At 66.0% G+C, this 89,759-nt stretch carries 80 protein-coding genes and 1 pseudogene; 70 read left to right on the top strand and 11 right to left on the bottom strand.

Annotated elements, in window-relative coordinates:
* The 4 genes from NTV05_04285 to NTV05_04270 all read left to right on the top strand — a co-directional run.
* Window positions 1-1,252 (top strand): 30S ribosomal protein S1 (locus NTV05_04285; protein MCX6543616.1); only part of this gene is annotated, 1,252 nt, incomplete at its 5' end.
* A 112-nt stretch (window positions 1,253-1,364) separates the two neighbouring features.
* A complete protein-coding gene (locus NTV05_04280) occupies window positions 1,365-1,724 on the top strand; it encodes an integration host factor subunit beta (GenBank protein ID MCX6543615.1) in 360 nt (119 codons plus the stop codon).
* Window positions 1,725-1,765: 41 nt separating this feature from the next.
* Window positions 1,766-2,248: an HIT domain-containing protein gene (locus NTV05_04275; protein MCX6543614.1), complete on the top strand. Its 483-nt coding sequence runs from the start codon at window positions 1,766-1,768 to the stop codon at window positions 2,246-2,248.
* Between the two features lie 43 nt (window positions 2,249-2,291).
* Window positions 2,292-3,452, top strand: a complete 1,161-nt coding sequence (locus tag NTV05_04270; protein ID MCX6543613.1) for an acyl-CoA dehydrogenase family protein — start codon at window positions 2,292-2,294, stop codon at window positions 3,450-3,452.
* Between the two features lie 79 nt (window positions 3,453-3,531).
* On the opposite strand, the gene secA2 is transcribed toward NTV05_04270, so the two are convergent.
* Together secA2 and NTV05_04260 are read right to left on the bottom strand one after the other, a co-directional pair.
* Window positions 3,532-6,069, bottom strand: a complete 2,538-nt coding sequence (gene secA2, locus NTV05_04265; protein MCX6543612.1) for an accessory Sec system translocase SecA2 — start codon at window positions 6,067-6,069, stop codon at window positions 3,532-3,534.
* An 86-nt stretch (window positions 6,070-6,155) separates the two neighbouring features.
* On the bottom strand, window positions 6,156-7,316 hold the full coding sequence (locus NTV05_04260; GenBank protein MCX6543611.1) for an acyl-CoA dehydrogenase: 1,161 nt from the start codon (window positions 7,314-7,316) through the stop codon (window positions 6,156-6,158).
* A 232-nt stretch (window positions 7,317-7,548) separates the two neighbouring features.
* Between NTV05_04260 and NTV05_04255 the strand changes: the two genes are divergently transcribed.
* A complete protein-coding gene (locus NTV05_04255; GenBank protein MCX6543610.1) occupies window positions 7,549-9,498 on the top strand; it encodes a VWA domain-containing protein in 1,950 nt (649 codons plus the stop codon).
* Between the two features lie 19 nt (window positions 9,499-9,517).
* Here the strand turns inward: NTV05_04255 and NTV05_04250 are convergent, their stop codons facing one another.
* Together NTV05_04250 and NTV05_04245 are read right to left on the bottom strand one after the other, a co-directional pair.
* On the bottom strand, window positions 9,518-12,277 hold the full coding sequence (locus NTV05_04250; protein MCX6543609.1) for a PEP/pyruvate-binding domain-containing protein: 2,760 nt from the start codon (window positions 12,275-12,277) through the stop codon (window positions 9,518-9,520).
* A gap of 113 nt (window positions 12,278-12,390) precedes the next feature.
* A complete protein-coding gene (locus NTV05_04245) occupies window positions 12,391-13,704 on the bottom strand; it encodes a Glu/Leu/Phe/Val dehydrogenase (GenBank protein ID MCX6543608.1) in 1,314 nt (437 codons plus the stop codon).
* Window positions 13,705-13,944: 240 nt separating this feature from the next.
* Between NTV05_04245 and NTV05_04240 the strand changes: the two genes are divergently transcribed.
* The 9 genes from NTV05_04240 (at window position 13,945) to NTV05_04200 (ending at window position 24,618) form a co-directional block, all read left to right on the top strand.
* Window positions 13,945-15,618: a methylmalonyl-CoA mutase family protein gene (locus NTV05_04240; protein MCX6543607.1), complete on the top strand. Its 1,674-nt coding sequence runs from the start codon at window positions 13,945-13,947 to the stop codon at window positions 15,616-15,618.
* 57 nt (window positions 15,619-15,675) lie between these two features.
* Window positions 15,676-16,083, top strand: a complete 408-nt coding sequence (locus tag NTV05_04235; GenBank protein ID MCX6543606.1) for a cobalamin B12-binding domain-containing protein — start codon at window positions 15,676-15,678, stop codon at window positions 16,081-16,083.
* A 141-nt stretch (window positions 16,084-16,224) separates the two neighbouring features.
* Complete coding sequence (locus NTV05_04230; GenBank protein ID MCX6543605.1) at window positions 16,225-17,322, top strand: response regulator; 1,098 nt, start codon at window positions 16,225-16,227, stop codon at window positions 17,320-17,322.
* Window positions 17,323-17,406: 84 nt separating this feature from the next.
* Entirely contained in the window at window positions 17,407-20,049 is a 2,643-nt protein-coding gene (locus NTV05_04225) for a valine--tRNA ligase (GenBank protein ID MCX6543604.1), read from the top strand.
* Window positions 20,049-20,891, top strand: coding sequence for a carboxylating nicotinate-nucleotide diphosphorylase (gene nadC, locus NTV05_04220; protein MCX6543603.1), 843 nt, complete (start codon window positions 20,049-20,051; stop codon window positions 20,889-20,891). Before NTV05_04225 ends, nadC begins: the two co-directional genes overlap by 1 nt.
* Window positions 20,872-21,705 carry a biotin--[acetyl-CoA-carboxylase] ligase gene (locus tag NTV05_04215; GenBank protein ID MCX6543602.1) on the top strand — a complete coding sequence of 278 codons (834 nt, stop codon included), beginning with the start codon at window positions 20,872-20,874 and terminating at the stop codon, window positions 21,703-21,705. The genes nadC and NTV05_04215 overlap by 20 nt, the downstream gene beginning before the upstream one ends.
* Window positions 21,706-21,714: 9 nt before the next feature.
* Entirely contained in the window at window positions 21,715-22,491 is a 777-nt protein-coding gene (locus tag NTV05_04210) for a type III pantothenate kinase (protein ID MCX6543601.1), read from the top strand.
* Window positions 22,492-22,607: 116 nt separating this feature from the next.
* Window positions 22,608-23,327 carry a hypothetical protein gene (locus tag NTV05_04205; GenBank protein ID MCX6543600.1) on the top strand — a complete coding sequence of 240 codons (720 nt, stop codon included), beginning with the start codon at window positions 22,608-22,610 and terminating at the stop codon, window positions 23,325-23,327.
* A gap of 1 nt (window position 23,328) precedes the next feature.
* Window positions 23,329-24,618, top strand: coding sequence for a hypothetical protein (locus NTV05_04200; GenBank protein ID MCX6543599.1), 1,290 nt, complete (start codon window positions 23,329-23,331; stop codon window positions 24,616-24,618).
* 55 nt (window positions 24,619-24,673) lie between these two features.
* Here the strand turns inward: NTV05_04200 and NTV05_04195 are convergent, their stop codons facing one another.
* From NTV05_04195 to NTV05_04185, 3 genes are read right to left on the bottom strand one after another with little or no spacing between them, the layout of a single operon-like run.
* Window positions 24,674-25,357 carry a gamma-glutamyl-gamma-aminobutyrate hydrolase family protein gene (locus NTV05_04195; protein MCX6543598.1) on the bottom strand — a complete coding sequence of 228 codons (684 nt, stop codon included), beginning with the start codon at window positions 25,355-25,357 and terminating at the stop codon, window positions 24,674-24,676.
* Window positions 25,358-25,371: 14 nt separating this feature from the next.
* Window positions 25,372-27,411, bottom strand: a complete 2,040-nt coding sequence (gene argS / locus NTV05_04190) for an arginine--tRNA ligase (protein MCX6543597.1) — start codon at window positions 27,409-27,411, stop codon at window positions 25,372-25,374.
* A 60-nt stretch (window positions 27,412-27,471) separates the two neighbouring features.
* A complete protein-coding gene (locus tag NTV05_04185; GenBank protein ID MCX6543596.1) occupies window positions 27,472-28,062 on the bottom strand; it encodes a molybdenum cofactor guanylyltransferase in 591 nt (196 codons plus the stop codon).
* A gap of 47 nt (window positions 28,063-28,109) precedes the next feature.
* Between NTV05_04185 and NTV05_04180 the strand changes: the two genes are divergently transcribed.
* The 6 genes from NTV05_04180 (at window position 28,110) to prfB (ending at window position 36,125) form a co-directional block, all read left to right on the top strand.
* Window positions 28,110-30,341 carry a tetratricopeptide repeat protein gene (locus tag NTV05_04180; protein MCX6543595.1) on the top strand — a complete coding sequence of 744 codons (2,232 nt, stop codon included), beginning with the start codon at window positions 28,110-28,112 and terminating at the stop codon, window positions 30,339-30,341.
* Between the two features lie 157 nt (window positions 30,342-30,498).
* A complete protein-coding gene (locus NTV05_04175; GenBank protein MCX6543594.1) occupies window positions 30,499-31,938 on the top strand; it encodes a nodulation protein NfeD in 1,440 nt (479 codons plus the stop codon).
* A complete protein-coding gene (locus NTV05_04170; GenBank protein ID MCX6543593.1) occupies window positions 31,938-32,681 on the top strand; it encodes a slipin family protein in 744 nt (247 codons plus the stop codon). Before NTV05_04175 ends, NTV05_04170 begins: the two co-directional genes overlap by 1 nt.
* A gap of 27 nt (window positions 32,682-32,708) precedes the next feature.
* Window positions 32,709-33,344, top strand: coding sequence for an SPOR domain-containing protein (locus NTV05_04165; GenBank protein ID MCX6543592.1), 636 nt, complete (start codon window positions 32,709-32,711; stop codon window positions 33,342-33,344).
* 17 nt (window positions 33,345-33,361) lie between these two features.
* Entirely contained in the window at window positions 33,362-34,852 is a 1,491-nt protein-coding gene (lnt, locus tag NTV05_04160; GenBank protein ID MCX6543591.1) for an apolipoprotein N-acyltransferase, read from the top strand.
* 138 nt (window positions 34,853-34,990) lie between these two features.
* Window positions 34,991-36,125 (top strand): peptide chain release factor 2 gene (gene prfB, locus NTV05_04155; protein MCX6543590.1). Its coding sequence is split into 2 segments (ribosomal slippage): window positions 34,991-35,068 and window positions 35,070-36,125, totalling 1,134 coding nucleotides; the frame shifts between segments, so codons are not numbered across the junction.
* A 51-nt stretch (window positions 36,126-36,176) separates the two neighbouring features.
* Here prfB and NTV05_04150 read toward each other — a convergent pair.
* Together NTV05_04150 and NTV05_04145 are read right to left on the bottom strand one after the other, a co-directional pair.
* Window positions 36,177-38,528, bottom strand: coding sequence for a PBP1A family penicillin-binding protein (locus NTV05_04150; GenBank protein ID MCX6543589.1), 2,352 nt, complete (start codon window positions 38,526-38,528; stop codon window positions 36,177-36,179).
* Window positions 38,529-40,487: a FecR domain-containing protein gene (locus NTV05_04145; protein MCX6543588.1), complete on the bottom strand. Its 1,959-nt coding sequence runs from the start codon at window positions 40,485-40,487 to the stop codon at window positions 38,529-38,531.
* Window positions 40,488-40,687: 200 nt separating this feature from the next.
* Between NTV05_04145 and dnaK the strand changes: the two genes are divergently transcribed.
* From dnaK to NTV05_04115, 6 genes are all read left to right on the top strand, one after another.
* Complete coding sequence (dnaK, locus tag NTV05_04140) at window positions 40,688-42,652, top strand: molecular chaperone DnaK (GenBank protein MCX6543587.1); 1,965 nt, start codon at window positions 40,688-40,690, stop codon at window positions 42,650-42,652.
* A 24-nt stretch (window positions 42,653-42,676) separates the two neighbouring features.
* Window positions 42,677-43,786 (top strand): J domain-containing protein, encoded by a 1,110-nt coding sequence (locus NTV05_04135; protein MCX6543586.1) that lies wholly within the window; start codon window positions 42,677-42,679, stop codon window positions 43,784-43,786.
* A gap of 39 nt (window positions 43,787-43,825) precedes the next feature.
* Window positions 43,826-44,281, top strand: coding sequence for a helix-turn-helix transcriptional regulator (locus NTV05_04130; GenBank protein ID MCX6543585.1), 456 nt, complete (start codon window positions 43,826-43,828; stop codon window positions 44,279-44,281).
* Between the two features lie 132 nt (window positions 44,282-44,413).
* Window positions 44,414-45,256, top strand: a complete 843-nt coding sequence (locus NTV05_04125) for an ATP-binding protein (protein MCX6543584.1) — start codon at window positions 44,414-44,416, stop codon at window positions 45,254-45,256.
* A gap of 12 nt (window positions 45,257-45,268) precedes the next feature.
* Entirely contained in the window at window positions 45,269-46,411 is a 1,143-nt protein-coding gene (gene hemW, locus NTV05_04120; GenBank protein ID MCX6543583.1) for a radical SAM family heme chaperone HemW, read from the top strand.
* Window positions 46,412-46,492: 81 nt separating this feature from the next.
* On the top strand, window positions 46,493-47,017 hold the full coding sequence (locus NTV05_04115; GenBank protein MCX6543582.1) for a hypothetical protein: 525 nt from the start codon (window positions 46,493-46,495) through the stop codon (window positions 47,015-47,017).
* 55 nt (window positions 47,018-47,072) lie between these two features.
* On the opposite strand, the gene NTV05_04110 is transcribed toward NTV05_04115, so the two are convergent.
* Window positions 47,073-47,570 (bottom strand): hypothetical protein, encoded by a 498-nt coding sequence (locus tag NTV05_04110; protein MCX6543581.1) that lies wholly within the window; start codon window positions 47,568-47,570, stop codon window positions 47,073-47,075.
* Between the two features lie 75 nt (window positions 47,571-47,645).
* Between NTV05_04110 and NTV05_04105 the strand changes: the two genes are divergently transcribed.
* The 27 genes and pseudogenes from NTV05_04105 (at window position 47,646) to NTV05_03975 (ending at window position 73,473) form a co-directional block, all read left to right on the top strand.
* Window positions 47,646-48,326, top strand: coding sequence for a hypothetical protein (locus NTV05_04105; protein ID MCX6543580.1), 681 nt, complete (start codon window positions 47,646-47,648; stop codon window positions 48,324-48,326).
* A 46-nt stretch (window positions 48,327-48,372) separates the two neighbouring features.
* The gene (locus NTV05_04100; GenBank protein ID MCX6543579.1) at window positions 48,373-49,521 is read left to right on the top strand and encodes an acyl-CoA dehydrogenase family protein; all 1,149 of its coding nucleotides are present in this window, start codon (window positions 48,373-48,375) and stop codon (window positions 49,519-49,521) included.
* 4 nt (window positions 49,522-49,525) lie between these two features.
* Window positions 49,526-50,488, top strand: a pseudogene (meaB, locus tag NTV05_04095) (methylmalonyl Co-A mutase-associated GTPase MeaB).
* Complete coding sequence (mce, locus tag NTV05_04090) at window positions 50,468-50,908, top strand: methylmalonyl-CoA epimerase (protein ID MCX6543578.1); 441 nt, start codon at window positions 50,468-50,470, stop codon at window positions 50,906-50,908. The pseudogene meaB and the gene mce overlap by 21 nt, the downstream one beginning before the upstream one ends.
* Before the next feature lie 4 nt (window positions 50,909-50,912).
* Window positions 50,913-51,635, top strand: a complete 723-nt coding sequence (locus NTV05_04085; GenBank protein MCX6543577.1) for an S-methyl-5'-thioadenosine phosphorylase — start codon at window positions 50,913-50,915, stop codon at window positions 51,633-51,635.
* On the top strand, window positions 51,632-52,585 hold the full coding sequence (locus NTV05_04080) for a carbohydrate kinase family protein (GenBank protein ID MCX6543576.1): 954 nt from the start codon (window positions 51,632-51,634) through the stop codon (window positions 52,583-52,585). Before NTV05_04085 ends, NTV05_04080 begins: the two co-directional genes overlap by 4 nt.
* Window positions 52,585-53,100, top strand: a complete 516-nt coding sequence (locus tag NTV05_04075; protein ID MCX6543575.1) for a DUF2085 domain-containing protein — start codon at window positions 52,585-52,587, stop codon at window positions 53,098-53,100. Before NTV05_04080 ends, NTV05_04075 begins: the two co-directional genes overlap by 1 nt.
* A gap of 5 nt (window positions 53,101-53,105) precedes the next feature.
* Window positions 53,106-53,513, top strand: a complete 408-nt coding sequence (locus NTV05_04070) for a hypothetical protein (protein ID MCX6543574.1) — start codon at window positions 53,106-53,108, stop codon at window positions 53,511-53,513.
* Between the two features lie 7 nt (window positions 53,514-53,520).
* Window positions 53,521-53,700 carry a hypothetical protein gene (locus NTV05_04065; GenBank protein ID MCX6543573.1) on the top strand — a complete coding sequence of 60 codons (180 nt, stop codon included), beginning with the start codon at window positions 53,521-53,523 and terminating at the stop codon, window positions 53,698-53,700.
* 11 nt (window positions 53,701-53,711) lie between these two features.
* Window positions 53,712-54,176, top strand: a complete 465-nt coding sequence (locus NTV05_04060; GenBank protein MCX6543572.1) for a VanZ family protein — start codon at window positions 53,712-53,714, stop codon at window positions 54,174-54,176.
* Window positions 54,166-54,948, top strand: a complete 783-nt coding sequence (locus tag NTV05_04055) for an enoyl-CoA hydratase-related protein (GenBank protein ID MCX6543571.1) — start codon at window positions 54,166-54,168, stop codon at window positions 54,946-54,948. Before NTV05_04060 ends, NTV05_04055 begins: the two co-directional genes overlap by 11 nt.
* Window positions 54,949-54,962: 14 nt before the next feature.
* Window positions 54,963-55,454, top strand: a complete 492-nt coding sequence (gene ribH / locus NTV05_04050) for a 6,7-dimethyl-8-ribityllumazine synthase (protein MCX6543570.1) — start codon at window positions 54,963-54,965, stop codon at window positions 55,452-55,454.
* The gene (gene nusB / locus NTV05_04045) at window positions 55,451-55,876 is read left to right on the top strand and encodes a transcription antitermination factor NusB (protein ID MCX6543569.1); all 426 of its coding nucleotides are present in this window, start codon (window positions 55,451-55,453) and stop codon (window positions 55,874-55,876) included. Before ribH ends, nusB begins: the two co-directional genes overlap by 4 nt.
* Before the next feature lie 32 nt (window positions 55,877-55,908).
* Complete coding sequence (gene lysS / locus NTV05_04040) at window positions 55,909-57,417, top strand: lysine--tRNA ligase (GenBank protein MCX6543568.1); 1,509 nt, start codon at window positions 55,909-55,911, stop codon at window positions 57,415-57,417.
* Window positions 57,414-58,643, top strand: a complete 1,230-nt coding sequence (locus NTV05_04035; GenBank protein MCX6543567.1) for an ABC transporter permease — start codon at window positions 57,414-57,416, stop codon at window positions 58,641-58,643. Before lysS ends, NTV05_04035 begins: the two co-directional genes overlap by 4 nt.
* Window positions 58,644-58,658: 15 nt before the next feature.
* Window positions 58,659-59,333, top strand: a complete 675-nt coding sequence (locus NTV05_04030) for an ABC transporter ATP-binding protein (protein MCX6543566.1) — start codon at window positions 58,659-58,661, stop codon at window positions 59,331-59,333.
* A gap of 171 nt (window positions 59,334-59,504) precedes the next feature.
* Window positions 59,505-61,928, top strand: a complete 2,424-nt coding sequence (locus tag NTV05_04025) for an ATP-dependent Clp protease ATP-binding subunit (protein ID MCX6543565.1) — start codon at window positions 59,505-59,507, stop codon at window positions 61,926-61,928.
* Window positions 61,929-62,067: 139 nt separating this feature from the next.
* Complete coding sequence (locus NTV05_04020; protein MCX6543564.1) at window positions 62,068-64,704, top strand: BamA/TamA family outer membrane protein; 2,637 nt, start codon at window positions 62,068-62,070, stop codon at window positions 64,702-64,704.
* Window positions 64,705-64,788: 84 nt separating this feature from the next.
* Window positions 64,789-65,460, top strand: coding sequence for an OmpH family outer membrane protein (locus tag NTV05_04015; protein ID MCX6543563.1), 672 nt, complete (start codon window positions 64,789-64,791; stop codon window positions 65,458-65,460).
* A 1-nt stretch (window position 65,461) separates the two neighbouring features.
* A complete protein-coding gene (lpxA, locus tag NTV05_04010; protein ID MCX6543562.1) occupies window positions 65,462-66,736 on the top strand; it encodes an acyl-ACP--UDP-N-acetylglucosamine O-acyltransferase in 1,275 nt (424 codons plus the stop codon).
* Between the two features lie 10 nt (window positions 66,737-66,746).
* Complete coding sequence (gene lpxI / locus NTV05_04005; protein MCX6543561.1) at window positions 66,747-67,589, top strand: UDP-2,3-diacylglucosamine diphosphatase LpxI; 843 nt, start codon at window positions 66,747-66,749, stop codon at window positions 67,587-67,589.
* Entirely contained in the window at window positions 67,586-68,533 is a 948-nt protein-coding gene (locus NTV05_04000; GenBank protein MCX6543560.1) for a Gfo/Idh/MocA family oxidoreductase, read from the top strand. The genes lpxI and NTV05_04000 overlap by 4 nt, the downstream gene beginning before the upstream one ends.
* Window positions 68,518-69,999, top strand: a complete 1,482-nt coding sequence (locus NTV05_03995) for a menaquinone biosynthesis decarboxylase (protein ID MCX6543559.1) — start codon at window positions 68,518-68,520, stop codon at window positions 69,997-69,999. The genes NTV05_04000 and NTV05_03995 overlap by 16 nt, the downstream gene beginning before the upstream one ends.
* The gene (locus NTV05_03990) at window positions 69,996-70,901 is read left to right on the top strand and encodes a hypothetical protein (protein ID MCX6543558.1); all 906 of its coding nucleotides are present in this window, start codon (window positions 69,996-69,998) and stop codon (window positions 70,899-70,901) included. Before NTV05_03995 ends, NTV05_03990 begins: the two co-directional genes overlap by 4 nt.
* Complete coding sequence (locus NTV05_03985; protein MCX6543557.1) at window positions 70,898-71,689, top strand: menaquinone biosynthesis protein; 792 nt, start codon at window positions 70,898-70,900, stop codon at window positions 71,687-71,689. Before NTV05_03990 ends, NTV05_03985 begins: the two co-directional genes overlap by 4 nt.
* A gap of 46 nt (window positions 71,690-71,735) precedes the next feature.
* A complete protein-coding gene (gene mqnC, locus NTV05_03980) occupies window positions 71,736-72,941 on the top strand; it encodes a dehypoxanthine futalosine cyclase (protein ID MCX6543556.1) in 1,206 nt (401 codons plus the stop codon).
* A gap of 22 nt (window positions 72,942-72,963) precedes the next feature.
* Window positions 72,964-73,473: an isoprenylcysteine carboxylmethyltransferase family protein gene (locus tag NTV05_03975; GenBank protein ID MCX6543555.1), complete on the top strand. Its 510-nt coding sequence runs from the start codon at window positions 72,964-72,966 to the stop codon at window positions 73,471-73,473.
* Window positions 73,474-73,536: 63 nt separating this feature from the next.
* Here the strand turns inward: NTV05_03975 and NTV05_03970 are convergent, their stop codons facing one another.
* Window positions 73,537-75,390 carry a carbon starvation protein A gene (locus NTV05_03970; protein ID MCX6543554.1) on the bottom strand — a complete coding sequence of 618 codons (1,854 nt, stop codon included), beginning with the start codon at window positions 75,388-75,390 and terminating at the stop codon, window positions 73,537-73,539.
* 535 nt (window positions 75,391-75,925) lie between these two features.
* Here NTV05_03970 and NTV05_03965 point away from each other — a divergent pair.
* The 17 genes from NTV05_03965 (at window position 75,926) to fabG (ending at window position 89,711) form a co-directional block, all read left to right on the top strand.
* Window positions 75,926-76,906 (top strand): dienelactone hydrolase, encoded by a 981-nt coding sequence (locus NTV05_03965; GenBank protein MCX6543553.1) that lies wholly within the window; start codon window positions 75,926-75,928, stop codon window positions 76,904-76,906.
* A 201-nt stretch (window positions 76,907-77,107) separates the two neighbouring features.
* On the top strand, window positions 77,108-77,410 hold the full coding sequence (locus tag NTV05_03960; GenBank protein ID MCX6543552.1) for a hypothetical protein: 303 nt from the start codon (window positions 77,108-77,110) through the stop codon (window positions 77,408-77,410).
* Window positions 77,411-77,514: 104 nt separating this feature from the next.
* Entirely contained in the window at window positions 77,515-77,901 is a 387-nt protein-coding gene (locus tag NTV05_03955; protein ID MCX6543551.1) for a DoxX family protein, read from the top strand.
* Between the two features lie 77 nt (window positions 77,902-77,978).
* Window positions 77,979-79,217 carry an amidohydrolase family protein gene (locus NTV05_03950; GenBank protein ID MCX6543550.1) on the top strand — a complete coding sequence of 413 codons (1,239 nt, stop codon included), beginning with the start codon at window positions 77,979-77,981 and terminating at the stop codon, window positions 79,215-79,217.
* On the top strand, window positions 79,211-80,065 hold the full coding sequence (gene ubiA / locus NTV05_03945; protein ID MCX6543549.1) for a putative 4-hydroxybenzoate polyprenyltransferase: 855 nt from the start codon (window positions 79,211-79,213) through the stop codon (window positions 80,063-80,065). The genes NTV05_03950 and ubiA overlap by 7 nt, the downstream gene beginning before the upstream one ends.
* On the top strand, window positions 80,055-80,690 hold the full coding sequence (locus tag NTV05_03940) for a UbiX family flavin prenyltransferase (GenBank protein MCX6543548.1): 636 nt from the start codon (window positions 80,055-80,057) through the stop codon (window positions 80,688-80,690). The genes ubiA and NTV05_03940 overlap by 11 nt, the downstream gene beginning before the upstream one ends.
* Window positions 80,687-81,421 carry a ubiquinone/menaquinone biosynthesis methyltransferase gene (locus NTV05_03935; protein ID MCX6543547.1) on the top strand — a complete coding sequence of 245 codons (735 nt, stop codon included), beginning with the start codon at window positions 80,687-80,689 and terminating at the stop codon, window positions 81,419-81,421. The genes NTV05_03940 and NTV05_03935 overlap by 4 nt, the downstream gene beginning before the upstream one ends.
* 82 nt (window positions 81,422-81,503) lie before the next feature.
* On the top strand, window positions 81,504-82,451 hold the full coding sequence (locus NTV05_03930) for a TonB family protein (GenBank protein ID MCX6543546.1): 948 nt from the start codon (window positions 81,504-81,506) through the stop codon (window positions 82,449-82,451).
* Between the two features lie 91 nt (window positions 82,452-82,542).
* Window positions 82,543-83,547, top strand: a complete 1,005-nt coding sequence (gene miaA, locus NTV05_03925; GenBank protein MCX6543545.1) for a tRNA (adenosine(37)-N6)-dimethylallyltransferase MiaA — start codon at window positions 82,543-82,545, stop codon at window positions 83,545-83,547.
* Window positions 83,540-83,791 carry an RNA chaperone Hfq gene (locus NTV05_03920; protein ID MCX6543544.1) on the top strand — a complete coding sequence of 84 codons (252 nt, stop codon included), beginning with the start codon at window positions 83,540-83,542 and terminating at the stop codon, window positions 83,789-83,791. The genes miaA and NTV05_03920 overlap by 8 nt, the downstream gene beginning before the upstream one ends.
* A 44-nt stretch (window positions 83,792-83,835) precedes the next feature.
* On the top strand, window positions 83,836-85,026 hold the full coding sequence (locus tag NTV05_03915; GenBank protein ID MCX6543543.1) for a phosphopentomutase: 1,191 nt from the start codon (window positions 83,836-83,838) through the stop codon (window positions 85,024-85,026).
* 23 nt (window positions 85,027-85,049) lie between these two features.
* Window positions 85,050-86,117: a deoxyguanosinetriphosphate triphosphohydrolase gene (locus tag NTV05_03910; protein MCX6543542.1), complete on the top strand. Its 1,068-nt coding sequence runs from the start codon at window positions 85,050-85,052 to the stop codon at window positions 86,115-86,117.
* Between the two features lie 64 nt (window positions 86,118-86,181).
* Window positions 86,182-86,712 (top strand): DUF177 domain-containing protein, encoded by a 531-nt coding sequence (locus NTV05_03905; protein MCX6543541.1) that lies wholly within the window; start codon window positions 86,182-86,184, stop codon window positions 86,710-86,712.
* A 2-nt stretch (window positions 86,713-86,714) separates the two neighbouring features.
* Window positions 86,715-86,897 carry a 50S ribosomal protein L32 gene (gene rpmF, locus NTV05_03900; protein ID MCX6543540.1) on the top strand — a complete coding sequence of 61 codons (183 nt, stop codon included), beginning with the start codon at window positions 86,715-86,717 and terminating at the stop codon, window positions 86,895-86,897.
* 6 nt (window positions 86,898-86,903) lie between these two features.
* On the top strand, window positions 86,904-87,908 hold the full coding sequence (gene plsX, locus NTV05_03895) for a phosphate acyltransferase PlsX (protein ID MCX6543539.1): 1,005 nt from the start codon (window positions 86,904-86,906) through the stop codon (window positions 87,906-87,908).
* Window positions 87,905-88,834 carry an ACP S-malonyltransferase gene (fabD, locus tag NTV05_03890; GenBank protein ID MCX6543538.1) on the top strand — a complete coding sequence of 310 codons (930 nt, stop codon included), beginning with the start codon at window positions 87,905-87,907 and terminating at the stop codon, window positions 88,832-88,834. Before plsX ends, fabD begins: the two co-directional genes overlap by 4 nt.
* A gap of 139 nt (window positions 88,835-88,973) precedes the next feature.
* Complete coding sequence (fabG, locus tag NTV05_03885) at window positions 88,974-89,711, top strand: 3-oxoacyl-ACP reductase FabG (protein MCX6543537.1); 738 nt, start codon at window positions 88,974-88,976, stop codon at window positions 89,709-89,711.
* The last annotated feature ends 48 nt before the right edge of the window (window positions 89,712-89,759 follow it).

Genomic DNA, 89,759 nt, shown 5'->3' with positions numbered 1-89,759 from the left:
CCCCGTCCGGAATCTGGATGCCCTGAAGAACCAGGAACTCCGGATGCGCGTCATCAAGGTCAACAAGAAGCGCGGGAACATCGTGTTGTCGCGCAAGGTCCTGCTCGAAGAAGAGAACGCCGAGAAGAAGAAGTACACGCTCGGGGCGCTGGCCGAGGGCAAGGTGCTGCGCGGCACGGTGAAGAACATCACCGACTACGGCGCCTTCATCGACCTCGGCGGCATCGACGGCCTGCTGCACATCACGGACATGTCGTGGGGGCGCGTGGGCCATCCGTCGGAGATCTTCAAGGTCAACGACGAAATCGACGTCATCGTGCTCAAGTACGATCCGCTGACCGAGCGCGTGTCGCTCGGCCACAAGCAACTGGTGGCGGATCCGTGGAGCAACGTGACCGATCGGTATCCGGTCGGCGCGCGCATGACGGGCAAGGTCGTCAGCCTGACCGACTACGGGGCGTTCATTGAACTGGAGCCTGGCGTCGAAGGCCTCATTCACGTGTCCGAGATGACGTGGAGCAAGCGCGTCAAGCATCCGTCGAAGATCCTCAACCAGGGCGACGCCGTCGAGGCGATGGTGCTCGGCGTGGATCCGGGGGCGCGGCGCATCTCGCTCGGCCTCAAGCAGATCGAGAGCAACCCGTGGCACGAACTGGCCTCCAAGTACCCGGTGGGCGCGCGCATTGTCGGCAAGGTGCGCAATCTGACCGAGTTCGGCGCGTTCGTGGAGGTGGAAGAGGACATCGACGGCCTCATTCACATCTCGGACATGTCGTGGAGCAAGCGGATCAAGCATCCGTCTGAGGTGTTGAAGAAGGGCGACAAGGTCGAGGCGATCGTGTTGAACATCGACGCCGAGAACCAGCGGTTGTCGCTCGGACTCAAGCAGCTGGCCACCGACATCTGGGACGAGTTCTTCTCGCAGCACCAGGTGGGCGACACGATCGACGGCAAGGTGGTCCGGATGACCAACTTCGGCGCGTTCGTCGAGCTGGCCGAGGGGATCGAGGGCCTGATCCACGTGTCCGAGTTTGACGATCAGCTCGAGGAGAAGATCGAACTCGAGGTGGAGAAGACCTACCCGATGAAGATCATCAAGCTGAGTCCGTCCGAGCGGAAGATCGGCCTGAGCATCCGCGCGATGCGGGTGGAACAGGACCGCGCCGATTGGGCCACGTATTCCGAGAACACCGGAAAGCCGCAGGCCACCCTGGCGGATCACTTCCGCCAGCAGCAGCGGGACGGGAAGTAGTCGGACGGCCGCCGAGGAGGCGGCCAGGTGTTTGGTTCCGGCGGCGCGGCACGGCCCGATTCCGGGTCTTGGTCGCGCCAGCCGGGCGTCATCTTCCTGCCGCGAGTCATCCATGACCAAGGCCGAACTCGTCGAAGAAGTTTCGCGCGTGTCGGACCTCACCAAGAAACACTCCGAGGTCATCGTCGACACGGTCTTCCGCAGCATCATCGATGCGCTCCAGAAGGGCGAGAAGATCGAGTTGCGGGGGTTCGGGAGTTTTCGTCTCCGGCAGCGCGAGCCGCGCAAGGGGCGTAACCCCAAGACGGGCGCCCGCGTGGACGTGCCGCCCAAGCGCGTGCCGTATTTCAAGCCGGGCAAGGAACTGAAGGATCTCATCAACCACGAGGTTGAGGTCCGACCGGTCGTTGGAGTCGCGGCGGCCGACATCGGTCCGACGTCCAACGAGAACCCGCCACCCGCTGCGTCCTGACGCCCGTGGAACGCCTATGGTCGCCGTGGAGGCTCGAATACGTGAACAAGGTCGATGACGCGGGCGGCTGTGTCTTTTGCGCGGCGCTCTCCCAGGCCGACCAGGCCCCTCTCGTCGTCTACCGCGACGAGAACGCGTTCGTCATCCTGAACATGTTCCCGTACAACAGTGGGCATCTGATGATCGTGCCCGCGCGCCACATCGCGACGCTGGGCGCGGCGTCGCCTGCGGAACGTGCCCGCATGATCGAATTGACGTCGCTGACAGAAGCCGTACTCAGTGAGGTGTACCGCCCCCAGGGACTGAATGTCGGGATGAATCTCGGCCGTGCCGCCGGCGCCGGTATCGTGGATCACCTGCACATCCACGTCGTGCCACGCTGGAATGGGGACACCAATTTCGTCTCGGTTGTCGGCGAGGTGCGGGTGCTGCCGGAGGATCTGGAGCAGTCGGCCTCCCGTCTCAGGCCGGTGTTTGAGCGGTTGGGACAGCAGCAAGTCGCAAGCAGCAAGAAGCACGAATGAACGCGTAGGGGCGCGGCATGCCGCGCCCGCTCAGAAGCCCACGATGATCCTCGAATTCACGTCCGCCCAATTGGAATTCCAGCACGCGATTGAACTGTTCGCTCGTGAGCACGTCGCGCCGGTCGCAGCCCACATTGACGAGAGCGGCGAGTTTCCCGTGACGTTGATGACGCGCGCGGGGGAACACGGCCTGATGGGCGTCACCGTGCCGCAGGCCTGGGGAGGCGGAGGACGCGACTATTTGAGCTACGCGCTGGCTGTCGAGGCGGTTTCGCGCGCGAGCGCAACCGTCGGCGTCATCCTGATCGTGAACAATTCCCTCGTCGCCGAAGTGCTGGCTCGATTCGGCGCCGATGACCACAAGGACCGCTGGCTGCGCGCGTTGGCGACTGGCCAGGCGCTGGGATCGTTCGGGCTGTCAGAAGAGGACGCGGGCACCGACGCCGCCAACCTCGAGATGCAGGCGACGCTGGTCGAGGACGGGAAGGCGTACTGCCTCAACGGCCGCAAGGTCTGGGTCGCGTGCGCCGAGGTGTCCAACGTCGCGCTCGTGTTCGCCGTGACTCGGCCCGGCCAGCGCGCGCACGGCATCACCGCGTTTCTCGTGCCAATGAGCACCCCGGGCATCGAGCGGACCGCTCGTGCCGACTCGCTGGGGGTGCGCGGCCTGGGCTGCATGGATCTCACATTCAATGACGTCGTGATCCCGGCCGACCACGTCGTGGGCGCGGTCAACGACGGGTTCAAGGTGGCCATGTGGGCGCTCGAAGGCGGCCGCGTCGCCATCGCCGCGCAAGCGCTCGGCATCGGTCAGGCCGCGCTCGACGAGGCGTTGCGCCATGCGAAGGAGCGCCATACCTTCGGCAGGGCCATCGCGAACTACGAGGCCGTCCAGTTCATGCTGGCCGACATGGCCACCGAACTCGACGCGGCGCGCATGCTCACCTGGAAGGCCGCGTCGCTGAAAGCGACACAAACGAGCATCGTGACGGAGGCGGCGCAGGCGAAGCTGGCGGCGTCGTTGGCCGCGCACGAGGCGGCCGACAAGGCAATGCAGATCCTCGCGTCGGCCGGCTACCGCCGAGGATCCAGGGTCGAGCGATATTTCCGCGACGCGCGCGCCACCGAGATCTATCAGGGCACGTCGGAAACCCAGCGCATGGTCATCGCCGAGCGCGTCCTCGGCATCCGCCGACACGGATAGAGCGTCGGGATTCGGGGGACTCGGGCCTGGGACCGCCGGCTCCAGCCCGGCCCTGCGGGCGCGACCACCTTCGCCAAGGCTACGGCGGTCCGCCGAAGCGTGACACGGAGGCGGATGAATCGCGCCCCTCCGTCTCTCCATTCCGCGAACCGCTGTGCCGTCCCAGCCACCGCCGCACGAAGACAGCCGTGACAGCGACGAGGGTGAACGGCCAATACATCAGCGCCAGGAAGCCGGTCGCCAACGAGACCCCGAAGTTCCCTTGCGCGATCAGCGAGAGCCCGAACGACGAAAACGGATTGTCGTTGATCAGGTAGGTCCAGGTCGACGTGGGACCGCGCAAGCCGGCGCGGTCGAGGTCGATCGTGCCGCTTTCTGCCGACAGACGTCGGAACGTCTCGACCACCTCATCGCGCAGCCCCTCCATCATCGCGGCGTAGGCGTCGATGATCTGCCGCTGGAACTCGGCGAGCGGATCACGCCCGCCGTAACGCTGCAGGTGGATCCCCTCGCGGATCTCCTCGATCAACGCCAGATGCGCGCTCCAGCGCCTGTCGAGCAGAATGAGCGTGAGGCGGTTTTCCACCCGCCGCAGTTCGGCCGCACCGACCGCGCGCTCGAGTTCGGCGTAACGATCGGGCGCCCCGTCGACGCAGGCCCTCGGTTCAATCGCGTCGTGCAGCCATTCTTCCCGGCGTTCGCACATCTGCGTGCGCTGTTCCTCGACCATGGCCGAGTACCGCCACAGCGTGCGGCGAATCTCGAAAGTCTGGCCCTCGATGATGCGCTGGGCCCGGGCAATCTCGCGCCTGACAATCAGATCGTTGATCGATCCTTCCTGACGCGAAGGCCTGTGTCGCGCCGGGATCTGCCGGATCACACCGTAACGGCGGATCAGATCGTCTTCGAGGCTGATGAAGAACCGGGAGCTGCCCGGGTCGCCCTGGCGCCCGGCGCGTCCGCGCAGTTGATCGTCGATCCGACGGCTCTCGTGGCGGTTCGTGCCGATCACGTACAAGCCGCCCAGTTGAGCGACCTCGTCGCGCAGCGTCTCGTCGCCCCCGCCAAGGACGATGTCAGTGCCTCGCCCGGCCATGTTCGTCCAGATCGTGACCGCCCCGGGCATGCCGGCGCGGGCAACGATCAGCGCTTCGCGCGCATCGTGCCTGGCGTTGAGGACGCGGCACTTGATCCGTCCTCTGCGCAGCGAGCCAGCGAGTGCCTCCGATTCTGAAACGCTTGCCGTGCCGACCAGAACAGGGCGGCCCGTGGCGTGGGTGCGCATGATTTCGTCAACCAGCGCAGCCATCTTGGCCTGGACGTGTGAGAACACGACATCCGGTTCGTCGACGCGCCTGCACGGACGGTTGGGCGGGAACACCACCGTCGTCAGGTTGTAGAACTCCTTGAATTCAATCGCGGATGGGACAGCCGTGGCCGTCATGCCGGCGATCCTCGGCCAGAGCCTGACAAAGTGCTGGATCGGTATCGATCCGAGAATCGTGCCTTCGGTGCGAACCTCGACGCCTTCCTTGGCCTCGACCGCTGGCTGGATGCCATGCGGCCAGCGCCGGTTGTCGGCCACCCGCCCGGTGAATTCGTCCACCAGTTCAACGCGCCCGCCCCGGACAATGTAGTCGCGGTCGCGATGAAGCAGGGCCTCCGCATGAAGGGCGACGTGGATTGCAGAGAGCAGCAGATGCTGGCTTGGTTCATGCAGCGGTTCGCATCTCAGCCGTTTCTGGATGTGCCGGAAACCGGCGTCCGTGATGGCCACGTTCCGCTCGTGTTCGTCAATCCGGTAGTCCACCCCCGCCCGCAGTTGCCGCACCATCTCCGCCAGCATGCGGTGGTCGACGTCGGGAGAGGCGGTCTCACCGGCAATCACAAGCGGGACCCGGGCCTCATCGACCAGGATAAAATCCGCCTCGTCGACAATCACGTAGTGGAACGGGCGCTGTACCGGGTGCACCGGGTCCGTGACGATGTGATCGCGGAGGAAGTCGAAGCCGGCCTCCTTGGCGGTCACGTAGGTGATGTCCGCTGCGTACGCCGCCCTGCGTTCTTCTCGACTCAGGCCATGCGTTACCGACGCCACCGAAAGTCCCAGGAAGCGGTACGCGGCGCCCATCCACGCGGCGTCGCGGCGGGCCAGGTAGTCGTTGGCTGTGAGGATGTGCACGCCGCGGCCGGTGAGTGCGTTGAGCACGACGGGCAGGACGGCGACTAGCGTCTTGCCTTCTCCGGTGGCCAGTTGCGCCAGTTTGCCCTGGTGGAGGGCGATCGCTGCCATCACCTGTACGTCGAACGGACGAAAACCCAGCACGCGCGAGCAGACTTCGCGTGTCAGAGCGTAGACGTGCGGGAGCAGATCGCCGGGTTCTTCGCCGTCAAGCGCCCGCCGCCTCGCGACGTCGAATTGCGCACGGAGCTGATCGTCGGCGAGTTGCGACACGTCGACCCCGTCGATGCGCGCCAATTGCCTGCGATAGGGGCGGAGATCGTACTCGATGGGGATCCCGGCCACTCTCAGGTAGGTCCGGCGAACCCATTCGCGGCGCTCCCCGCGCCCGTGCCCGGTAGGTCGATCGTCGCGTGATAATTGGGTCGTGGTCACGCAGTGTCAGGTGCGACTGTCTGAACTCCCGAATCCCGCTCGTCCGCCGAAGCCCTTCGACAAACTCAGGGCGAAGGCGAAAATCCCTACCCCAGTATCTGCTTTGCGATCGTCACCAGTTGCAGATTCGACGTGCCCTCGTAGATCTGACCGATCTTCGCGTCGCGCCAGAGTTTTTCCACCGGGTAGTCCTTCACGAAGCCGTACCCGCCATAAAGATTGATCGCCAGCGAGGTGACGCGTTCGGCGACCTCCGACGAGAAGATCTTGCACATGGCCGCTTCGGTCAGGAACGGCTTGCCGGCGTCGCGCAGCCTCGCCGCGTTGTAGACGAGCAGCCGTGCCGCCTCGATCTCGGTGGCGGCGCGCGCCAGCTGCGCCTGGACCAGCTGGAAGTCGGCGATCGCCTTGCCGAACTGCTTCCGTTCCTTCGTGTAGCGGATCGCGTGTCCGAGGGCACCGCTGGCCAGGCCAATCATCTGCGCCCCGATGCCGATGCGCCCCTCGTTCAGCGTCTCGATCGCCACCTTGTACCCTTTCCCGATCTCGCCGAGGATGTTCGCCTTCGGCACGCGGCAGCCTTCGAGGATCAGTTCGCAGGTGCTGCTGGCGCGGATGCCGAGCTTGTCCTCCTTCTTGCCGACCGAGAAGCCGGCCATGCCCCGCTCGACGATGAAGGCCGTGATGCCGCGATAGCCGGCGGCCGGATTGACGTTGGCGAACACGATGAAGATGTCGGCTTCGTTCCCGTTGGTGATCCAGAGCTTGCGGCCGTCGATCACGAAATCGTCGCCGTCGGCCACGCCCCGGGCGGCCATGGCGAACGCGTCGCTTCCGGACCCGGCCTCCGACAAGGCGTAGGCGCCAATGGTGTCGCTGGCCAGCCTCGGCAGGAACCGCGCCTTCACGTCGTCCGATCCCCAGCGGAGGACGGCGTTGATGACGAGTGTGTTCTGAACGTCGACCAGCACGCCTACCGACGGGTCGACCGCCGATAGCGCCTCGACCGCGAGAACGGCGTGGAAGAACTTCGCGCCCCCGCCGCCGTACTGCTCAGGGATTTCAATGCCCATCACGCCGAGGTCGAACAACTGCGTGAGCAGCGTCTTCGGTAATTTCGCGTGTTCGTCCATGTCGCGGACGAGCGGCCGGATCTGGGCGTCGGCGAATTCGGCCACGCTGTCGCGCAGCAGCACTTCGTCTTCGGCGAGCTGGGTCAGAGCGGGGATGGCAGTATCGTTGGACAATGGCGTCTCCTGTAAAGAACGCTAATGTTATCATCGAACCATGAGCAGGTTCCTCGACGCTGCCGGCAGAGGTGGGCTGGTGATCGTCGTCGGACTTGCGCTGAGTCTAGCAGCCCGTGGTGAAAGTCGGTCTGCATCCGACCGACGCTGCTTCCCGCCTTGTGGCGATGCTCAAAGCTCAAAACCGCAGACGCCGGCCCAGGCCCCGCCATCACAGAAGGGCCAGGCGCCCGTGTTCCGCGCCGGCGTCAATGTCGTTCGTGTCGACATTATCGTGACCGACCGGCAGGGCAACGCGGTAACCGATCTTGCGCAGTCGGATTTTGAGGTGCTCGAAGACGGAAGACCGCAGACGATCGATCTGTTTCGGCTGGTCAATTCGAATGGAACTCCAGGGCCGGGAGCGGAACCCGCGCGGCCGATTCGGTCGATGTACGACGAGGAGGCGGAAGCAGCCCGCGAAGACGTGCGATTGTTCGTCATCTTTCTTGACGACTACCACGTACGATTGCAGAACTCCCTCCGCATCCGGGACACGCTTGTGCAGTTTGTGACGACGCAACTGGGGCCGCTCGACATGGTGGCGATCATGTACCCCCTGACGCCGGTCACCGCGCTGTCCTTCACGCGCGATCGCAACGTCCTGGTGCAGGCTATCCGGTCATTCGAAGGCAGAAAGTTCGATTACAGTCCCCGCAATGCGTTCGAACGGGAGTATGTGTTCTACCCGCCGCAGATCATCGAGACGCTGCGCAACCAGGTGACGCTCTCGGCGCTCGAGGGGCTGCCAGTCCGGCTGGGATCGCTGCGGGAAGGCCGGAAGGCCGTGATTCTGGTCAGTGAGGGGTTCGTGGGGATCCAGCCGGCACAGGTGAGCGGGCCGATGGCGGGGTTCCCTGGCGCGGCCGCTCCGCCAGGCGGTTCCCTCAGCGACGACCGCGCGCAGTTCCAGGCGGATCTCGATATCCAGCGGGAACTCAGGGACATCGCCGACACGGCGAACCGCAACAATACGGCGGTGTACGCGCTGGATCCGCGTGGACTGGCCGTCACCGAGTACGGCATCAACGAGAACGTCGACCAGCGTCAGGATCTCAATACGCTCCGGCAGTCGCAGAGCACTCTGCAGGGGCTCGCCAACGACACCGATGGCCGGGCCATCGTCAATCGCAACGATCTGGCAGCGGGCCTCACGCAGGTTGTCCGCGACACCAGCTCGTACTATCTGGTGGGGTACAACTCCTCACTGACGACTCCAGACGGCAAGTTCCACAAGATCGACATCCGGCTGAAGCGACCCGGCCTGCAGGTGCGAGCCCGGAAGGGCTACTGGGCGCCGACCGCAGAAGACGCCGCCAGGGCCGCCGCTCCGCCCAAGCCCAGGCCGCCCGCGGCGGTCGAGCAGGCGCTCAGCGCGGTGGAGGGCAATGCGCCGCGCGAATCGGTGGCGGCGACATGGATTGGCACGGCCCGTGGCGAGGAGGGCAGAACCCGCATGACCTACGTGTGGGAGCCGCTGCCTCCGATTCCAGGCGATAAGCGCCCGGAGCCGTCGCGCGTGCTGGTGGTGGCCACGGGGTCGGACAGCCAGACGTACTTTCGCGGTCGCGTACCGGCGGAGGCGCCCGTCGGCGCCGTCGCGGGAGCTGCGGCACCGCCAGACGCGGCACCGGTTGCGGGTGTCCGCGAGCCATCGAAGATCAGTTTCGACGTCCGCCCGGGCAAGATGCAGCTCCGCACGTCGATTGAGAACGCGGCTGGGCAGGTCATCGACGCGACGGAGCAGGACCTGACGATTCCCGACTTCTCGGCGCAGAAGGTGGCGCTGTCGACGCCGCTCGTGTTCTGCGCGCGCACGGTGCGCCAGATGCAGTCGCTGCTGCGGGACCCCGACCCGACGCCGACTGCCCTCAGGCAGTTTCGGCGTACCGACCGGCTGCTGATCCGGTTCTCCGCTTACGCGCCGCGCCTGGCCGCGCCGATCGTCACGGTCCGGCTGCTCAATCGGGTGGGCCAGAAGATGAGCGACCTCGGCCTCAAGGCGCCGGACGCGGCGGGGGAGTTCTATTCGGTGGATCTGCCGTTGAGCGGGCTCTCGCCGGGGGAGTATCTGATTGAAGTGATGGCCGCTGGTGATGGCGGCGAGGCCACCCAGCTGATCGCGATGCGGGTGGTCAGTTAGTGCATGGAGTCAGACCTCATTACGACACTCCTGGCGCGGTCAGGAATCCGATGGCCTCGTCCTGATCCGCGTTCATCAAGACCCGCAGCAGTTGTCCATTCGCCGCGGCCGCGACGTCGACCACGTGGATCGTGCCGGCCAGGTCCGCGAATTCCGGAACCAGCTCGGCGAACTGGTTTGGCGCGTCCAGCAGGAACGTCCAGTTGAAGATCACGCCGGGGTCGTCGGGATAGATCGGCAGGTAGCGGATCGCCGACTCGACCAGGTCCTGGAAGAAGTGCGTGCCGAATGACAGTTCCGGCATCGCGCCTCCACGCTTCTCCCCGACCTCCATGAGCAGCGCGGTATTGCTGATGTCCGAGTACGTCACCGTGACGCCAAGCTTGATGTCCCCGCGGCTGCCCCAGCGGCCGGGCCCAATCATGGCGAACCGGTGCTTCGGGAGCAGCTTGTTGAGCCGTCCCATCGCGCGCCCGACGTTTCGCAGCGCGTCCAGGTTCTCGAGACGCTCGTACTGGCGCGGATCGACAAACACGATGTGCGTGAGGTCTGGCACTCGGCCGTTGGACACGAACCGCTTGGCGGTGAAAATAATCCGGTCGGCCGGGATGTCCCGCGGAATCGGCGTCGCGGCCACCTCGTCCGTGTAGGTCTGCGGCCGGCATTGCAGCAGGTAGAAGTCCTGGCCGTCGTGCGCGAACTCGATGTCGACCGGGCCGCCGATCTTCTCGCGCAGCACCTGCAGCAGCGACCGCATCTGCGCAAGGAAGGGCGTCGTGGTCGCGAGCCCCTCGAATGTCGCCACGATGTCATCGGTCGAGCCGTCCCAATCGAGCCCTCCGACCGGGTGCAGGCCCTCCCGGTCGCATAGTGAAAAGACCTGCCTGAACATCGGGTACTTCGCCCCGTACTGCTTGAGCAGATCCGAAATCAACACCGTCGCAAACCGGTTCGCGTCGAGGTTGATCAGATCGATGCGCTTCGGCGAATAGCGGAGCAGTTCCTGCGGCGTGACATTGGCGCGAAGGCCGGGTTGGCCCGGCGCCAGCAGCACGGGGTAGTCGTCGCTCAGCCGATCGACCGCCCGCGTGCCGAGGCCTGGCACCATGCGCACCAGACCGTCCTCGCGCGTGATGCGCGGCGACCACCGGAACTCGTTGTTGCTGACCGCAACGCCGCCAAACGCTGGCAGAAAGTAGCGGCCGACCTTCGTGCCGACCACTTCCTGGATCATCACGCCCATTTCCTCGTGCAGATCGAGCAGGCCGCGCTCGGCGCGGTACTCGATCGGATCGGGGCTGAAGATCGAGGCGTACACTTCGGCGATCGCATCGAGCAGCGCCAGCATCCGCTCCCGCTTGGTGCCGCGGTTGGCCAGAAACAGACTCTTGTACTTGCCCGAGAACGCCGATCCAATCCGGTCCTCGAGCAGGCTCGAACTGCGGACGATGAGGGGGCGATCGCCCATGTCGTCGAGCGTGACCGCCAGTCCCTTGAGAATTTCCTTCGGAAAGTCCGAGTTCTTGAACGCCTGGACGATATGCGGGTATTCCTTGCGGACCTGTTCGATCTCGAGGTACTTGCGGTTGTGGATGTCCTGCAGGTGGTTGTGGTCGATAAAGGCGAGGATCCCGTCCGACGTGAGATACCAGGTCTTCGGGATCTTGATGGCGCCAAGCGCATCCTCGTACTCTTCCGACCGGCGCACGATGTTGTGGGCCAGCAGCAAGCCCGAACTCTTGCCCCCCAATTTGCCCCGCGATCCGGCGGGCGAAACGACGCGCTGCACGATGTCGCAGAAGTCGTGCACGTGCAGGTAGTGCTTGGCCGTGTTGATGTACTCGATGTCCTCAGTGAGGAACCGCCGGACCAGCGACACGCGCAGGCCCAGCTGCACCGAGCGCGACAGTTCCTTGTCCTCGAACCCCATCTGCTGAAAGTGTTCGAGCGCATCCGCGATCTCGCCGAGCGACGTGCGCTGATTCTCGACGGCCTCGACGAGGAATCCGCACTTGTCGTCCTTGACCCACAATTCGATCACGTGCGCGATCTCGTCGTCGCTCAGGTTCGAGGCGGCAATCCGGAACGCCGCATTGGTGATGCCCATGACCTCGTCGAGACTCGCGCGCTCGAGCGGGCGATTCTCGTCTGAGGTTTCCCGGTCGCGCTGATTGGCACCCAGACGTTCGAGCAGGTTCTGCGCTTCCTCGATGCCCTGCCAGACCAGGTGGTTGAGCATCCGCCGCGACACGCGTTGCAGCAGGTGCGGATCCGTGCGGCGGAGGAACTCGACGATGATGCGCCATTCGCGGCGGTCGTCGGCGGGCAGCCGCTCGAGCGAGACGTGCCAGTGGCGCACCATCCCGCGGAGGCGCCGCTCCGTGAGGTACTGCCCGAGCAGCGCGGCGGCCGCGTCGATCAGGCGGCGCTCCTCCTTGAGGAACGGGCCTTCGTCGGCCTTGGGAAACTGGCGTGAATAGAACACCTCCACCGCGCCCACCGGTTTGCCCATCACCAGCACCGGCGCCCGCAGCGCCCACGGCGTCTCGGTGACGAGCGGCGGTTCGTAGATCGACGAGTCGATCGTGATCTTCGCCCAGCACGAATCCGGGTGCAGCCAGCCCGGCGGCATCGCCGTGACCATGCCGCGACACACGTCGTCTGGCGTCCGCTCAGGATCAGACGTCAGATCGTGCACCTGGTAGAGGCAGTTCAACTCCTTCGCCCGCTCGCGCAGGCGGTCGAACATGTCGATGGGGCCGTCGCCAGGAGTCGTCATCAGTGACACCAGTATGGCCTGACGATGGTGAGGGACTCAACTGGAGAGGGGGGAGTGTGCCGGCGGGTGAGAAGCAGGGGCGCGGTGAATTGCGCCCCCGCGGTAACTTGTCTCTACACCCACCCGCGCTGGTGGCAGGCGCTCGCCACGCGATTGATCGCGATGACGTAGGCCGCGTCGCGCGTGTACAGCTTCTTGCTCTTGGCCAGTTCCGCCACGCTGTGGAACGCGTTGGTCATGATGTGGTCGAGCTTGCTCAGGACTTCTTCCTTGGGCCAGTAGTAGTTCATGTTGCCCTGGACCTGCTCGAAGTAGCTGCAGGTGACGCCACCCGCGTTGCACAGGAAGTCCGGAATCACGAAAATGCCGCGCGATTCGATGACCTTGTCGGCTTCGGGCGTGGTCGGGCCGTTGGCACCCTCGGCGATCAGCTTGACCCTCTTGGCGATCCGGTTCACGTTGTCGCCGGTGATCTGGTTCTCGATGGCGGCCGGGATGAGGATGTCGACGTCCTGCTCGATCCAGGCGTCGCCCGGCAGAATCTCGTAACCGAGGGCCTTGGCCTTCGCTTTGTCGACGCTGCCGAACTTGTCGGTGATCCCGATCAGGCCTTCGAACGTCACGCCATCCATCTTGCGGAACGTGTAGGTCTTCTGGTCGGCCTCGTCCCAGCACGACACGCTGATCACCCTGCCGCCGTACTTGGTGAACAACTGCACGGCGTACTGCGCCACGTTGCCGAAGCCCTGCAACGCAGCCGTCGACTTGGTGATGTCCATCCCCAGCAGCTTGCACGCCTCGCGGACCGTGTAGATGACGCCGTGGCCGGTGGCCTCGGTGCGGCCGAGCGAGCCCCCCATGCCCACGGGTTTCCCTGTGATGAAGCCGGGCTCCTTGCCGCCGTGGATGACCTCGAGCTCGTCCATCATCCACACCATGTGCTGCGGATTGGTCATCACGTCGGGCGCCGGGACGTCGCGTGCGTAGCCCACCTGCTTGGCGAGTTGCCGCACCCAGCCGCGGCAGATCGCTTCCTGTTCGCGGGCGCTCAGGTGGTGCGGATCGCAGATGACGCCGCCCTTTCCGCCACCAAGCGGAATGTCGACGACCGCGCACTTCCACGTCATCCACGTCCCGAGCGCGCGCACCGTGTCGATGGTCTCGTGCGGATGGAAGCGGATGCCGCCCTTGTTCGGGCCGCGGGCATCGTTGTGCTGCACGCGGAAGCCGCGGAACACCTTCACTTTTCCGTCATCCATGCGAACGGGAATCGCAAACTGAAACTCGCGCATCGGCCACCGCAGCAAGTCGCGGGTACCGGCATCCAGATCCAGGATGTCGGCCACCTTGTCGAACTGGGCCTGCGCCATTTCAAACGGATTGAATGGCTTGGACACTGTCGCACTCCTTCGGCGCCGCAGCGCCATCCTCAACGGTTGATGAATTCGGACTGAACCACGCCAGGAATAGAAACGCTCTCGTCTCACCGGGGGGCATCTGCAGGAGATTGCATGCACGAGCCAAGTGCAACCCCTGAATGGACTTCGGGCCAGAGTATCGATTGCCCCGAGCCAAGTCAAGCCACACCAAAAGAATAGGAATTGCGCCAGCCCGGCCGCTCCACCCGCTCCCTTGGTCCTGCGTCACTTCGGTATAGACTGTCAGATATGAAGACGCCGGCCTCCGAGGCAACCGCTGGCAGCGCGCGCCGGGAAACCGAGACGCGGGATCCAGCTCCGCGCAAGACCGGCGAGAGGGAAGCCTCGTTTACCACGATCTCCGGACGGCCAATCGATCGCCTCTACACGCGCGAATCACTCGCGGGGTGGGACGAGACGCAGGATCTGGCCGAGCCGGGCCAGTTTCCGTATACGAGGGGCATTCATCCGACCGGTTATCGCGGCAAACCATGGACGATGAGACAGTTTTCGGGGTTTGGGACGCCGGAGGAGACCAACGGGCGCTACAAGCATCTGCTCGCGGCCGGAGGCACCGGCCTGAGTGTCGCGTTCGACCTGCCGACCTTGATGGGGCGCGACCCGGACCACGAACTGTCGTTGGGCGAGGTCGGGAAGTGCGGCGTCAGCATCGCGTCGCTGGCCGACATGGAGACGCTGTTCGAGGGCATTTCGCTTGCCGACATCACGACGTCGATGACGATCAATTCGCCGGCGCCGATGCTGTTGGCCATGTATCTGGTGGTCGCGGAGCAGCAGGGGGCCGACTGGCGGACGATTTCCGGCACCATCCAGAACGACATCCTGAAAGAGTTCATCGCGCAGAAGGAGTACATCTATCCGCCGCGCCCCTCGATGCGCCTGATCACCGACGTGTTCGGATTCTGCGCCGAGCAGGTGCCGAAGTGGAACACGATCTCGGTGAGCGGCTATCACATCAGGGAGGCCGGTGCGACGGCGCTCCAGGAGCTGGCCTTTACCCTGCGCGACGGCGTGGAGTACGTCCAGTACGGCGTTGACGCGGGCCTGGATGTCGACCAGTTCGCGCCGCGGATCTCCTTCTTCTTCAACGCGCACAGCGACTTCTTCGAGGAGCTGGCGAAGTACCGCGCAGCCCGGAAGATCTGGGCCCACGTGATGCGCGACCGTTTCGGGGCGAAGAACGAGCGCTCATGGAAGCTCCGCTTTCATACGCAGACCGCCGGCGTGTCGCTCACGGCCCAGCAGCCGTACAACAACGTCGTTCGCGTGGCGCTCCAGGCGCTCTCGGCCGTGCTCGGTGGCACCCAGTCCCTCCACACCAACTCGCTCGACGAGGCACTGGCGCTGCCCACGGCGGAGGCCGCGACACTCGCCCTTCGGACGCAGCAAATCATCGCTCACGAAAGCGGCGTCACCAACGCGGTCGATCCATTCGGGGGTTCGTACTTCCTCGAGAAGCTGACGCTCGACCTGGAAAGAGAGGCGCTCGAGTACTTCGACAGGATCGATCGGATGGGTGGCATGGTCGCGGCCATCGAGCGCGGGTTCCCGCAGCGCGAGATCGCCGACAGCGCCTACCGCTATCAGCAGGCCGTGGAGCGACACGAGAAGATCGTCGTCGGCGTCAACCGGTTCGCTGTCGGGGAGGACAGGGGAGTGCCCATCCTCTCGATAGACGAAGCCGCCGCAGCCCGTCAAATCGAGCGGCTCCAGGCGCTCCGCCGCGATCGCGACCATGGTCGCGTGCGCACGGCGCTGGACAATCTCAAGCGGGCGGCCGAGGGCAAGGCGAACACGATGATCCCGCTGCTCGAGGCCACGCGCGCGTACGCGACGGTCGGCGAGATGTGTGATGCGCTTCGTGAGGTGTGGGGCGAGTACGTAGAGCAGCCGGTGATTTAGCGTTGCGAGGCAGAAGTAAGAATCAAGAAGCTACCGACTACTGACTACTGGGCACCTATGTCAAAGATTAGAGTGGTGATCGCAAAACCCGGGCTCGACGGACATGACCGCGGCGCGAAGGTCATCGCGCGAGCGCTGCGCGACGCCGGGATGGAAGTGATCTACACCGGGCTCCGGCAGACGCCTCTCCAGATTGTCAGCGCCGCCATACAGGAAGACGCCGACGTCATCGGTTTGTCGATTCTCTCAGGGGCGCACAACCATATCTGTCCGGAGGTCATGCGCCTGCTCAAGGAACAGGGTCTCGACGACGTCATCGTCGTGGTCGGCGGCATCATCCCCGATCTTGATGTGGCGCGGCTCGCCGAAGTCGGCATCCACGGGGTCTTCCGGCCCGGCACGTCGATGCGGGAAATCATCGACTACATCACCAGTCACGTCCGCTCCAGAGCGGAGACCGCGTGAATCTCGAAGTCAGACTAATCGGCGGTCGCGGATGTTCCGATAAGTCGTAGCGGCGGCTTGACTCTCGAGCAGCCTGGGACTACGCTGTCCCGGGGTACGCCGGGCTGGCGCTAACACGTTTCTGTTCAGTTACTTGGAGCTATGCCGTACAGGCTTTTGCTGGCCGACGACAGCGTCACCATCCAGCGCGTCATCGAGCTGACCTTCGCCGACGAAGACATCGAGGTGATCGCGGTCGGCGATGGACGCGAAGCGATCCGCCGCATCGAGGCCGACCGCCCGGATATCGTGCTGGCCGACGTGGGTATGCCCGAAAAGGATGGCTACGAGGTCGCGGCCTACGTCAAGAACACGCCACATCTCTCTCATATCCCGGTGCTTCTGCTGACCGGTGCATTCGAACCAATCGACGAACAGCGGGCGCAGGCGGTCGGATGCGCTGGCGTGCTGGCAAAGCCGTTCGAGCCCCAGATCGTGATTACGCGCGTGAACGAACTGCTCGAGTCTGCCCCGTCGCCGCCCGCGTCGATCTCTTCTCCTGCGAGAGTCGATCCTCTGCTGGCGCCGGTACCCGCTCTCTCGGTTGAGCCCGTGCTCGACGCGCCTCCCGTCGAGGCCTTCGAGGCGACGGCGCCCGCGCCGAATCTCGCCGCGTCCGGGGTGCGTCCCAATCCGTTCGAGTCGCTGCCGCAAGCCCCCCAGGAAGGCCGCTCCCCATCCGACGGAACCGGCCAGCCGAATCCCGCTGGCGTGCCCGCTTCTCCCCCAGCCTCCCCGGCAGCGGAGCTCGACGACTACTTCGAGAAGCTCGATGCCGCGTTCGCCACGCTGCAGCAGGCGCCGCACAGGTCCGGGAGACAGGGCCTGCCGCCGGTGCCGTCGGGTCATAGCGCCGGGGCGTTCGAGGAGCCGCAGTGGTTATCGACATCGGTCGAACAGCCTCTGGCGGCTGGAACCGAGTCCCGGCCGGTTGCTCACGCTCCCGCCATCGCCCAGGCCTTCTCTGCGCTGCTGGCGGCCGAACACGGCCAGGCGATCCCGGGACACGACGCAACAGCCAAATCGGTCTCCCCGCTCTCACCCGAAGACGTTCACATGCTGGTCGGCCGCGTCACGAGCGAGGTGCTCGATCGGATGTCGGACCGCGTCGTCCGCGACACGGTGACCGACATCGTCTCCCGCATCGCCGAGAAGCTGGTTCGCGAAGAGATCGACCGGGTCAAAGCCACCATCAAGTAGGGCTGCGAGAAGCCGGAGTCGTCGCTTGATAGGCGGGCGGCTGTGCGGGTACGCTGTACCCTTTACGAATCTCCAGGGAACCTGATGTCCGAGCTACCGAAGGCCTTCGATCACCGAGACGTTGACGCACGCTGGTACAGTTTCTGGGAATCGATTGGCGCATTTCGCGCCGACCCGGCGAGCGGCAAGCCCGCCTTCAGCATGGTGCTGCCTCCGCCCAACGTGACCGGGTCGCTGCACATGGGGCACGCCCTCAACCACACGATGCCCGACATCATCGCGCGCTGGAAGCGGATGCAGGGCTATGACGTGCTGTGGTTACCGGGGACCGATCATGCCGGCATCGCGACGCAGAACGTCGTGGAGAAGCAGCTCGCCCAGGAGAAGAAGACCCGCCACGACCTCGGCCGCGAGGCCTTCGAAGCCCGCGTGTGGGAATGGGTGAAGGTCAGCCACGCGATTATCACGGAGCAGATGCGGAAGCTGGGCGACTCGGTCGACTGGTCGCGCGAGAGGTTCACGCTCGATCCCGGCCTGACGCGCGCCGTGCGCCGCGAGTTCGTCTCGCTGTACCGCGAGGGGCTCATCTATCGCGACAAGTACATCGTCAACTGGTGCCCGCGGTGCCGGACGGCGCTGTCAGACCTCGAGGTGCAGCACCGGGAAAGCGACGGCAAGCTCTACTTCATCCGGTACGCGCGAGCCGGTGGCGGCGCCGGTGTGACAGTGGCCACCACCCGCCCGGAGACGATGCTGGGTGATACGGCCATTGCGGTGAACCCGGATGACGAGCGGTACCGCCACCTGGTCGGAGCGCGTGTCGTGCTGCCCGTGATCGGCCGCGTGCTGCCGATCGTGGCGGATGCCTTTGTCGACCCGGCGTTTGGCACGGGAGCGGTCAAGGTGACCCCGGCCCACGATCCCAACGATTTCGCGATGGGCCAGCGCCACTCCCTCCCGAGCGTGTCGGTGATCGACGAAGACGGCAACATGACCGCGGAGGCCGGGCCCTATGCCGGCCAGGATCGCTTCAAGGCCCGCAAGGCGCTCGTGGATCGGCTGCAGGGCGAAGGCGTGCTCGAGAAGATTGTCGAGCATCGGCACGCCGTCGGGCATTGTGATCGGTGCGGCACCGTGGTCGAGCCGCTCGTGTCGAAGCAGTGGTTCGTCAAGATTGGCCCCCTCGCCGCCGACGCGATCCGCGCCGTCGAGGAGGGCCGCGTCGTCTTCCTGCCCGACAACTGGACGAAGACGTACTTCGAATGGATGACCAACATCCACGACTGGTGTATTTCGCGCCAGTTGTGGTGGGGCCACCGCATTCCCGCGTGGTATTGCGACGCGTGCGGCGAGACCACGGTGGCGGAGGACGATCCGAGCGTGTGCCGGTGCGGATCCGTCCTGCGCCAGGACACCGACGTGCTCGACACGTGGTTCAGTTCCGGGCTCTGGCCGTTCAGCACGCTGGGCTGGCCGGACAAGACCGCCGACCTGGCCCGCTACTACCCGACGACGCTGATGTTGACCGGGTTCGACATCATCTTCTTCTGGGTCGCGCGGATGATCATGCTCGGTCTCAAGTTCGGGGGTGATGTGCCGTTCCACACGGTGTACATCACGGGACTCGTACGCGACGAGCGCGGTCAGAAGATGAGCAAGTCGAAGGGCAACGTGGTTGACCCTCTGTCGGTCATGGACGACATCGGGGCCGACGCCCTGCGGTTCACGCTGGCGGCGATGGCGTCGCCCGGCATGGACATTCCGCTGTCCGAAGGGCGGATGACCGGGTACCGGCAGTTCATCAACAAGATCTGGAACGCGTCGCGCTTCCTGCTGATGAACATCGGCGATCTGCCCGCGCGTCCGGCGCTGCCGGCGTCTCAGGACCTGCACGTCATTCACCGGTGGATGTTGAGTGGCGTCAGCCGGCTGGCCATCGACGTCGACGACGCGCTCACCACGTACCGGTTCGATCACGCGTGCGATCGGCTGTACCACTTCTTCTGGCATGAGTTCGCCGACTGGTACATCGAGTTCGTGAAGATCGATCTGCAACAGACGGGGCCCGTGCGCGACGCGGCGGTCGCAGTGCTGGTCGAGGTCCACGACCGGTTGATGCGGTTGCTGCACCCGTTCATCCCGTTCATCACCGAGGAGATCTGGCAGAAGCTGCCGAAACGATCGGACGATCCCGCCGCCGTGACGCTAGCGGCCTTTCCGACGGCGTGTCCCGGGTGGGCCGACGCGTCGGCCGAAGCCGACGTCGCCTACATGCAACAGGTGGTGACGACGATCCGCACCGTGCGATCCGAACGGAGCGTGCCGCCGTCGCGGAAGATCACCGTCATGATCGACGAGACCGATCCGCACTCCCGGGCCATGCTCGAGCAGTATGCGCCCTATCTTCGGCAACTGGCTGGCCTCGCGTCCATCGAGTTCAGGGGCGACGTGGCGCCCGGCGCCGATACCGTCAAGCGCGTGCTCGAACACGCGCACATCTTCGTGCCGTTGGCGGGGATCGTGGACCCGCAGGCCGAGATCGAGAAGATCAGGAAGGAACTCGCGGGACTGGCTCGTGAGGCCGAGTCGATCGCGCGCAAGCTCGGAACGGCGAGCTTCGTGGAGCGCGCCCCGGCGTCGGTTGTTCAGGACACCCACTCGCGCGCCGCCCAGATCGCGGAGCGGCGGCAGAAACTCGAAGCGCAGCTCGCGGAGTTCGGCCGGTGATGATTGAACCGATCGAGATCGCTCTGTACCGTGACTTCGTCCGGCGAAGCCTCGCCGAAGACTTGGGTTGGGGCGATGCGACCGTGCAGGCCATCATCCCTCCCGACGCGTTCGCCGAAGGCGTGCTGCTGACGCGCTCGCCCGCCGTACTGGCCGGCATCGAGGTCGCGCTCGAGGTCTTCCGCCAGCTGGACCCCGCCGTCGCCGTGGTCTCGCGCCGGCCGGACGGCGAGTGGTGCCAGCCAGGGGATCGGATCATGATTCTCAACGGACTGGCGGCGCCGATGCTGACGGCTGAGCGGACCGCGCTGAACATCGTCCGGCACCTGTCGGGCGTCGCCACGTTGACGCGGCGGTTCGTGGACGCCGCGGGCGGCCGCGTGGTGATCGCCGACACGCGGAAGACCCTGCCGCTCCTGCGGCCGCTTCAGAAGTACGCGGTACGGGTGGGTGGAGGCGAGAACGGCCGGCTGGCGCTCGACGAGGGGCTGATTCTCAAGGCCAGCCATATTCGGTTCGCCGGCGGCATCGACGCGGCCGTCAAGCGCGCGCGGGCGTCCGGTCCAGACACACCGGTGCAGGTCGAAGTGTCGACGTCGGCCCAGGCCGCCGAGGCCCTGGCGGCCGGTGCGGCGGTGCTGCTGTTCACGGGGGCATCGAGCGAGGAGCTCCGGCACGTCATGCAGCAGTGTCGCGGACGAGCCCGCATCGAGGTGTCTGGCCAGATTTCACTGGAGCGGGTCGCAGAGCTGGCATCCGACGGGGCGGACTTCGTCTCGATCGGCGCGCTGATCGATTCGGCTCCAGCCGCAGACATGACCTTTGAACTTCGATCCCGTTGATCCGGCTCACGCCGCCGATCTGCCACACGACATCGCGGAGGCGCTGGCGTGGTCACGATCCGAACGGGGCCGGTTCGGTTCGCCGATCGTCTACGTGCCCGAGGTGACGTCAACCAACGACGTCGCAGCCCGATTGGCGGAGGCAGGAGCTGGCGAAGGCACCACCGTCGTGGCGGAGACGCAGATCGCCGGCCGCGGCCGGCACGGCCGGACCTGGTGCTCGCCCCCGGGGGCCGGGCTCTACGTCTCCGCCATCGTTCGTCCGGATCGTCCGACGACGGCGGGGCCCCGCTCGTCGCTGCTCACGCTGATGGCGGGGGTGGCCCTGGCCGACGCGATTCGCGAGGCGACCGGTCTTGTGGCCGAGATCAAATGGCCCAACGATCTGATGGTGGCCGGGCGGAAACTGGCGGGCATTCTTGCGGAAGGAGCGGCGCAGGGCACCTCGCTCGAGTACATCGTGCTCGGGTTCGGCATCAACCTCCGGGCTGCCGCCTACCCGCCAGACATCGCGGCGCGGGCGACGTCGATCGAAGCCGAGCTCGGACGACAGATCGATCGGGGAGCGCTGCTGGCGAGATCGCTTGTCCAGCTGTCACGAGTTCGCGCGGCGATGGCCGGGAACAGAACCTCCGCGGTCATCGATCGGTGGCGTCAGCTGGCTCCGTCGGCCGACGGCTCGCCGGTGGAATGGCAGACCGGTGAGGGCGTGCGGCGTGGCCTGACAGCGGGAGTCGACGACGGCGGCGCGCTGCTCATCAACGTGGCGGGCACGATCGAGCGGGCCACCGCCGGCGAGATCACCTGGTTATAGGAGTGCTGTATGTTGCTGGCGATTGACATCGGAAACACCAACATCGTGCTCGGCGTGTTCGAGGGCCAGACGCTTGGACACAGCTGGCGGCTCGCCACGATGCGCGAGCGGACGGCCGACGAGATGGGGTTGCTGGTGAGCGAGCTGCTCGAGCGGGCCGGGATCAGGCCCGCGGCCGTCGACGGCGTCGTGATGGCGTCGGTCGTGCCGCCGCTGACGGCCAGCGTGATCGAGATGTCCGAGCGCTATCTCGGCATGCGGCCGCTCAATCTCGAGCCTGGCGTCAGCACCGGCATGCCGGTGTTGTACGACAATCCGGCCGAAGTCGGAGCCGACCGCATCGTCAACAGCATCGCGGCGTACGAGATGTACGGCCGGTCACGCAGAATCCCGCTGATCGTCGTGGACTTCGGGACGGCGACGACGTTTGACACCGTGTCCACCGCCGGCGAGTATCTGGGCGGCGTCATCTGTCCCGGCATCCAGATATCCGCCGACGCCCTCTTCCAGCGGGCGGCGAGACTGCCACGCATTGATGTGCGCAAACCCCGGCAGGTGGTGGGAAAGACCACCGTGACGTCGATGCAGTCGGGGTTGTTCTTCGGATATGTCGGCATGGTCGAAGGGCTCGTGCACCGGATACGCGCGGAGATCGGCGGGAAGGCCTTCTGTCTGGCCACTGGGGGCCTGGCCGACGTCATCGCTCCGGAAACCGCTGCGATTGAGGCAGTCGATCGGGATCTCACGCTCACCGGGCTGCGAATGGTGTGGGAACGAAATCAGTAGGACGCGAATCAGAAAGAAGTGAGAAGCAAGAAGAAGTCAGAATAAAGGCGTCGGGGGCACGGCATGCCGTGCCCGGGCGAGAAACGACAGACGACCGAGGCTTGGCGGGCGATCCAATGGATGTCGATGAATATTGCCGGGAGCTCGAAGCTCATCTCTGTCGCCGCAACGAAGGCCATCTGGTGCGCATCTCCGGTCCGGCCTTCGACACCGTGCGCGGATGGGCCGCGATGGGTGTGCCGCTCAAGGTTGCCTTTCAGGGCATCGACCGCCACCTCGAGCGCGTCAACGCCAAGGGACCGCGGCGGCGTCCCGTCCGGATCGAGTTCTGCGAAGCCGACGTCCTCGACGCGTTTGACGCGTGGCGACGAGCCGTTGGTGTGCGGGCCACGGTCGTCGGCGAGGGCGGCGAGGAAGGCGAAGTCGATCTGGAGGCAGCGCCGCGACGCCGGCAGGCCCTCTCGACACACATTGATCGCGTGATCGTTCGGCTGACGGCGCTTCGAACCGGCCCGTCCCCCTGGTCGGATTGGGACGCCGCGCTCGACGACGTCGTCGGTCGGCTGGACGCACTCCACCCGTCAGCGCGCCATGCCAGAGGCTCGGCTCGCGATGCCGTCGTGGCGGAACTGGCGGCACTCGACGCCAGACTGATCGACGTCGCGCGCGCAACCATTGGTGACACGATCGCCGCCGACGTCGCGCGGGAGGCCGATGGCGAGCTTGAACCGTTTCGCAGCCGCATGACCTCCGAAGCCTACGGGGCGGCGCATCAGCGCTGCGTCGAACGGATCGTCCGCGAACGCCTCGCGCTGCCTGTGCTCACGATTGACTGACGTGGCTGAGAGACTTCAGGCCGGAGATATTGTGACACTCACGCCGGAAAAGCCGGCAGCCGGCGGCCGCATGATTGCGCGTCACGACGGCATGGTGCTGCTGGTGGCTGGCGCCATCCCTGGCGAGACCGCCCGGGCGCGCATCGAGCGCGTGGAGCGATCGCTGGCGTATGCCGTGGTCGAAGACGTCCTCGAGCCGCATTCCGCTCGACGAACGCCAATCGGCAATCCGGGCTGCGGGGGAAGCGTCTACGCGCACATCGAGTATTCGGAGCAGACGCGCCTGAAGGGCGAGATCATCCGCGACGCGCTCAAGCGGCTTGCGCGGATGGAGCCGCCCGGCCTGATCGGCGTGACGCCCTCTCCCGAGTGCGGCTACCGCATGCGGGCCCGCGTGCACGTGCGCGACGGGCGCATCGGGTTCTTTCTGGAGCACACGCATCGCATCTGCGACGTTCGGGAATCCGGGCAACTGCTTCCCGAGACGGCGCTGGCGCTTGACGCGCTGGCCGGCATGATCAGCGAGGCCGGATTGACCGGGAACGCCGACCTCGATGTCTCTGAGAACCGCAGCGGCGACAGGCGCGCCGTGCACATCGATCTGGCGCCTGACGCGCGGCTTGGTTTCCCAGGGGAGCTCGGGCCCGCGCCCGGCGTCACCGGCCTGTCATGGTCTCACCCGGCGATGCTTGAGGATCGCCGGGTCTGCGGCAGCCCGTTTGTCGAGGACGATGTTCAGATTCCCGGCGCCACCGTCACACCGGTCCGGCTCCGCCGGCATGTGCGGGCGTTCTTCCAGGGCAACCGGTTCTTACTGGACGATCTGGTTGCGGCCGTCATGACTGCCTGCCAGCCCGGCCCGGTGGTCGACCTTTACGCCGGTGTTGGCCTGTTCGGCGTGTGCCTGGCGGCGACGGGGCGCCACGAGGTCACCGCGGTTGAAGGACATCCGGCCTCAGCGGACGACCTGAAGGTCAACGCGCAGCCCTACAGCCGTTCCATCGTCGTGCGTCACACCGCGGTCGAGCGTTTCCTCGAAGAGAGGCGGCAGACACGCCCGGGCACGCTCATTCTCGATCCGCCGCGCACCGGGATGTCACGCGAGGCGATGGCCGGGGCGCTCGCGCTCGGCGCCGATCGCGTGGTGGTCGTGTCGTGTGATGTGGCGACCTTTGCACGGGACCTGCGCCGATTCGTGGACGCGGGCTACCAACTGGACGCGATTCGAGGTTTCGACCTGTTCCCGACGACGGCCCACGTCGAAGTGCTCGCCGTACTGGCTCGCCACTGAGCGGCAGCGCCCCTACATCACTCCGGTAGTAATCACTCGGGGAGTGATTACCGGCTCACTGCGCGGCGGCGATGAATCCGTCGAACAGCGGTCTGAACTCGCCGGTGCGCCAGAAGTTTTCGGGGTGCCACTGTACACCCACGCAGAACTTCGCGCCCCTGCGCTCCATGCCCTCGATGACGCCATCAGGCGAGTTTGCCGACAAATCGAACCCCACGGCCACGCGCTTGACGCTCTGGTGATGCCGGCTGTTGACGTCGAGCGCCTCGCCATCCTTCAGTTCGTCGTGCATCAACGTCCACAGGACGCTGCCGCGCACCACCCACACTTCGTGGGCGAGGCCGAACAGCGGCGTCTTGATCGCGTGCTCCAGCGCGCCGAACACCTCCGACGGGATGTCTTGCACGAGCGTGCCCCCGCACGCGACGTTCATCACCTGCATCCCTCGGCAGATCGCCAGGACCGGCACGTCGGCCGCGATGGCCTTGGTGATCAGGTCGATCTCGTACTCATCACGGGCGGTGTCGATGTCGGAGACGGACGGATGTCGAGGCTCGCCGTACCGAGCCGGATCGACGTCCACGCCGCCTGTCAGCAACAGGCCGCGGCACCACTTGACGACATCAGCGGCGCGATCTGTCGCCGGATCGAGCACGCGGGGCTCGCCACCAGCCCGTTTGATGGACTCCTGGTAGTCGGGAAGCGTTCGGCAAGGGGCGATCGCAATCAATGGCTGCATGATTCATCTTCTCCCTACATCCGCGCCGGCACCTCGATGCCCATCAGATCCAGAGCCCGCGTCATCTGATTGCGGAAGTATGCCACCCCCGCTGCCCGCCAGAGCTTCGCGTCCCCGCGCTCCTCGTTCAGGACGGGATAGCGATGATAGTACGCGTTGAACAGTTGTGCCAGTCCAAACGCCCACTTGGCCAGCACCGAGAACTCGAGGCCGCGCACGGCCTGCTGCGCCACATCGTCGAGCCGCGAACTCTCGAGCACAAGCGCCCAAAGCCCATGCTCATCCAGACTGTCGGACAGTTCAGCCGGATCGGTCGTCGGCAATCGCGCCGTCACGTGTGCCTCGTCCAGGCCGTCGCGGTCGCTCAGCTTCTGGAAGATATTGTTGGCGCGAACAACGGCATACTGCAGGTAGGGGCCGCTCTCACCCTCGAAGCTCAACGCCTCGTCGATGTCGAAGGCGATGACCTTGCCTCGCGAGAACCGCACGAGAAAATACCGCACGGCCGCCACCGCGATCATCTCGGCGGTCCGCTGCTGCTCGTCGGGCGGGAGTTCCGGACTGCGCCTGGTGACTTCGCCCCGGGCCTTCGCGATCAGCGTATCGAGCAGGTCGTCGGCTTTGACGCCCAGGCCCTTCCGCCCCGACACCTCGACAAACGGCTTTGTCGCGTCGCTCGCTTCGGTTTCGTAGCCGAGCTGCCGCGCCGTCTGATGCGAGAGCGCCACCATCTCGTACGAGAAATGGATGGAGCGTTCCGCTTCGCCAGGATGGCCGGCGGCGGCCAGCGCCTGCTTCAGGAGCTTCTGCAGATAGGATTGCCGCACGTCGATCACGTTGTAGACCGTGTGCCCGTTGCCGAACGCCGGCCGCAACGCCTCGTCGGGTGTCGGCGATGATGCGGTGGCCCAGAGAGGGCCGTCCTTTCCCTCCTCGCCAAACAGCCTGTAATGGAAGTCCCGGCCGAGCAGGCCGAACTTCCAGAACTGGTACGCGATGTCCTTGCCGACGTAGGTCACGGTCCCGTTGGATCGCACGATGACCTTCTCGGACTGATCGTCATCGTCGATCGGCGTCGCGTCAGGCGCGTCCCCTGCCGATTCGCCATCGGGTTCGGCCGCGGCGGGCGTCTCGTCTTCGATCCGCATCACCCAGCATCCCGCCAGCCGGCCCGAGGGCTGCATGTAGACCGTGCCCTGAGACTTCAACGTCTCGAAGGCGCGATTCCAGAACTGGAGCCGCAGAATGTCGCCTTCCCACGTGAGCAGGTCGTACTGAACATTGAGCCGGGCCATCGTCTTGAGATGGCAGCGGACGATGCGATCGGCGACGAAGGCGGCAATCGCGGCGGTCTCGCCGTCGCCATGCTCGAGATCGTGCAACGTTCGAGCCCGGATGGCGAGCCGTTCCTTGTCGTCAGCGTACCACTCGGTCACCCGCGCGTAGAGATCCCAGCAGTAGTAGTCGAAACGCGGTTCATCGGCGAGGGCTTCGACGGCGGCGAGGGTGTGCCGCTCGAGGTGCCGGAAGCCCACCACGACGTCGGCGACCTGCACGCCCGTGTCATCGATGTAGTTCTGAATTTCGACGGGGTTCCCGAGGAACCTGAGCGCGCGCACCAACGTGTCGCCCAGGGCGGCGTTGCGCAGGTGGCCGATATGGGCGGCCTTGTTGGGGTTGATCGCGGTGTGCTCGACGATGGCCTTCGCCGGCCCCTGGGAGGTCACAACAGCAGAGACCCGTCCCGACAGCCGGTCGTCCAGGTACGCGACGCGATCGAAATAGAAGTTCAAATAGCCATTGGCCGCGCAGCTCACTCGCGCGATCCCGGGAATCTCCCCGAGCCGCGCGGCGATGTCCTGGCCGATGAGCTTCGGAGCCTTTCGCAGGCGGCGGGCCAGTTCGAAGGCCAGCGGCACCGCCAGATCGCCAAGCGCGCGGCTGGGCGTTTCCGCCAGCGTCACATAGGGCAGATCGGCTGGCGACAAGCCGTACAAGTCCGTGACGGCGGCGATCACGCGGGTCCGAATCGTGTTCTGAATCGATAAGATCATGTGCGGTCGGTCTTCGGCGTCGTTGACTCTCGCGGGATGCTGAATCTACGATGAGTGACGTCAGCAGGTTCGACGACGACCGCGTTCGGCGCGTGCCAGGTCGTCGGGGGTGTTGACATTGAACAGCAGCAGGCCGTCCGGATCGAATGCGGCGAGCTCAACCGGGTCGATGGTTCGCACGTGCACATCGTCAAACAAGTCGAGCACTTTCAGCACTCCATCGTCCAGGCGCTGCCGGATCGGGCCGGCGCAGGCCTGCGTGTAGCACGCGCAGAGCGGGTGATACCCGTCGGCGGAGCGGGGCACCGCGAGATCCGCGTCCTCGGCAGCTGCCATGACGTAGGTCAGAAACGGCGCCGTCAGATAGGGCATGTCGCACGCGACGACCATCACCGGTTCCTTCGCGAGGGCCAGAGCGGTGTAGATCCCGCCGAGGGCGCCCGCGTCGGGGACGAGATCTCCGAAGACCGGCAAGCCGAGACCGGCGAAACGAGCCGGATCGTTGGCCACCACGATCACGTGATCGACGACGCGATGCAACACGTGCAGTTGGCGGTCAAGAATGGTCCGGCCGCCAATGACGAGTTGACTCTTGTCACGGCCGCCGAGACGACGGGCACGACCTCCGGCAAGAATCGCTGCAGTGGACATATGGCGCCCCGGCACATCGGGTGCCAAGAGGCTACGTTAGCAGAAAAATGAGTGAGACGGTAATCGGTCGGATGCTCGTCGCCAGTCTCCACCAGGCCATATCTGAGCTGCTGCCGATGCGGCTCGAGTTCTACGAGTCGTGGATCAACTCCGGGCGCATGCGATCTCACCGCGTCACGCTCGGCGCGATGCGCGCGGTGTTCAGCTTCCTTCGGCAGGAAGAAGGCGGCGTGTACGACACCGTGATGACCCGGGCGGGGGAATTGACGGCGCAGTGGACCGTCGAGGGATTGACGCCGGTTCGACGGGCCTGGTTGCGCCGGCTGCCATCGTGGCTCCGGGAGCGGGCCGCGGGCAGGCTGGCGCGGCGGATCGCAGTGGACACATGGCAGGACACGCGGGCGTCGGTGCGGTGGCGTCGCGGCCGCGGAACACTGGTGTTCCGGCCGTCGCTGTTCTGTGACGTGCGAGCTACGTCGGCGACAGCACTGTGCCGGTACTACGCCGCCGCCGCCAGTGGCGTGGCGCAGGCGCTCAACGTGCGGGTCGACGTCACCGTCGACCAGTGCCTCGCCCGGGGGGACGCACATTGCGCGGTCACGGTGGATTCCAGCCGGGTGTACCGGCCGGCGGCGATCGCCGCGCCGTTGCTCGCGATGGCGTGTGCGATCATGCCCGGGCCAGCGCTGGCCCAGACGGCGGTCCCGGTGGCGGCGTCGCGAGAACGCGCGCTGGTGATGCCCTTCGAAAGTAACACGCGCGATCCGCGGTTGTCCTGGCTCGGAGAAGCGTCGGCCGTGGTGCTGACCGAGAGCCTGCGGGGCGCCGGCGTCGATGCCATTGTCCGGAGCGAACGCCTCGGCGCCTTTGAGCGATTGCAGGTGCCGCCGTTCGCCGCGCTCAGCCGGGCCACCGTCGTGCGCATCGGACAACTGGTGGGAGCTGCCGATGTCGTGATTGGATCGGTGACGGCCGAGGGAGACATGCTGGCGTTCACCGCGCGCCGCCTGCGTCTGGGGCAGGGCCGGATCGAGGCGCCGACGGTGGTTCGCGGGAAGTTGCCGGACGTGTTTGTGATTCTCACTCGGCTGGCGTCGGGCCTGGCCTTCTCGGGAGTCGTCCTTGAAACGGGGCGGGCCGCGCCCGCGCCCACGCCGCCTCCGCTGGCCGCATTCGAGGCCTACGTCAAAGGGTTGCTCGCGCAGACACCAGCGGCACAGGTGCGATTCCTGCACACCGCGCTGCAGGCGGCCCCAAGCTACGATGTCGCGCGCCTCGCGCTGTGGCAGGCGCACACATCGGCTGGTGAACATCGCGCCGCCCTCGAGGCGGTGCGGGCCGTGCCGGATGACTCGCCTGTGGCCGTCGAGGCCCGCCTGCTGGCGTCGGTATCCGACATCCGCGTCGGCGAGTACGCAGACGCGTATCGACTGCTGACCGGCCTGCGGCAGCGCGCGCCGTCCGCCATCGTCCAGAACAACCTGGGTGTGCTCCGCCTGCGAGCCCCGAGCCTGCCGTCCGACGCCGCCCGGGCGGTGACGTATTTCTCGGATGCACGCGCCCTGGATCCGCTCGATCCGGACTACGTGTTCAATCTGGGTTACGCGACGTGGCTCGACGGCGATTCGCAATCGGCGGCGTCATGGCTGCGCGAGGCCGTCCGGCTGAGTCCCGCTGACGGAGCCGCCCACGCGCTGCTCGCCACCGTGCTTCAGGCGGCCGGTCAGAGCGCCGAGGCCTCCCGCGAACTCCTGCTCGCCCAACGGCTCTCGTCGGCGTACGATTCGCTCGATCTCCGGGCGGCGGCCGCGAGCCGGACTCGAGGACAGGCGCGCCTCAAGGAGGCGATCGAGCCCCCCCGCGCGGAGCGCGTTGATGCCACCGTCGAGCTGATTGGCCAGCGCGATCAACGCGATCTGGCGGCGTTCTATCTGGATCGCGGCCGCCGCCTGGTCGATCAGGGCAACGACCGCGAAGCCGAGGGTGAGTTGAAGCGGGCCTTGTACCTGGCGCCGTATGATCCGGACGCCAATCTGCTGGTTGGTCGGATCTGCCTGCGGACAGGGCGGCTGCGGGAAGCGATCGAGTCCTTCAAGATTTCCCTCTGGAGCCAGGAGACCGTTGCGGCGCACCTGGCGCTGGCGGAGGGCTACCTCAAGGCCAAGCTGCCGGACCTGGCCCGCAGTGAGATCGAGCGGGCACTGGCGCTCGACCCGGCCTCCGCGCAGGCGCAGCAGTGGCTCGACCGGTTGAAGCGAGGCCCCGGCACGCCCGCCTGAGTCCTTCGATTCACAGATTCGGTCACGAACATGTTTCTGCAGGACTCAGTGCCGAGCGCGTCTGCCGTCCAGATCGCCTCGCCGATTACGCCGCCGTGTCTGCGAGTCGAAGCACTGAGGGGATATAATGAGCGCGCGCCTGACTGGAGCGCGCGTCATGTCTGTATCTGCCCGGTACGATTTCCAGCGGTTCGCCCTCCGCGGCGCGTTGTATCTGGGCGTCCTGCTGGCGTTTACCCTCGTCGTCTGGCGGCCCGTCGTTGCGGCTGTCCAATCGCCCGCTCCCGACAAGCCGGCGACGGCCGGCGCCAGGAATGAAGGAGCCGGACCGCCAGCGGCCGCGCCGCTCGTTCTGGTCGCACACGTTGACGCGCTGATTCACCCCGTGTCCGCGGAATTCATGGTGGAGGCCATCTCGCAGGCCGACGCACGAGGGGCGGCGCTCCTGATCTTCACGCTCGACACGCCGGGCGGGCTGGTCGAGTCCATGCGCGCAATCATCACGAGGATGCTGGCGGCGAAGACACCGATTGCGGTGTTCGTGGCTCCGTCTGGCGCGCGCGCGGCGTCGGCGGGATTTCTGATCACCATCGCTGCCGATGTGGCGGCGATGGCGCCTGGTACGCACATGGGTGCGGCGCACCCGGTATCGGGGCAGGGCGAGAAGATGGACGAGACGGTGGCGAAGAAGGCCGCCTCTGACGTGGCCGCCGACGCGCGCACGATTGCCGCGGGCCGCGGTCGCAACGTGCCGCTGTCTGAGCAGGCGGTCAACGACAGCCGGGCGTTCACCGAAACCGAGGCGCTCAACGCCGTGCCCCCGCTCGTCGACATGGTCGCCACCGACGTGCCCGATCTGCTGCGGAAACTGGAGGGCTGGGAGATCCAGCGGTTCGACCGCACGCGCACGCCGCCGTTGCACGTGGCTGGCGCACGCGTGGAGGTCGTCGAGATGTCGCTCCGCCAGCGGATCCTTGGCACGCTGGCGCATCCGAACATCGCGTACATTCTGCTCAGCCTCGGCGTCCTTGGCCTCACAATCGAACTGTGGTCCCCTGGTGCGGTGCTGCCGGGCGTGGTCGGAGGCATCTGCCTGCTTCTCGCGTTCTTCACGTTCCAGATCCTGCCCGTCAACTACGCGGGCGTGCTGCTGATGCTGTTCGGGGTCTTCCTGCTCATCCTCGAAATCAAAGTCATCAGCTACGGCGTGCTGGCCGCTGGCGGCATCGTCAGCCTGTTGCTGGGCTCGATGATTCTGATTGATTCGCCCACGCCGGGGATGGGCGGCATCAGCCTGGGCCTGATTGTGCCGGTGGTCCTGGCGTTGTCGGCGATCCTGTTGTTTCTCGTCCGGCTTGCGGTGATTTCGCAACGACGCCGGCCGGTGACGGGCGCGGACGGTATGATCGGTGAGCACGGCACGACGCTCACAGCGATTCCGGCCGGCGGAGAAGGGCAGATTTCGGTGCACGGTGAAACCTGGACCGCGCGTTCACGCGAGGCGGTCGAAACCGGGGAGCGCGTTTGTGTCACGGGCATCAATGGGCTTACCGCAACGGTGAGTCGCGAGGGTGTCGATAAGGAGTTGCTCGCATGATGAATCCATTTCTCCTGTTTGCGTTTCTGGTCGTGTTGTACGTGGTCAGCTCGGTCAAGGTGCTGGCGGAGTACGAGCGGGGCGTGATCTTCCGGCTGGGCAAGCTGCTGCCGGAACCCAAAGGCCCCGGCGTCATTCTGGTCTTCGCCCCGATCGATCGCATTGTCCGCGTGGGCTTGCGCACGGTCGTGATGGACGTGCCGCCTCAGGATGTCATCACGCGCGACAACGTGTCGGTCAAGGTCAACGCGGTCGTGTACTTCCGCGTGGTGGATCCGCTCCGGGCCATCGTGCAGGTGGAAAACTATCATTACGCCACGTCGCAGCTGGCGCAGACCACGCTGCGCAGCGTGCTCGGGCAGGTGGATCTCGACGGCCTGCTGTCTGATCGCGAACGTCTGAACGCGACGCTCCAGAAGATTCTCGATCAGCACACCGATCCGTGGGGCATCAAGGTGTCATCGGTCGAAGTCAAGCACGTCGATCTGCCGGAAAACATGCAGCGTGCGATGGCGCGGCAGGCCGAGGCCGAACGGGAGAAGCGTGCCAAGATTATTCACGCCGCCGGTGAACTCGAAGCCTCCGAGAAGCTGGCTCAGGCCGCGCACATAATCGCCAGCGGGCCGGAGGCGATGACGCTTCGGTATCTCCAGACGCTGACCGAGATCGCGGCCGAGAAGAACTCGACCATCATCTTCCCGCTGCCCATCGATCTGCTCCGCGGGATTATCAACAGAACCTAGTCCCCGATGGATCGGACCGGATCGACGATGACTGATGACACCACACGCGGCGTGCACCTCAACGAGAAGCAACTCGTGTTCGTGCTGATGGCTGCTGGTGTGATCTGCTGCGTGGCGTTTCTCTTTGGCGTTCTGGTTGGCCGCGGCGTGCAGAACGAGCGCGGTGCGGTCGCCGGCGGTGCGATGAGCGGCGCGCCGGAGGTCGCGCCGGACCCCCAGCCCGCTGCCGAGGCGGCTGGTGCCAGACCCGCGGGTTCGCCGCCTGACGACTTCTCGTACCCGAAGCGCCTGTCGCAGCCGGACGCGCCCGTCGAGCCGCTCAGAGCGCCGACGCCGGCGACAGGCGGGGCGAACGTCGTCGACGGGCCGGTATCGCCGCCGGATGTTCCCGACGACTCGTTGGCGGCGGGTCGCACCGAGCCGGCGGAGGCAGGTCCGTTCTCGATCCAGGTGAAGGCCGCCAAGAGCCGCGGCGACGCTGATGTGATCGCGAAGCGGCTGAAGGCGCAGGGATACGATGTTCGCGTGGTCGCGCCGGCAGCCGGCGACCGTACCGGCGTGTTCCGCGTGAAGGTCGGCCTCTACAAGACCAGACGCGACGCCGACGTTGTCGCTCGCAAGCTCGAGAGCGAAGGAAAGTACAAGCCCTGGGTTACCCGCTAGCGATCCTGTCCGGCGTCCTGCTCGCCTTGAGCTTTCCGCGGTACGGACACGCGGCCGTGGCGTGGATCGCGCTCGCGCCGCTGCTGATCGCCCTGGCCTGGCCGCCCCGCATCCGCACGCGTCGTGCGTTCCTGCTGGGCCTGGTGGCCGGTGCTGGCTACTTCGGCGGCACTGTGTACTGGACGCCGGCCGTGATGCAGACGTTCGGCGGCCTGCACTGGCCGCTCGCCCTTGTAGTCGGCAGTCTGCTGGTCGCATACCTCGCGCTTTTTCCAGCGCTCTTCGCCGCGATCGTCGCGACGCTCGTTCGGGCCCTGGGCGTGCGGGCCCTCCTGCTGGCCCCGATGGCGTGGGTGGCCACCGAGTTGGCGCGTCGATATGTGCTGGGGGGCTTTCCCTGGGTACTGCTCGGGGCCAGCCAGGCATCGGCGACGTCGATTGCCCAAAGCGCAAGCGTGGCCGGCGTCTACGGACTTTCCGCGCTTGTCGTGCTGGGGTCGGTGGCGGTCGTGATGGCCGCCGTGGGACGCGGGCGGGACCGGATCGTCGTGCCGGCGTGCACGCTCGTGTTCATCAGCGCACTCGCCGCGTGGGGGCACTGGCGCGTCCAGGAGGCGAGCCTGCTCACCGGCGGCGACCCCGTCCGGGTCGCTCTCGTCCAGGGCAACATCAGGCAGGAAGAGAAGTGGAACCCGGCCTCGGCATCACAAATCCTCAACACGTACCTCACGCTGACGATGCAGGCCGCCGATCGGGGCGCGCGGCTGGTGGTCTGGCCCGAATCGGCGACGCCATTTCTGTTCGAGCACGACGCGAACGGACGAACCGCCGTCATCGACGTCGTACGCCGGCGCGGCATCCACCTCCTGTTCGGCAGCGATCAGTTCGAGCCGGGGTCGCCTCCGCGGTACTTCAATTCCGCGTTCCTGCTGAATCCGGCCGGGGCGACCGCTGGCGTCTACCGGAAGATGCATCTGGTGCCGTTCGGGGAATACGTGCCGCTCAAGCGCCTGCTGTTCTTCGCGGCGCCGCTGGTTGAGGCCGTTTCGGATTTCTCCCCGGGCGAGCGGGCCGTCGTCATGCCGCTCGGGAGCCACACGCTCTCAACCGCGATCTGTTACGAGATTGTCTATCCCGACCTGGTCGCTGACTTCGTGCAGCATGGCAGCCAGTTGCTGACCACGATCACCAACGACGCCTGGTATGGCGAATCGTCGGCGCCGTACCAGCACTTCGAACAGGCCGCCCTTCGCGCCGTGGAGCAGGGGAGGTACCTCATCCGGGCGGCCAATACGGGCATCAGCGGAATCGTGGATCCGTACGGGCGGGTTGTCGTCGCTTCACCCATCTTCGAGCGGACCGTCGTTACAGGCGACGTGCGGTTCCTCACCGGGCTGACCATCTATGGCCGCACCGGCGATGCGTTTGCGTTTGCGTGCACGCTGCTGACCCTGCTGACCCTCATCGCCGCCTGGCGCCGGCGCTCCACGACTGCCGGTTCGCGGTAGAATTGAAGCAGGCTTGTCCTCGAAACAAGCCAATCCCGGGTCTGCCCCGACCAGAAGTACGCACAATCCGCGTACGTTGGGGCCTGGCCCCTTTTCTCATGTCAGTCTCATTTTCGAAGAGACCTTGGAGGCGCAACTGTGGCACTCGAGCTTGTTGATCTCGTCCGGCGTTATCAGGATCTGCTGAAGCGGGCTACCGAACTCAGGAGTTATCTTTGAGGCAGGACGGCCGCGGGAAGAAATCGGCAAGCTCGAGGAGCGCATCTCCCAGCCGGAATTCTGGAATGATCAGGCGGAGGCCCAGCGAACCCTCCAGCGGCGAAAGCGGCTCCAGGACGAAGTCGACCTGATCGATTCCCTGACAAGACAGCAGGACGATCTCGGCGTGCTGGTCGAATGGGCCCAGGGCGGCGAGGATGTCACCACCGAGATTGCCGCGGGTCTCGATCGCCTCGATCAGGGACTCGACGCCACCGAGACGCGACGCATTCTCGGCGGGGAGCACGATCGTGCCAACGCGATTGTGACGATCCACCCGGGCGCCGGCGGCACCGAGTCGCAGGACTGGGCGGACATGTTGCTCCGCATGTACCTGCGCTGGACCGAGCGCCGCGGCTTCAAGCGCGAGGTGGTCGACTACCAGCCGGGCGACGAAGCCGGCCTCAAGGGCGCCACGCTGATGATCACGGGCGAGTACGCCTACGGCCTGATGCTGTCGGAGGCGGGCGTCCACCGGCTCGTGCGCATTTCACCATTCGACCAGGCGGCCAGGCGGCACACGTCGTTCGCGTCAGTCTACGTGTGGCCCGAGCTCGAGAACGACGTCGAGATTGTCGTCGACGAGAAGGACATCCGCGTGGACACGTTCTGCGCGAGCGGGCCCGGCGGGCAGGGCGTCAATACGACCTACTCCGCCGTCCGCATCACCCATCTGCCCACCAACGTCGTGGTGTCGTGCCAGAACGAGCGGTCCCAGATCCGCAACCGCGATGCCGCGATGAAGGTCCTGAAGTCGCGTCTGTTCGACATGAAGATCAAGGAACAGCAGACGAAACTGGATAAGCTGGGCGGCGAGAAGAAGGACATCGCCTTCGGCAGCCAGATTCGCAGCTACGTCCTGCACCCCTACCAGATGATTAAGGACCACCGGACCAAGGAGCAGGTCGGCGACGTCAGCCGCGTGCTCGACGGCGACATCGACGTCTTCATCAAGTCCTATCTCAAGGCCAAGGCCGCCGGTACGCTCGGACAGGCGGCAGTCGGCGACGACTAACGGGGGAAGAACTCACTTCTGGCTGCTTGCTTCTGGCTGTCCTGGCGCCCATTACTGCTTTGGAAACCCGATCCCCGGCTGTGTGCCCGCGATGTAGGCCTCGTTGATCGCGCCAGGCGTCTCAGGGTTCACCGGCAGGCCCGTAGCGGGATCGACCGCCATGAACACGATGTTGCCGGGCGCGTCGAAGCGCGGCGGATTGTTCCGATCGCCCTGCCGATCGATGTACGACTTGAAGATCTCCATCCAGATGGGCAGCGCCGCGACCGCGCCGGTTTCGTTGGCGCCGATCGGCTTCTTCTCGTCAAGGCCCACCCACACGCCAATCGTCAGGTTCGGGTCGAAGCCGACGAACCACGCGTCCGTATAGTCGTCGACGGTGCCCGTCTTGCCGGCCAGCGGCCAGTCCAGCTCCGCCGCCTTTGCGCCGGTCCCGCGCAGGACGACGCCGCGCAGCAGATTGACCATCACGAAGGCGGTATCGGCGCGGATGCCCTCGGTCGCCTGCGGCCGGTGCTCCTCGAGCAGTGTGCCGTCCCGCTCGACGATCTTCAGGATCTGGAACGGCTGCATCCGGACGCCCTGGTTCGGGAACGCCGAGTACGCGCTCGTCACCTCGAGCAGGGTCGCTTCGGACGCACCGAGCGCGGACGATAGATACGGCCGGATCGGCGACTGAAAACCGAGCTGGCGGGCGTAGCTGATCACCTGCTCGGGCGTCAGTTGCTCCATCATCCGCACCGTCGGCACGTTGCGCGAGTCTTCAATCGTCCGCCTCAGCGTCACGGATCCTTCGTACTTCCGATCGTAATTGCGCGGGGCGTACGGCGGTTGTCCCGGGCCGGCGTGATAGGAAACCGGCGCGTCGAGCAGGAGGCTCGACGGCGTGTAGCCGCGATCGATCGCCGCGGTAAAGACGATCGGCTTAAACGCCGATCCGATCTGCCGCGGGGCCTGCACGGCGCGGTTGAACTTGCTCCGCGCGAAGTCGGATCCGCCCACCATCGCCTTGATCTGACCCGTCCGGTTGTCGATCACGAGCACCGCCCCTTCGACGATCGGAAACTGCTCGAGCCGCACCGTCAGCCGGCCGCCCGGCTCGTCGAGCGTGAGGACTTCGACCTCGATCAGATCGCCTGGGCGCACCAGATCAGCCGCGCGTGTCCGGCCCGTCCACTGGATGGAGGTTCGCGTGAGGTCGGCCTCGTACCGTCCCACCCGCACGCGCATCGCACCGCCGGCGGACGGCGGTGCGGTGTCGGCTCGCCTCCGCGTGACCGGCGTGCGTTCACGAATGTCGGCGGCGCCGATGACGAGCCCGGGCACGATGTCGCCCGGCTGAATCGGCCGATCCCACCGCCGGTCCCGATAGGCGTCAAGTTCGACATGCTCGGTCGTGAGGTTGCGCGCCGGCTTCCGGAAGCCCCGTCGCTTGTCAATTTGCCGGAGGCCCCGGTCGAGCGCGCGCGCCGCCTCCCGCTGCAGATCGACGTCGAGCGTCGTATAGACCGACATGCCCGCTTCGTACAAGTCCCGGGCCCCGTACCGGTGCTCCAGGTACTTCCGGACCTCCTCGACGAAGTACGGGGCGGTCCCCGCGGCCGACGTGGACAACGGAACGACGACGATGGGCCTGGCCTTGGCGGCGTCAGCGTCCGCCTGCGTGATGTAGTGCTCGTCCGCCATGCGCTGCAGCGCGTAGTTCCGCCGCTGCATGGCCCACTTCTGATTGACGAACGGGCTCTCGCGTTCGGGTAACTGCAGAATGCCCGCGACGAGCGCCGCCTCTTCCAGCTTCAGATCCTTGATGGGTTTCCCGAAGTACAGCCGCGACGCCGCCTCGACGCCGTACGCGCCGTGCCCCAGATTCATCTGGTTGCAGTACATCGTGAAGATCTCGTGCTTCGTGTACCGCTTCTCGATCTGGATCGCGAGCAGCCACTCCTTGACCTTCCGCTCGAGCGATTTTTCCGGTTTCAGAAACAGCTTGCGCGCCAATTGCTGCGTCAGCGTGCTGCCGCCGAACGAACGCCCGAGCACGAGATTCTGGAGCACCCTGACGAACGTGCGAGTGAAGTCGATGCCGAAGTGCTCCTCAAAATTCCCGTCTTCCGCCGAGAGAATCGCCTGGCGCAGCACCAGCGGAATCTCCTCGTACTTCACCATCACGCGCCTCTGCGTGGCGAACTCGCCGATCAGCCGGTTGTCCGACGCGTAGATGCGGGTGATCGTGCCCGGACTGTATTGATCGAGCGCGGAGACTTGAGGCAGATCTCCGGAATAGGCGACCACCACTCCGGTCACAATGCCGAGCACCGCCGCGATCACAAAGAGCGCGGCGATGCCAGCTTGTCGTGCGAGCGACGGGCGCTGGGCCGGACGGGCGGGTCTGCTTCTGGCCATTTACTCCGGAGCACCGCCACGGCCTCGGGGTGGGGAAGACGTTCCCCGGCTGGGCGGCGGCTGGGTGCCTGATCCGGGATTGTAGCGCGAAGCCGGAGCAGACGACCTGCCTCCGGGCGACGACTGGCGTGGCGGCGCCGCTGACGGCGCGCGAACCGGCCGCGAATCCGGAGGCGGTGTCGGCCGCACCGACGGGCGCGACGGCACGCGCGCTTCGGGAGCGGACCGCGGCGTGGCCCACGAGCGATCGCGAGGCGACGACCGCGGATCGGCGCGCGGTGGCGCCATCGAGGGCTGACGTTCGCCCGACATCGACCACGGCGCCGGCTGGCGAACCGACGCGCGCTCGCCCGGCGCGCTCGACGCACGCGGCGTGGCCCCTGGCAGCGAGCGTCGAATCATCCGATTCGTGCTGCCCGGTTCGGTCCACGTGTTCTGCTGTCTACCTGGATTGCCACCACCCTGCCGCAGGGGTTGCCGTTCGACTGCGGACGCGCCGACCTCTGATCTGACGCCGGCGGGAGAACCGGGGATCGTGCGTCGGCTGTAGCGGTCCTGCGTCGGCGCCGCCATCGGCGATCGGGAGTCCGCTCCCTGTGTTGGTCCGATCTGCCTCGCCCTCTCACCCCGTGACACGGCTGGTGCCGCGTTGCGCTCAAGCAGCCGGCCGTCGCCCCGGCCCGTGGTCCCGATGTCGCGAGCGCCGCCCGATGGCGGAAGGCCCATTGTTCGGTGCGTGGCGGTGGCCAGAGCTCGGGGCACCGCGCGCCCAATCGTCGGCGATCGGCGACCGGCAACGAATCCCGACATGCTTCGGCTATCGAGGCGGCGACCATCGATCGCCACGCGCGACGCGAATACCGTCGAGCCAAAATGGCGTCGCGGGATCACGGTCCATCCACGCCACCCGTCGTGCAGGCCGACGTAGACACCGCGCACACCCCAGTTGCCGAACACCGGATAGTCATTCCAGCCGAGCGGGCACCAGCTGACGTAGTCGCCGCCGAGTGCCCAGTAGACAAACGCCGATGCCCACGATCGAGCGGGGATCCAGTACCACCCGAGGCCGGTCGAGAACCCCCAACGCCCATAGTGATGGGTCGGCCAGCCCCACGGATCGCCCGCGACCCAGAATGAATCCCACGGATCGTACTGGCGCCAGTAACCCACAGAGTAAGGACGCCAGTCGGCCGAGACGGTTGGAAACCACACGTAGCCGTTGGAGACATCGTTGCGCCACGTGCCGTACCGATCGAACGTCCCAGAGTACGGCTCGAGATCCGTGGGCAGGTACTGGGCTGAGACCGTGCCGATCTGCGCGTCGCGCCTGGCCGCGCTCCAACGGTCGAACGCGTCCCATCGGGCGGAATTGAAATACCGGGGCCGGCCGGGGGCCTCGCCGTCACGAGCCTCCGACCGTTCGCCGGCGCGGACGTCGACCGAGCCGGCATCGTTGGCGAAGGTCGCCTCGCCGCGCACGACGGAAAGATCCGTCGTCCCGCCGCCTGCGCCGTCGTCGGTCACGGTCACGCGATATTCGCCAGGACCGTTGCTCTGGACCGAGGCCGCGGGCGCGTCGATCTGGTACGCCACCGCACCGGACGGATCACGTGCGCCGAGCACCACCAGATTGATGCGACCGCCGAGCAGCCGGATCAGATCGCCGGCGAGCATGTCGACTGTTGTGGTTTCGTCAAGGTGGAGGAGCGAGCCATCGTCGAGCATGATCTCGACGCGCCCGTGCTCGGTGCGGAGTCGATCCCCGTCAAGCAGAGGGACGTTCTCGACAGCGGATTCCGAGCGGCCCTCACGTTCCAGAAACACCTGTCCCTCGACAAGCGAGACATGAGCTGGAGGAGGAGCCGTGTCCGGTGCAGGCGCCGACTGCGCCAGCACCGATGGGGCACTCAAGAGTGCGGAAAGAAGCACCCACAGACAAACGCGCAAAAACCTGGTCATGTGACCCTCGATGATGCGCCGGAACCCCGGGGCGAGCGAGACTCCCGGTCTGTAGGCAGGCAAGTTCATATTAACACAATCGTGACAACATTCTTGATCGCAAGAGTTTGTAGACTTCGTGGGTGACTGGGCCGAGAATCACATTGACATTGTGACGCTAAGATTTTATGATTATTCAGACATAAGAGGTTGGGCCGTGCATCACGTGGAATCATGGGGGCGACAACCCTCAATCTCAGGGCGAGGATAGCAACATGAGCAAAATCATCGGAATCGATCTCGGGACCACGAACTCCGTCGTCGCGGTCATGGAGGGCGGAGAAGCGGTCGTCGTCACGAACCCGGAAGGTGGCAGGCTGACGCCGAGCGTCGTCGGATTCAGCAAAACCGGCGAACGCCTCGTGGGGCAGGTCGCCAAACGTCAGGCCGTGACCAACCCGGAGAACACCGTATTTTCCATCAAGCGCTTCATGGGGCGACGCTTCGAGGAAGTCAGTGACGAGATGAGGATGGTGCCGTACCGCGTCGTGCGTGATGGGGACCACGTCGTGGTACAGGTCCAGGCGTCCGGCAAGGACGAGCGCTTTGCGCCCGCGCAGGTGTCGGCGATGGTGCTCCAGAAACTGAAGAAGGCGGCCGAGGAGTATCTGGGGCAACCCGTCACCCAGGCGGTCATCACCGTCCCCGCGTACTTCAACGACGCGCAGCGTCAGGCCACCAAGGAGGCCGGGACCATTGCCGGCCTCGAGGTCATGCGCATCGTCAACGAACCGACCGCGGCGGCGCTGGCCTACGGGCTCGACAAGAAGAAGGACGAGACGATCGCCGTCTACGATTTTGGCGGCGGCACGTTCGACATCTCGATCCTGGAGGTCGGCGAGGGCGTCGTTGAGGTGAAGTCCACCAACGGCGACACGCATCTTGGCGGCGACAATCTCGACCAGCGCGTCATCGAGTGGGTAGCGGCCGAATTCAGGAAGAGTGACGGGATCGACCTGACGAAGGACCGGATGGCGCTGCAGCGGCTGCGCGAGGCCGCCGAGAAGGCCAAGATGGAACTGTCGACGGTGATGGAGAGCGAGATCAATCTGCCGTTCATCACGGCCGACGCGTCGGGCCCCAAGCACCTGCAGATGAAGCTCACCCGGGCGAAGTTCGAGCAACTGGTCGAGGATCTGCTGCAGAAGACGGTCGGACCGTCCAAACAGGCATTGTCGGACGCCGGGGTGCAGCCGTCACAGATCGACGAAGTCGTGCTGGTTGGCGGGTCCACCCGTATTCCGCGCGTGCAGCAGATCGTGCGTGACGTGTTCGGCAAGGAGCCGCACAAGGGCGTCAATCCCGACGAGGTGGTCGCGATCGGCGCGGCCCTCCAGGCTGGCGTGCTGGCCGGCGAGGTCAAGGACCTGCTGCTGCTCGACGTCACGCCGCTGTCACTCGGCATCGAGACGCTGGGCGGCGTGTTGACGACGCTCATCCCGCGCAACACGACGATTCCGACGCGCAAGAGCGAGGTGTTCTCCACCGCGGCCGACAGTCAGTCGAGCGTCGAGGTGCACGTGCTGCAGGGCGAGCGGCCGATGGCGCGCGACAACCGCACGCTTGGGCGATTCCATCTCGACGGGATCCCACTCGCGCCGCGCGGGGTTCCGCAGATTGAAGTCACCTTCGATATCGACGCCAACGGCATCGTCAACGCCTCGGCCAAGGACAAGGGCACCGGCAAGGAACAGAAGATCACGATTACGTCCTCGAGCGGCTTGAGCAAGGACGAGGTCGATCGCATGATGCGCGAGGCGGAGGCCAATGCCGCCGACGACAAGAAGCGCAAAGAGGAGATCGAGACGCGCAATCAGGCGGACCAGGCGGTCTACGGGGCCGAGAAGATGCTCAAAGAGACCGGCGACAAGCTCAGCGCCGCCGACAAGCAGCCTGTCGAGGCCGCGATAGACGAGGTGAAGAAGGCGATCGAGAAGAACGACGCCGCCGCCATCAAGAGCGCGCTGGAGCATCTGACCAGCGCTCAGCACAAGTTCGCCGAGGTGCTCTACAAGCAGGCCGCGCCGCCGACCGGGCCAGCCTCGGACGGCGGCGCTGCGCCTGGGGCCGACGCGCCCAAGAGCGACGTCATCGACGCCGAAGTGGTGGATGACGGGAAGAAATAGCGGGAACCCGGGGTCCGGGACGTTATGGACTTGTACGAACTGCTCGGGGTGCCGCCGACCGCTGGTCTTGACGAGATCAAGCGGGCGTACCGGAGACTGGCGCGCCGGTACCATCCGGACGTCAATCCCGGGGACCGGACCTCGGCGGTTCGCTTCAGGGCCGTTGCTGACGCGTACCAGGTGCTGACCGATCCGGACCGGCGGCGGGAGTACGACCTGCTCGGCAGCCCGGCCGTCGTCCTGGAGTCGGCGGCGACGTTCGGATTCGACGGGTTTGACTTCTCGGTGGGTGCGGCCGACGGTTCGGCGGCATCGACGTTTGGCGACCTGTTTGCCGATGTGATTCACGACGCGGTGAGCGGACCGGCTGAGGCGTCGACGCCGGGCGCGGATCTCTATCTGACGGTATCGGTCGGGTTCGAGGAGGCCTTTCGGGGTGCCGAGAAGACCTTGACGGTGATTCGGCGCGATGTCTGCCGCGGATGTCGCGGCCGGGGCGTGCAGCCGGTGGCCGAGGCGGCGTGCGCGTCGTGCCGGGGGGCGGGCACGGTCCGCACGGCCCGCGGTCACATGATGTTCACGAAGGCCTGCGGTCGGTGTGGAGGGAGCGGCCTGCTCCGTCACGCCACGTGCGGCGTGTGTCAGGGCCTGGGCGTCGAATCACGCAGCGAGACGACGACGCTGACGATTCCCGCAGGGGTGAGCCCAGGGGAACAGATGTGTCTGCCCGGTCTGGGGCACGCCGGCACACGCAGTGCCGCACCTGGCGATTTGTATGTCACCGTGCAGGTGGCGCCGCACCCGGTGTTCAGGCGCGACGGCGACGACTTGCTGTTGACGGTTCCAGTGGCTGTGCACGAGGCGGCGCTGGGCTCCCGCTTTGACATCCCGACTCTCGACGGGACGGCGCGGCTGCGCGTGCCGCCGGGCACGCAATCGGGGCAGCGGTTCCGGCTTCGCGGCCGCGGTGTCCCGTCGATGCGCAGAGGGACGCGCGGCGATCTGATCGCGGAGATCAGGATCGTGCTGCCATTGGTGCTGGATCAGCGGTCGAGAGAGTTGCTGCGCGAATACGGACTCGTCAATACCGAAGATGTGCGTGCGGGCCTCTGGCGCGACGCGACCGCGTCGTGACCCGACCCAGTCGGATCGGCGGAGGAAGAGGAGACAATGATGGCCACCAGGAAGAGTTCCGGCGCCGGCAGGGCGTACTACATGATCAGCGCGGTGGCCCAGAAATACAGCATTCATCCGCAGACGCTGCGACTCTACGAGCGGGAGGGTCTCCTGAAGCCGTCGCGCACCGACGGCAACACGCGGCTGTATTCGGATGACGATCTTCAGCGCCTTGAGACGATCCTGTCGCTGACCCGTGATCTGGGTGTCAATCTGGCCGGTGTCGAGATCATCCTCAACATGCGGCAGAAAATGGAGGACATGCAGCACGAGGTCAACGAGTTCATGGAGTACGTGAAGCGCGAACTCGCCCGCGGCCTCGGCGACTGGGAACAGCGGCTCAACACGGCCCTCGTGCGTTCGACGCCGGTCGATATCGCCAGGAGCGCTCCGGCGTCTCCCGCTCCCGCGCCTGCCCCGAAGCCTGTCGAAGAAATCAGAAGCAAGAAGTAAGAAGCATGAAGTAAGAAGCGCTGTGTGCACAAAGTGGACACCGCGTGCCCGGAGATCCTGTAGTATTCTCTCTTTGCTTCCTGGTTCCTGCTCCGTGATTCTGACTGTCATGACGCGAGTGACCGAGCCCGAATGAACTGCCCTGTTTGCGACGGCACCGGTTGGAAGATGGTGGTGCGCGAGGGCGTGCGTCACGCGACTCGCTGCGACTGCTGGCGCGATCAGCAGGCGTCGCGTCTCGCGGTTGAGGCACGCATTCCCCGGCGGTACCAGCACTGCGATCTCGGGAATTTTCGCGCCTACAACGAGTCACTCACTCGCGCCCGGGCCCGGGCCGTCAAGCTGGCCGAGGCGTTTCCGGTGGTCGATCGAGGCCTGTTCCTGGAGGGCCCTCCCGGCGTCGGCAAGACGCACCTCGCCGTGGCCGTGCTGCGACAGGTCGTGGCGACGCGCGGGGCGAAGGGCTTGTACTACGACACCCGCGATCTGCTGCGCGTGATCCGCAGCACCTACGATCCGGTCGTGCGCACCACCGAGATTGAAGTGCTGCGCCCGGTGATGACCGCCGAACTGCTGGTGCTCGACGATCTGGGCGCCGAGAAGACGTCGGAATGGGTTGAGGAAACCCTGTCGCTCATCGTCAACACTCGCTACAACGAGCGGCGGCCGACGGTCTTCACGTCGAACTACGAGGCTCAGCCCGACGATACCGACCCGAATTCGCTGCTCTGCCGGATCGGGTTCCGGATGTACTCGCGGCTGCACGAAATGTGCGAGTTCGTGGTGCTCGATGCCGCCGACTATCGCGATGAGGGGGCCCAATACAGCGACGAGGATCTGGTCGCGAAGTGGAAGCTGAAGCGCCAGGGCAAGAAGGGCCGCGTGGCGGCGGTTCGTCCGACGCCCGCCCGGGCGCAACTGCCAGATTCGAAGGCCGATCTCAAGTGGCCGGGCGGCCGCGCCGGCACATCCTAGTCTCTGGCCGCGATGGCTGCGTTCGGGCTCTACATCCACGTGCCGTTCTGCCGCCGCATCTGCAACTACTGCAACTTCAACCGCGCCCTTCTTGACGGCCCGCTCAAAGCCCGGTACGTCGCCGCCGTGCGATCGCACATCGGGCGCGTGGCGTCCACCGTCACCGATGCGGCATCACGTGCCGCCGATACGATCTACTTCGGCGGGGGCACACCGTCACTGCTGACGCCGGCCGAACTCGCGTCCATCATCGACAGTTGCCGGCAGGGCTTCTCCGTCGCAACCGACGCAGAGGTCACGCTGGAAGTGAACCCCGAGACCGTCTCCCTCGAGACGTTATCCGGGTATCGAGCCGCCGGCGTCAATCGCCTGAGCATTGGCGTGCAGTCGTTTCGCGATGACGAACTGGCGCGGCTCGGGCGGATTCACGATCAGGCATCGGCGCGCCGCGCGGTCAGCGACGCTCGGACGGCGGGGTTTGACAACCTCAGCATCGACCTGATGATGTGGCTGCCTGGACAAAACCTCGCCGAGTGGCGCGAGTCGGTCGAGGGGCTCATCTCCGTGGCACCGGACCATGCATCCCTGTACATCCTCGAGTTGTATCCCCACGCGCCCCTGCGTGAGCAGATGGCACGAGAGCGGTGGTCGCAGGCGCCTGATGACACGGCGGCGGACATGTACGAACTGGCGATGGCGATGGTCGAGGCGGCCGGTCTTGCGCAGTACGAAATTTCGAATGTCGCGCGCCCCGGGTTCGAATCGAGGCACAATCTGAAGTACTGGATGGACGGCGAGTGGTTCGGGTTCGGCCCCGGCGCGCATTCGACCGTCGGCGGAGTCCGCTGGAGGAACGTATCGGACACGGAGTTGTTCGTCTCCGCCATCGAGGCCGGCGCTGACGTCCAAACGGAGAGCCGAGTACTCTCGCCCGAGAATCGCTGGCAGGAGGCCCTGATCACCGGGCTCCGGCTGGTGGAGGGTGTGGGCGTCGAGGATCTGCGGCGGACGTACGGGCTCGACATCTGGGCCCTGTACGGAGGCCGTCTTCAGCCCTCTCTCGACGCAGGTCTGCTCCGGCACGAGCAGGGCCGGCTCTGGCTCAGCCGGCAGGGGATGCTGCTGGCCAACGAGGTGCTGGCGGTCTTCGTCTAGTTGTTTTCTTCTCGGGGGCGGGTACGCTACAGTATCGGGACTCGCACGTTACAACACGCCAATCGCCAAGGAGGCTCTGCAATGCTGTCGACGTGGATGCCGCGTGCTGCCAGATGGCGGCGCATCGTAACTGGACTGACTCTGACCCTGGCCGCTCTGGCGGTTTCGGTCGCCCATTCAAACGCCCAGGCGGCGGCCGCCTCACCGCAGGCCGCGCCCGCACCAGCCGCACAGGCTGTGCCGGCAGCCCGCGTGTTCACGGGTGATCTCGGCATGATGTTCAACGTGATCAAGCCTGACAAGACCGAGGATTTCGAAAAGGTCATCGCGAAACTGAAAGAGGCGCTGGCCAAGAGCGACGATCCGGTCCACAAGGCGATGGCCCAGGGCTGGCGCGTGTACAAGAACCCCGAGCCGATTGCCGGCGGCAATTTCCTGTACGTGTTCGTCGTGGACCCGGTTGTCAAGGACGCCGACTACACGCTGTCGAAGATCCTCGCCAAGGTGTTTCCGGCCGAAGTGCAGGAACTCTTCAAGATCTACAGCGCCTCGTACGCTGGCGGCGTGACGCTGCAGAATTACAAGCTCGTCGCCGACATGAAGTAGGCCGCCGGGTACGGAGTGCCGTCAGGCGCCCCGTACCCGCGCCGGCGCTTTCACATCAGAACTTGAGATTGACTCCCGCGTAGATGCGGTGCCGCGTCGAGGTGTCGGCGTTGGCCGGGTTCCTGAGCGTGAAGAGGCGGTAGTCGATCCGCACGCCGAGAGGGCCCGCGAGGCCGATCGTGGCCCCGCCACCCACCGACGCCATGGTGTTCGTCGTGGCGCTGGCGCCCAGCGTCTCCCGGTACACGCCCACGCCCACCATCCCGTAGAACTGAATCCGCCCCGTCGGCGTCCGCACGAGCGCGCTGACCATCCCGGTCGAGAGCCCGGCCTTCGCAGCCGCGGCATCTTCCGACGCGTGCGAGTACTCGAATTCGAATCCCACCACAACCAGCGTCACACCAGCCGCGACGCCGCTCACCGTCTGACTTGCGGCCTGCGGGGCCGTCGACTTGAGCGACCCGATAAACGCCGTGACATCGGCTCGGGCTGGCGAGGGCAGCAACAGCGCCCCGACCGCAAGAACCGCAGCAGCCGTTGGGCGAAAGGTCATAGCGGGGCACTCCTTAAGGGGTGGTAGTATGGGCCTGGAGAGAGAATACCAGACCGCATCCTTCGGGGGGAAGACATGGCGAACACGCGAACATCATCCTTCTGGCTGACACTGGCTTTCGTAATGGCGGCGGGCCTGGCTGTCGCCGCCGACACCCTCGTCATGCGCAATGGCGATCAACTGCGCGGGCAACTGGTTGCCGTCCGGAACGGTCAGGTTGAGTTCCGGGAGGAGCGCGGTTTCAACTCGAGGATCGTCAGGGTGGACCTGCGCGAAGTGCGGCGGATCGATTTCGACGACGAATCGGGGAACCGCGGCTCTGGGCTCGGTGAAGGGCGTGGGGAGGGGCGTGGTCCGCAGGGTCCCGGCCGCAATCCCAATGACGGCCCGCGTCCCGGCATGCGCGAACGCCAGGTCGTGGTGTCGGCCAACGTGCCGTGGGTGGACGCCGGCATCGAGGTGCGCGATGGCCAGATGGTTTACTTCCAGGCCGCTGGCCAGGTGACGTGGGGCAAGGGGCGGAGGGACGGCCCCGAGGGCGAGAGAAACTCGCCGTCAAATCCGAATCGGCCCATTCCGAACCGGCCGGGTGCGTCGCTGATTGGCAAAGTGGGCGAACGATCGCGCGACCTGTTCTTCATCGGCAACGAGCAGGGGCCCATCCGCATCCGCGGGAACGGCAGGCTCTTGCTGGGAATCAATGACGACTTTCTCGGTGACAACTCCGGGAATTGGCGCGTGACGGTCTTCTACTAGGGATTCGGGATTCGGCGTAGCCGCGTGTGGTAAATTTCTAGATCCCATGGACTTCCGACCAACCGACCAGCAAGATCTGCTCCGGCGCGCCGTTCGCGAATTCGCCGAAACCGAAATCCGCCCGTACGTCCGCGAATGGGACGAGGCGCAGGCGTTCCCGCGCTCGCTTGTCACGAAGATGGCGGCACTTGGCCTGATGGGGATCCAGTTTCCGGAGGAGTACGGCGGCGCGGCGATGTCCGCGATCGACTACTGCATCTGCGTCGAGGAACTGGCCCGTATTGATCCGGCCGTGTCGCTCTCGGTCGCGGCGCACAACGGACTGTGCTCCGCGCATATCGCGATGTTCGGAACCGAGGCGCAGAAGCAGCAGTATCTGGTGCCGCTCGCGAAGGGCGAGTGGATTGGGGCCTGGGGTCTGACCGAACCGACGGCGGGTTCGGACGCGGCGCGGCTCCGGACAGCGGCGGTGCGCGACGGCGCGGGCTGGGTGCTGAACGGCGCCAAGGCGTTCATCACGCATGGCGGCATCGGCGACGTCGCGGTCGTCATGGCCGTCACCGACAAGACGAAAGGTTCGCACGGCATCTCGGCCTTCATCGTCGAGCGCGGCAATCCCGGGATGGCCGCCGGTCGGCACGAAGACAAGCTCGGGATGCGCGCCAGCGACACCAGCGAGCTGATCCTTCGGGACTGCCGCGTGGGCGCCGAGGCGATCCTGGGAACCGAGAACGAGGGTTTCATCAATACGCTGCAAGTGCTCGACGCCGGACGCATCGGCATTGCGGCCCTGGCAGTCGGCCTGGCGCAGGGCGCGTACGAGACCGCCCGGCGCTATGCGCTCGAACGGGTGCAGTTCGGCCAGCCGATTGCCTCGTTCCAGGCCATCCAGTGGAAACTGGTGGATCTGGCCACGCGCATTGAAGCGGCGAGATTGCTCACCTACCGGGCGGCCTATCTGAAGGACAAGGGCGTGCGCACGTCGCGCGAGTCGGCGATGGCCAAGCTTATGTCGAGCGAGGTGGCCGTTCGGGCGTCGGAAGAGTGCGTGCAGATCCACGGCGGGTACGGCTTCGTGAAGGATTATCCAGCCGAGAAGTTCTTCCGCGATGTGAAACTGACCACCATCGGTGAAGGCACCAGCGAGATCCAGCGCCTCGTCATCGCCCGGCAGTTGCTGGCGGCGACGGCCTGACCCAATGAGCGCGTCGACTACGGCCGGGCAGCCGCGTCGGCTGAGTGAGCGCGTCCTCGAGGGCGACCCGCGGGCGATTGCGCGCGCCATTTCCCTGATCGAAGACGACGCCCCGCAGGCGGCGGCGCTCATCGGCGACGTGTTTCCTCACACCGGGGGGGCGTACCTGGTCGGCATCACGGGGCCCCCTGGGGCGGGCAAGAGCACGCTGGTGGACCGGTTGACGGCCCATCTCCGCCAGGGCGGAGAGACGGTCGGCGTGGTGGCCGTCGATCCGACCAGTCCCTACACGGGCGGCGCCATCCTCGGCGATCGCGTACGCATGCAGACCCACGCCGGCGACGCCGGCGTCTTCATCCGGAGCATGGCTACTCGCGGCCATCTGGGCGGGCTCGCCCGGGCAACCCACGAAGCCGCGCAGGTGCTCGACGCCGCAGGTTACGACTGGGTCATCATTGAAACGGTCGGGGTCGGTCAGGACGAAGTGGACATCGTCCGCACCGCCGATGTGTCCATTGTGACGCTCGTGCCTGGCGCCGGCGACGAAGTGCAAGCCATGAAGGCCGGCATCATGGAAATCGCCGATGTCTTCGTCGTCAACAAGGCCGATCGGGAGGGCGCCGACCGGCTGGTGGCGTCGATCGAGACCATGCTGGCGCTCGAGGCGTTCGAGCCCGACCAGTGGCGGCCGCCTGTGGTGCGGACCCAGGCCACCACTGGCGCGGGCGTTCCGGAACTGGCGGCGGCCATCGACGCGTTCCGGGCGCGCGCGACCGTCGAGCGCCTGTCCCGCCGGCGCCTCCGGGACGAGTCCCGCCTGCGTGAGCTGCTCGCGAGCCGCTTCATGGAGTACGTGGAAGCCGACGTGTGTCGAACCGGGGAGCTCGCCGAGACGCTTGATCAGATCGCGGAACGCACGCTGGATCCGTACTCGGCCGCGGCGGCGATTCTCGACCGGGCTCTCGGGCACGGAGGATCGCGGCCGGCTACGCTGGACCATGTCGGCATCGCCGTCCGGGACATGGCCGAGGCGGTTGCGTTCTACCGGGACGCGCTCGGGCTCGACGTCGGCTCTCCCGAGGTCGTCGTCTCGCAAGGAGTGCGCGTGTCGTTTGTCCCTGTCGGGGAGGCGTCACTCGAATTGCTGGAGGCGACGACGGCTGACTCGCCGATCGCGGCGTTCATAAGGAAACGCGGCCCCGGCGTGCACCACATCACGCTGCAGCTCGACGATCTCCGCGCCGCGCTGGCCCGCCTCAGACAACGCGGCGTCAGGCTGATAGACGACGAGCCGCGCGCCGGCGCCGGAGGCGCGCTGGTGGCGTTTGTTCATCCATCGAGCGCCCACGGTGTGCTTGTGGAACTCAAACAGGCCGGGAAGGACTGACGAGATGGCTGTCGAGATCGGCATCATCGGAGGAAGCGGACTGTACGACATGGCCGACCTCACCGAGCGTGAGGACGTGACGCTGACAACGCCGTTCGGGCCGCCTTCCGGGCCCTACGTCACCGCAACGCTGCGCGGCCGGCGGGTGGCGTTTCTCGCGCGCCACGGGGCCGGGCACCGCATCCTGCCATCCGAACTCAACTTCCGCGCGAACATCTTCGGGTTCGTGGCCCACGTCGGCTTCGCGCATCCGGTCTGTGGTGAACTGGGGCAACTCGTCTCCCGCGCCGCGAAGGCGGTCGGCGCGACCGTCCACACCGGCGGCACGTACGTGTGCATGGAGGGACCGCAGTTTTCGACGCTGGCCGAATCGAGACTCTATCGCTCGTGGGGGATGGACGTGATCGGGATGACGAACCTGCAGGAAGCGAAGCTCGCGCGCGAGGCCGAGATCTGCTATTCGACCATCGCGCTGGTGACCGACTACGACTGCTGGCACGAGGATCACGATTCGGTGAGCGTCGAGATGATTATCAGCAACCTCACGCGGAACGCCGCGACGGCACAGGCGGTCATCGCCGAGACGATCAGGCTCCTGCCTGCCGGGCGGGCATGCGCCTGCGGTCGAGCCCTCGCCACCGCCATCATCACCAGACCGGAGCACATCCCCGCCCAGATCAGGCGGGAACTGGCTCCCATCATCGGCCGGTACATCGCAACGTCATGAACATCATCGTCACTGGTTCCATCGCGTACGACTACCTGATGTCGTTTCCCGGCAGCTTCACCGAGCACCTGCTGCCCGATCACCTCCAGCGCGTCAGCCTGAGCTTCCTGGTCGACACGATGGACAAGCGGCGGGGCGGGTGCGCGCCCAACATCGCGTACACGCTCGCGCTGCTTGGCGAGCGGCCGCGGCTGATGGCGACCGCCGGCCAGGATTTCGGCGAGTATCGTGCCTGGCTGGATACCGCCGGCGTCGATACGTCGCTGGTCAAGGAGATTGCGGACAAGTTCACCGCGTCGTTCTTCTGCAGCACCGATCAGAACGGCAACCAGATCGCGTCGTTCTATACGGGCGCGATGGCCCACGCGGCTGAACTGTCGATCGCGCGCGCGGGCGGGTGCGACCTGGTGATCATCTCCCCCAACGATCCTGCGGCCATGGTCCAGTACGCCGAGGAGTGCCGGACGATCGGGGTGCCGTACATCTTCGACCCGGGCCAGCAGGTGGCGCGGATGGGGGGCGACGAGTTGATGCGAGGGCTCAAGGGCGCGCACCTGATCATCTCGAACGACTACGAATTCCAGATCATCCGCGAGAAGACCGGGTTCGACGAGCAAGCGTTGCTCCAGTCGGCTGACGTCGTCGTGGTGACGAAGGGGGAGAAGGGCGCCAGCGTTCTGCTGCGCGATGCGGTGATTGACATCCCGGCCGTTCCGCCCGCGCGCATTGCCGATCCGACCGGCGTGGGCGACGCGTTCCGCGGAGGCTTCATGAAGGGGATGGCCCTGGGCGCCGGCTACGACACGTGCGGGCGGATGGGCAGCGTCGCGGCCGCCTACGCGCTGGAGCATGTGGGCGGATCCACGCATCACTACACATGGCCCGACTTTTCGGCCCGCTTCGAAGCGAACTTCGGTCCGCTGCCCGCTCGGCGCGCGAGCCTGAATTGATGACCAGACGGGGTGCCGCGGCGGCCGGAGTGACCTGCCTCGCCGTCGTGTGGGCGGGATGGCTGGTGGCCACTCCCGCGATGGCGGCCCGCAACCCGAGCGGTCCGACGCTGGTCGCGGTGGCCGCGACGTATCGGGCGGGCTCGCTGCTCTGTCACCAACGCGCCGAGCGCTCCTTCCATATCGGCGGCGTGCAGACTCCCGTGTGCGCCCGCTGCGTCGGGCTGTACGGTGGCGCCGCGGCCGGCGCCATCATCGGGCTGGGCTGGATGCGCCGACGATCACGGCAGGCGGCTCGACCGCGGGCGCCGCAGACGAGCCTGCGGTACCTGCTGATCGGCGCGGCGGTCCCGACCGGTGTGCTTTGGACGCTCGAGCACATCGGCGGACTCGACGTCTCGAACCTCGCCCGCTGCGCCGGTGCCGTGCCGCTCGGTGCGGCCGTGGCCGGCTTTGTCGTGGCGTGGGTCGCGGGCGCACCGTTCGACGACAGCGCCGCGCGTGCGATAGACTGACCACTATGGCGACTGGTTCGAAGACGAAACCGCAGATCCCGGCGCGTCCCCCAAGACCTCTGTGGCTGGTCTATCTGGTGTCGTGGCTGGTTCCCGGCGGGGGCCACTTGTGGCTCGGCCGCCGTCAGAAGGGCGTCGCCTTTCTCGTCGCGCTGCCGCTGATGTTCGCGTTTGGGCTGGCGCTCGAGGGACGACTGTTCCCGTTCGAGTGGACCGATCCGCTCGTGGCGCTGGCGGCGATCGCCGACCTCGGATCCGGCCTGCCGTACCTGGCTGCCCGGGCGTTTGGACTCGGTTCAGGTGTGGCCAGCGCCGTCACGTACGAGTACGGAAACGCATTTGTGATCACGGCGGGTCTGTTGAATGCGCTCGTGATCATCGACGCCCACGACATCGCGCGCGGCCGGAAGTAGCACGCCCATGGCCATTCACAGTCATATCCTGCTGATGGCGGTCTTCGCCGCGTTCGTGTCCCTGGTCGGCGGCATGCTGATGCGGGACGCCCCGCGCGCGCAGGTCAGGGCGGGAGCCGCCATTTTCGGCAGTCTGATCGGCGTCGCGTTCGTCGTCGGGTGGCTGCTGTATTTCCTTCCCCTGTAGAGCGCTCAGCCGTGTCCAGTCTGCTGCCGGAGCGCCCGCCGATCGGTTCGGGTCAGCCGCCTTGCGGCGTCGATCCGCGCCTGCGCTGGTGGCGGTGGCTCGCCGTGGCCGGTTACATGGGGGTGCTGTTCTTTCTGTCGGCCCAGTCGACGCTACCGGAATTGCCGGCGGCGCTGCCTGGGATCCCGGCCGACAAAGTGGAGCACTTCGTCGCCTATGGCGTGCTGTCGCTGCTGGTGGTCTGGGCTGTGGTCGCCGGCCAATGGCGATCGATCACGTGTCGCACTGCGGTCATCGCCATCGTGATCTCGTCGGCGTACGGGTATTCCGATGAGTACCACCAGCTCTTCGTACCGAATCGATCGTACGACCTGATGGATTGGGCGGCCGACATTTCCGGAGCCTCCGCCGCGGCGGCGCTGACGTGGGCGTGGAGTATACTTTTGCCCGGGAGACACGGAATCCATGGCCTATGACCTTCTGATCCTCGAGCGGGCGGCTGGCGTGGCTGTCGTGACGCTGAACCGGCCGGCGGTACTGAACGCGCTGAACCTCGCGCTGTTGCGCGAGCTTGATTACGCGATGACCGAGTTGCGCGACGACGACTCGATCCGGGCCGTGATTCTGACGGGAGCCGGCGAGAAGGCGTTTGTCGCCGGAGCCGATATCAAGGAACTCGCCGAGCTGACACCGGTGGCGGGCAAGGCGTACGCGGCCACAGGGCAGCGCATCTTCGCCACGATTGAACAGCTCGGCAAGCCGGTGATTGCCGCCATCAATGGCTATGCCTTGGGGGGTGGATGCGAGCTGGCCATGGCCTGCACGATCCGGCTGGCTTCTGAGACCGCCAGGTTCGGTCAGCCGGAAGTCAAACTCGGCATCATCCCGGGGTTTGGGGGCACGCAGCGGCTGCCGCGTCTGGTCGGAAAGGGCCGTGCGATGGAACTGGTCCTGACGGGCGTTCCGATCGATGCGGCCGAAGCGCTCCGCATCGGTCTGGTCAATCGCGTTGTGCCGGCGGCGGCGCTGATGACAGAGGCGCGGGCGTTGGCGCAGGCGCTCGCGGCGAGCGCGCCTGTCGCGCTTCGGCACGCGATGGAGGCCATCGACCGCGGCCTCGAAATGACCGTCGCCGACGGGTGCGTGCTCGAGGGGACGCTGTTTGGGCTGGTGGCCTCAACCGATGACATGCGCGAGGGCACGCGGGCGTTTGTCGAGAAGCGGAAAGCCGCCTTCACGGGACGGTAGGCGATCGGAACGGCATGGTGTTCAAGGGTACGTCAGACGGGCGGGATCTTCGCATCGCCATCGTGGTGTCGCGCTACAACGACTTCGTCACCGATCGGCTGCGGGAGGGCGCGATCGAAGCTCTGCGCGGCGCGGGTGCCGCCGGCGAAGCCGTGGATGTGATCGACGTGCCTGGCGCGTACGAAGTTCCGCAGGCCGCGCACATGGCGGCCGTCACCGGACGCTACGACGCGATCGTCTGTCTCGGCTGCCTGATCCGCGGTGAGACGCCGCACTTCGACTACATCTCGGCGTCGGTGGCGCATGGGATCATGCAGGCCTCCATGGCGACCGGGGTGCCGATGAGTTTCGGCGTGCTGACCACCGAGTCGGCCGAGCAGGCGCTGGCGCGAGCGGTCCCGGGCACGGCGAACAAGGGCTGGGAAGCGGCGCTGGCCGCCGTGGAGATGGCGACGCTGAAGCGGGCCGTGTCCGCCGCCTCGCCGGGCACGCCGGTGCGGCGATGAGCACCGGCAGCCGGCACCGTGCGCGCGAGGCGGCCTTCCAGATGCTGTATCAGTGGGAGGTCGGCCGGGCCACGCCGGAGACGGCGGCAGCCGATTATCAGGCCATCGACCAGGAGGGGATTGAGCCGCTCACGCCGGTGACGCGCCGATTCGCCGAGTCGCTGGTGGCGGGCACTGTGGCCGACGTCGCCGAGATCGACAGGCTCATCGGCACCCACGCCCAGCACTGGCGCATTGAGCGCATCGCGATTGTGGATCGGCTGATTCTGAGGCTGGCCGTGTACGAACTGCTGCACGTGCCCGACACACCGCCGAGCGTCGTGATCGACGAGGCGCTCGAACTGGCGCGGACCTTCAGCGAGGAGGACGCCGTCGGTTTCGTCAACGGCGTCCTCGATGCCGTGTACAAGAGCTTGCCCTGAGGCAGGGCGACGGAGAGCCCGGCAGAACCCCTATGTCCGACGACAACGAACTGATTCAGCAGCGCCGGGCCAACCTCGCGCAGATCGAGGCGCTCGGGATCCCGATCTACCCGAGGTCGTTCGCGCGCACCGACACGGTTGACGCGCTGGTCGGCGACTACGGATCCCGCACGCACGACGAACTCGAGGCACAGCGGCCCGAGACGACCACCTGCGGCCGCATCCTGGCCATCCGCAGCTTCGGGAAGGCCAACTTCCTGGTGCTGACCGACGGCCGCGCCCGCATTCAGGCGTACGTGCGCCAGGACGCGCTGCCGAAGCTGGATTTCAAGATCTTCAAACTGCTCGACGTCGGCGACTTCATCGGCGTCTCCGGCAGGGTGTTTCGCACGAAGACCAACGAGCTGACGATCTGGACCGCCCATCTCGAGTTTCTCGCCAAGTGCCTCCGCCCGCTGCCGGAGAAGTGGCATGGACTGCAGGACATCGAGATTCGTTACCGGCAGCGGTACCTCGACCTGATCGTCAACCCGGACTCGCGCCGCGTGTTCGAAATCCGCAGCCGGGTGATGGCCGGAATCCGGCGATTCCTTGATGGGCGCGGCTTCCTCGAAGTCGAGACGCCGATGATGCAGGCCATGGCGGGCGGCGCCCTCGCCCGGCCGTTTGTCACGCATCACAACGCGCTCGACGTCGATCTCTACCTGCGCGTCGCGCCCGAGCTCTATCTCAAGCGGCTCACCGTGGGCGGGATTGAGCGGGTGTACGAAATCAACCGGAACTTCCGGAACGAAGGCATCTCCACGCAGCACAATCCCGAGTTCACGATGCTGGAGTTCTACCAGGCCTACAGCGACTACCATGAACTGATGGACATGACCGAGCAACTCATCTCGACGGTCGCCCGCGACGCGATCGGGGCCGACACCTGCACGTTTGCCGGCCACGAGATCTCGCTGGCGGCGCCGTACCGTCGGGTTTCGCTGCGCGAAGCGGTCCGCGAGGAAGCGTCGCGGCGGCTCGGTGAGGCGGTGGTGGAAGGCGATGTGCGCGACGCCCTCCGGGCTGCGGGCCTGGCCGAACGGCTTGGCGTCCCGGTGACGCCCGGCGTCGGACCCGGCAAGATCGCGACGGAACTGTTTGAGGCGCTGTGTGAGAGCGCGCTGGTCCAGCCCACATTCGTCTACGACTTTCCGACCGAGGTGTCGCCGCTGTCGAAGCAGCGCGCCGATGATCCGGATACCGTCGAGCGGTTCGAAATGTACATCGGGGGGTTCGAAGTCGCCAACGCCTTCAGCGAGCTCAACGACCCGGCCGAGCAGCGCCGGCGGTTCGAACAGCAACTCGCCGATCGGCAGCGCGGCGACCAGGAAGCGCACGCGATGGACGAGGATTACATCCGGGCGCTCGAGTACGGGATGCCGCCGGCCGGCGGCGAGGGCATCGGCATCGATCGTCTCGTCATGGTGCTCACCGGGAGCCCGTCCATCCGCGATGTGATTCTCTTTCCCCAGATGCGGCCGCAGGCCGGAGTGTCGTGACGCTGCCATACGAAGCCCGCATCGCGCTTCGGTATCTGCTCGCGCGCCGGAAGCAGGCGTTCATCTCCGTCATCTCCCTCGTGTCGACGCTCGGCGTGGCCGTCGGCGTGATGGCGCTCATTCTGGCGCTCGCCCTGATGACGGGGCTGCAGCAGGAGTTGCGCAGCCGCATTCTGGGGGCGACGGCCCACATCTTCGTCTGGAAGCAGGGCGGAATCACCGATTACGAATCGGAGGCGGCGGCACTCCGAACCGTGCCCCGCGTGACGGGCGCCGCGCCCGCGATTCTCGGCAAGGCGATGATCTCGACGGGTCGCAACGACGCGTTCATCACGCTCAAGGGGATCGATCCCGCGCTCGAGACCAGCGTCACAGACATCGGCGGCGCGATGAAGAGCGGGCGGCTTGACGCACTGGGCGCCGGCACCAGCGACGAGCGTCCCGGAATCGTCATCGGGACGGATCTCGCCCATACGCTGGGCGTCGTCGATGGCGATGAGGTCACGCTGCTGACGCCTCAAGGATCGCTGACGCCGATGGGGGTGTATCCGCGATCGCGGCGCATGCGAGTGGTCGGACAGTTCTCGCTGGGCCTGTTTGAATTCGACTCGGCCTACGGATTTGTCAGCCTGCCGCAGGCGCGCCGCCTCCTGGATCGCGATACGGTCGAGCTCATCGAATTGCGCGTGGACGACATCTACGCCGCTCCCGCGGTCGCCCGTACGATCCGCGAGCGGCTGAACGCGACGTACATCACGCAGACGTGGGCCGATCTCAACAAGGCGCTCTTCTCGGCGCTCTGGCTGGAGAAGATGGCCATTTCCATCACCATCGGTCTCATCGTCATGGTGGCCGCCCTCAATATCGTGGCCTCACTCGTGCTGCTGGTGATGGAGAAGAGTTCCGACATCGCTATTCTGAAGACGATGGGCGCGTCCGCACGGAGCATCATGGGCATCTTTATGATCCAGGGGCTGCTGATCGGGACCGTGGGAACCCTGGTTGGCACCGCCGGCGGCTACGGACTCGCCGTCCTGCTCGATCGGTACCGGCTGATTCACGTGCCGATTGACGTGTACCAGATCGCCTATGTGCCGTTCGTCCTGCAGCCCGTGGATCTCGCAGTGGTTGTCGGGTCAGCGATTCTGGTCTGTTTCATTGCCACGATCTATCCCTCGCGCCAGGCCGCCAAACTGGATCCGGCCGAAGCACTCAGATTTGGATAGCGCGTAACGCCTACTATGTCCTTCGTGACCGTCACCGATCTCCACAAGAGCTACCTCGTGGGACAGGAGCGTCTGCACGTCCTGCGGCGTCTCGATCTGGAGGTCGAGGCCGGCGAGATGGTGGCGATCGTCGGGGCGTCGGGCGTCGGAAAGAGCACATTGCTGCACGTGCTCGGCGGCCTCGATCACTGGGAACAGGGACACATCCGGATCGGCGAGACGGTGTTGAACGATCTGCCTGACCAGCGGCGAGTCGCGTTCCGGAACCAGCAGGTGGGATTTGTGTTTCAGTTTCACCATCTGCTCCCGGAGTTCGACGCTCTCGAGAACACCGAGATGCCGCTGCGGATAGGGCGGATTGAGCCAGGCGTCGCGCGGGCACGGGCTCGGGATCTGCTGGCGCAGGTGGGGCTGGCGGGTCGACTCCGCCATCGGCCCGGCATGCTGTCGGGCGGCGAGCAGCAGCGCGTCGCGATTGCGCGGGCGCTGGTGACGCGTCCGGCTCTGCTCCTGGCCGACGAGCCCACCGGAGACCTGGACGAGCCGACGGCCGACGCGCTGCACGCGCTGCTGCGGGATATGCATCGCGAATACGGTCTGACCTCCGTGCTGGCCACGCATAATCTCCGGCTGGCGGCCTGCTGCGATCGCGTCTGGCGCCTGGCTGACGGCCGCCTGTCGCCCGCGTGAATCGCGGTCGACGTGTCGTCGAAACAGGCCTCACAGCCCGGATTGATGTTTGCCGTATAATCAATTCTGGGCGAAAATCACTCCCGGGGTGATGACGGGTGGTCGAACTCACTCCGGGAGTGATTTTCGCCGCGGAGTGATGACTTGGCACGTGGTGACGCAGGGGTCCGGATGTTCGAACGATACACGGAACGAGCCCGGCGGGTACTGTTCTTCGCCCGCTACGAGGCGAGCCAGCTTGGCAGTGTCTCCATCGAGACCGAACACCTGCTGCTCGGGCTGATCCGCGAGGGCAAAGGTCTCACCAGCCGTCTCTTCTCCCGCGCCCACGTGTCGCTCGATTCGATTCGAAAGGAAGTCGAGGGCCGGACGGTGTTCCGGGAGAAGGTGTCGACATCGGTCGAGATCCCCTTCAGCGTCGAAACGAAGCGGACTCTGCAGTACGCGGTCGAGGAAGCCGACCGCCTGCTGCACAACTACATCGGCACCGAGCACCTGCTCCTGGGGATCCTGCACGAAGATCGCTCGCTGGCGGCGTCCATCCTGCTGGACAAGGGCATGCGCCTGAGCGTCGTGCGCGAAGACATCGTGGTGCTGCTCAGCGAGAGGACGGTGGCGCCGAGAACGAAGGAGACCCCGCTGCTGGCCGAGTTCAGCCGCGACCTGACCGAGGCCGCGTCCAGGGACCTGCTCGATCCGCTCGTCGGGCGCGACGAAGAACTCGAGCGCATTCAACAGGTGCTCTGCCGGCGCACGAAGAACAATGCCGTCCTGATCGGCGAGCCCGGCGTCGGCAAGACGGCGATCGTCGAAGGGCTGGCCCAGAAGATCGTGGCCAGCGAAGTGCCGCGCTACCTGGCCGACAAGCGCATCGTGGCGCTGGACATCTCGCTGGTGGTGGCCGGCACGAAGTACCGGGGTCAGTTCGAAGAACGCCTCAAGGCGATCATGAAGGAGCTGACCGACAGCCCGAACATCATCGTGTTCATCGACGAACTGCACACGCTGGTCGGGGCGGGTTCGGCCGAAGGGTCGCTCGACGCCGCCAACATCCTCAAGCCCGCGCTGTCGCGCGGCGAGATCCGGTGCATCGGCGCCACCACGCCGGCCGACTACCGGAAGTACATCGAGAAGGATCGGTCGCTCGAGCGGCGGTTCCAGGGCGTCAAGGTGAACGCGCCGGACGAACAGCAGACCATCGAGATTCTCGTCGGCGTCAAGGACCGGTACGAAGCGTTTCATCACGTGGAATACACGCGCGAAGCCATCGAAGCAGCCGTCTACCAGTCGAACCGTTACATCACCGATCGGTTCCTGCCCGACAAGGCCATCGACCTGATTGACGAATCCGGCGCGCGGGTCAAGCTGCGCGATGCGGCGCTGGGCGGGCAGGGCGCCGCGGCGGCGCGAACGGTGCGGATGGCCATCGATCAGCCCGACATGACGGCTGTCGCCGTGGCGGTGCAGGAGTACGACGGCGATCAGCGGTTCGGCGACGGCGCGGGGATGCGGGAGCGCGGCGTCGACGCCAAGCCTTCCGGACGGCGCATCATCGTCGGCAAGCAGGACATCGACGAGGTCGTCTCGACGTGGACGGGCATTCCGCTCGCGTCGATCAACCAGGACGAGAGCGACAAACTCCTCCGGATGGAGGACGAACTGCACACGCGGGTGATCAGCCAGGAGAGAGCCATCTCGGCGCTCTCGCGAGCCATTCGCCGGTCTCGGGCAGGTCTGAAGAATCCGAACCGGCCGGTCGGGAGCTTCATCTTTCTCGGACCCACCGGCGTCGGCAAGACGGAACTGGCCCGGGCGCTTGCGGCGTTCCTGTTCGGCAGCGATGCGGCGCTCGTCCGTTTCGACATGTCGGAGTACATGGAAAAGCACGCCGTGTCGAAGCTGATCGGATCGCCTCCCGGCTACGTCGGGCACGACGAGGGCGGCCAGCTGACCGAACGGATCAAGCGCAATCCGTACTCGGTCGTCCTGCTCGACGAGATCGAAAAGGCCCATCCGGACCTGCTCAACATCCTGCTCCAGGTGTTCGAAGACGGCAATCTGACCGACGGGCTCGGGACCCGGGTCAACTTCAAGAACGCGATCATCATCATGACGTCGAACATCGGCGCCCGCTTCATCGAGAAGAAGGGCGCGATGGGGTTCCAGCTTTCGGATCAGCAGGACGTGCACCGGAGCGTGTCGGAGATGGTGATGAGCGAGGTGCGGCGAACCTTCAACCCGGAATTCGTCAACCGGATCGACGAGATGATCGTGTTCGACGCGCTGTCGGACGATGACCTCCGGAAGATCCTGCTGTTGCTGGTGGATCAACTGAATGCCCACCTGCTGGACAGACGGCTCCGGATCAGGCTGCAACCGGAGGTGGCCGACTGGATCATCGCGGTGACCTGCAAAGACCGCTCATACGGCGCGAGGCCGCTCCGGCGGGCGCTCCGGCGGCATATCGAGGATCCCCTTTCGGAGGAACTGATTCGGGGACACCTGCGGGGAGGCGAGATCGAGGTCTTTCTCGACGGGGATACGCTGCGCTACCGGCCCTCGGGCACGACCGACACCGGCCGGCCGCTGGCCTGAAACGTCTAAAACCTAGTAAACTAGAACGATTGCGTGGGGCAGGCCTGCCCGCGTGTGTGACGGGCCGCCGCGCGACGAACCCCACGGCCCCCGGGCGAGCGTGACAGCGAGTCGCCCCGGGTGCCAGGAAAGCGGTGCAATGTCGATTCGGACGTATGTGGCTGCGGCCATCATGCTGGGTGTCGTGGGGGCCGGTCCGGCGGGGGCGCAGCCCCCGGCTGCCGGAGCACCGGCCGCGCTGCAAGCCCAGCCCGCACTGAAGCTGCCCCCCGCCGGTTCGCCCTCGCTGCTCCGGTCCATCGAGCTGCGGTTCCCGACCCAGGGTAACGTGTCGGTGATCGAGCCGCAGACCTACCTCTATTACATCGAGACGCGGCCCAGCCGGCCGAGTGACGGGGTCTGGACGCCGTTTGACGAGAACGCCATCCTGGAGGATTTCAAGCGGCTGTGGGCGACCTCCTTTCTCGACAATATCTGGATCGAAGTCACCGATGCGCCGTACGAAAACGGCGTCGTCGGCAAGCGCGTGATCTTCAATCTCGAAGAACGCCAGCGCGTGAAGATCGTCGACTATGTCGGGTCCAAGAAGCTCGAACAGTCGAAGATCGACGAGAAGCTGCGCGACGAGAACATCCAGATCCGTCTGGACTCGTTTATCGACCCGGCGCTCATTCGCCGCGTCGAGGGGATCATCCGCGACATGTTCGCGGAGAAGGGCTATCAGTTCGCGAAAGTCGATCACGTGATCAAGGAGGTCGCCGGCGGCCCGAAGCTGGTCAACATCTCGTTCGTCATGGACGAAGGTCCGCGCGTGCGGATTCGGAGCGTCGATTTCGTCGGGAGCAAGGCGGTCAAGAGCGGCTCCCTGGCCAGGCAGATGAAGAACAACCGCAAAGTGGGGATCTTTTCGTGGATCACCCGGAGCGGCACCTACCAGGCGGCGAAATACGAAGAAGACGCGGACAAGGTTGTCGAATTCTACCGCAACAAGGGGTACGTCATGGCCCGGGTCGGCCAGCCGAGCCTGAAGTTCATCGAGGATTCGAAGGACAAAGGCACGCGGTATGTCGCCCTGCGGATTCCCGTGCAGGAAGGTGAACGATTCCGGGTCGGGGACGTGGGGTTCGACGGCAACACGGTCGTCAAGACCGAGGGCCTCAAGAGCCTCTTCAACATCAAGGCCGGCCAGTTCTACAGCGAGAAGAAGGTCAGAAAGGCGATGGACAAGGCCCGCGAACTGTACGGGTCTGTAGGCTACTTCGAGTTCACGATGTACCCGGACGTCAAGCCCCGGGGCGTGCCCGAGCCAGACGCGAATGCCGACGACCCGCTCGCGCCGCCCACACCGGCCGTCAAGCCCGCCGGTCCGCCGACCATCGACGTGACGATGCGGATCCAGGAGGGCAAGCAGTACTTCGTCAACCGGATCATCTTCACCGGCAATACGCACACACGCGACAACGTCATCCGCCGGGAAATCAGGCTGTTCGAGGGCGGCGTCTTCAACACCGAGGCGTTAAAGTACAGCGTCAAGCGCCTGAACCAGCTCGGCTACTTCAAGCAGCTCGATGGCGCCAAGGACATGTCGGTCGATAAGACGCCTGGCGCAGACAACAAGGTCGACGTCAAGCTGAAGCTCGAGGAGCAGAACCGGAACCAGATCACGTTCGGGGCCGGCGTATCGCAGTACGAGGGCGTCTTCGGCCAGTTGACGTTCCAGACGTCGAATTTTCTGGGGAAGGGCGAGACGCTGAGCGTGTCCGCGCAAAGGGGATCGAGAGCGCGCAACTACCAGCTCAGCTTCTCGGAGCCGTTCCTCTTCGACCGGCCCATCACAGTTGGCGGCGACATCCACAAGCAGGCCGTCATCTACCCGTACGCGTATACGCAGAACAACACCGGCGGCGCGGCCACGGTCGGGTTCCAGGTCGGCGCGTATGCTCGGATATTCGGCACCTACAGCTACGACCGGATTCGCGTCACCGACATCTATCCGATCTACCTGCCGCAGCCGCAGCTCCTGTTTACGCCCTCCGACGTGTACTCGTCGATGGGGCTGGAGCGCTCCCCGTTTATTGTCTCCAATGGCGAGGTGGCGGCTTCGAACCCGTACATGGCGGACTTGCTGCTGCTGAACTCGGGAGGGAAGCGGTCGATCAGCAAGGTGACCCCGAGTTACGTCTATAACTCGGTGGACAATCCCATCTTCCCCGCGGCCGGCAAGCGTCTGACCGCCTCGATGGACGTCGCCGGCGTCGGGGGCGACACGAGCTATCTCAAGCCGATGCTCGAGGGGGTCGTGTACTGGCAGCAGTCGCGGCGGTTCTCGCTCGGCGTCCGCGGGCAGTGGATTTCGGTGTTTCCGACCGGCAGCACGACGACGCTCCCCATTTTCGAGCGGCTGTTTCTGGGTGGCGAATACAGTATTCGTGGATTCGATTTGCGCACCATCGGCCCGCGCGATCCGATTACCGGCGTCGTGGTTGGCGGCGTCAAGAGCCTGCTGTTCAATGCCGAGTATTTGATTCAGATTGCAGGACCCGTTCGGCTCGTGTTGTTCTATGATGCGGGCCAGGTGGCCGACACGGGGCAGCGCATGACGGTGAACGGATTCAAGACGTCGACCGGCGGTGAGATCCGGTTCTTCATGCCGGTGTTGAATGTGCCGTTCCGTCTGATTGCCGCCTACAATCCCCAGCGCCTGGGTGTGCTCGATAACCAGCTCAGGCCGCAGAAGGCCTTCACGTTCCGGTTTGCGGTTGGCACGACGTTCTAGACTGAGAGGAATCTGGGCCGGCCGCGGCGCAGCGGTCTGCCAGGGTGCAAGCAGAGGTTACTTTTTGCGAAAGGGACAGGACGAATGAAAGCGTTTACGGTTGTCGCAGTCGTGGTGGGCGTTCTGGTCGCGGGCGTGGTCTCGGCCCAGCAGCCTCCGGTTCAACAGCCGCCGGCCAAGCCGCCGGTGGCGGCCACTCCTCAGCCGCCGCCAGCCAAGCCGGCTGCAGCAGCCCCGGCCGTCCCAACAGGTCCGGAGGCGAAGTTCCCGGAAGGCGCCAGGTTTGCCTTCGTCAACATTCAGCGCATTGCCGGCGAGTCAGCCGAAGGCAAGGCGTCAAGCGCGCGGCTCGAACAGCTCCGGGCCAAGAAGGCCAGCGACCTCAACGACAGGAACAGGCAGGTCGAGGCCTTGCAGGCCAAGCAGAAGAGCAGCGTCATGAGCGACGATGCCCGGGCGCAGACGCAGCGGGAGATCGACAAGCTGCAGGTCGAGATCCAGCGCATGACGCAGGATGCGCAGCAGGAGCTTCAGGACATGCAGAACGAACTGCAACTGGAGTTCCAGCGCAAGGTCGCGCCGGTGATCCAGCAGGTGGCGACCGAACGGTCGATCCAGATGCTGTTCAGCCAGGGCGACTCCGGCCTCGTGTGGGCGGACGCCGGTCTGGATCTGACCGCCGAAGTCATTCGCCGGTTTGACGCCGTGACGGCGGCCATGAAGCCGCCGGTCGCGCCGGCGCCGATCAAGAAGTAGCGTGGCTGCCATCGCCTCGGTCCAGTCCATCGACGTCGCGTCGGTGCTCGAACGACTCTGTCACCGCTATCCCTCGGGGTTGGTGGATGCGGTTGTCGACATCGAACCGGGGCGGCGTCTGGTGGCGACAAAGAACGTCACGGCCAACGAGCACTTCTTCTCGGGGCACTTCCCGGAGGTGCCGCTGATGCCTGGCGTGCTCATGATCGAGGCGCTCATCCAGTCGGCGACGCTGCTGCTCCTGCACGACGGCGACCAGATCCGCAACGCGCGGGTCTGGTTGCGCAGCGTGAACGTCACGAAGTTCCGGCGGCAGGTCGTGCCTGGGGACCAGGTGACGCTCGACGTCGAGGTGCGGCAGCGGCGGGGGCCGCTGGTGCGCATCGGCGCCGTGGCGCGTGTCGACGGACAGGTCGTCACCGAGAGCGGCTTTGTCCTGGCCATGGCTCCCGGCGCGGCATCCATCCATCCGACCGCGCGGGTCCACCCCGGCGCCGTGCTGGGAGAGGGCACCATTGTCGGGGCCGGCGCCAGCATCGGGGCCAACGTGCGCGTTGGCCGCAACAACCGTATCGGCGCTTCCTGCATCGTTGACGGGGCGACCGTGATCGGAGACGACAACGTCCTCTATCCGTTCGGGTCGTTCGGCTTGCCGCCGCAGGATCTGAAATACCAGGGAGAGCCGACCGCGCTCGTGATTGGCAACCAGAACGTGTTTCGCGAATTCGTGACCGTGCACCGGGGTACCGTGACCGGCCGCGGCGTCACGCGCATCGGGCACCGCAACTACCTGATGGCGTATGGGCACGTCGCGCACGACTGCCTCGTGGGCAACGACACGATTCTGTCGCACGGGACCACGCTCGGCGGCCACGTCGACGTGGACGATTTCGCCACGCTCGGCGGCTACGTCGGGATTCACCAGTTCTGTCGTGTCGGCAAGCACGCCTTCATCGGCGGATTCTCGGCCTGCACGAAGGACGTCCTGCCGTTTTCGAAGACCGTCGGCAACCGGGCGCTCATCTACGGGATGAACACGATTGGCCTGGTGCGCCGCGGGTTCACTCCGGAGACGATCCTCAAGCTCAAGGCCGCGTACAGGCTGCTGCTCCAGTCGAATCTCAACACGACGGAGGCCGTCGCGCGCATCGCTGGCGATCCCGCGCTGGACTGCCCGGAGGTCCGGTACCTGGTCGAATTCGTTCGTGGCGCAAAGCGCGGGGTTGTACTCAAGCGGGGGCGCACGCAACCCGGCGAATCATCCGGCGACCTGTAAGGGACACCTCATGCGTGTGGGCCTGATAGCCGGCAACGGGCAATTTCCGTTCCTGGTCCTGGACGCGGCGCGAGCGCTGGGCCATGCGGTCACCATCCTGGCGATCGAGAAGGAGGCGTCGCCGGAGCTGGTGACGGCCGCGGCCCGCGAACCGCGCGCCGAGCTGCACTGGGTGTCGCTCGGACAGCTCGGCAAGGCCATCGACATTCTGCGCGGCGCCGGCGTGAGCCAGGCGGTGATGGCCGGCCAGGTCAGGCACGTCAGCATCTTCTCCGGCATCGTGCCGGACCGCCTGCTGCTGTCCGCCCTGCTCAAGCTGCGTGCACGCAACACCGATGCCCTGATCGCCGCGGTGGCGCAGGTGATGCGCGAGCACGGGGTCGAACTGCTCGATTCGACCGCCTTTCTCGAGCCGCTGGTCGCCAGGCCGGGAGTGCTGACGGCCCGGCGGCTGACCGACGATGAGCAACAGGACATCACGTTCGGGTACCCGATGGCCGATCAGATCGCGGCGCTCGACATCGGCCAGACCCTGGTGGTCAAAAGCGCAGCGGTCGTGGCGGTTGAGGCGATGGAAGGCACCGACGCCGTGATCGCCCGCGCGGGCAGGCTGGCGGGTCCAGGCGCGTCGGTGATCAAGGTCGCCAAGCCCGGTCAGGACATGCGATTCGACGTGCCCGTGGTGGGCGTGGCCACGATCGAGGCGATGCGCGCGGCCGGCGCCACGGCCTTGTCGATCGATGCCGGGCGGACGCTACTGGTTGATGGCGAAGCGGTGGTTCGGGCGGCCGATGCGGCGGGCGTGGCGATCGTGGGCCGGCCAGCCGACGAGCAACCAGGGAGGCCGGCGTGAGCGAACGGATCCTGCGCGCGGCGGTGGCGGGTGTGGGCCACCTCGGCCGCCATCATGCGCGAATCCTGGCGTCGATGCCGGGTGTCACGTTGGCCGGCGTCGTGGACATCAACGGCGCGCGGGCGCGGGAGATCGCGGCGCTGTCTGGCGCGCGCGCCGTGACCGACGTGCGGGACATCCTCGACGACGTCGATCTGGTGTCGATCGCGACGCCGACCGAGGCGCATCTGGAGGTGGCCGGCCTGTGCCTCGAGCGGGGGATTCCTGTGCTCGTGGAGAAGCCGCTCGCCCGATCGGTCGGGGAATGCGATGCGATGATTCGGGCTGCGGCCCGATCGGGCGCGACGCTCGCGGTCGGCCACACCGAGCGGTTCAATCCCGCGGTGATGGCGGCACGGCCTGCCGTGGACAAGCCCGGCTTCATCGAGATCCACCGACTCGGGACCTTTCCGGCGCGCAGCCTCGACATCGATGTCGTCTTCGATCTCATGATCCACGATCTGGACCTCGTTCTGTCGATCGTGCCGTCGCCAATCGCGGCCATTGAAGCCGTGGGCGTGCCCGTCCTGACCGACCGCGCCGACATCGCCAACGCGCGCATCCGGTTCGAGTCGGGGTGCGTCGCCAACATCACGGCCAGCCGGATCAGCCGCGATCGCGTCCGCAAGATCCGCTTCTTCCAGCGCGACGCGTACATTTCAATTGACTGCGGCGCGAAAGAGGCCGAAGTGTACCGACTGATCCACCAGGAGGGCCGTCGGCCGCAGATCGAGGGCGGCCGGATCCCGGTTGTGGACAGTGAACCGTTGCGGAACGAGCTCGAAGACTTCGTGGCGGCCGTGCGCGAGCGGCGGCCACCGCTGGTTGGCGGCGTCGACGGACGCAACGCTGTGAGACTGGCCGGTCAGATCACGGAACGGATGGCGGCATGCACGATGATCTGAACAGCTTCATCGACCAGGTCGAGGCGCGCGGCTGGCTGACTCGTGTTCGGGAACCGGTCAGCCCGGACCTCGAAATCACCGCTGTTACCGACCTGGCCAGCAAGGCGCCCGGCGGAGGGCCCGCGCTGATCTTCGAGCAGCCGACGGGGTTCGACATGCCCGTCGCGGCGAACCTGTTCGGATCGCTCGAGCGGATCTGTCTGGCGCTCAACGTGTCGTCGCTCGATTCGCTCGCGCGCGAGATCGAGACGCTCATGACGCCGCTGGTGCCGACTGGCATCATCGGCGCGTTGAAGATGCTGCCGATGGTTGGCCGCCTCACCGATCTGCTGCCCAAGACGGTCAAGGATGGCCCGTGCCAGGAGGTTGTCCAGCTCGACGGCACGCTGGATCAGTTGCCCATCCTGAAGTGCTGGCCCGAGGACGGCGGACGGTACATCACGTTTCCGCTGGTGTTCACCAAGGACCCCGAAAGCGGCACGCGCAACATCGGCATGTATCGCATGCAGGTGTTCGACGGGCGCACCACGGGGATGCACTGGCAGCGGCACAAGGGCGGAGCGCAGCACCATCGGATTGCCGAACGGATGGGCCGGCGGCTCGAGGTGGCGGTGGCCCTCGGCGCGGAACCCGAGCTCTGCTACGCGGCGACCGCGCCGATGCCGGAGGGGCTGGACGAACTGCTGCTGGCCGGATTTCTGGCGCGCCGGCGGATTGAGCTGGTCAAGTGCCGGACCGTCGATCTCGAGGTGCCCGCCGAAGCGAATATCGTGCTCGAAGGGTACGTCGAGCCTGGCGAACGACGCCGCGAAGGCCCGTTCGGCGACCACACGGGTTTCTACTCTCTGGCTGACGCTTTCCCGGTCTTCCATCTGACGGCCATCACGATGCGGCGCAAGCCGATCTACCACACCACCATCGTCGGCGTTCCGCCGATGGAAGACGTGTATCTCGGGAAGGCGAGCGAGCGGATCTTCCTGCCGCTCATCCGGAAGACGATTCCCGAAATCGTCGACATGCACTTTCCGCCGGAGGGGATCTTCCACAACCTGGTTCTCATCTCGATCGACAAGCGGTATCCCGGCCATGCCCGCAAGATCATGAACGCCTGCTGGGGGCTCGGTCAGCTGATGTTCTCCAAGGTGGTTGTCGTGGTTGACAAGGATGTGAACGTGCAGGACGTCCGGGAAGTCGCCTGGGTCGTCGGCACGCACATGGATCCGCAGAGGGACATCCAGTTTACGCGCGGCCCGATGGACGACCTCGAGAACGCGTCCGATTTGCCGGCGTATGGCAGCAAGATGGGCATTGACGCGACCCGGAAGTGGCCCTCCGAGGGATTCACGCGAGAGTGGCCGACGCGAGTGGTCACGTCAGAAGCGGCGGGGGCGCGTGCGTTGGCCGTGTGGAACCGGATCGCGGGGCAGGCTGGCACCGGAGGCGGGATACGGGACGATCGCTCATGAAGGAACAGATCCAGGAGGCGGCGGCCCGAATCACCGCGGGCTACCGGTTGACCGACGAGGCCATCGGCGCGCTGGCGGAGACCCGCGATATCCTGACGCTCGGCATGCTGGCAGACGAGGCGAGACGTCTCCGGCACGGCACCGACACGACGTTTGTCCGCGTGGCGGAGGTACGGGTGCCGCTTGATGACGGCGCCCGCCTCGAGATCCCGGCTGCGGCCCGGGAAGTGAGAATATCCGACCGCACCGACTCGCTGACCACGCTGATTCCCCACGTGCGCCGCGTCGTGGCAGCGGCCGACGGCGTTCCCGTCTCCGCATTCTCGCTCGAGGCGCTCGAAGCCCAGGCGGCCATCAGCGGCCGGCGGCTGGCCGATCTGCTTGCCGCGTTGCGCGACGCAGGCGCCGATCTGATCGCCGAGGCGGCGTTGGACCAGTTGTCGCACGCCGAGCATGCGCTCGAGCAAGTCCGGAAAGCGGGGCTTGGCCTTGCGAGGCTGACCGTGCAGCACACGGCCGGCACCGCGGAGAGACTCGAGCACATCATCCGCGCGCGCGCGCTGCAGCAATCGCTCGGCTGGATCGAGAGCTTCGCGCCGCTGGGCCGGTCGTGGCCTCCCGGCGCGCCATCGACCGGATATGAGGACGTGCGGCAGGTGGCGCTGGCGCGGTTGCTCGTCGACAACATCGCGTCCATCCAGGTGGATTGGGGGCGGTACGGCCCGAAGCTCGCGCAGGTGGCGCTTACCGTTGGGGCCGACGATGTCGACGGCGTGTCGCCCGTCGATGACACGGGCGAAGGGCGCCGGCGGTCACCCCTCGAAGACATCCGACGCAACATTCTGGCGGCCGGACTGGTGCCCGTCGAACGGGACGGCGCTCGCCGGCGGGTGATGTCATGAGCGTGGTTCGCCTGGGCGCGGTGGAGTACCTCAATGCGCGGCCGCTCGTGTATGGGCTCGATCGGCTCAAAGAGCGGTTCAGTCTGCGTTTCGATGTGCCGGCCAGATGCGCCGCCCTTCTGCACGAGCGTGAGGTGGACCTCGGCATCGTTCCCTCGATCGAGTACTTGAGGGGAGGCCCGTACCTCGCGGTGCCGGGCGTGGCGATCGGATCGGAAGGTCCGATTGCATCGGTCGCGATGTTCTCCCGGCGTCCGGCGGCCGACATCCGTACGCTGGCGGTCGATACGAGCTCGCGGACGTCGGTCGCCCTGTTGCAGATTCTGTGCGCGCGTCACTTCCGGATTGCGCCGGAGATGCGGCCCATGCTGCCCGACCCGGAACACATGCTCCACGAATGTGACGCGGCGCTCATCATCGGCGACAGGGCGCTGTTGTTCGACCACGTGGCCGCCGGCGTGGAGAAGATCGACTTGGGCGAGGCGTGGACCGCGTACTCAGGCTTTCCGTTCGTGTACGCGTTCTGGGTGGGACATGTGGGGGCGATCGGGCCGGAGGACATCGATCGACTGGTCGCGGCGGGGCTGGCCGGAGCCGATCATCCTGACGCGATCGCCGAAGGCTACTTCGCGGCGATGCCTGCGTGGGTGGAGCGCGGTGCGCGCTACCTTCGCGATAATGTGAAATTCGAGTTTGGCGAACGACAGCTGGCCGGGCTGACGCGGTTCTATCACGAAGCCGCGGAGCTTGGACTGGTGCCGGAGTTCCGGGCGCCGCGGTTCTACTAGACGGCCCGCAGGTGCCCGAAGCGCCACGGCACCGGGTTGAGGATCGATGTCCATCGAAGCGTTGGCAGAAAAGGCCCGGGCGGGCGCGAGGCTGAACGAGGCCGAGGCACTCGAGATGTATCTGTCCGCTCCCACGCCTCTGCTCGGCCAGCTCGCCGACCAGCAGCGCTGGAAGCGCCATCCCGATCGCGCTGTCACCTACATCATCGATCGCAACGTCAACTACACGAACGTCTGCGTCGCCCGCTGCTCGTTCTGTGCTTTCTACCGTCCCGTCGGATCGCCTGAGGGCTACGTGCTCGGCTTCGACGAGATCTTCGCGAAGATCGACGAGACGATCGCGCTTGGCGGCGGCCAACTGCTGCTACAAGGCGGCCACAATCCGGATCTGCCGCTTGAGTGGTACGAGGATCTGTTCCGGGCAGTGAAATCGCGGTATCCGGCGTTTCGCCTCCACGCGCTTTCGCCGCCTGAAGTGCTGCACCTCTCCCGGCTGGCGCAGACGACCGTGCCGGATGTGGTGAGGCGGTTGGTCGCGGCAGGCCTCGACAGTATTCCCGGGGGCGGCGCCGAGATCCTGGTCGATCGCGTCAGGAAGCTCCTGCACTGCTACAGCAAGGCGTCGGCCGACGAATGGATTGACGTCATGCGGCATGCGCATCGGGCCGGTCTGCGGACCACCGCCACGATGATGTACGGGTCGGTCGAGACGCCGGCCGAGCGAATCGAGCACATGGGCCGGCTGCGCGCGCTGCAGGACGAGACCGCCGGCTTCACGGCGTTCATCGCGTGGAGTTATCAGCCTGAGCACACGCTACTGCAGGGCGTTGAGGCGACCGCGGTCGAGTACCTGCGGACGCTGGCGACGGCGCGGCTGTTTCTCGACAACTTCCCGAATCTCCAGGCGTCGTGGGTGACCCAGGGCGCCAAGGTGGGGCAGTTGAGCCTGGCGTACGGCGCCAACGACATGGGCAGCGTCATGATCGAGGAGAACGTGGTGCGCGCCGCCGGCGCAGCCTATTGCATGGACGAGATCGAGATCGTCCGGAACATCGAGGACGCGGGCTTCGAGGCGAGGCGCCGCAACATGCACTACGACGTGCTTGGCGGTCCCGTCTTCCGCGAGCGCCAGGTGCCCCGCCTGCTCGAACTCGCGGTGGCGCGGGCGGATGGCCACAGATCGGTGCCTGCCGAACTGATCAACTATCCGGCCCGCAGCCGAGCTGAACGGGATCGGCGCACACGCACGTAGGCGCACAAGGAGGCATCGAACCATGTCGCCAGATCCGACAGCTGCCGATCGCAAGCCCTGGTGGAAAGGGGCTCGCGGGGAATGGCTGGTCGTCGCGCAGGTGATTCTGATTGGATTGGTATTCCTCGGCCCCCGCGCACTTCCTGGCCAGCCGCCGTGGCCGCTTCCATTGGGCCGTGTGTGCTCGGTCGTTGGCGGCGTGCTGATGCTCGCTGGCGGCGCTCTGGGTATTGCCGGGTTCGTCCGTCTGGGGCGCGGCCTGACCCCGTTGCCGTATCCGAAGGACGGGGCCGGCCTCGTCCAGACGGGCCCCTTCGCGCTGGTTCGCCATCCGATCTACGGCGGTGGTTTAGCGCTCGGCCTCGGGTGGTGGTTACACGTCCAGGGATGGCTCACCCTCGGATACGTCGTGGCCTTGTTTGTCCTTCTGGATGTGAAATCGCGTCGGGAAGAGGCGTGGCTGGCGGCGAAGTTTCCACGCTACGCGGCCTACCGGCAGCGCGTGCGCAAGCTGATTCCGTTCGTCTACTGAAAAGCCCAGGCGGCTGGTCCCCGGCGTCGCACCGCGATGCGCCCTCCGGCCCTGTCCGACGATCTACGCCCCGCCGAACGTCAGCGCCTCGACCGGGTTCCCATCCTTCACCGGCACCGCCTGGCCGTTCCGGGTGAACTCCCGCCGCACCAACACGCGCCAGGCGCGGCGTCCGGTCTCAACCAGCACAACGATGACGCAGCAGAGAATCACCGCGGTCAGCGTCACATTGACCCAGCCCAGCAGTTCCTTGCCGGGCACTCGAGACAGAGGCAGAAAGTTATCCATGATATTCAGCAGGCCCGCGTAGATCGTCGTGACCGCGACGAAGACCAGCGGCACCAGCGTGACCCAGACGTAGCGGACCTTGCCGGCATTGAGCAGGGCCGCGGTGGCGACGGCGAGCGCCACGGCCGCCAGCAGCTGGTTCGCGGTGCCAAACATCGGCCAGATGGTCGAGATGTTGCCGGTCCAGATGAAGTATCCCCACGCGAACACGACACATCCGGTCGCCAGCAGGTTGCCGGGAAGCCAGTCGGTGCGTTCCATCGGTTTCCACACGCGGCCGACGTACTCCTGCACCAGGAAACGCGCCACGCGCGTCCCGGCATCGATCGTCGTGAGGATAAAGAGGGCCTCGAACATGATCGCGAAGTGATACCAGTAGCCCATCAGGTGGGTCAGACCCGGGATCCCCGCGAAGATCTGCGCGAATCCAACGGCCAGCGAGACGGCCCCGCCCGGGCGTCCCGCCACCACTTCACCGACTCTCGACGACAGCACATCGAGATTCACCGGCGTCAATCCCATTGCCGCGAACTTGTCGGGGCTCACGTTGATGGCGAAGTAATCGGCCGGGTGCAAGGAGCAGGCGGCGATGAGGGCCACCACCGACACGATGCATTCCATCAGCATGGCGCCGTAGGCGACGGGCAGCGCGTCCCGTTCCGTATCGAGCATCTTCGGCGTCGTGCCCGAGGACACCAGCGCGTGAAAACCCGAAATGGCGCCGCACGCGATCGTGATGAACAGGAACGGGAACAGCTTCCCGGGAATGATCGGGCCGCCGCCGGCGTCGTACGACGTGAATGCCGGCATCTGCAGCGTGGGATGCACGATGAACACGCCGGCGATGAGCGCGGCAATCGTCCCGATCTTCAGGTAGGACGACAGATAGTCGCGCGGAACGAGCAACAGCCAGACGGGCAGCACGGAGGCAACGAACCCGTAAGCAGCCAGGGCGATGACGATGCCCTCGCGCGACAGAGTGAAGGCCGGCGCGAACCGCGACCCCGGGATCATGCCGCCGACGATGAGCGCGGCGAAGACACCGACCACGCCGATGACGCTGGCTTCGGCGATGTGCCCTTTCCGAAAGCGGTACATCCACAGGCCGACAAACATCGCCACCGGGATCGTCATCGAGATCGTGAACGTCCCCCAGGAGCTGTCCCGAAGGGCATTCACCACCGCGAACCCGAGGCCAGCCAGGGCGACGATGATGATGATCAGGATCGCCACCGAGCCGACCAGCCCGGCGAGTGGGCTCACCTCCGCGCGGGCAATCTCGGCGAGGGACTTGCCTCTCCGGCGGATCGAGGCGACCAGGATCGTCATGTCGTGGACACCGCCCGCGATAACCGCGCCCAGCAGCATCCAGAGGAACGTCGGGGCGTAGCCGTACTGTGCCGCCAGGACCGGGCCAATCAGCGGTCCCGCCCCCGAGATCGCCGCGAAGTGGTGACCGAACAGCACCCACTTGTTCGTGGGTTGATAGTTCTGACCGTCCTCCATGGTGTGCGCTGGGGTGGCGCGATCGCTGAGTACCAGCACCTTCGCCGCGAGGAACGCCCCGTAATACCGGTAAGCCAGCGCCGTGACGAGGATGGCGATCAGCATGAGGGGCACCGAATTCATGGGTCAATCCTTCCGGCGGTTCGCGTCCGTTGAGGCGCAACCGGCGCTCGATGTGTCGTTACGGCCGACAGGCGCCGACAATTCAACTGCTACTTGTGTCATCCTAGCGCGACTTACCAGCGGATGGAACCCCGCCGGACCCAGCCCGTCGGAGGGGCAATCCCGCGGCGAACCCCCTGACGCACGCCCGGAGGAACATGATGAGCCCTGAAATGAGACAGAACCCGCGACGGTCCGCATCCCGATCTGGTCGGGCGCGATGGCTGACATCCGTAGCCAGCGTTAGCATCGCGCTGTGCATCGGGCCATCGGCCGCTGAAACGCCGCGGCAGCGAGCTGTCCAGGATCCGCGTCTGCCGAGCGAGACACCTCAGAAGTTCGAGCCCGTCACCAGCAGCTTCGACCATGTCGGGCGCGACGTCATGATCCCGATGCGGGACGATTGGCCGCGAACACTGGACGATCTGGTGTAGGTTCAAGATGGTTGCATGAGCTTGGCCGTGGCATCTTCTTGCGCCGCGGGGGAGGGTGCGCCATGAGGGGCTGGGTCGCGACAGCACTGTGTGTGGTGGCGTCGGCTGGCGCAGGCCCCGCCGGGATGGGCGTGGGTTACGACCCTCTGCTGGTCGAGAAGGGCACACCCGAACAGAGAGAACTGGTCGTCAGCGATGCGCAGCGCTCGCGCGAGATTCCGATCCGCGTCTACCTGCCGAGCGGCCGGAGGCCCGCAGCGGTGGTGCTCTTCAGTCACGGTCTTGGCGGAAACCGGGCAGGTTCGGAGTACTTGGGCAATCACTGGGCGTTGAGGGGCTATGTCGCCGTGTTCTTGCAGCATCCGGGAAGTGACAATGGCGTGTGGAAGGACACGCCGCCCGCTCAGCGGATGGCGGCGATGAGGCAGGCGGCCGATCTGGAGAACTTCGAGCGTCGGGTCAGAGATGTGTCAGCGGTACTCGATCAGCTCGAACGGTGGAACTCCGCGGCGTCGCACGTCCTGGCAGGGCGGCTGGACCTGAAACGAATCGGGATGTCGGGCCATTCCTTTGGCGCGGTGACCACCCAGGCGGTGAGCGGCCAGTTCTTTCCGATAGGGAGGGGCTTCACCGATCCTCGAATCAGAGCGGCCGTCGTGATGAGCCCGAGCGGGCCCCGGCGAGGTGATCCGAAGCAGTCATTTGGTCGCGTCGCCATTCCGTGGATGCTGCTCACTGGGACCTTGGACACCGCGATCATTGGAGACGCCGACCTGCCATCGCGTCTCAGCGTGTTCCCGGCGTTGCCGCCGCGTGGGAAGTACGAACTGGTGCTGAACAAGGCGGAACACTCCGCGTTCACCGATCGGGCGCTTCCCGGTGACGCAGAGAAGCGCAATCCAAACCATCATCGCGCGATTCTGGCCGTGACGACCGCTTTCTGGGATGCGTATCTTTGCGCCGATCCGGAGGCGAAGAAGTGGCTCGACGGCGACCGAGTGCGGAGCGTGCTGGAGAAGGATGACAGGTGGCAAAAGAAGTGAACATGTAGACTATTCAGGCGGCACGCGAATCAAGATGGAGGGATGTCTATGAATGGGTTGAACTCTGGGTCAGTATTGCGCTGCTGGGTTTGTGGAGCTGCCTGGGGGTCATCTACCGCAATAGCCGGAAGGCGTCAAAGCAGATGGACGACATTGTCAGGCTGCTGACAGAAATTGCCGCGAAGAAGTCGGAGCGTCACGATGCAGAAGGTGCTGCCGGTGCTTGCGCTCGTGTCCGGCGCGCTCATCACTTACGTGGACAGCCGGCCAGGCTGGGACGACGCCGGCGTCACCGCGTTCGCGATTCTCGCCGTCTGCGCGATACTCGGGTTGATCGGGCCGAAACGCCCATGGCTCTGGGCTCTCGCCGTGGGCCTGTGGATTCCCCTGCTGGGGATTGTCATGACGCACAATTACGGCTCGGTGCTCGCCCTGCTGATCGCCTTCGCCGGAGCGTACGGCGGCATGGCGGTTCGGAAAGGCATCGCGCCAGCCCGGATCTGAACACCGGGATTCGGTCGTCGACGTCGTACCGGGCAAGTGCAGCGCCGAACACCGTCGTCGTTCCCGCTGCCGAAGTCGGACCAACCAGACGGAGGAATACAACGATGAAGATCCTCGAGAAGTACGGCGACCATGCGTACGCGCTGCTCCGAATTGTCGCGGGATTCATGTTCTCGTTCCACGGCGCTCAGAAGATCCTGGGCGTACTGTCTCAGTTCCAGCCGCCGGTTGGGTCTCAGCTCTGGTTCGGCGGGGCCATCGAACTGGTGGGAGGCCTTGCGGTGCTGCTGGGTTTCGGGACGCGCGCCGCGGCCATTCTCTGCAGCGGCGAGATGGCCGTCGCGTACTTCCAGTTCCACTGGAAATTCCAGATGGGTTCCGCGTTCTTCCCGGGCGTCAATCAGGGCGAACTGGCCGTTCTCTACTGCTTCGTATTCCTCCTGATCGGCTGCCGAGGCGCAGGCAAATGGGGCATCGATAAGAAAGACTGAGCGGGCACGGCATGCCGTGCCCCTACGGATTTCCACCGTCTACCGCCTACTGACTACTGACTGGTGCTCGCTCACGTATGCCCACCTATCACGCATCGTGGATCGTTCCGATAGCGGGTCCGCCGATTCGCAACGGATGGGTTCGCACCAGCGGCGGACGCGTCGTGGCGCTCGGTGATGCCGCCGACCGCGCCTGGTCGTCAGGCGCCGGGCACGAAGACGTGGAACTGGGCGATGTGGCGGTGATGCCGGCGCTGGTCAACGCGCATACGCACCTGGAATTGTCGTGGCTGCGCGGGCGCGTGCCGCCCGGGCACAACTTCATCGACTGGGTGATGGCGCAGATGAAGCTGCGTCTGTCCCCGTTCCAGGCCGCCAGCCAGGCAACGGTTCGAACAAGCATCAGGAACGCCCTGGCCGAGATGCGGGCGTCCGGCACCGGCGTTGTCGGCGATGTCAGCAACGAGCTTCTGGAACTCGACCTGCTGGCGTCGAGCGGCCTGGTTGGTGTCGTCTTCCACGAGATTCTCAAGTTCAACGCCTCGGATCCGGCGGCATTTGTCGCGAAGGCGCAGTCGAGGATCGAGGCAGTGCCCGAGATTCCGGGGTGGAGGCTCGCCCTGGCGCCTCACGCGCCCTACTCGGTGGCGCCCGGCATCTTCGAGGCCATCCGCGACACCCGACTGCCGGAGCGCACTATCCCAACCTCCGTCCACGTCGGTGAATCGCCCGAGGAGATGGACCTGCTGCTCACAGGCGGCGGACGATGGCGCGACGTGATCCGGTCGATAGGCGCCTGGAATCGGAGCTGGGTCGTACCGCAGTGTGGCCCGATCACCTTTCTCGATCGGATGACGTTCTGGGATGCCGGGACCCTCGCCGTACACGGCGTGCAACTGAATGACACCGAGCTCGATCTGCTCGCGGCTCGCGGGGCGACCCTGGTCACCTGCCCGCGCAGCAACGTCCACGTCGGCGTCGGCGCGCCGCCGGTGGCCCGTTTCTTCAAGTCGGGCGTACGGATCGCCCTTGGCACCGACAGCCTCGCGAGCGTACTGGACCTGAACCTGTTTGCGGAACTGGCCGAACTGCACGGCCTGGCGCCAGATGTGCCGTCATCAGACCTGCTCGCGTGTGCAACGACCAACGGCGCCGTCGCGCTCGGCCTCGGAGGTGAACACGGGACGATCGAGGCCGGGAAACGGGCCGCGCTTGTCGCCGTGAAGATTCCTGCCGGCACGGCGGATGTGGAACAATGCCTGGTGTCGGGAATCACCCCCGACCTCGTGCAGTGGATCGAGTCGCCGTCGTGCTGAATCAGCTGCTGACCTACGCTTCGTTCGTGCGCATCGGCCACTCGGTCTTCGCGTTGCCGTTTGCGCTGACCGGAATGATGCTGGCGTCGCGCCGGGTGCCTCTGACGGCCGGACGCGTCATCTGGATCGTCGTGGCGATGATCACCGCGCGCAGTGCCGCGATGGGATTCAACCGGCTCGTCGACGCCCGGTTCGATGCGCTCAATCCCCGCACGGCCGGTCGCGAACTGCCCGCCGGCCGCATGAGCGTTCGTGAGGCGGTGCTGTTCGTGATGGTCTCATCGGCGGCGTTCGTGCTGGCGGCCGCCGCGCTCAACCCCGTCTGTCTGGCGCTCTCGCCGGTGGCGCTCGCGATCGTCTTCTGGTACTCGCTGGCCAAGCGGTTCACCTGGTCGACGCAGGCATTTCTGGGTCTCGCAATGGCCGTGGCGCCGGTTGGCGGATGGCTGGCAGCAGGCGGGCGCGAGGGATGGGAGCCGTGGCTGCTGGCGCTGGCGATCGGCACGTGGGTGAGCGGATTCGACGTGTTGTACGCCTGTCAGGATCTCGACTTCGACCGCGCACGCGGGCTGAAGTCGATTCCACAGCGTTTTGGCGTGGCCGTGTCGTTGGGGATTTCGCGAGGCCTTCACGTCGCGACCATCGTCTGCCTGGCTGCGTTGGGGCTGGTCGTGCCGTTGGGAGGCATCTATCTGGGCGGCGTGGCCGGTGTGGCGGTGCTGCTGGCGTACGAGCAGTCGCTCGTCTCGGTCCGCGATCTCACCCGTGTCAAGTTCGCGTTCGACCTGAACGGGTATGTCGGCATCCTGTACTTCATCACTACGGCCGCGGCCATTTATGTCCACTGACACGCTGATCCGTCCTCGGAGTTTTGTGGTTGCCATCACCGGGGCCAGCGGCGCTCTGTATGCCGCCAGGACCGCTGCGGCGCTGCTGGAGCAAGGCTGCCACCTCGATCTGGTCGTGACGGATTTCGGTCGTCGTCTGCTGCGCGACGAGCTCGACACCGAGGCGTCCGGCGACGCGCTGATGGAGTATCTTCAGACCAAGTATGGAGACGGCGTGTTGCGAGGGCACTACGCTCTGCACAGCAACCGGGACCTCGGTGCGTCTATCGCGAGCGGCAGCCGATCTGCCGACGGCATGGTGATCGTGCCGTGTTCGATGAAGACCATGGCCGGGGTCGCGAACGGGCTGTCGCGCACGCTGGTCGAGCGCGCCGCCGACGTGATGCTCAAGGAGCGGAAACCCCTGGTGATCGTGCCCCGCGAAACACCGATGAGCCTGCCGCAGCTGCGCAACATGGTGCTCTGCGCGGAGGCCGGCGTGATTGTGGTTCCCGCGATGCCCGCCTTCTATCAGGTGCCGAAGTCGCTCGATGATCTGGCCGACTTCATGGCCGGCAAGATCCTGTCGGTGCTTGGCGTGGAACACCACCTCTATCCCGCGTGGTCCGGCCAGGTCGAGCGGTGACGCCAGACGCCGCTGAACTCGGACGCGACAAGGCGCCCGCCCGCATCGGCGGGATGTTTGATGCGATTGCCCATCGCTACGATCTGCTGAACCGCGTCCTCAGCGGCGGCCTGGATGCGTGGTGGCGGCGGAAGGCGATTGCCGCCCTGGGTCTCGGCGGCGGCGAGACGGTGCTCGACTTGTGTTGCGGCACCGCTGATTTGGCGATTGCGGCGACGAGGGGACGCCGGGGCGCCAGACGGGTGGTCGGCGTCGACCTCTCGCGCGGCATGCTGCGGTACGGCGCGCGGAAACTCGTCCGGCGGGGCCTCGCCGATGCCGTCTGGCTCACGCAGGGCGACGCGATGCGGATCCCGGTGCGGTCCGGGAGCGTCGATGCGGCAGCGGTCGCCTTCGGCATTCGAAACGTGGAGGCACCGGACGTCGTATTTCAAGACGTGCTGCGCGTCCTGCGCCCGGGAGGGCGGTTCGCCGTGCTCGAGTTTGGCCTGCCGCCGACCCCGGGCATTCGACAGTTGTACCTGGCGTACTTTCGCCACGTACTGCCGCGGATCGGTCGATTGCTGTCCGGCCACACGTCGGCGTATCGCTACCTGCCGGCTTCGGTCAGCACGTTTCCCGAGCCGGGTGCGCTCGTTGCGACGTTGAAGGCGCAAGGATTTATTGACGTGCGCGCCGTCCAGTTGACCCTGGGCGTCGTCTATCTCTACAGCGCCTCAAAACGTTCGTGATGCCCCGGGATGGTTGTCCCGCCTCAATGGGCCGCAGGGCAGACGCTCCAAGCTCGGATGCTATAATCAATGTAAGTCACTGATGTACTTCAACTTCGACGATCAACACACCGATGTTTCCGGCATGGACCGCGCCATGTCGTGGCGGGAGGGCGTGCTGCTGTCGCTCGTCGTGCACCTGGCGGTGACCATCCTCGTCATCCTGGCTCCCCAGTTGTTTCCGGTCGGAAAGCCGGATGCGAGCGAAGTCGAGCAGCGAATGGCGATGATGCGGCAGCGTGAGAACGAGGCCCGGCGATTCGTCTTCGTCCAGCCGCGTGCCGAGTTCGATGCCAAGCAGAAGCCGAAGGGGTCTGACTTGTCAGACCGTGACCGCTCGACGCAGTCACCGGAACGGATGCCAAGTCCGATGAACCTGCAGCCGTTCTCGCGGGGGAATACGCCCGAGCGCATCGACCAGCCTGCGCCGCCGCCACAGATGCGGTCGCCGCAGGACGCGGCCAGCCCCGGGCAACCGGCGCCGGGACCTCCGGGACCGAGAGTGCAGGAAGATTCGGTATTGCGTGGCCTCACGGGTCCGGCGCCGCTGCCGCGGGCAGGTGCCGGGGGCGTGTCGGGGGACCGGCTGGGTGAGGCGATCCGCAACGTCCAGCGGTATGCGCCGCCGCAGATCTTCGACAATTCGCAGGGCGGGGGCCAGTTCGGATCGGCGATTCAGTTTGATACGAAGGGTGTCGAGTTCGGGCCGTGGGTCAGGCGCTTCATCGCGCAGATCAAGCGGAACTGGTTCATCCCGTACGCCGCGATGGCGCTGAAGGGGCATGTTGTTGTCACCTTCGTCGTGCACAAGGACGGCAGCATCACGGAACTGGGAGTGGCTGGCCCCTCGTCAGTTGACGCGTTCAACAACTCGTCGTTCAACGCCGTTGCCTCGTCGAATCCGACGCAGCCGTTGCCGCCCGAGTACCCCGACGAGAAGGCCCGGTTCACCGTCACGTTCTACTACAACGAACCCCCGCCAGATCGATAATGGCGCTGCCGAATCGCATCCAACAGTTCGGGTGGTTCGTGTTGCTGTCCCTCCTGGCGGCGTGGGTCGTCGTTCGTGGACTCGGCGGCCGATGAACCACGGAGACCCCGGAATCGATCGCACCGTGGTCGCCATTCTGGGACCGACCGCCAGCGGCAAGAGCGCGCTCGGACTCGCACTGGCGAAGCGGTTTGGCGGCGAGATCATCAGCTGCGATTCCACGGCCGTGTACAAAGGCTTCGACATCGGAACCGACAAGGTGCCGATCGTCCAGCAGGACGGTGTGCCGCACTACTTGGTCGATCTGGTCGAACCCTCCTGTGAGTACACCGCCGCAGACTACGCCCGTGACGCGATGCGGGCCATCCTCGACATCCGGAAGCGGGGCCGCCTTCCGATCCTGGTCGGAGGAACCGGCTTCTACTACCGGGCGCTGGTGCGCGGGCTGTTTCCGGGGCCTGCGCGGGACCCCGCGATCCGCGGCCGGCTCGAGCGGATTGCGGCGCAGCGCGGCGTGGAGCGTCTCCATCGCTGGCTGGCGCGCGTCGATCCGCCATCCGCCGTCCGGATTCAGTCGCGCGACCTGGTCCGTATCGTGCGCGCCCTCGAGGTGTACCTGAAGAGCGGCACGCCGCTGACACAGCACTTCGCCGATACGCGCGCGCCGCTCGACGGCTGGACGGTGATTGGCCTCGTGGTTGCGCCGCCGTGGACCGAGATCACGGATCGGATTGCGCGGCGCGTCGATGTCCAGTTTGCGCGCGGCATTGTCGACGAAGTGCGGCAGGCGTTAGCGATCGGGGTGCCGGCGACATCGCGGCCGTTCACCGGATACGTCTATCGGCGTGTGCTGGAGCACGTCCGCGGCGAGCGCGACGAGGCGGCGACACGCGAGCTCATCGTCCGCGAGAACCGTCACTACGCGCGGCGGCAGTTGATCTGGTTCCGCAAAGAGCCTAATCTAGTCTGGATTCACAGGGCTGGTGAACGAGACGACGCGATCGACGAAGCCGGGCGCATGATTGGTGCGCGGCTCGGCCTGATGTCGGTCACCGGTCCGCTTGCGGAGACTGCCACCGATGGCCCAGATGTCTGACACGAGAGCGCCGGCGGCCCCTGATGTCCAGGACGGCTTCCTCAACATCGCGCGGCGCAGCCGCGCCACGGTGCGGTTTCTTCTGATGGACGGCACCGACTTCGAGGCTCGCGTCACCAACTTTGATCGATTCGCCGTGCTGGTCGAACAGGACGGCATCGACAGCATGGTCTTCAAGCACGCCATCGCGTCGATCCGCGCGCCGCGCGCCACGGGCGCACCGAACCTTCCGGAGCAGGGCTGATCGTCGTCGCCTCCCCGGGCACGCCAGTCATATCGGACGGACTCATGCCGCTCCAGCCGTTCCGCCGCGTCTTCGTCATCGTCATCGACAGCGTCGGGGTCGGCGAGTTGCCGGATGCCGCCGCGTACGGCGACGCGGGCAGCAATACGCTGGGGCACATCGCGGAGCGCCATCTGCTCCGCATCCCGCATCTCAACGCCCTCGGCATCTCGCGCATTCTGCCGCTGGCCGGCCAGATCCCGCCCGCCTCGCCCGCGGCCGCCTACGGCCGAATGGCCGAGCGGTCGCCCGGCAAGGATTCGGTGACCGGGCACTGGGAGATGATGGGGCTCGTGCTCGAGCACGCGTTCCCCACGTTTCCGCACGGCTTCCCGCTCGACGCGATCCGTGAGTATGAGCGCCGCATCGGCCGCACGATTCTCGGCAACACCGTCGCGTCAGGGACGCAGATCATCGACGATCTCGGGCGCGAGCATATCCGGACGGGTCAACCGATTGTGTACACGTCCGCCGACAGCGTCTTTCAGATTGCGGCACACGAGGACGTGATCCCGGTGCCGGAGCTGTACCGAATCTGCGAGATCGCCTACGAGATGTTCGGTCTGGGCATGGGTGTCGGCCGGGTGATTGCCAGGCCGTTCGTTGGCCAGCCAGGCCACTTCACGCGAACCTCGAACCGGCACGACTATGCATTGGCGCCGTTCGAGCCGACGCTGCTCGATCGGCTGACGGCGAAGGGCGTGCCCGTGATCGCGATCGGCAAGATCCGTGACCTGTTTGCCGGGCACGGAATTGCGGAGGCCGTTCATACGACGTCGGATTCGGACGGGATGGATGCCGTCGATCGCGCAATCGCGTCGGCGCCCGATGGCCTGATCTTCGCCAACCTCGTCGACTTCGACACCCAGTACGGCCACCGCAATGACGTGGCAGGGTACGCGGCGAATCTCGAGCGGTTCGACCTGCGCCTGGGTTCGTTGCTTCCATGCTTGCGGGTTGATGACCTCCTGGTGATCACGGCAGACCACGGCAACGATCCCACCACGAGTTCGACCGACCACGCGCGTGAGTACGTGCCGCTGCTGATGTACGGGGCGCGCGCGGTCGCCGGCGTCGACCTCGGCACCCGCGATACCTTTGCCGACCTCGGCCAGACGCTGGCCGACCTGTTTGGCGTCGGGCCGCTGCGACATGGCCGGAGCGTTCTCCGGAAGATCGTCAGGCAGGGCACGTAGGAGACCAGGAGAGGAGACCGCTTGTGCCGACGATCCGCGAAGTTCTCGAGCAACGCGAAGAGCGCATGCTGGCGCCGCAGGCGGCCCGGAGCGCGGCCAGCCGGGGCCGGCTGTGGCCTGAGCCTGAAGACGACATCCGTCCGGCGTTCCAGCGCGATCGTGATCGCATCGTGCACTGCAAGGCGTTCCGCCGGCTCAAGCACAAGACCCAGGTCTTTTTCGCTCCGACCGGCGATCATTACCGGACCCGGCTGACGCATACGCTTGAGGTCTCGCAGATTGCGCGGACCATCAGTAAGGCGCTGGCCCTCCAGGAAGAACTGACCGAGGCCATCGCGCTCGGGCACGACCTGGGCCACACGCCCTTCGGCCACCAGGGAGAGCGCGTGCTCGCCGACCTGGTGCCTGGCGGGTTCGAGCACGATCATCAGAGTCTGCGCATCGTTGACGTGCTCGAACGGAATGGTGCCGGGTTGAATCTGACCATCGAGGTTCGAGACGGTATCTCCAAGCACTCGAAGGGCAAGCGCGGAGCGCCGATTGGCCCGGACGTGCCTGATGCGGCATTGACGCTCGAGGGGCAGATCACGCGCCTCTCGGATCTGATCGCGTACGTCAATCACGACATTGACGATGCCGTTCGGGCAGGCATTCTCGATATTGGTTCGCTTCCGGCCGGGCCGACGAAGGTATTGGGCCTGACGCACTCGGGGCGAATCGGGCGGATGGTCGCCGACGTGGTGAACGCGACGCTCGAAGGCGGCCTGTCAGAGATCCGGATGACCGAGCCGGTGCTTCAGGCGATGCTTGAGCTCCGGAGTTTCCTGTATGCCACGGTGTACGAGAATCAGCTGTCAACTGCCGAATTCAAGAAGGCGGCCGGCATTCTGGGCGGGTTGTGGGAGAAGGTCCGAGAGCAGCCGGAGCGGTTCCTCGACGGCCCGACGCTCGAGCGCGACGGCCTCGACGTGGCGGCGAGCGATTTCCTGGCCGGCATGACCGATCGGTACGCCGTCGCCCTGTTTGAGCATCTTTTCATACCCAAACCCTGGGTCGCGCTGTCGGGCCGCTGGGACGACCGGCTGGAATAGGCTGACTCGGCTTTCGGCCCATGGTATAGTTGAAAATCTGTGCATGTGCCGGAAGTCGCGACAGATGAGTGACTTGCTGCTGGATGTCAGCCAGATGCGCGACGCGCATGTTCGCGTCGAGCGGACGATAGCCGCCGATGCGCTGGCCAACGACGCGGGTCTGTTCGGCGTCAGCGGGCCGGTGAGCCTGACTGTGGCGATCCAGAAGGATCGCCAGCAGTTCCGGCTGACAGGCAGGATACAGGCGACGCTCGAACTCGAGTGCAGCCGGTGCCTGGTCGGTTTCGAAATGCCGGTTGACGAGGCCTTCGACGTGCTCTACCTGCCCCATTCCGAGGCCAAGGGAGATGGGGAGGTGGAGATCGAGGACGACGATCTGTCAACCGCGTATTTCAGTGACCAGCGTATCGACCTCGGCCAGCTGGTGATGGAGCAGTTCTTCATGGTGGTCCCGATGAAGCCGCTCTGCGCCGCGACCTGCCGGGGTTTGTGCGCGATGTGCGGCGCGAACCTGAACAGCGGTTCGTGCTCGTGTGCGGTGCGGTGGGAGGACCCGCGGTTGGCGGTGCTCCGGGAGATGAAGAAGGAAACCTAGTCATGCCGAATCCAAAACGACGACATTCCAAGCAGCGGACCGCCAAGCGGCGCACGCACGACGCGCTCAAGCCCGCCTCGCTCGGCCAGTGTCCGCAGTGCCACGAAGCCAAGGCCCCTCATCAGATCTGCCTCCACTGCGGGTACTATCGCGGGCGGCAGGTTCGCGAGGTCGAAGAGACCTAGCCAGACATGCGGGTAGCCGTTGACGCCATGGGGGGCGACCGGGCCCCCCGCGTGGTCGTGGAGGGGGCAGCGGCCGCTGTCCGGGCGACCGGAGTGGGCGTGACGCTGGTTGGTCCTCCGGAGTTGCTGCGCGAAGAACTGGATCGGCTGCCAGACTCCGCGGCGCTCGACATCACTATTGCGCCTGCGGCCGACGTGGTCGGCATGGGTGAGACGCCCGCCCGCACGCTCAGGCGCAAACCTCAGGCGTCAATCAAGGTCGCTGCCGAATTGGTGGCCAACGGTGAGGCCGACGCGCTCTTCAGCGCGGGCAATACTGGCGCGACCGTGCTTGCCGCTTACACCGCGCTGGGACTGCTTGAGGGCGCCGAACGGCCGGCCCTGGCCGCCGCGGTGCCGACGCAGTCTGGAACGGCCGTCCTGCTCGACGTCGGAGCCAACGCGAACTGCCGGCCGCGTCACCTGCTGACCTTCGGCATCATGGGCGCTGTGTTCGCCCGCGTCGGCCTGGGTACGGGAGAACCGCGAGTCGGGCTGCTGTCGATTGGCGAGGAAGAGACCAAGGGCAATGCGCTCACGCGTGAGGGGCACGCCCTGCTGAAGGCCAGCCGCCTCCAGTTCATCGGGAATGTCGAGGCGCGAGACGTATACTCCGGGGCGGCCGACGTCGTCGTCTGTGACGGCTTCACGGGCAACGTCGTGATCAAGGTGAGCGAAGGCGTGGTTGAGATGATCGACGCGGTCTGGCAGCATGGCGCGTTTCTCGAGCGCGGAACACCGGGGCAATCGGCCGCGGTCGAGGCGTTCGAGCGGTTCAGGACGCGCGTCGACTACTCAGAGTACGGGGGCGCGCCGCTGCTGGGCGTCGCTGGCGTGTGCATCGTCGGGCACGGCCGATCGTCGGAGAAGGCCGTGCGGAATGCGATTGTCATGGCGCATCGGTTCGCCACCGACGGCCTGGTGCCGCGGATCCGGCAGGAGTTGTCGATGCTGCGGGGGATGGCGTTGTGATTGCGTTCTTGTTTCCGGGACAGGGGTCGCAGAGAGTCGGGATGGGGCGTGCGTTCGCCGACGCGTACCCCGTGTGCCGCGACGCGATGGCGGAAGCCGACGAGGCGCTGGGCGAGGATCTGAGCGGGCTGTGCTACAACGGGCCCGAAGACAAACTGGTCCTCACCGAGAATACGCAACCTGCGATCCTCGCCGTGAGCGTGGCGCTCGCTCGCCTGGTCGTGTCGAAGGGCGTGCGGCCTGCGTTTGTCGCCGGCCATAGCCTGGGAGAGTACTCCGCACATGTGACGGCTGGCACGATCACGTTTGGTGACGCGCTGAGAGCCGTGAGGCGGCGGGGTCGGTACATGCAGGAGGCCGTTCCGGTCGGGCAGGGGGCCATGGCGGCGATTCTGGGTCTCGATGCGGATCAGGTTGCCGCCGCGTGTGCCGAAGCGGCGCAGGGCGACGTGGTGAGCACGGCGAATCTGAACGCGCCCGGGCAGATCGTCATCGCCGGGTCGAAGGAGGCCGTCGCGCGGGCGATTGTGCAGGCGAAAGCGCGAGGGGCCCGGCGGGCGATTCCGCTGCCCGTGAGCGCCCCGTTCCATTGCGCGCTCATGAAGCCGGCCGAAGCCCGGCTGGCGCCGGAACTGCGCGCCCTGGCGGCATCCGATCCGGTCGTGCCGGTCGTGGCTGACGTCGATGCCGAACCGAAGCGTGATGCCCGGTCGGCCATCGAGGCGCTGGTGACGCAGGTGTCGTCGCCGGTCCGTTGGGAAGAGGTAATGCAACGGCTTGCATCCGAAGGCATCCGCAAGTATCTTGAAGTGGGACCCGGAACGGTGCTGACTGGGCTTGGACGTAAGATTATCAAGGACGGGATCTTCCTGACGCTCGAGGCTCCGGCGGACCTCGACGTGGTCGTGGCCGATTTGTTGTCGTAGACCCTGAGCGAACGAAAGTGGACGGCGCGACGAGTGAGTCGAAGGGCTGTCAGTCCCGAGCGAACGAGCGTGGCACGGGAGGCGAGTGAGTCGAAGGATCGTGAATGCAGGTGAATTGCAGGAGAGTCGGACGGGAACGATGGTGGATTTGACCGGAAAAATCGCGGTCGTGACTGGCGGGGCCAGAGGAATCGGCCAGACGATTGCGGCCGTGCTGGCTGGATGCGGGGCTCATGTCGTCGCGGCCGACGTGATGGCGGCCGGCGCATCCGGGGCAGCGGCCACCGGTGGCGCGGGCGCCGTTGAGACGGCCGTCATGGATGTGACCGACGCCGCCGGGGTCGAGGCGACGATCGCGGATGTCATGGCCCGCCACGGGCGCGTCGACATCCTGGTGAACAACGCCGGCATCACACGCGACCAGTTGCTGATGCGCATGAAGCGGGACGACTGGGACCGCGTGCTCAACGTGAACCTGACGGGCGCCTTCATCTGTTCGCAAGCGGTGCTGCGGCCCATGATGAAACAACGCGCCGGCCGGATCATCAGCATCAGTTCGGTGGTCGGCCAGATGGGCAACGCCGGACAGTCGAACTACGCGGCGTCGAAGGCCGGGCTGATTGGATTCAGCAAGGCGCTCGCCCGCGAAGTGGCGTCGCGCAACATCACCGTCAACGTGGTGGCGCCGGGCCTCATCGACACCGAGATGACGCGCGCCCTGCCGCCCGAGACGCAGAACGAGTGGCTGGGCAAGGTGCCGCTCGGGCGCTTCGGCAGTCCGGAAGATATCGCGTCGGCCGTCTGTTTCCTGGCCTCGAACGAGGCTTCGTACATCACGGGGCAGGTCCTTGCCGTCAACGGCGGGATGTATACGTAGGAGGATGCATGTCTGCGGTTGCTGACAAGGTCAAGAAGATCATTGTGG

This window comes from Acidobacteriota bacterium, from assembly GCA_026393755.1.
Classification (GTDB): Bacteria; Acidobacteriota; Vicinamibacteria; order Vicinamibacterales; family JAKQTR01; genus JBAXOX01.
The sequence above is the reverse complement of the archived record's forward strand: the minus strand, read 5'-3'. Positions and strand labels throughout refer to the sequence as shown.

Coding starts and splice junctions, on each gene's coding strand:
- NTV05_03985 (MCX6543557.1), top strand. CDS start 70,898: ATGAGCGTGGTTCGCCTGGGCGCGGTGGAGTACCTCAATGCGCGGCCG.
- NTV05_04240 (MCX6543607.1), top strand. CDS start 13,945: ATGAAGACGCCGGCCTCCGAGGCAACCGCTGGCAGCGCGCGCCGGGAA.
- NTV05_03920 (MCX6543544.1), top strand. CDS start 83,540: ATGTCTGACACGAGAGCGCCGGCGGCCCCTGATGTCCAGGACGGCTTC.
- NTV05_04020 (MCX6543564.1), top strand. CDS start 62,068: ATGTCGATTCGGACGTATGTGGCTGCGGCCATCATGCTGGGTGTCGTG.
- NTV05_04210 (MCX6543601.1), top strand. CDS start 21,715: ATGTTGCTGGCGATTGACATCGGAAACACCAACATCGTGCTCGGCGTG.
- NTV05_04170 (MCX6543593.1), top strand. CDS start 31,938: ATGAATCCATTTCTCCTGTTTGCGTTTCTGGTCGTGTTGTACGTGGTC.
- NTV05_03970 (MCX6543554.1), bottom strand. CDS start 75,390: ATGAATTCGGTGCCCCTCATGCTGATCGCCATCCTCGTCACGGCGCTG.
- NTV05_04015 (MCX6543563.1), top strand. CDS start 64,789: ATGAAAGCGTTTACGGTTGTCGCAGTCGTGGTGGGCGTTCTGGTCGCG.
- NTV05_04250 (MCX6543609.1), bottom strand. CDS start 12,277: ATGACGACTCCTGGCGACGGCCCCATCGACATGTTCGACCGCCTGCGC.
- NTV05_03965 (MCX6543553.1), top strand. CDS start 75,926: ATGAGGGGCTGGGTCGCGACAGCACTGTGTGTGGTGGCGTCGGCTGGC.
- hemW (MCX6543583.1), top strand. CDS start 45,269: ATGGCTGCGTTCGGGCTCTACATCCACGTGCCGTTCTGCCGCCGCATC.
- NTV05_04270 (MCX6543613.1), top strand. CDS start 2,292: ATGATCCTCGAATTCACGTCCGCCCAATTGGAATTCCAGCACGCGATT.
- NTV05_04180 (MCX6543595.1), top strand. CDS start 28,110: ATGAGTGAGACGGTAATCGGTCGGATGCTCGTCGCCAGTCTCCACCAG.
- NTV05_04125 (MCX6543584.1), top strand. CDS start 44,414: ATGAACTGCCCTGTTTGCGACGGCACCGGTTGGAAGATGGTGGTGCGC.
- NTV05_04065 (MCX6543573.1), top strand. CDS start 53,521: ATGGCCATTCACAGTCATATCCTGCTGATGGCGGTCTTCGCCGCGTTC.
- NTV05_04130 (MCX6543585.1), top strand. CDS start 43,826: ATGGCCACCAGGAAGAGTTCCGGCGCCGGCAGGGCGTACTACATGATC.
- rpmF (MCX6543540.1), top strand. CDS start 86,715: ATGCCGAATCCAAAACGACGACATTCCAAGCAGCGGACCGCCAAGCGG.
- NTV05_03930 (MCX6543546.1), top strand. CDS start 81,504: ATGTACTTCAACTTCGACGATCAACACACCGATGTTTCCGGCATGGAC.
- NTV05_04245 (MCX6543608.1), bottom strand. CDS start 13,704: ATGGCGCTGCGGCGCCGAAGGAGTGCGACAGTGTCCAAGCCATTCAAT.
- NTV05_04025 (MCX6543565.1), top strand. CDS start 59,505: ATGTTCGAACGATACACGGAACGAGCCCGGCGGGTACTGTTCTTCGCC.
- NTV05_04195 (MCX6543598.1), bottom strand. CDS start 25,357: ATGCAGCCATTGATTGCGATCGCCCCTTGCCGAACGCTTCCCGACTAC.
- NTV05_04145 (MCX6543588.1), bottom strand. CDS start 40,487: ATGACCAGGTTTTTGCGCGTTTGTCTGTGGGTGCTTCTTTCCGCACTC.
- fabG (MCX6543537.1), top strand. CDS start 88,974: ATGGTGGATTTGACCGGAAAAATCGCGGTCGTGACTGGCGGGGCCAGA.
- NTV05_04175 (MCX6543594.1), top strand. CDS start 30,499: ATGTCTGTATCTGCCCGGTACGATTTCCAGCGGTTCGCCCTCCGCGGC.
- mqnC (MCX6543556.1), top strand. CDS start 71,736: ATGTCCATCGAAGCGTTGGCAGAAAAGGCCCGGGCGGGCGCGAGGCTG.
- NTV05_04165 (MCX6543592.1), top strand. CDS start 32,709: ATGACTGATGACACCACACGCGGCGTGCACCTCAACGAGAAGCAACTC.
- NTV05_04235 (MCX6543606.1), top strand. CDS start 15,676: ATGTCAAAGATTAGAGTGGTGATCGCAAAACCCGGGCTCGACGGACAT.
- NTV05_04085 (MCX6543577.1), top strand. CDS start 50,913: ATGGCTGTCGAGATCGGCATCATCGGAGGAAGCGGACTGTACGACATG.
- NTV05_04135 (MCX6543586.1), top strand. CDS start 42,677: ATGGACTTGTACGAACTGCTCGGGGTGCCGCCGACCGCTGGTCTTGAC.
- miaA (MCX6543545.1), top strand. CDS start 82,543: ATGAACCACGGAGACCCCGGAATCGATCGCACCGTGGTCGCCATTCTG.
- lysS (MCX6543568.1), top strand. CDS start 55,909: ATGTCCGACGACAACGAACTGATTCAGCAGCGCCGGGCCAACCTCGCG.
- NTV05_03955 (MCX6543551.1), top strand. CDS start 77,515: ATGAAGATCCTCGAGAAGTACGGCGACCATGCGTACGCGCTGCTCCGA.
- NTV05_03975 (MCX6543555.1), top strand. CDS start 72,964: ATGTCGCCAGATCCGACAGCTGCCGATCGCAAGCCCTGGTGGAAAGGG.
- argS (MCX6543597.1), bottom strand. CDS start 27,411: ATGATCTTATCGATTCAGAACACGATTCGGACCCGCGTGATCGCCGCC.
- nadC (MCX6543603.1), top strand. CDS start 20,049: ATGATTGAACCGATCGAGATCGCTCTGTACCGTGACTTCGTCCGGCGA.
- NTV05_04185 (MCX6543596.1), bottom strand. CDS start 28,062: ATGTCCACTGCAGCGATTCTTGCCGGAGGTCGTGCCCGTCGTCTCGGC.
- NTV05_03905 (MCX6543541.1), top strand. CDS start 86,182: ATGAGTGACTTGCTGCTGGATGTCAGCCAGATGCGCGACGCGCATGTT.
- NTV05_03960 (MCX6543552.1), top strand. CDS start 77,108: ATGCAGAAGGTGCTGCCGGTGCTTGCGCTCGTGTCCGGCGCGCTCATC.
- NTV05_04075 (MCX6543575.1), top strand. CDS start 52,585: ATGACCAGACGGGGTGCCGCGGCGGCCGGAGTGACCTGCCTCGCCGTC.
- ribH (MCX6543570.1), top strand. CDS start 54,963: ATGGTGTTCAAGGGTACGTCAGACGGGCGGGATCTTCGCATCGCCATC.
- NTV05_03990 (MCX6543558.1), top strand. CDS start 69,996: ATGAAGGAACAGATCCAGGAGGCGGCGGCCCGAATCACCGCGGGCTAC.
- NTV05_04030 (MCX6543566.1), top strand. CDS start 58,659: ATGTCCTTCGTGACCGTCACCGATCTCCACAAGAGCTACCTCGTGGGA.
- NTV05_03995 (MCX6543559.1), top strand. CDS start 68,518: ATGCACGATGATCTGAACAGCTTCATCGACCAGGTCGAGGCGCGCGGC.
- nusB (MCX6543569.1), top strand. CDS start 55,451: ATGAGCACCGGCAGCCGGCACCGTGCGCGCGAGGCGGCCTTCCAGATG.
- NTV05_04115 (MCX6543582.1), top strand. CDS start 46,493: ATGCTGTCGACGTGGATGCCGCGTGCTGCCAGATGGCGGCGCATCGTA.
- NTV05_04205 (MCX6543600.1), top strand. CDS start 22,608: ATGGATGTCGATGAATATTGCCGGGAGCTCGAAGCTCATCTCTGTCGC.
- NTV05_04110 (MCX6543581.1), bottom strand. CDS start 47,570: ATGACCTTTCGCCCAACGGCTGCTGCGGTTCTTGCGGTCGGGGCGCTG.
- NTV05_03915 (MCX6543543.1), top strand. CDS start 83,836: ATGCCGCTCCAGCCGTTCCGCCGCGTCTTCGTCATCGTCATCGACAGC.
- NTV05_04080 (MCX6543576.1), top strand. CDS start 51,632: ATGAACATCATCGTCACTGGTTCCATCGCGTACGACTACCTGATGTCG.
- NTV05_04100 (MCX6543579.1), top strand. CDS start 48,373: ATGGACTTCCGACCAACCGACCAGCAAGATCTGCTCCGGCGCGCCGTT.
- NTV05_04150 (MCX6543589.1), bottom strand. CDS start 38,528: ATGGCCAGAAGCAGACCCGCCCGTCCGGCCCAGCGCCCGTCGCTCGCA.
- NTV05_04230 (MCX6543605.1), top strand. CDS start 16,225: ATGCCGTACAGGCTTTTGCTGGCCGACGACAGCGTCACCATCCAGCGC.
- plsX (MCX6543539.1), top strand. CDS start 86,904: ATGCGGGTAGCCGTTGACGCCATGGGGGGCGACCGGGCCCCCCGCGTG.
- NTV05_04055 (MCX6543571.1), top strand. CDS start 54,166: ATGGCCTATGACCTTCTGATCCTCGAGCGGGCGGCTGGCGTGGCTGTC.
- NTV05_03940 (MCX6543548.1), top strand. CDS start 80,055: ATGTCCACTGACACGCTGATCCGTCCTCGGAGTTTTGTGGTTGCCATC.
- lpxI (MCX6543561.1), top strand. CDS start 66,747: ATGCGTGTGGGCCTGATAGCCGGCAACGGGCAATTTCCGTTCCTGGTC.
- NTV05_04105 (MCX6543580.1), top strand. CDS start 47,646: ATGGCGAACACGCGAACATCATCCTTCTGGCTGACACTGGCTTTCGTA.
- NTV05_04225 (MCX6543604.1), top strand. CDS start 17,407: ATGTCCGAGCTACCGAAGGCCTTCGATCACCGAGACGTTGACGCACGC.
- NTV05_04070 (MCX6543574.1), top strand. CDS start 53,106: ATGGCGACTGGTTCGAAGACGAAACCGCAGATCCCGGCGCGTCCCCCA.
- NTV05_04280 (MCX6543615.1), top strand. CDS start 1,365: ATGACCAAGGCCGAACTCGTCGAAGAAGTTTCGCGCGTGTCGGACCTC.
- NTV05_03950 (MCX6543550.1), top strand. CDS start 77,979: ATGCCCACCTATCACGCATCGTGGATCGTTCCGATAGCGGGTCCGCCG.